The 113,727-nt window shown below is 52.5% G+C and carries 120 protein-coding genes, 1 pseudogene and 1 riboswitch (2 of these 122 cut by a window edge); of the genes and pseudogenes, 28 read left to right on the forward strand and 93 right to left on the reverse strand.

The window, feature by feature from the left end:
• The 8 genes from spoIIIAG to ACZ439_RS02355 form a co-directional block, all read right to left on the reverse strand.
• Positions 1–326 carry the 5' portion of a stage III sporulation protein AG gene (gene spoIIIAG / locus ACZ439_RS02320; protein WP_054795202.1) on the reverse strand. Its footprint begins 307 nt before the window's first position, so only the first 326 of its 633 coding nucleotides appear in the window; the start codon lies at positions 324–326; its stop codon lies beyond the left edge, outside the window.
• A 4-nt stretch (positions 327–330) separates the two neighbouring features.
• On the reverse strand, positions 331–1,074 hold the full coding sequence (gene spoIIIAF, locus ACZ439_RS02325) for a stage III sporulation protein AF (protein ID WP_054795203.1): 744 nt from the start codon (positions 1,072–1,074) through the stop codon (positions 331–333).
• A gap of 29 nt (positions 1,075–1,103) precedes the next feature.
• Entirely contained in the window at positions 1,104–2,309 is a 1,206-nt protein-coding gene (gene spoIIIAE, locus ACZ439_RS02330; protein ID WP_127605715.1) for a stage III sporulation protein AE, read from the reverse strand.
• 116 nt (positions 2,310–2,425) lie between these two features.
• Entirely contained in the window at positions 2,426–2,815 is a 390-nt protein-coding gene (gene spoIIIAD / locus ACZ439_RS02335) for a stage III sporulation protein AD (RefSeq protein ID WP_054799647.1), read from the reverse strand.
• Between the two features lie 12 nt (positions 2,816–2,827).
• Complete coding sequence (gene spoIIIAC, locus ACZ439_RS02340) at positions 2,828–3,031, reverse strand: stage III sporulation protein AC (RefSeq protein ID WP_127605509.1); 204 nt, start codon at positions 3,029–3,031, stop codon at positions 2,828–2,830.
• 48 nt (positions 3,032–3,079) lie between these two features.
• A complete protein-coding gene (gene spoIIIAB, locus ACZ439_RS02345; protein WP_054799646.1) occupies positions 3,080–3,598 on the reverse strand; it encodes a stage III sporulation protein SpoIIIAB in 519 nt (172 codons plus the stop codon).
• 43 nt (positions 3,599–3,641) lie between these two features.
• Positions 3,642–4,658 (reverse strand): stage III sporulation protein AA, encoded by a 1,017-nt coding sequence (gene spoIIIAA, locus ACZ439_RS02350; RefSeq protein WP_054795204.1) that lies wholly within the window; start codon positions 4,656–4,658, stop codon positions 3,642–3,644.
• Positions 4,659–4,723: 65 nt separating this feature from the next.
• Positions 4,724–4,990, reverse strand: coding sequence for a YqhV family protein (locus ACZ439_RS02355; RefSeq protein ID WP_127605511.1), 267 nt, complete (start codon positions 4,988–4,990; stop codon positions 4,724–4,726).
• A 143-nt stretch (positions 4,991–5,133) separates the two neighbouring features.
• On the opposite strand from ACZ439_RS02355, the gene comA reads away from it, so the two are divergent.
• The 3 genes from comA to ACZ439_RS02370 all read left to right on the forward strand — a co-directional run bounded on the left by comA (position 5,134) and on the right by ACZ439_RS02370 (position 7,323).
• Entirely contained in the window at positions 5,134–6,009 is an 876-nt protein-coding gene (gene comA, locus ACZ439_RS02360; protein ID WP_155614804.1) for a phosphosulfolactate synthase, read from the forward strand.
• Positions 6,010–6,029: 20 nt separating this feature from the next.
• Positions 6,030–6,773 (forward strand): 2-phosphosulfolactate phosphatase, encoded by a 744-nt coding sequence (locus ACZ439_RS02365; protein ID WP_464620576.1) that lies wholly within the window; start codon positions 6,030–6,032, stop codon positions 6,771–6,773.
• 85 nt (positions 6,774–6,858) lie between these two features.
• Entirely contained in the window at positions 6,859–7,323 is a 465-nt protein-coding gene (locus ACZ439_RS02370; RefSeq protein WP_054795206.1) for a DUF441 domain-containing protein, read from the forward strand.
• A gap of 11 nt (positions 7,324–7,334) precedes the next feature.
• On the opposite strand, the gene ACZ439_RS02375 is transcribed toward ACZ439_RS02370, so the two are convergent.
• The 14 genes from ACZ439_RS02375 to ACZ439_RS02440 form a co-directional block, all read right to left on the reverse strand.
• The gene (locus tag ACZ439_RS02375) at positions 7,335–8,591 is read right to left on the reverse strand and encodes an aspartate kinase (RefSeq protein WP_054795207.1); all 1,257 of its coding nucleotides are present in this window, start codon (positions 8,589–8,591) and stop codon (positions 7,335–7,337) included.
• A 158-nt stretch (positions 8,592–8,749) separates the two neighbouring features.
• The gene (locus ACZ439_RS02380) at positions 8,750–9,193 is read right to left on the reverse strand and encodes a flavodoxin (RefSeq protein ID WP_054795208.1); all 444 of its coding nucleotides are present in this window, start codon (positions 9,191–9,193) and stop codon (positions 8,750–8,752) included.
• A 223-nt stretch (positions 9,194–9,416) separates the two neighbouring features.
• Positions 9,417–9,716 carry an antibiotic biosynthesis monooxygenase family protein gene (locus ACZ439_RS02385; protein WP_054795209.1) on the reverse strand — a complete coding sequence of 100 codons (300 nt, stop codon included), beginning with the start codon at positions 9,714–9,716 and terminating at the stop codon, positions 9,417–9,419.
• 299 nt (positions 9,717–10,015) lie between these two features.
• Positions 10,016–10,834: an alpha/beta fold hydrolase gene (locus ACZ439_RS02390; RefSeq protein WP_127605518.1), complete on the reverse strand. Its 819-nt coding sequence runs from the start codon at positions 10,832–10,834 to the stop codon at positions 10,016–10,018.
• Between the two features lie 36 nt (positions 10,835–10,870).
• Positions 10,871–11,122, reverse strand: a complete 252-nt coding sequence (locus ACZ439_RS02395) for a hypothetical protein (RefSeq protein ID WP_054795210.1) — start codon at positions 11,120–11,122, stop codon at positions 10,871–10,873.
• A 10-nt stretch (positions 11,123–11,132) separates the two neighbouring features.
• Positions 11,133–12,161, reverse strand: coding sequence for a 4-hydroxy-2-oxovalerate aldolase (gene dmpG, locus ACZ439_RS02400; protein ID WP_155614803.1), 1,029 nt, complete (start codon positions 12,159–12,161; stop codon positions 11,133–11,135).
• A gap of 24 nt (positions 12,162–12,185) precedes the next feature.
• Positions 12,186–13,070, reverse strand: a complete 885-nt coding sequence (locus ACZ439_RS02405) for an acetaldehyde dehydrogenase (acetylating) (protein WP_054799093.1) — start codon at positions 13,068–13,070, stop codon at positions 12,186–12,188.
• A 67-nt stretch (positions 13,071–13,137) separates the two neighbouring features.
• Positions 13,138–13,782 carry an alpha/beta hydrolase gene (locus tag ACZ439_RS02410; protein ID WP_464620577.1) on the reverse strand — a complete coding sequence of 215 codons (645 nt, stop codon included), beginning with the start codon at positions 13,780–13,782 and terminating at the stop codon, positions 13,138–13,140.
• Positions 13,783–13,810: 28 nt separating this feature from the next.
• Positions 13,811–14,749, reverse strand: a complete 939-nt coding sequence (locus tag ACZ439_RS02415) for an FAD synthetase family protein (RefSeq protein ID WP_236595942.1) — start codon at positions 14,747–14,749, stop codon at positions 13,811–13,813.
• 20 nt (positions 14,750–14,769) lie between these two features.
• Positions 14,770–15,255: a flavin reductase family protein gene (locus tag ACZ439_RS02420; RefSeq protein WP_054795213.1), complete on the reverse strand. Its 486-nt coding sequence runs from the start codon at positions 15,253–15,255 to the stop codon at positions 14,770–14,772.
• 117 nt (positions 15,256–15,372) lie between these two features.
• Positions 15,373–17,241, reverse strand: coding sequence for a XylR N-terminal domain-containing protein (locus ACZ439_RS02425; protein ID WP_127605528.1), 1,869 nt, complete (start codon positions 17,239–17,241; stop codon positions 15,373–15,375).
• Positions 17,242–17,590: 349 nt separating this feature from the next.
• Positions 17,591–18,571, reverse strand: coding sequence for a catechol 2,3-dioxygenase (locus ACZ439_RS02430; protein WP_054799086.1), 981 nt, complete (start codon positions 18,569–18,571; stop codon positions 17,591–17,593).
• 128 nt (positions 18,572–18,699) lie between these two features.
• On the reverse strand, positions 18,700–19,902 hold the full coding sequence (locus ACZ439_RS02435; RefSeq protein WP_464620578.1) for an acyl-CoA dehydrogenase family protein: 1,203 nt from the start codon (positions 19,900–19,902) through the stop codon (positions 18,700–18,702).
• 245 nt (positions 19,903–20,147) lie between these two features.
• Positions 20,148–20,384, reverse strand: coding sequence for a hypothetical protein (locus ACZ439_RS02440; protein WP_141333997.1), 237 nt, complete (start codon positions 20,382–20,384; stop codon positions 20,148–20,150).
• 236 nt (positions 20,385–20,620) lie between these two features.
• On the opposite strand from ACZ439_RS02440, the gene ACZ439_RS02445 reads away from it, so the two are divergent.
• On the forward strand, positions 20,621–22,108 hold the full coding sequence (locus ACZ439_RS02445; protein ID WP_464621102.1) for a phospholipase D-like domain-containing protein: 1,488 nt from the start codon (positions 20,621–20,623) through the stop codon (positions 22,106–22,108).
• A 127-nt stretch (positions 22,109–22,235) separates the two neighbouring features.
• Positions 22,236–23,420, forward strand: coding sequence for an oxalate decarboxylase family bicupin (locus ACZ439_RS02450; RefSeq protein ID WP_464620579.1), 1,185 nt, complete (start codon positions 22,236–22,238; stop codon positions 23,418–23,420).
• A gap of 59 nt (positions 23,421–23,479) precedes the next feature.
• On the opposite strand, the gene efp is transcribed toward ACZ439_RS02450, so the two are convergent.
• The 4 genes from efp to ACZ439_RS02470 form a co-directional block, all read right to left on the reverse strand.
• Positions 23,480–24,037: an elongation factor P gene (gene efp, locus ACZ439_RS02455; RefSeq protein WP_054795217.1), complete on the reverse strand. Its 558-nt coding sequence runs from the start codon at positions 24,035–24,037 to the stop codon at positions 23,480–23,482.
• Between the two features lie 60 nt (positions 24,038–24,097).
• Entirely contained in the window at positions 24,098–25,171 is a 1,074-nt protein-coding gene (locus tag ACZ439_RS02460; RefSeq protein WP_054795218.1) for a M24 family metallopeptidase, read from the reverse strand.
• A gap of 2 nt (positions 25,172–25,173) precedes the next feature.
• Entirely contained in the window at positions 25,174–25,620 is a 447-nt protein-coding gene (gene aroQ, locus ACZ439_RS02465) for a type II 3-dehydroquinate dehydratase (protein WP_054795219.1), read from the reverse strand.
• 78 nt (positions 25,621–25,698) lie between these two features.
• Positions 25,699–26,211, reverse strand: coding sequence for a YqhR family membrane protein (locus tag ACZ439_RS02470; protein ID WP_054795220.1), 513 nt, complete (start codon positions 26,209–26,211; stop codon positions 25,699–25,701).
• A gap of 206 nt (positions 26,212–26,417) precedes the next feature.
• On the opposite strand from ACZ439_RS02470, the gene ACZ439_RS02475 reads away from it, so the two are divergent.
• Together ACZ439_RS02475 and ACZ439_RS02480 are read left to right on the forward strand one after the other, a co-directional pair.
• Positions 26,418–27,293 carry a DUF1385 domain-containing protein gene (locus ACZ439_RS02475; protein ID WP_155614860.1) on the forward strand — a complete coding sequence of 292 codons (876 nt, stop codon included), beginning with the start codon at positions 26,418–26,420 and terminating at the stop codon, positions 27,291–27,293.
• A gap of 28 nt (positions 27,294–27,321) precedes the next feature.
• Positions 27,322–27,600 carry a hypothetical protein gene (locus tag ACZ439_RS02480; RefSeq protein WP_054795221.1) on the forward strand — a complete coding sequence of 93 codons (279 nt, stop codon included), beginning with the start codon at positions 27,322–27,324 and terminating at the stop codon, positions 27,598–27,600.
• A gap of 37 nt (positions 27,601–27,637) precedes the next feature.
• Here the strand turns inward: ACZ439_RS02480 and ACZ439_RS02485 are convergent, their stop codons facing one another.
• Together ACZ439_RS02485 and mntR are read right to left on the reverse strand one after the other, a co-directional pair.
• Positions 27,638–28,648 (reverse strand): patatin-like phospholipase family protein, encoded by a 1,011-nt coding sequence (locus ACZ439_RS02485; protein WP_141334002.1) that lies wholly within the window; start codon positions 28,646–28,648, stop codon positions 27,638–27,640.
• A 159-nt stretch (positions 28,649–28,807) separates the two neighbouring features.
• A complete protein-coding gene (mntR, locus tag ACZ439_RS02490) occupies positions 28,808–29,230 on the reverse strand; it encodes a transcriptional regulator MntR (protein ID WP_054795222.1) in 423 nt (140 codons plus the stop codon).
• Positions 29,231–29,390: 160 nt separating this feature from the next.
• Between mntR and splB the strand changes: the two genes are divergently transcribed.
• Positions 29,391–30,452: a spore photoproduct lyase gene (splB, locus tag ACZ439_RS02495; RefSeq protein ID WP_054795223.1), complete on the forward strand. Its 1,062-nt coding sequence runs from the start codon at positions 29,391–29,393 to the stop codon at positions 30,450–30,452.
• 15 nt (positions 30,453–30,467) lie between these two features.
• Here splB and ACZ439_RS02500 read toward each other — a convergent pair whose 3' ends face one another.
• The 6 genes from ACZ439_RS02500 to yidD form a co-directional block, all read right to left on the reverse strand.
• A complete protein-coding gene (locus ACZ439_RS02500) occupies positions 30,468–31,178 on the reverse strand; it encodes a cytochrome c biogenesis CcdA family protein (RefSeq protein ID WP_164751736.1) in 711 nt (236 codons plus the stop codon).
• A 13-nt stretch (positions 31,179–31,191) separates the two neighbouring features.
• Positions 31,192–31,995 (reverse strand): metal ABC transporter permease, encoded by an 804-nt coding sequence (locus ACZ439_RS02505; protein WP_127605546.1) that lies wholly within the window; start codon positions 31,993–31,995, stop codon positions 31,192–31,194.
• A gap of 55 nt (positions 31,996–32,050) precedes the next feature.
• Positions 32,051–32,833, reverse strand: coding sequence for a metal ABC transporter ATP-binding protein (locus tag ACZ439_RS02510; protein ID WP_127605548.1), 783 nt, complete (start codon positions 32,831–32,833; stop codon positions 32,051–32,053).
• Positions 32,834–32,865: 32 nt separating this feature from the next.
• Complete coding sequence (locus ACZ439_RS02515) at positions 32,866–33,864, reverse strand: metal ABC transporter substrate-binding protein (RefSeq protein ID WP_054795224.1); 999 nt, start codon at positions 33,862–33,864, stop codon at positions 32,866–32,868.
• Between the two features lie 162 nt (positions 33,865–34,026).
• On the reverse strand, positions 34,027–36,018 hold the full coding sequence (gene metG, locus ACZ439_RS02520; protein WP_464620580.1) for a methionine--tRNA ligase: 1,992 nt from the start codon (positions 36,016–36,018) through the stop codon (positions 34,027–34,029).
• Positions 36,019–36,534: 516 nt separating this feature from the next.
• Positions 36,535–36,744, reverse strand: a complete 210-nt coding sequence (gene yidD / locus ACZ439_RS02525; protein ID WP_464620581.1) for a membrane protein insertion efficiency factor YidD — start codon at positions 36,742–36,744, stop codon at positions 36,535–36,537.
• A gap of 234 nt (positions 36,745–36,978) precedes the next feature.
• Between yidD and ACZ439_RS02530 the strand changes: the two genes are divergently transcribed.
• Together ACZ439_RS02530 and ACZ439_RS02535 are read left to right on the forward strand one after the other, a co-directional pair.
• On the forward strand, positions 36,979–37,326 hold the full coding sequence (locus ACZ439_RS02530) for a hypothetical protein (protein ID WP_127605556.1): 348 nt from the start codon (positions 36,979–36,981) through the stop codon (positions 37,324–37,326).
• On the forward strand, positions 37,313–37,780 hold the full coding sequence (locus ACZ439_RS02535; RefSeq protein ID WP_127605558.1) for a type II toxin-antitoxin system VapC family toxin: 468 nt from the start codon (positions 37,313–37,315) through the stop codon (positions 37,778–37,780). The genes ACZ439_RS02530 and ACZ439_RS02535 overlap by 14 nt, the downstream gene beginning before the upstream one ends.
• A 70-nt stretch (positions 37,781–37,850) precedes the next feature.
• Here ACZ439_RS02535 and ACZ439_RS02540 read toward each other — a convergent pair whose 3' ends face one another.
• From ACZ439_RS02540 to ACZ439_RS02550, 3 genes are all read right to left on the reverse strand, one after another.
• Positions 37,851–38,645, reverse strand: a complete 795-nt coding sequence (locus ACZ439_RS02540) for an ABC transporter ATP-binding protein (RefSeq protein ID WP_054795228.1) — start codon at positions 38,643–38,645, stop codon at positions 37,851–37,853.
• Entirely contained in the window at positions 38,645–39,583 is a 939-nt protein-coding gene (locus tag ACZ439_RS02545) for an ABC transporter permease (protein ID WP_236595935.1), read from the reverse strand. The genes ACZ439_RS02540 and ACZ439_RS02545 overlap by 1 nt, the downstream gene beginning before the upstream one ends.
• A gap of 95 nt (positions 39,584–39,678) precedes the next feature.
• A complete protein-coding gene (locus tag ACZ439_RS02550) occupies positions 39,679–40,758 on the reverse strand; it encodes an ABC transporter substrate-binding protein (protein WP_464620582.1) in 1,080 nt (359 codons plus the stop codon).
• A gap of 179 nt (positions 40,759–40,937) precedes the next feature.
• Here ACZ439_RS02550 and ACZ439_RS02555 point away from each other — a divergent pair, with 179 nt between their 5' ends.
• Positions 40,938–41,111, forward strand: coding sequence for a hypothetical protein (locus ACZ439_RS02555; RefSeq protein WP_464620583.1), 174 nt, complete (start codon positions 40,938–40,940; stop codon positions 41,109–41,111).
• Between the two features lie 265 nt (positions 41,112–41,376).
• On the opposite strand, the gene chrA is transcribed toward ACZ439_RS02555, so the two are convergent.
• Genes chrA through ACZ439_RS02570 form a run of 3 tightly spaced genes read right to left on the reverse strand, consistent with a single transcriptional unit; the run spans position 41,377 to position 43,893 of the window.
• A complete protein-coding gene (gene chrA, locus ACZ439_RS02560; RefSeq protein WP_464620584.1) occupies positions 41,377–42,618 on the reverse strand; it encodes a chromate efflux transporter in 1,242 nt (413 codons plus the stop codon).
• A gap of 34 nt (positions 42,619–42,652) precedes the next feature.
• Entirely contained in the window at positions 42,653–43,342 is a 690-nt protein-coding gene (locus ACZ439_RS02565; RefSeq protein WP_054795229.1) for a hypothetical protein, read from the reverse strand.
• A complete protein-coding gene (locus tag ACZ439_RS02570; protein WP_054795230.1) occupies positions 43,339–43,893 on the reverse strand; it encodes a helix-turn-helix domain-containing protein in 555 nt (184 codons plus the stop codon). Before ACZ439_RS02570 ends, ACZ439_RS02565 begins: the two co-directional genes overlap by 4 nt.
• A 618-nt stretch (positions 43,894–44,511) precedes the next feature.
• On the opposite strand from ACZ439_RS02570, the gene ACZ439_RS02575 reads away from it, so the two are divergent.
• Entirely contained in the window at positions 44,512–44,688 is a 177-nt protein-coding gene (locus ACZ439_RS02575) for a hypothetical protein (RefSeq protein WP_155614264.1), read from the forward strand.
• A 77-nt stretch (positions 44,689–44,765) separates the two neighbouring features.
• Here the strand turns inward: ACZ439_RS02575 and ACZ439_RS02580 are convergent, their stop codons facing one another.
• From ACZ439_RS02580 to ACZ439_RS02590, 3 genes are all read right to left on the reverse strand, one after another.
• On the reverse strand, positions 44,766–45,866 hold the full coding sequence (locus ACZ439_RS02580) for an LLM class flavin-dependent oxidoreductase (protein ID WP_127605567.1): 1,101 nt from the start codon (positions 45,864–45,866) through the stop codon (positions 44,766–44,768).
• Positions 45,867–46,424: 558 nt separating this feature from the next.
• Positions 46,425–47,798 carry a phosphoglucosamine mutase gene (gene glmM / locus ACZ439_RS02585; protein ID WP_464620585.1) on the reverse strand — a complete coding sequence of 458 codons (1,374 nt, stop codon included), beginning with the start codon at positions 47,796–47,798 and terminating at the stop codon, positions 46,425–46,427.
• Between the two features lie 177 nt (positions 47,799–47,975).
• Positions 47,976–48,914, reverse strand: coding sequence for a hypothetical protein (locus tag ACZ439_RS02590; protein WP_464620586.1), 939 nt, complete (start codon positions 48,912–48,914; stop codon positions 47,976–47,978).
• Between the two features lie 380 nt (positions 48,915–49,294).
• Between ACZ439_RS02590 and ACZ439_RS02595 the strand changes: the two genes are divergently transcribed.
• Positions 49,295–50,176 (forward strand): hypothetical protein, encoded by an 882-nt coding sequence (locus ACZ439_RS02595; protein WP_054795234.1) that lies wholly within the window; start codon positions 49,295–49,297, stop codon positions 50,174–50,176.
• Here ACZ439_RS02595 and ACZ439_RS02600 read toward each other — a convergent pair.
• The 5 genes from ACZ439_RS02600 to ACZ439_RS02620 are packed head-to-tail and all read right to left on the reverse strand — an operon-like array spanning position 50,173 to position 55,854.
• Positions 50,173–52,431 carry a hypothetical protein gene (locus ACZ439_RS02600; RefSeq protein ID WP_127605575.1) on the reverse strand — a complete coding sequence of 753 codons (2,259 nt, stop codon included), beginning with the start codon at positions 52,429–52,431 and terminating at the stop codon, positions 50,173–50,175. The genes ACZ439_RS02595 and ACZ439_RS02600 overlap by 4 nt on opposite strands.
• A gap of 17 nt (positions 52,432–52,448) precedes the next feature.
• On the reverse strand, positions 52,449–54,131 hold the full coding sequence (locus ACZ439_RS02605; RefSeq protein ID WP_464620587.1) for a hypothetical protein: 1,683 nt from the start codon (positions 54,129–54,131) through the stop codon (positions 52,449–52,451).
• A 44-nt stretch (positions 54,132–54,175) separates the two neighbouring features.
• The gene (locus ACZ439_RS02610; protein ID WP_127605579.1) at positions 54,176–54,610 is read right to left on the reverse strand and encodes a divergent PAP2 family protein; all 435 of its coding nucleotides are present in this window, start codon (positions 54,608–54,610) and stop codon (positions 54,176–54,178) included.
• Positions 54,611–54,628: 18 nt separating this feature from the next.
• A complete protein-coding gene (locus tag ACZ439_RS02615; RefSeq protein WP_054795240.1) occupies positions 54,629–54,982 on the reverse strand; it encodes an SMR family transporter in 354 nt (117 codons plus the stop codon).
• A gap of 35 nt (positions 54,983–55,017) precedes the next feature.
• A complete protein-coding gene (locus ACZ439_RS02620; RefSeq protein WP_230876005.1) occupies positions 55,018–55,854 on the reverse strand; it encodes a decaprenyl-phosphate phosphoribosyltransferase in 837 nt (278 codons plus the stop codon).
• 413 nt (positions 55,855–56,267) lie between these two features.
• On the opposite strand from ACZ439_RS02620, the gene ACZ439_RS02625 reads away from it, so the two are divergent.
• The 6 genes from ACZ439_RS02625 (at position 56,268) to ACZ439_RS02650 (ending at position 64,257) form a co-directional block, all read left to right on the forward strand.
• A complete protein-coding gene (locus ACZ439_RS02625; protein ID WP_230875989.1) occupies positions 56,268–56,579 on the forward strand; it encodes a helix-turn-helix domain-containing protein in 312 nt (103 codons plus the stop codon).
• A gap of 2 nt (positions 56,580–56,581) precedes the next feature.
• On the forward strand, positions 56,582–58,408 hold the full coding sequence (gene glmS / locus ACZ439_RS02630) for a glutamine--fructose-6-phosphate transaminase (isomerizing) (RefSeq protein WP_054799073.1): 1,827 nt from the start codon (positions 56,582–56,584) through the stop codon (positions 58,406–58,408).
• A 44-nt stretch (positions 58,409–58,452) separates the two neighbouring features.
• On the forward strand, positions 58,453–59,649 hold the full coding sequence (locus ACZ439_RS02635) for a HEAT repeat domain-containing protein (RefSeq protein ID WP_141334015.1): 1,197 nt from the start codon (positions 58,453–58,455) through the stop codon (positions 59,647–59,649).
• A gap of 13 nt (positions 59,650–59,662) precedes the next feature.
• The gene (locus tag ACZ439_RS02640) at positions 59,663–61,123 is read left to right on the forward strand and encodes a glycosyltransferase family 2 protein (RefSeq protein ID WP_127605585.1); all 1,461 of its coding nucleotides are present in this window, start codon (positions 59,663–59,665) and stop codon (positions 61,121–61,123) included.
• A 70-nt stretch (positions 61,124–61,193) separates the two neighbouring features.
• Positions 61,194–62,000, forward strand: a complete 807-nt coding sequence (locus ACZ439_RS02645; protein WP_054795243.1) for a response regulator transcription factor — start codon at positions 61,194–61,196, stop codon at positions 61,998–62,000.
• A gap of 31 nt (positions 62,001–62,031) precedes the next feature.
• Positions 62,032–64,257 (forward strand): hypothetical protein, encoded by a 2,226-nt coding sequence (locus tag ACZ439_RS02650; RefSeq protein ID WP_464620588.1) that lies wholly within the window; start codon positions 62,032–62,034, stop codon positions 64,255–64,257.
• Between the two features lie 122 nt (positions 64,258–64,379).
• Here ACZ439_RS02650 and ACZ439_RS02655 read toward each other — a convergent pair whose 3' ends face one another.
• From ACZ439_RS02655 to ACZ439_RS02665, 3 genes are all read right to left on the reverse strand, one after another.
• On the reverse strand, positions 64,380–64,715 hold the full coding sequence (locus ACZ439_RS02655; RefSeq protein ID WP_054795244.1) for a helix-turn-helix domain-containing protein: 336 nt from the start codon (positions 64,713–64,715) through the stop codon (positions 64,380–64,382).
• A gap of 155 nt (positions 64,716–64,870) precedes the next feature.
• The gene (locus tag ACZ439_RS02660) at positions 64,871–65,029 is read right to left on the reverse strand and encodes an anti-repressor SinI family protein (protein ID WP_127605589.1); all 159 of its coding nucleotides are present in this window, start codon (positions 65,027–65,029) and stop codon (positions 64,871–64,873) included.
• Positions 65,030–65,105: 76 nt separating this feature from the next.
• Positions 65,106–65,273, reverse strand: a complete 168-nt coding sequence (locus ACZ439_RS02665; protein WP_127605591.1) for a XapX domain-containing protein — start codon at positions 65,271–65,273, stop codon at positions 65,106–65,108.
• Between the two features lie 140 nt (positions 65,274–65,413).
• On the opposite strand from ACZ439_RS02665, the gene ACZ439_RS02670 reads away from it, so the two are divergent.
• The gene (locus ACZ439_RS02670; RefSeq protein ID WP_054795245.1) at positions 65,414–66,211 is read left to right on the forward strand and encodes an exodeoxyribonuclease III; all 798 of its coding nucleotides are present in this window, start codon (positions 65,414–65,416) and stop codon (positions 66,209–66,211) included.
• Here ACZ439_RS02670 and ACZ439_RS02675 read toward each other — a convergent pair.
• The 22 genes and pseudogenes from ACZ439_RS02675 to ACZ439_RS02780 all read right to left on the reverse strand — a co-directional run bounded on the left by ACZ439_RS02675 (position 66,192) and on the right by ACZ439_RS02780 (position 87,061).
• Complete coding sequence (locus tag ACZ439_RS02675) at positions 66,192–66,881, reverse strand: GntR family transcriptional regulator (protein WP_236595944.1); 690 nt, start codon at positions 66,879–66,881, stop codon at positions 66,192–66,194. The genes ACZ439_RS02670 and ACZ439_RS02675 overlap by 20 nt on opposite strands.
• A gap of 168 nt (positions 66,882–67,049) precedes the next feature.
• Positions 67,050–67,256 (reverse strand): hypothetical protein, encoded by a 207-nt coding sequence (locus tag ACZ439_RS02680; RefSeq protein ID WP_054795247.1) that lies wholly within the window; start codon positions 67,254–67,256, stop codon positions 67,050–67,052.
• Between the two features lie 52 nt (positions 67,257–67,308).
• A complete protein-coding gene (locus ACZ439_RS02685) occupies positions 67,309–67,566 on the reverse strand; it encodes a YciI family protein (RefSeq protein WP_127605595.1) in 258 nt (85 codons plus the stop codon).
• A gap of 23 nt (positions 67,567–67,589) precedes the next feature.
• Positions 67,590–68,357, reverse strand: a complete 768-nt coding sequence (locus tag ACZ439_RS02690; protein ID WP_127605597.1) for an SDR family NAD(P)-dependent oxidoreductase — start codon at positions 68,355–68,357, stop codon at positions 67,590–67,592.
• Between the two features lie 59 nt (positions 68,358–68,416).
• The gene (locus ACZ439_RS02695) at positions 68,417–68,935 is read right to left on the reverse strand and encodes an aromatic-ring-hydroxylating dioxygenase subunit beta (RefSeq protein ID WP_054799067.1); all 519 of its coding nucleotides are present in this window, start codon (positions 68,933–68,935) and stop codon (positions 68,417–68,419) included.
• 48 nt (positions 68,936–68,983) lie between these two features.
• Positions 68,984–70,330 carry an aromatic ring-hydroxylating oxygenase subunit alpha gene (locus ACZ439_RS02700; RefSeq protein WP_127605599.1) on the reverse strand — a complete coding sequence of 449 codons (1,347 nt, stop codon included), beginning with the start codon at positions 70,328–70,330 and terminating at the stop codon, positions 68,984–68,986.
• 501 nt (positions 70,331–70,831) lie between these two features.
• Complete coding sequence (hpaD, locus tag ACZ439_RS02705; RefSeq protein ID WP_464620589.1) at positions 70,832–71,773, reverse strand: 3,4-dihydroxyphenylacetate 2,3-dioxygenase; 942 nt, start codon at positions 71,771–71,773, stop codon at positions 70,832–70,834.
• Between the two features lie 13 nt (positions 71,774–71,786).
• Positions 71,787–72,050: a hypothetical protein gene (locus tag ACZ439_RS02710; RefSeq protein ID WP_054799065.1), complete on the reverse strand. Its 264-nt coding sequence runs from the start codon at positions 72,048–72,050 to the stop codon at positions 71,787–71,789.
• Positions 72,047–72,928: a VOC family protein gene (locus ACZ439_RS02715; RefSeq protein WP_464620590.1), complete on the reverse strand. Its 882-nt coding sequence runs from the start codon at positions 72,926–72,928 to the stop codon at positions 72,047–72,049. The genes ACZ439_RS02710 and ACZ439_RS02715 overlap by 4 nt, the downstream gene beginning before the upstream one ends.
• A 13-nt stretch (positions 72,929–72,941) precedes the next feature.
• Complete coding sequence (locus ACZ439_RS02720) at positions 72,942–73,460, reverse strand: cupin domain-containing protein (protein WP_464620591.1); 519 nt, start codon at positions 73,458–73,460, stop codon at positions 72,942–72,944.
• 17 nt (positions 73,461–73,477) lie between these two features.
• A complete protein-coding gene (locus ACZ439_RS02725) occupies positions 73,478–74,266 on the reverse strand; it encodes an SDR family oxidoreductase (protein ID WP_054795256.1) in 789 nt (262 codons plus the stop codon).
• Positions 74,267–74,279: 13 nt separating this feature from the next.
• Positions 74,280–75,740 carry a 4-hydroxyphenylacetate 3-hydroxylase family protein gene (locus ACZ439_RS02730; RefSeq protein WP_464620592.1) on the reverse strand — a complete coding sequence of 487 codons (1,461 nt, stop codon included), beginning with the start codon at positions 75,738–75,740 and terminating at the stop codon, positions 74,280–74,282.
• A 2-nt stretch (positions 75,741–75,742) separates the two neighbouring features.
• Positions 75,743–76,606, reverse strand: a complete 864-nt coding sequence (locus tag ACZ439_RS02735; RefSeq protein WP_054795257.1) for an alpha/beta fold hydrolase — start codon at positions 76,604–76,606, stop codon at positions 75,743–75,745.
• A 429-nt stretch (positions 76,607–77,035) separates the two neighbouring features.
• On the reverse strand, positions 77,036–78,262 hold the full coding sequence (locus tag ACZ439_RS02740; RefSeq protein WP_464620593.1) for a hypothetical protein: 1,227 nt from the start codon (positions 78,260–78,262) through the stop codon (positions 77,036–77,038).
• 78 nt (positions 78,263–78,340) lie between these two features.
• Positions 78,341–78,532, reverse strand: a complete 192-nt coding sequence (locus ACZ439_RS02745) for a hypothetical protein (protein WP_054795259.1) — start codon at positions 78,530–78,532, stop codon at positions 78,341–78,343.
• 25 nt (positions 78,533–78,557) lie between these two features.
• Positions 78,558–79,172 carry a TetR/AcrR family transcriptional regulator gene (locus ACZ439_RS02750; RefSeq protein ID WP_464620594.1) on the reverse strand — a complete coding sequence of 205 codons (615 nt, stop codon included), beginning with the start codon at positions 79,170–79,172 and terminating at the stop codon, positions 78,558–78,560.
• Between the two features lie 354 nt (positions 79,173–79,526).
• Complete coding sequence (locus ACZ439_RS02755; RefSeq protein WP_127605617.1) at positions 79,527–80,405, reverse strand: alpha/beta fold hydrolase; 879 nt, start codon at positions 80,403–80,405, stop codon at positions 79,527–79,529.
• Between the two features lie 220 nt (positions 80,406–80,625).
• Positions 80,626–82,209: a long-chain-fatty-acid--CoA ligase gene (locus ACZ439_RS02760; RefSeq protein ID WP_464620595.1), complete on the reverse strand. Its 1,584-nt coding sequence runs from the start codon at positions 82,207–82,209 to the stop codon at positions 80,626–80,628.
• Positions 82,210–82,321: 112 nt separating this feature from the next.
• Complete coding sequence (locus ACZ439_RS02765; protein ID WP_464620596.1) at positions 82,322–83,503, reverse strand: acetyl-CoA C-acetyltransferase; 1,182 nt, start codon at positions 83,501–83,503, stop codon at positions 82,322–82,324.
• 11 nt (positions 83,504–83,514) lie between these two features.
• Positions 83,515–83,965, reverse strand: a pseudogene (locus ACZ439_RS02770) (enoyl-CoA hydratase-related protein).
• Positions 83,966–84,102: 137 nt separating this feature from the next.
• Complete coding sequence (locus tag ACZ439_RS02775) at positions 84,103–86,325, reverse strand: helix-turn-helix domain-containing protein (protein ID WP_464620597.1); 2,223 nt, start codon at positions 86,323–86,325, stop codon at positions 84,103–84,105.
• 196 nt (positions 86,326–86,521) lie between these two features.
• The gene (locus ACZ439_RS02780) at positions 86,522–87,061 is read right to left on the reverse strand and encodes an HXXEE domain-containing protein (protein ID WP_127605627.1); all 540 of its coding nucleotides are present in this window, start codon (positions 87,059–87,061) and stop codon (positions 86,522–86,524) included.
• A 240-nt stretch (positions 87,062–87,301) separates the two neighbouring features.
• Between ACZ439_RS02780 and ACZ439_RS02785 the strand changes: the two genes are divergently transcribed.
• Positions 87,302–88,276 carry an MraY family glycosyltransferase gene (locus ACZ439_RS02785; protein ID WP_230875987.1) on the forward strand — a complete coding sequence of 325 codons (975 nt, stop codon included), beginning with the start codon at positions 87,302–87,304 and terminating at the stop codon, positions 88,274–88,276.
• Positions 88,277–88,365: 89 nt separating this feature from the next.
• On the opposite strand, the gene ACZ439_RS02790 is transcribed toward ACZ439_RS02785, so the two are convergent.
• From ACZ439_RS02790 to ACZ439_RS02820, 7 genes are all read right to left on the reverse strand, one after another.
• Positions 88,366–89,508: an AbrB family transcriptional regulator gene (locus tag ACZ439_RS02790; RefSeq protein WP_141334030.1), complete on the reverse strand. Its 1,143-nt coding sequence runs from the start codon at positions 89,506–89,508 to the stop codon at positions 88,366–88,368.
• Positions 89,509–89,541: 33 nt separating this feature from the next.
• Positions 89,542–90,657, reverse strand: a complete 1,116-nt coding sequence (locus ACZ439_RS02795; RefSeq protein ID WP_127605633.1) for an aminopeptidase — start codon at positions 90,655–90,657, stop codon at positions 89,542–89,544.
• A gap of 154 nt (positions 90,658–90,811) precedes the next feature.
• The gene (gene ndk, locus ACZ439_RS02800) at positions 90,812–91,285 is read right to left on the reverse strand and encodes a nucleoside-diphosphate kinase (protein ID WP_054795267.1); all 474 of its coding nucleotides are present in this window, start codon (positions 91,283–91,285) and stop codon (positions 90,812–90,814) included.
• An 86-nt stretch (positions 91,286–91,371) separates the two neighbouring features.
• Positions 91,372–94,062, reverse strand: coding sequence for a pyruvate, phosphate dikinase (gene ppdK / locus ACZ439_RS02805; RefSeq protein ID WP_054799056.1), 2,691 nt, complete (start codon positions 94,060–94,062; stop codon positions 91,372–91,374).
• Between the two features lie 442 nt (positions 94,063–94,504).
• On the reverse strand, positions 94,505–95,794 hold the full coding sequence (gene murA / locus ACZ439_RS02810) for a UDP-N-acetylglucosamine 1-carboxyvinyltransferase (protein WP_127605635.1): 1,290 nt from the start codon (positions 95,792–95,794) through the stop codon (positions 94,505–94,507).
• Positions 95,795–95,866: 72 nt separating this feature from the next.
• Entirely contained in the window at positions 95,867–96,628 is a 762-nt protein-coding gene (locus tag ACZ439_RS02815) for an FHA domain-containing protein (RefSeq protein ID WP_306439331.1), read from the reverse strand.
• Between the two features lie 73 nt (positions 96,629–96,701).
• The gene (locus ACZ439_RS02820; protein ID WP_464620598.1) at positions 96,702–97,943 is read right to left on the reverse strand and encodes a DUF2087 domain-containing protein; all 1,242 of its coding nucleotides are present in this window, start codon (positions 97,941–97,943) and stop codon (positions 96,702–96,704) included.
• 234 nt (positions 97,944–98,177) lie between these two features.
• Here ACZ439_RS02820 and ACZ439_RS02825 point away from each other — a divergent pair, with 234 nt between their 5' ends.
• Positions 98,178–99,734, forward strand: coding sequence for an LTA synthase family protein (locus ACZ439_RS02825; protein WP_372812926.1), 1,557 nt, complete (start codon positions 98,178–98,180; stop codon positions 99,732–99,734).
• A 179-nt stretch (positions 99,735–99,913) separates the two neighbouring features.
• On the opposite strand, the gene ACZ439_RS02830 is transcribed toward ACZ439_RS02825, so the two are convergent.
• The 4 genes from ACZ439_RS02830 to ACZ439_RS02845 form a co-directional block, all read right to left on the reverse strand.
• The gene (locus ACZ439_RS02830; RefSeq protein ID WP_054795273.1) at positions 99,914–100,162 is read right to left on the reverse strand and encodes a hypothetical protein; all 249 of its coding nucleotides are present in this window, start codon (positions 100,160–100,162) and stop codon (positions 99,914–99,916) included.
• A gap of 42 nt (positions 100,163–100,204) precedes the next feature.
• Positions 100,205–100,489: a hypothetical protein gene (locus ACZ439_RS02835; protein WP_464620599.1), complete on the reverse strand. Its 285-nt coding sequence runs from the start codon at positions 100,487–100,489 to the stop codon at positions 100,205–100,207.
• Entirely contained in the window at positions 100,453–100,905 is a 453-nt protein-coding gene (locus ACZ439_RS02840; protein ID WP_464620600.1) for a GNAT family N-acetyltransferase, read from the reverse strand. Before ACZ439_RS02840 ends, ACZ439_RS02835 begins: the two co-directional genes overlap by 37 nt.
• A gap of 104 nt (positions 100,906–101,009) precedes the next feature.
• A complete protein-coding gene (locus tag ACZ439_RS02845; protein ID WP_155614282.1) occupies positions 101,010–101,360 on the reverse strand; it encodes a response regulator in 351 nt (116 codons plus the stop codon).
• 429 nt (positions 101,361–101,789) lie between these two features.
• Between ACZ439_RS02845 and ACZ439_RS02850 the strand changes: the two genes are divergently transcribed.
• Complete coding sequence (locus ACZ439_RS02850) at positions 101,790–102,788, forward strand: acrylyl-CoA reductase family protein (protein WP_054799051.1); 999 nt, start codon at positions 101,790–101,792, stop codon at positions 102,786–102,788.
• Between the two features lie 102 nt (positions 102,789–102,890).
• On the opposite strand, the gene ACZ439_RS02855 is transcribed toward ACZ439_RS02850, so the two are convergent.
• The 3 genes from ACZ439_RS02855 to ACZ439_RS02865 form a co-directional block, all read right to left on the reverse strand.
• Positions 102,891–103,067, reverse strand: a complete 177-nt coding sequence (locus tag ACZ439_RS02855; RefSeq protein ID WP_155614244.1) for a hypothetical protein — start codon at positions 103,065–103,067, stop codon at positions 102,891–102,893.
• A gap of 101 nt (positions 103,068–103,168) precedes the next feature.
• Positions 103,169–103,252: riboswitch (cyclic di-GMP riboswitch) on the reverse strand.
• Between the two features lie 76 nt (positions 103,253–103,328).
• A complete protein-coding gene (locus tag ACZ439_RS02860) occupies positions 103,329–103,466 on the reverse strand; it encodes a hypothetical protein (RefSeq protein WP_155614243.1) in 138 nt (45 codons plus the stop codon).
• Between the two features lie 185 nt (positions 103,467–103,651).
• The gene (locus ACZ439_RS02865; RefSeq protein WP_464620601.1) at positions 103,652–104,293 is read right to left on the reverse strand and encodes a sensor domain-containing protein; all 642 of its coding nucleotides are present in this window, start codon (positions 104,291–104,293) and stop codon (positions 103,652–103,654) included.
• A gap of 251 nt (positions 104,294–104,544) precedes the next feature.
• On the opposite strand from ACZ439_RS02865, the gene ACZ439_RS02870 reads away from it, so the two are divergent.
• From ACZ439_RS02870 to ACZ439_RS02880, 3 genes are all read left to right on the forward strand, one after another.
• Complete coding sequence (locus ACZ439_RS02870; protein WP_054795275.1) at positions 104,545–104,793, forward strand: DUF1450 domain-containing protein; 249 nt, start codon at positions 104,545–104,547, stop codon at positions 104,791–104,793.
• Between the two features lie 456 nt (positions 104,794–105,249).
• A complete protein-coding gene (locus ACZ439_RS02875) occupies positions 105,250–105,885 on the forward strand; it encodes an FMN-dependent NADH-azoreductase (RefSeq protein ID WP_127605643.1) in 636 nt (211 codons plus the stop codon).
• 192 nt (positions 105,886–106,077) lie between these two features.
• A complete protein-coding gene (locus tag ACZ439_RS02880) occupies positions 106,078–106,251 on the forward strand; it encodes a hypothetical protein (protein WP_155614241.1) in 174 nt (57 codons plus the stop codon).
• 90 nt (positions 106,252–106,341) lie between these two features.
• Here ACZ439_RS02880 and ACZ439_RS02885 read toward each other — a convergent pair whose 3' ends face one another.
• Entirely contained in the window at positions 106,342–107,307 is a 966-nt protein-coding gene (locus tag ACZ439_RS02885) for a D-2-hydroxyacid dehydrogenase family protein (protein WP_054795276.1), read from the reverse strand.
• A gap of 58 nt (positions 107,308–107,365) precedes the next feature.
• The gene (locus ACZ439_RS02890; RefSeq protein ID WP_127605646.1) at positions 107,366–107,620 is read right to left on the reverse strand and encodes a YkgJ family cysteine cluster protein; all 255 of its coding nucleotides are present in this window, start codon (positions 107,618–107,620) and stop codon (positions 107,366–107,368) included.
• A 242-nt stretch (positions 107,621–107,862) separates the two neighbouring features.
• On the opposite strand from ACZ439_RS02890, the gene ACZ439_RS02895 reads away from it, so the two are divergent.
• Positions 107,863–108,390, forward strand: coding sequence for a type 1 glutamine amidotransferase domain-containing protein (locus tag ACZ439_RS02895; RefSeq protein WP_054795277.1), 528 nt, complete (start codon positions 107,863–107,865; stop codon positions 108,388–108,390).
• Positions 108,391–108,588: 198 nt separating this feature from the next.
• Positions 108,589–109,620, forward strand: coding sequence for a Leu/Phe/Val dehydrogenase (locus ACZ439_RS02900; protein WP_054795278.1), 1,032 nt, complete (start codon positions 108,589–108,591; stop codon positions 109,618–109,620).
• 90 nt (positions 109,621–109,710) lie between these two features.
• Here ACZ439_RS02900 and ACZ439_RS02905 read toward each other — a convergent pair whose 3' ends face one another.
• The 4 genes from ACZ439_RS02905 to ACZ439_RS02920 all read right to left on the reverse strand — a co-directional run.
• Positions 109,711–110,499: a DeoR/GlpR family DNA-binding transcription regulator gene (locus ACZ439_RS02905; RefSeq protein WP_127605648.1), complete on the reverse strand. Its 789-nt coding sequence runs from the start codon at positions 110,497–110,499 to the stop codon at positions 109,711–109,713.
• Between the two features lie 139 nt (positions 110,500–110,638).
• A complete protein-coding gene (locus ACZ439_RS02910) occupies positions 110,639–111,682 on the reverse strand; it encodes a galactitol-1-phosphate 5-dehydrogenase (protein ID WP_054799092.1) in 1,044 nt (347 codons plus the stop codon).
• A 5-nt stretch (positions 111,683–111,687) separates the two neighbouring features.
• The gene (xylB, locus tag ACZ439_RS02915; protein WP_141334031.1) at positions 111,688–113,181 is read right to left on the reverse strand and encodes a xylulokinase; all 1,494 of its coding nucleotides are present in this window, start codon (positions 113,179–113,181) and stop codon (positions 111,688–111,690) included.
• A gap of 34 nt (positions 113,182–113,215) precedes the next feature.
• On the reverse strand, positions 113,216–113,727 hold the 3' portion of the coding sequence (locus tag ACZ439_RS02920) for a class II fructose-bisphosphate aldolase (RefSeq protein WP_141334032.1). Its footprint extends 343 nt past the window's final position; the window shows 512 of its 855 coding nt (coding positions 344–855); its start codon lies beyond the right edge, outside the window — the gene reads right to left on this strand; it ends in the stop codon at positions 113,216–113,218.

Raw genomic sequence — 113,727 nt, forward strand, 5'->3', positions numbered from 1 at the left:
TCGATGGTGACCAGCACCTCAACCTCGCCGACCCCCACGATCTTGGTCAAAATGTCCCGCAGCTGCGATTGATACGCTTCTTCATATTCGCGAAAGCCCGTTTGCTCCTTGCTTCCGGAGCCGAACGCGGCTTCGGCCTGATCCGGCGGTGACCCGCGCCCTTCGTTGATCGGATCGACATCCTTCACCGTGATGAACGAATTCATGATCATCAGCGCCGCTCCGACGAGCCCAAGCAGCAGCAGCAGGCGAAACGTCTGCATCCGCTTCGGACCGCCGGGGCCTCCCTTGAACCAGGACAACCAACCTTTCTTGTCTTCTCCCACCGTTTCACCTCCCCGGGGCCGGTTCCAGCGTTAGTTCGATCTGTTCCTGCGTCAGCTGCCAATCTTGCTCCAGCATCCGGATAATTTGCGTCTTCGTTTGCAGCAATGCCGGGGATAGCGGCTCTTTATCGGGTCCGAACGAGGCGGACTGCGGCACTGATCTTGCTGCGGATGCAGCCGGTCCGTCCGAGATTCGAATGTCGGCCACAGGGACCACCGGTTCGATCGGCTTGACCGTTTCCATCGCAGCGACCGGCTTCGCCCGTGCCTGATTCGGGAGTTCGGCCGGACGCCCCTCCGCCACCTGCAGCGTGACCATCCGGATCACCGGCTGTCCGGTCTCGTCGGGCGCCGTCACGACTTGAACGTTCCGTACGTCCACATCGGCCGATTGTTCAATCTTGCGTTTCATCAATTCTTCCACTTGGTTCTCAACGAGCGCCGACGTTTGCTCGAACTGTCTCGCTTGCAGGGCATTGGCGCGCTGCCGGATGGCCGTGAGCGAGTCCATCTCGCCGCCTGACACCGCCGCCAGGTCGGGCGACAGCGCTGCCGCCAGCCGTTCGTCCAGCGCCGCATCGGAGCGAAGCAGGCTTAGCAGGGGCTGGAGCAGCGTCAAGAGCAGGAACATGCTGATCACGGTCTTCACATAGCGCTGCATCGATTGATTCGGCAGCAGCAAGTCGACGAAGGTGGCGATCAGGATGACCAGCACGACCGACTTCAGCCAACCGCTCAAAAAGTCCAAGCGTTCTCCCTCCTTCGCTGGGCTCCGGATCAGCGCATCATGACCGAGACGTTGCCGGCGCCGATGATGATCGATATCGCGAGAAAAAACATCAGTCCGACGACGGCTAAAGCGGCGAATACATACATCATGCTTTTGCCAATGGTCTCCAGGCAGGTAATCATCGGGTTATCGCCGAGCGGCTGCATGACGGCGGCCGAGATGTTATATATGAAGGCTAACGCCATTATTTTCAGCGCCGGGAAAGCGCACAGCACCAAGATGACGACGACGCCGGCCAAACCGACGGCGTTCTTCACCAGCAGCGAAGCGCCGATGACCGTCTCCGAAGCGTCGGAGAACAGACGGCCGACAACCGGTACGAAGTTGCCTGCGATATACTTGGCCGTACGGATCGTCACGCCGTCCGCCACGGCTCCGGTTGCGCCCTGTACCGAAATGACACCCAGAAATACGGTGATGAATAAACCTAAGCAGCCCAGGCTGACCGTTCGCAGCAAGTTCGCCAGCTGTGTGACCTTGTATTTGTCAGACAACGAGCTTACGATGTGCAGCACAGCGGAGAAGAACAGCAGCGGAAACACCAGAAAGTAGATGGCCGTGCCGACCGCGTGCACCATAAACACGATCAGCGGGTGAAGCACCGTTACGGATACCGCGTTGCCCATCGACGCCAGCAGGGTCAACAGCAGCGGCACGACGGCGATCATGAAGTGTATCATGTCGGATATGGCCGATTTGGCGTAACCGATCGCTACGTTAAAGCTGTTCACCGCCATAATCATCAGGACGAGAAACGAAATCGCGTAAGCGATTTTACTGACCGCGTTCCGCTCAAACGAGCTTTGCAGCGTCTCGAGCAGCATGCTGAAAATCGTGAGAATGACGATGGAGACGAGCAACTTGCCGTTATACAGCAATTCATGAAAAAAGTAGCGAAACAGGGCGGAGAACACGCTGTCTATACTGAAGTTTTTGGCGCCGAGCAGCAGCTCCATGAACGTCGGGGCTTTGCTGTCGGGAAAATAACCGCCGTACTGCTTCATCAAGCCGCTCCAAAACTGTTCCACTTGATCGAGCGGCAGCCGTTCCGCCTGCTGGCGCACCAGCTCATCGGCGGGCGTGGCGGCCTGTACCTGCGCTCCGCAGCCGGTCAGGTCCGAGCAGCCGTACCCGACGCCTCCCGACAACAGGAGCACCGTCAGCACCGCGACGACAACGAGCCATCGCTTCATCTCGGCGGCGGAAGGGCGGCGCTGCAGCGGCAGCTCGCTTCTTGGCGGCGAAAGGCGACGATTAGGCAGCAGCATGAGCTTCATCTCCTGGTTGGTTTTGCTCGGGTAACGCTCGCTTAAGCCGGCAGCAGCTTGACGACCGTTTCGATGATGACGGATACGATCGGAATGGCCATGACCATGATCAGCACTTTACCGGCCAGCTCAATCTTGGAAGCGACCGCTTCCTGGCCGGCATCCCGCACGATTTGCGCGCCGAATTCGGCGATGTAGGCGATGCCGATAATTTTCAGAATCGTTTTCAGAAAAATCGTATTAATTTCCGCTTTATTCGCAAGCTCCTCCAGCACGCTGATCACGGTTGAAATTTTCCCGATGAGGAACAGAAAGATCGTAATACCCGTGAACGCCGTGAGCAAAAACGCGAACATCGGCTTCTGCTCTTTGATGATCAGCACCAGCACTGTCGTGATGAGCGCAAGTCCCACCACTTGAATGATTTCCATGGCCGCACCCGCCTATTGGAACAAAAAAATCGTCTTGATTTCTTTAAACAGGTTGTCGAGCAGACTGACGACCATGAACAACACGACGACAAACCCGATGACCGTGACCCAGTGGGCCATATCCTCTTTACCCATCTGCTTCAGCACAGTATGAATCATCGCGATAATGATGCCGATGCCGGCGATCTGAAATATCGCATTAACGTCCACGTTCATGTGCGGCACCTCATTCTTGAACCTATCCCTTCACTGGCCAAATCGGAGCTAGTACATCAATATGACGACGAGCGCCCCCATCAACAAGCCGAGACTCTTCCACATCCGCTCGTATCGCTGCTGTTCGTCTTTGGCCAGCTCCTCTTCTCCGCGCAGTTGGTTGACGGCCAGACGCAAATGCTTCACTTGATCGTCCCGGTCGGTTAGGCCGAGCTTAGCGCCTAGCTGCTGCATGATCTCCTTCTCCCCCCGGCCCAGCGACAGCTCGCGCCAACCGGCGGTTAGCGTCTCCCCCCAGAGCTGCTGAACCGGTCGTCCCGCGGTGTGTCCCAGCTCCGCCGCCATCCGGACGAACAACGCGCCGACGGCGGTCGCGCAAGCTTGCCCCGTGCAGCGCAGCGCCTCGGGCAGCGGGGTGAAGCCGTACAGGATCTCCGTTTCGAGCCGCTGCAGCATCCTGATCAGGTCGGCGATTTGACGGGGCCGCTTCGCCAGCTGTGAAGCTTGAAAGAACCCGAGCAGCGTGCCCGCGAGCAAGATCAACATCGCGCCGAGCAGCTTCAGCATGGCGGGCTTCCCCGCTTCCGCCTGTGCAGGTTACCGGCCCGTCTCATAGACTGACGCCTCCACGCAGCGCAAGCCGCTCGTCCAGCCGCTTGCCCTGGGCGTCGTACACCGCCGTACCCGGAGCTCCCGCGCCAGCGTCGGCTGCCGGTGCGCGCGACAGCACCACGAAGCGTTCGAAGACGCCGTCCGCCACCAGCTCCTTCAGAATCGGCCGCCCCTTGACATCCTGGGCGTCCCTTCCGTGTGCGGTGGCGATGACCGCGATCCCGGCGTGCAGCGCCTCGTGTACGGCCGCCGCATCTTCGGCCCGGCCGATCTCGTCGGCGATCAGCACCTCCGGCGACATCGAGCGGATCATCATCATCATCCCCTCCGCCTTCGGGCAGCCGTCCAGCACGTCGGTGCGCGGGCCGACGTCAAAGGTCGGAACGCCCCGCACGCAGGCGGCGATCTCCGACCGCTCATCGACGATGCCGACTTTGAACGCTCTGGACGGCGTCGACCCTTCGCCGCTTGCGAAGCCCTCGCTGAGCTGCCGCGCGATATCGCGCACCAGCGTTGTCTTGCCCTGCTGCGGCGGCGATACGATCAAGGTCCGCAGCACTTGTCCGGTCCGCGGTTCAAGCAGGAAGGGCAGCACCCGTTGGGCCGCGTTCTTCCATTCCCGAGCAAGACGGATGTTGAAGCCGCTGACGTCCTTGATGTATTTCACATGTCCATGCTCGACCACCGTTCTGCCGGATAAGCCGACCCGATGACCGCCTTGAATCGTTATGTAACCGCGCTTGAGCTCCTCCTCGAACGTATACATGGAGTGCTGCGTTAACAGCTCCAGCAGCAAAGCGCAATCTTGACGGGTCGGATGATAAGCTTGTTCCGTCCGGGAGCACGTCGCACCTTCCGCGGTGACGAAGGCATGGCCTGGTCCCCAGACGACCTCCAGCGGCCGATTTTCACGGATGCGAATTTCCTGAAGCGTCCGGCCAGGCGGCAACCCCGTTGCTAGAGTTGCTAGAATGTGCCGCAGCGGAGCGGAGAAGAAAGGCAATATCGATTGCATCTTTGAGCCTCCCTGTCCATCTTTTACAATCATGTGTATGCCATATCTACTGAATTATGACAGATTTACTTTTTTAAGATTCCGATAAAAATGCAGCTCACCCCGGCAAGCACCCACAGCAGCTTTCCGGCCGAAAGTTTGTCGGCCATCCCGACCAACCCAATCGTAGTTGTCGTCAGCAGCACGAGCGGTCCGACGAGCGCCAGCCCCGAGTTGACCAGCAGCGCCTTCTCAATTTGGTTGAAGCGCAGCATAAGAAGCGCCGCCAAAATTTCGATACTGCCGGATAATACGCGGATCGTCGCCATGCTGAGCACAATTTTATTGATCATTGACACGGAATTCACCCCATCCCCTGGTTTCCTTATCACTGTATGCAAGCTCGTCTGCTTTTAGGCTATCCGGGCACAACCCCAGCAGGAAATGCATACGATGTTTCATGAATTTTATTATTTATACAGCGAGGCGATAAGTAATGGAGGTTAGAACACCGCTGCAATGGCATTTTCAGCTTTGCGACCCGACCGGTCAGCGTACGAGCAAACCGCGCATTGCGGGCAAAACGATGGTAATCGACAAAGGGCTCGGACTCCATGCGATCGAAGATCTGCTGCAGACGGCAGGCGACTACATGGATATGCTGAAAATCGGTTTCGGCACTTCTCCGCTTTATAAAACGGCATTGCTGAAGAAAAAAATCGAGATGGCCAAAGCGCACAACATTCTCGTGTACCCCGGCGGCACGTTCCTCGAAGTCGCGATCGTCCAACAAAACATCGATCATTTCTTTGATATGATTGCCTATCTGGGCTTTAACGGGATAGAAATTTCCGACGGTACGATCCAGGTTCCGCGCGGGGTCAGAAGCGATTTGATTCGGCGCGGTGTAGATGCGGGGCTGACGGTTATTACGGAATACGGGAAGAAAGGCTGGGGCTCCGCTATTGAGCTGGAGGAGCTGGTTGAGACCGTGACGATCGACTCCGAGCTCGGGGCGGCGCTCATTACGATCGAAGGTCGGGAATCCGGCAAAGGAATAGGGATATACAACGAAGACGGCAGCTGTAAGGATGAGGAAATCGAGCTCGTGCTCAGCGGGGTGCCCAGTCCGGAACTGTTGTTGTGGGAAGCGCCGCACAAAGACCAGCAGGTTCATTTATTGAAGCGGCTCGGCAGCGGCATTCATCTCGGAAATATCGCGCCGGCCGATCTGTTCTCGCTTGAAGCGCTGCGCCGCGGACTTCGCTCCGATACGCTGGCCGGGGAGGCTGACGTATCGGATGCTGCGCCGGTGGCGGCCGAAGCTAACGTTGAGGCTGCGCCTGTGGTGAGCTGGTATTACCAAATTTAGGCAAGGAGTGACAACAGGCCGTGCACATTCATGTCATATCCAGCGTAAACGAAGCGCGCACCGAAGAGCTGCAGCACAAAACCGTCATCGTCATCGACGTGCTGCGCGCGACCTCCACGATGCTGACCGCGCTTGCGAACGGATGCCGGACCATCGTCCCCGTTGAGACCGTCAATCAAGCCAAGAGCATGCAGGGGAAAGACGAGCTGCTCGGCGGCGAACGATTTTGCAAAAAAATACCGGGCTTCGATCTGGGGAACTCCCCGCTGGAGTATACCTCCGAGCTTGTCACCGGCAAAACGGTCATCATGACGACGACAAACGGCACACGGGCGATTCAGAAGGCGGCGAAAGCGAGTCATATTTTGATCGGCTGTATGCTGAATGCCGCCGCCTGTGCGCGCAAAGCGGCCAACCTGACGGGCGACATCGTCATCGTTTGTGCCGGTACGCAGGATGTCTTTGCGCTGGAGGACGGCTTGTGCGCGGGTCTGCTGATCGATGAGCTGCTGCGGCTCCATGCGGCAGGAGCGGTCCGCGGAAACTTGACGGGGCCGAACGCACCTGCCTACGTGGACGACTTCGGTTTAGCCATGCTGCAGGCGTACCGGAACGTGCAGGACCGGCTATTAGACGCGCTACTGACGTGCGCGAACGGCAAACGGCTGACCAAGATCGGTTTCCATGACGATGTGGTCCACTGTGCCCAAACCCATGTGCTGGACCTTGCCCCCATGGTACGGCATGGCCGCCTGGAGGCTTAGTTAACGATTCCCCGCCAAGCTTGTTCTAAAAAGGCCCTGCGCTCATACACATAAATGAAGACACTTCCGGACAAGGGGCCTGCATATGAACGGGGATATTCTCTTGGTTGCGCTTATCATTATCGGACTGCTGGGCCGGTCCCACATTATTACGACGGCCGCTTGCGTGCTGTTGATTGTGAAGCTGATCAGTCTGGAGCGATACCTCCCGACGATTGAACGGAGAGGGCTGGAGCTGGGGCTGTTGTTTTTGACCATGGGGGTTCTTGTGCCGTTCGCAAGCGAGAAAATATCCATCAAGGACGTCACCTCGATGTTTACGACTTGGCCCGGCATACTCGCCCTGCTGGGGGGAGCCGTTGCGACTTATATGAACAGCAAAGGATTGGAGTTATTAAAAATAGACCCGCAAATGATTGTGGGTCTTGTAATCGGTTCGATTATCGGTATCGTGTTCTTAAAAGGAATCCCGGTCGGCCCGTTAATGGCCGCCGGGATTACCGCCTTTTTGCTCAAGGCGTTCACGTTCTTATTCGATAAGTTCCGTTAGTGCAGCCGGTGTTAACGGCGTTCCGAAGGACCGCCGACGAATACGGTCGTATCGGTGTCAAGGCCGTAAGCCGTGTGCAGGGCTTGGACAACCTCGTTCAGGCGGCCGTTCTCAATGACGCAGGACGTCTTAATTTCGGACGTGCTGACCATCAGGATGCTGATGCCGAGATCGGAGATCGTCTCGAACATTTTGGCGGCGACGCCCGGCGTACTGACCATGCCTGCGCCCACGATCGAAACCTTCACCAGGTTGTTCTCGGACGTCACTTCGCGGAAGCCGACGGTGCTGCGAATGCCTTCGATCGTTTGCAGCGCTTTCTCCAGATCGGAGAGCGATACGGTGAAGGAAAAGTCAGCCGCTCCTTGAGCAACGCCGCTTTGTACGATGATATCCACATCGATTTGCGCTTGCGCCAGCGCCGTGAACACCTTCGCCAGCTGCCCCGGTTTCTCTTCCACGCCCAAAATGCTGATGCGTGCGACATTCTTGTCGTAAGCGATGCCGCGTACTACGATTCCTTGTTCCATTGTCGCTTCCTCCTTGACGTTCGTGCCTTCATTATGGTTGAAGCTGGATCTTACGACCAGCTGCACATTGTAATTTTTCGCGTATTCCACCGCGCGCGGATGCAAGACCGCCGCTCCGAGGTTCGCAAGCTCGAGCATTTCGTCATACGAAATTTCGTTCAGCTTGCGCGCGCATTTAACAATCCGCGGGTCGGTCGAGTAAACGCCGTCCACGTCTGTGAAAATTTCGCACACATCCGCTTGAATCCCTGCTGCGAGCGCCACTGCCGTCGTGTCGGAGCCTCCGCGGCCAAGCGTCGTAATTTCGCCTTCCTCGGTCATGCCCTGGAAACCTGCGACAATGACGATTTTGCCGGCATCCAGCGCCTTACGGACACGTTCCGGCTTCATATCGGTGATTCTTGCCTTGCCGTGTACGTCTTCGGTAATCATCCCGGCCTGCCATCCGGTAAAGGATACGGCCGATTCGCCCAAACTATGTATCGCCATCGACAAAAGCGCGATCGATACTTGCTCGCCCGTGGACAGGAGCATATCCATCTCCCGCGCCGGCGGTGCGCCCGTATAAATTTGCTTTGTCAGGTCGATCAAATCGTCCGTCGTATCGCCCATAGCGGATACGACGACGACGCATTGGTGTCCTTCGCGGTGCCGTTCCACAATACGACCGGCAACCCGTTTCATCCGTTCGGCGTCCCCAACCGAGCTTCCGCCGAATTTCATTACTATCAGAGCCAAGCTGCTCACTCCCTACACAAACTTTTGCATAACTAAAATAGAATTATATCATAAGGGCGCCGCTCTGCGAAATACATAGTTGTCGAAAATTTTGCACCAGCGCCGGATAACAAAAATAGAGCGATCCGATGAGTATCGAATCGCTCTTCCATCCATCGTTACGCCAACGCTTCCGCCAGCTTCCGGCCAAAAGCACGGCACACTTCCTTCTCGTCGCCGGACGGGTTTAGCTCGACCTTCAAGCCTTCCTGAACGACATCGGCTCCTTGTTCCTTCAGCTTCGCGATCAACGTATCGACGGCAGCCCCGTACTGAGAGTACGAAGAGTCCGCCGAGCCGAACACGGCTGCTTTCCGGCCTGCTAGTTGAATGTCATCCATTTCCTCGTAGAAATCAAGAAACTCGTCCGGGAGATCGCCGTCTCCCCACGTATATGCACCCAGCAAGACGCCGTCGTACTTCTCCAGCTCCGAGGCGTTCGCGTCCACGACTGATTTCAAGACGGGCTCGATTCCCGCAGCCCTTACGCCATCGGCGACAAGCTCGGCCATTTCTTCCGTGTTCCCGGTCATGCTGGCAAAAACAATGATTACTGAACTCAAGATGGTTCCCTCCAATAGCGGGAATGATCGCTTCCCATATTTCTTGTTGTCTAACATTTGCAGATTGCGAAGGTTTCCGGAAACTAACAGCGCTACACCGATAATAAGTGATAATGATTATCATTGTCAATTATTTTTTTCATATTTTTTGACATGCAAAAAAGGCAGCCGTTTTCCCTGTTAGAGAGAACGGATGCCTTGTAACCGTTATCGGATTTCCTTGTCAGAGGTCAAGCTTGATATCGATGTAATGTTCAACCGTCGGATACGGATCGTAATAAGGATGCAGCAAGCTTTTCCATTGTTCATATTCAGGGGATTGACGGAAGCTGACCGTATGATCCTTCAGCGTTTGCCAGCGTACCAGCAAGACGTACTTGTTGTCGGTCTCCAGGCATTTATACAGCTCATGGTGAATATAGCCTCTCATGCCGGTTATGATTTTCGACGCTTGACGAAAGCTTGATTCGAACTCGCTTGCCAAGCCGGGCTTCACCTGCAACGTCGCCACTTCCATTATCATACGCACCCCACCCGATTCCCAAGTATTGTTCCCGCGCCGCTTACCCGCGATTCGGAAGTTGACCGCCGTCTTTCTCTCAATTGCCTCGGAATCCCGTTCATACCGTCCTCCTTCTGGATGATCGATCTACTTGCATATTATACCATTTCGCCCACTGCTTGGCATACACGTGATGCTATTGTGTCGATCTTCGGAAAGTTAAACTCAAAAAAACTGACGCCTGATAACATCCAGACGCCAGCTTTCGGCTAAGTCGTTTTTCCATGTTCGCTTACAGGGGTTAGAACCGCGGTTCTGCTTTACGTGTCCAAAAAATAATCAATCAATTTGCAAAAGGATTCCGTTTTTTCAATTTGCGTCCAATGGCCGCAATTCGAGAACGTATGGAGCTCCGCATTCGGCAGCAGTTGAGACAGCCGCCAGCTCGTCTCCTCAATCGGAATGATCTGATCCTCGCGGCCGTGAAACAGCAGAACCGGGACCTCGATGCTCCTTAGCTGCTCCTCGCTTAAAGCCAGAGCGTTGACATGACGCTGCCTCGGGGCAGGGAACATGGAGGCGAAAGCAGCCTGGTTTTCTTCATTTAACGTGGACTTGTACCGCATCTGAACCAAATCGTCATTTTCGGCAAAACGTTTGTCGTAAGAAAACAAATGAATGAGCTTTTTCATCGTTTCAAGGCTCGGGGTATATCCCCAAACCTGGTCCAGACCTTCCGTCAATTGAAATTGAATGCCTGCGCTTCCCATTAACACCAGTTTTTTAACCAGATCCGGCCGGCGGTAGGCGAGATGCAAGGCGATGCCTCCGCCCAACGAATTGCCGACAATCGATAGGGGACCGAGCTTCTTCGTTTCGATAAAGGCGATCATCTGCTCGACCCAAACGTCCACGCCGTATTGAATCGATTTCGGCTTATCCGACGAGCCGAAGCCGATCAGATCGGGCGCGTATAACCGGTGCTTCTTGGACAGGATGGGATAGACGGGGCGCCAATTGGCCCAAGCCGATACTCCCGGTCCGGAACCATGGATCAAGAGCAGCGGCTCCCCTTCTCCACCCTCGTGGAAATAAACTTGATGACCTCCGATTTTTTCGAAATACCCTTGTTCTGACATCTGATTTCCTCCTCTATTTTCATATCCTTACCTGCATTATTGCACGCGGAATTGGATCGTCCCGAGCCGGTCCCAGATCACCGTCACCGTATCGCCGTACGCAATTCGATGAGCGCCGGTCATTCCGCCCGTAATTCCGGGGCCTTGAAGATCCTGGGCGAGAATAAACGCAATTTCCGCTTCCACTTTCGGATGAATCAACTCATCGATGCGCAGCACGTCCCCGTCTACGACCATATAGTCGAATATGTATCCGTAGATCGGCTCTTGATAGGCGCTTGAGTACATGGCTCTCCCCCTAAACCGAGGATAGTGGATAGTTCGACTTTGCAAGTTCGGCGGCAACGTTCATAATCATATCCTCCTGACCGCCGACCGCTTTCCTTCTTCCCAATTCGATCAGAATGTCCCTGGCATCAAGCCCGAATTTCAAGGCGGCTCGCTGCGCGTGGAGGAGGAAGCTCGAATATACGCCTGCATAACCGAGCACCAGGCTTCCCTTCGTAATTTCCTGCGGTTTTTGTAAAATCGGAGCGACAATCTCTTCGGCTAAATCCATGAGCTTATACACATCCACACCGGTCTCAATGCCCAGCTTCTCCAGCACCGCGACCAATACCTCCGTTTGCGTATTGCCGGCCCCCGCGCCGAGACAGCGTACGCTTCCGTCGATCCAGGTCGCGCCTTCCTGAATGGCTGCAAGCGTGTTGGCCATGGCCAGCGATAAATTGTTGTGGCCGTGAAACCCGATATGAGCGGAAAGCGATTGCTTGAGCGCGCGAATTCTTTCCTCCACCTGAAACGGCAGCAGCGCGCCCGCGGAATCGACCACATACACGGTATCCGCACCGTAACTTTCCATCAATTTCGCTTGCTCCACTAACGTTTCGACCGGCGCCATATGCGACATCATCAAAAAACCGACGGTAACAAGACCCAGCTCCTTGGACCTGGCGATGTGCTGTGCGGAAATATCCGCTTCCGTCACGTGCGTAGCAATGCGAGCCATGCCGACGCCCAACTTCGCGGCTTCATTTAATTGTTGAATCGTTCCTACGCCCGGGAGCAGGAGCACCCCGATTTGGGATGTGGCGCATACGGATACGGCGGCTTCGATTAACTCCATTTCATTCGTCCGCGACAATCCATACTGCAGAGATGAGCCTGCAAGTCCATCCCCGTGTGAAACTTCAATATATGGAACATTCGCATCATCCAACGCCTTGGCCACGCTTATGACTTGTTCCAGCGTATACTGATGATTGATGGCGTGGCTTCCGTCACGAAGCGCGACCTCCGTTATCGTTAACTTTTGAACGGGTTTCAATGTCGTTCTCCCCTTTCTTGTCCGTTACACGGCGGATCGGGAAGATCGGCTCTTCGCAAATTCTTCCGCAACCTTCACGGCCGCAGCCGTCATAATGTCGAGATTTCCGGAGTACTTGGGCAAATAATCGCCCGCCCCTTCGACCTCAATGAATACGGTAACTTTGTTGTCGTCAAAGATCGGCTCGGTGCGAAGCCGGTATCCGGGCACATAGGACTGAATGGAGGCCACCGTTTCCTGAATGGAGGCCGTTATTGCGGCTTCGTCCACTTGACCTTCCACCAGCGCATATACGGTGTCCCTCATCATGATCGGCGGTTCAGCAGGGTTTAAAATAATGATGGCTTTGCCTATCTTCGCTCCGCCGATTTGTACGATCCCGTGAGAGGTCGTCTCCGTAAATTCGTCGATATTCGCCCTTGTGCCCGGTCCCGCGCTTTTGGATGCGATAGTAGCCACAATTTCCCCATAGCTCACCGGCGCAACTTTATGGATGGCATGGATGATCGGAATGGTCGCTTGTCCCCCGCACGTGATCAAATTAATATTGTCTGCATCCAGATGCTCTCCCAAATTGACGGACGGGACCACATAAGGTCCCACGGCGGCCGGCGTTAAATCGATGGCCATCTTGCCTTTTTCTTTGAGCATTTTCGCGTGACGAATATGCGCTTTGGCCGAGGTGGCATCAAACACAATATCCGCCAGGTCGGGAGCCTCATCCAAAAATGACTTCAAACCTCCGTCGAACGTGGCGTAACCTAAATTTCTCGCCCTCGTTAGTCCGTCTGACAAAGGGTCGATCCCGATCATCGCGGTTAGCTCCAAGAACGGTGACCTCGCAAGCTTAATCAACAAATCCGTACCGATATTTCCAGAGCCTAATATGGCCGCTTTCACTTTCCGCATGTCCTGTACCCCCGATCCCGCATTAGTTTGTAAACGTACGCGCCCGCCTCGCCGAGAATGCTCCATTTCAACGGGTAACCTCCATCCGTATCCACGCGACCGCGTCTTCCCGGTTCGCGTCTGAAATTTCGTGCGCGGCGGCGTACGTTTGGTACCGAATAGAACCGACTCTCTCTTTGAGATATTGATAGCTTTCCTCCCCGATATGAGGGGGGAAGATAGGATCGTCCTGGCCGTCCGACAGGAATACGGACAGATGATCCGTCGATTGAATCGGGTACTCTTCTTTCACGAAGGATGGGATGTAGCCGTTCATGGCAAGGACGCCCTTTATTTTTTTTCCAAGCCGCAATGCCAAGGTCAGGCTCAAGATCGCGCCTTGACTAAAGCCGAGCAAATACATGCGTTCCCGGTCGATCGGGTACCGGTTCGCCGCATAGTCGATGAAACGATCCAGCATGCCCACGCTTTCGTCAAACTGCTCGCGTTCGGGGTTTCCGTAGCCTTTCAGATAATAATAGGCATACCCGTTCTCATAGGGGCGCTGTCCCCTGACACCGATTACAATGAGCTTTTCATTCAACTCCTCGATGACGGATATCATGTCTTTCTCCGTATAACCGATGCCGTGCAGGGCAAAGACTACTGGATAGGTGATTCCCGGTTTCATGGATGCCGGGGTATGAATCGTATATGCGAACGGACTGGTCATATCCTTCCTCCCTAAAGTTTGTTGCAAGTTACCGAACCCGGTCACCCGGAAAATCGGCATCCGCGTTGTAATCGCTTGCAAAACCATCGCCGGAATAACCGCCGGGCCGACCCTTCTCCAGCTTCTTCATCCGAAGCGTCCGGCGAAAAATGAACTCGGAAACGGGCTTCACCCATTTCAACGAAACGGGACTGTGACAAACGATATCCTGCACAGGCTTCAGCTTTAATTCAATAACGTCCGACCCTTCTTTCCTGCGGGCAATGCCGTGACTGACTGCACCCCCGATTTCGGCGAGCACTTCATACAAGCCGCTAGCGGGGAGTGTAAAATAGGGCATCGTGACCACTTGAACGATAACCTGTCCCCGTTGTCCTACCGTCCGTACTTCGCTAATCCGACCTGCCGTCTCATAATATTTACCCAAGCAAGCTGTGACAAGCTGGACGTTTCCTTGAAGAAGCGACTCCCGAATAAGCGTCGAACTGATTTTTTGACCGAACAATTCCGCTTTCGGTATTTCCGTCACTTCGAAGCAGCCTTTACCATCTTGAGCGATGGTCTGCATGTTTCCGCTGCCCCGGTAGCCGTAAGTAAAATCGAAACCTGCAACGACGTGCTCGGCTCCCGCCGCTACAACATAGTTCCGGATAAATTCGGCCTGGCTCATCTTCGCCAAAGCGAGATCGAATTTGACAAGGTAGAGCGTATCGACGCCCATCGAACCAAAAATGCTCTCTTTTACATTTGCCGGCGTTAAATAGGAAACCGTCTTGCCTTCCAAAACCTCTTTCGGATGAGGGAAGAAAGACATGACCGAAAGCTTCAGTCTCTTCTCTGTGGCAATTTGCTTCGCCGTTTGAATTACGCGCTGATGACCGATATGCACACCGTCAAAAAAGCCTAACGCCATGACCGACGGCTCTTTGCCTTGGCGGGAAGGCGGTTGACAGGAAGTGAGCTCCACCGTTTTCAATGGAAATTTCCTCAGGACGAAAGCCTTTGTTCGTTGATGGATGCAAGCTCCCGGTACTTGCCCTGAAAGTAAATAAGCGGTTCTCCCTCATTCAACTGAATATCGGAGACTTCCCCTACAAACAACGTATGATCGCCGACGACATGCTCCGAAACGACACGGCAGGTCAAATGCCCCAAAGCGCCTTTAATGACCGGCATTCGGTCAAACCATTCAAAATCCAACGTACGTCCGTCTTTGATTTGTCCCGCAAACAACATGGAGGTTTCCTGCTGGTCCGCTGCCAGGAAGCTTACGGCATACCGGCCGGATTCCTTGATTTTGTCCAGCATTTTGGCTTTCTCCCCAATCGAGATCAGAACGAGTCTGGGGTTTAGAGAAACGGACAAGAATGCATTCGCTGTCATACCGTGCACTTCTTCCCCCGCGCCCGTCGTGATGACCGTAACTCCTGTTACGAATTTACCCATGGCATTACGAAATGTGCGATCGTCCATGCGTGTTCAACTCCCTTGTCAGTATTGTAATCATCATAGGACAATGCGGGTTCTTATCCTACAACGGTACCGTCGCAACTTGAGATGATTTAATGAACAATCTTCGTACGAATCGTGTTATAGTTCGGATCCCTCTTCCACTTCAACGTCGATGTCCAGCTCGCCCAGAGCAATCAACGAGTGAAGCGCCAAATAGATCTGATACGTCACGTTCGGCCGATTAATGTCCGATTGCAAAATTTCATTGACGCGCTGTAACCGGTAGCGCAAGCCGCTGATGGAGAAATTCATCACCCTGGCCGTTTTGTGGACATTGCATCCGTTGTTCAAATAGTGAAATAACGTTTTCGTTAATTCCATGTCTTTATTTTTATCTTCCCGGATTAAATTTCCTAATTTCTTATAAACGAATTTTTCGATCGTATCCGCATTTTTCGCCTGGAACAGCACGCCCTCGATTCCAAGCGAGTCGAAGTGCACGATGTTGGAATTGCGGTTCATGATCTTTAAAGAGGCTACGCTTTCTTCGTGAAGCTGCGTGATATCCTCCATGAGCTGGGCCGTGGAGCTTACTCCTAATTTAAAATCATCGTTTGGATATTTGCGTGACAAGAAATCGGCTATTTTCCGGCATACTTCTTTTTTGAAAACACTGATCTTCGATAAATCGCCTCCGGATAGAAGCATGATAATGATTCCCGATTTTTGTCCGGTGAGCGCATTAATCTGGCGATCCTTGCAGAAGATGGACAGCGAATTAACCACATCGTCAATGACGCTAAGATCTTTGTTCAGCGTCTTCTTGATCGTTTCGGAATGGATGGCTACCATAAAGTGAGGGGGTTTTAAGTCAAATCCGAGATAGTGGGCCCGTCTCATCAATTCTTCCGTACAAATTTGTCTGGCAAGCACATCCTCCAAAAAACTGCCTCTCATCCTCTGCTCGGCGGAAAACCTCGTGTGTTCGTTTAGCATATAGGTGGAACAAGCTAATGCGGCACGTTCCAATATCATCGAATCGACTTCCTGCGGTTGTTCCACATTATATAGAAAGGAGCAATAGCCGGCAATTTTACGCTGGAAAAAGATTGGAGTTACTAAATTATGGCCTGCGGGCGCTTTCATAAGCTCGGTTTTTGTAACGACTTTCAAGTCATGAATTTGACGCTGCTTCGCTTCCTCCTCGGATATCCCCGAGACGGCGAGTATTTTTTGCTGCGTATCTTCAATCATGACCGGAAGACCCGCGGTTTGAGACAACACGCCCGCGATTGAGGATAAGTCGTTCTCACGCAGCACCTCGTTCATTAACCGGGTATGAACCTGATACGATTTATTTAAGTTGTCTCTCTCGATCTTCAGCTTCTCGAACGTTTGATTCAGTTCGTTGATCAGGCTGTTCGGTTCATAATATTTTAAAATATCGTCGACTTCGCCGTTCCACTTCCTGACGGTCTTGCATACCGAATAACAACACTCGTCGCCCATCGCATGACAGCCTTGTTCAATGACGATTACTTTCTCCCCGATAATGGTGGAGAGGTATCCGCTGGCATAGCCGACTAACGTATGACAAACGGCATGATCGCTTTTACCGAAAAGCTTCAGGTGTTCTTTGGCTTCGTAAGAGTTTCTCCAGATCGCTTCCATATGGATCGTTTTCTCATCAAAGTCGAAATCGTTTTGCAATATAATGACTTCTTCCAAATGACCGTGTAAAATATGCATCTTGGGTCCGGCGTACAGAGCCTCTTCATTGTTGTCCCAATCCAATTTTTTCATTTTTAAAGCGTCGCTGACCCCGCAATGCCAGCCGTGACGAAGCAGGAATCCTTTCGTTTGTTCAGGACCCAATGTTTCAATCAGTTCTTTGCGCAAGGTGCCTAACGCCGAGGTAGGAATCGTAATCATTTTTTCAAACTGGGAATCTTCCGTCCCGAAAGCAGTTTTGTAAAATTGAGATAACTTTAAATCCGCAGCTTTCATAACTCCGCTCCCTAAGTAAGATTATTAAATCCAGATCATCCAACGTAGCATCAGAAGAGACTGTACACTTATGGCTTGGGAGAGAACTTGCCGCTGCACATCATAACGGTCGGACATGACAAACACGATATGATGTAAGCGCATTCAAAAGTGATGTCATAAAATTCCGCTTAATCCTATTATACCTAATTATTGAAACTAACAATACAAATATTTGAACCGTTATAGGAACAAAAACCGTATTTTTTTCGTACGAATCGTACGAAAAAAGCAGGCAAGCCAAAAAGCATTACCTATTTCAGCCTGGCAGCGCTGAGATCTGTAATGCTCTTTAGCATGAATCGGACGATTAGCCTATATTGGCAGCCTTTTTATGATCGATAACCGGGGTGCCGTACATAAAGAATTCTTGAGGCAGCGGAGAACCATACCAGATGATGCCTTTCTCAAGATCCTCTTCCTTCCAGGTAACCGGCTTCCAGGCCGGATCAAAAATCAAATACCCTGCATCTCCAAACAACTCGACGCGGTTGCCTCCCGGCTCGAATACGTACAAGAAGTTGGCTTGGCTAATCCCATGCTTGCCTGGGCCTGCGTCAAATTTAATACCGTTCTCTGTGAAAATATCGGAAATGTCCGACAGGTGCTGCGGATATCCATACCAGTAGCAAATGTGATGCATGCGGGCCTTCCCGCCCAGCGGATCGCCCATCATCGCAATCTCATGAACGAGCGGACTTACGCTAAGCCATGCCGCTGCATCCGTTCCATTATTTAATCTAACGTGCTCACGCAGATTAAAGCCAAGCTGATTCATCATAAAGTCGACATTGGGCTTCATTTCGCTTGCCATCAAGTTTACATGATCCAGTCGGCGAACCGGAACTCCGCGCGTCGGACGCTTCTGCGGACGGTTCAACAAGGGGGTCTTCTTCTCTTCCGGCGCCTGGTAGTATTCGACCTCCCACAGCAGTTCCATCTTATGTCCGTCCGGGGTCGTGAACTGATACGCAGCCCCGTGACCGTCTTCGTCGTCAAACCATCCTTTGCCAAGACCGGTCTCCTTCACGGCGTTGACACGACGTTCCAGAGCCTGCTTGGAAGACGTACGCCAAGCGACGTGACCCAATCCCGCTTCCTTCGCTTCCGTCACCTTCAGTGTATGGTGGTAGAAATCTTCATACCCTCTCAGATATACGGACTGTCCTCTTCTGCCGGTCTCCTCCATGCCTAACAGCTCTTTAAAAAACCACAACGTTTCATCCGGTTTCGGGGAATAAATCTCTACGTGTGCAAGCTGAGCCACATCAAAAATCGGTTCTTTTTCCATTTTGATACCCTCCCTGATTTTTTCTTTGTCGTATTGAGGATTTCGCTAACTTCCTTAACATTAGGATTGAACCACGTGGAATGCGTCCGGCACACCACCCCCTTATCGCGGAAGGTCATTACCGCTTCTTACCATACCGGGTCGCCCGGCATACCGAACATCGTCCGTCCGTAAGCGGCCATGGAATCCTCGTACAATTGGTTCGGGTGAGATGCCGCCGCGATAAGATCCCGCACAACCAATTCCACTGGGTCTCCTTTAAAGATGGAAGTGCCGCCAAGCGTTAACAGCGCTTTCAAAGCAAGTTCGGCCGAAGATCTCGCAACATAACCCCGCATGGCGAACAACCGCTCACGTTCCTCGTCGCTTACGGCGATTTTACCTTCCTGCTGCCATTCATTCAGCTGGTCGACATAACAGTTAACGACGCCTTCCAACGCATGAAGCTGTATTTTCATCTCGGCCATCACGCGCTGGCTGCTGGCAGCTTCCTTTTCCTTGGCCCCCATTTTGAACACGCGGACGCGTTTCTCCGTGCGCTCCTGGAACAACGACACGATTTTATCGACGCCACCCAATACGACTGGAAGAAAACCTAGCAGGAAGAGGGGCATGAACGGCATGCGGTAAACGGGATCGTTCGGGTCGTAGTCTTTTCCCGCAGGCAGCCCCGTGGCCAGCGCGCGACCTGCAGGGAAGACCCGATGCAGCGGCACAAAGGCGCCGTCTACGACTACTCCGTTGCTTCCCGAAGCGCGAAGTCCGATCGTATCCCAGTTTTCCACGATCTTGAAGTCGGACTTCGGCACCGCCATCAAGCAATATTCAGGGCCTTGACCGTCCGGCAGCTCCACGAGAGCGCCAAGCCCGACCCAATCGCTCCACAGAACTCCGCTGCAGAAATTCCAATGCCCGTAGAGACGATAACCGTCCCCCTCCTTCTCCACACGGCCGATCGGAGCGACAACGTCGGCGAGCAGTCCGCCCTTCTCGAATATTTCGTCGCTGCCCTTCGTTGGCAGATAAGCCACCCACAATTCGTGCATGGAGTAGAAATAGACGAGCCAACCAGCAGCTACGCTGTGCCTTGCCACCGTGCGGACGATGTCAACGTACGTCCCCAAGTCTACCTGCAGTCCGCCGTATTTTTTGGGACGCATCAGCTTGTGGAACCCGGCCTCCTCGATGGCTTGGGCCACTCGTTCGGAGAATCGTGCATTCTTGTCGGCTTCTACGGCCTCGGCTTCGGCAAGCTTGCCGATCGCTTCCGCTCTGGCAAGCAGATCTTCAATCTCCGAATGCGCTTCTGGCTTGAGCTTGTTAATTGCCATTTTCACATGCCTCCTTTAGTTAAACGCTTTCATTTTGTTGGGATTCAACCCGCTACCGCTTTTCCCCCATCACTCCTTGGTTTTTCTTATGAACTAATCATAAACAATTTTCGATTTACAATATGCAGACAATTATGCGGATTCAAGAGTCAATTTTCCGCCGTATTCATATGAATCGTATGAAACGAAAAACCCGAGCGACATTCATCGCTCGGGTTCATCTTCAAGGACTTTTTTGTTTTCGGCTAGGTCAGATGAGTGTTCTTTTTTATTTGAAGGGAGGATTGGATGGACTCTTTGCGAAGCAGCTCACGTACCGTATGGGCATCGGCAACAAAAAATAAATCGCACTTTATCAGGTTGCACAGCGCCTTTTGGGCTGCTTCCAAAGCTGTCTGTTCACATTGTAAGAGATAATAGCAGATGCTGTAACAGTCAGTTTCATGCTTTTTTAAAGTGGATAAGCGTTCCATAGTTTCCAAGTGAACTCATCCCTCGCGTTTACTTTTGAAGCATGCGAACTTCAACTTATTTGCTTATCCCCTATTTTAAAGCGTTTTTCCTTGTTGGATAGTACTATATTGTTCTAGTACCTTGGAGAGACGGTCTGCCGCAGTAAATTTTGTATATACTCATTGCAATTCGCACAGCTTATATAGATAAAGGAGGGATTCGCTTGGTGTTTATTTTGGGGCTGTATCTCATAAATACACTCTTGATGTTAATCGTTGCGGTACGCGAAGCACGCAAGCCGGCCAAGGCTTTGTTCTGGCTAACCATCAGTCTTATTATACCTGTCATCGGATTTGGACTGTATCTCTGCACATCCAATCCTGTGCGTATACGTGGAGAAAGACTGACCTCTCCGCATAATGAGACGGACACGCTGCCTGGTTCATTTAGCCGCTCAGCCTCGGCTATCGCCCATGCTTTACGCCATTTGACCGTGCATGGGCTTCGGACCGGCCGTGTTCAGGTGCTGATTAACGGCATCGAAACCTATGAGAAACTTATCGAATCCTTACAGAACGTACAAAGAACAATTGATATCGAGTATTTCATATACCGCGATGATCAGATAGGCAGGCGCATCACCGACCTGCTGATCGAACGGTCCGCAGCCGGCGTGCGGGTCCGCTTTATTCGAGACGGTTGGGGAAGCCGGAAATTTCCGCGGGCTCAAATCCTTCGAATGATGGATGCGGGGATTGAGTGCCGCACGTTTTTTCCGATGCGCTTCCCATGGGTACTGTCCAATTGGAATTACCGGGATCATTGCAAGATCGTTGTCATTGACGGAGCGGAAGCCTTTACAGGCGGTATCAATGTCGGGTATGAGTATACCGGGTTGAAGCCAAACGTAGGGTTCTGGCGCGACACCCATCTGTTCATCGCAGGTGAGGCTGCCGTGGACTTACTGGCCGTTTTCGATTCCCACTGGGGGATCGCTTCTCCGGAACAGAGCCGGACGAAGACACGTTCGAACGCCAACATTGCGCCTACACGTAAGCCCATTCAGCAGCCAAGTCCATTTTCGAAAAATATCGACCCTTCCGGCAGGGCCGCAATTTCCGGCTGGTTGACCGAATGGAGCGTCGAACCGGGCACCACAGCTGGCAGCGGTACTGACACCGGTCAGCAGAAAGAAGCGCTGCATGAAGCTTACGTGCAGACGCTGGAAGGCAACCCCGGAATTCCTACTCCAGTTATCCGGGAAGCGTACTTCATTTGTCTGACCCAAGCGGACCGGACACTTGATATCACAACCCCCTATTTTGTGCCCGATGCAGATATTATGATGGCCATCAAGACAGCCGCGGCGCGTGGAGTACGGGTAAGAATGCTGGTTCCCCGCCAATCGGATCAAAAAATCGTTGATCTTGCAAGCCTCACTTACTACGGAGAATTGTTGGAAGCCGGGGTTCATATTTACCAATACGACAAAGGGATGCTGCACGCGAAGGTGATGATCATCGATGGCGAAATTGCCGAAGTCGGCGCCGCCAATTATGATCTGAGAAGTTTCCGCCTTGATTACGAGGTATGCGAAATCTTGTACAGTGTCGGCGTGGCGCGTGAACTTACCGAGCAATTCGAGCGCGATCTCCTTGATTCCGTACAGCTGCGCATCGAAGATTTTGTTCAGCGTTCCCTTCCGCGCCGAACGCTGGAGCAAGCGGCGCGCCTGCTTGCTCCGCTGCTGTAGCCTGCAGGACAGACATGGATTGGTTTGCCGCACAAGGTCAACTGGCATACACGCGGATATGCTTCATAAACTAATAAAATAAATGATGACCCTCATTTTTTTATTAAAATACAAAGGAGCATGTTTGATGGATAGACTTCCTCCGGATCATGCAGCGCCGCTGCATATACCGCAGCCCATAAGGGATGACGGTGCAGGCGCAACCGATACCGGTCCGCGTGACGTCATGCGGGATCTTGAGAATCCCGATATGTTGGTTCCACCGGCTACTGACTCCGGTACGGTCCCCAATCTGAAGTTTTCATTCTCCGACACCCATATGCGCTTAGAGCACGGCGGCTGGGCGCGGGAGGTGACGGTAAGAGAGCTGCCGGTCGCGACTACGCTTTCCGGTGTGAATATGCGGCTGACGCCGGGCGGCGTACGGGAGTTGCACTGGCACAAACAAGCGGAGTGGGCTTTCATGATCAGCGGCCGGGCGCGCATTACTGCAGTTGATCAGGACGGGCGAAACTTTATCGATGATATGGGCGTAGGCGACCTGTGGTATTTTCCACCCGGCATCCCGCATTCGATTCAAGGCTTGGAGGAAGGCTGCGAGTTTCTGCTGGTCTTCGACGACGGCCGTTTTTCCGAGAATGATACCTTCACCATCTCCGACTGGTTCGCTCACACGCCGAAGGACGTACTGGCTGCGAACTTCGGCGTGCCGGAAAGCGCCTTTTCCCATATCCCGTCGAAGCAGCGATATTTGTTTCAGAGCAAGGTGCCCGGTGCGCTTGAAACCCAAAAGGTCGCGGATCCGTACGGCACTGTGCCGAAAAGCTTCAAACACCGGCTGCTCGCTCAGGAACCGATTCGCACTCCCGGCGGTACGGTGCGTATCGTAGATTCCTCCAACTTCCCCATCTCGATTACCATTGCCGGAGCGCTGGTGGAAATCGAGCCGGGCGGGATGCGAGAGATGCACTGGCACCCGAACAACGACGAATGGCAATATTATCTATCGGGCAAGGGACGAATGACGGTATTCGCGGCCGACGGCACGGCCCGCACCTTCAACTACAGAGCCGGAGACGTCGGCTACGTGCCGTTTGCCTGCGGGCATTACATTCAAAATACCGGCGACCGGACGCTCTGGTTTCTAGAGATGTTCAAGAGCGACCGCTTCGCCGATATTTCCTTGAACCAGTGGATGGCGCTAACCCCGCACGAGCTTGTACAGGATACCTTGCATGTTGGACCTGAATTCATGGAGGTACTGCGCAAAGAAAAATGGCCTGTTGTCAAGTACATGAACAGCTCCAAATAACGCCAAGAACCGTACCCCGATATAGAGGGTACGGTTCTTTAGGCGTGGGAAGGACGTCTTTACGCCCGCGAAATGTATTGACCTTCGCGAGTATCGATCAGCAGCACATCGCCTTCATTAATGAAGAGCGGCACTTGAACGTTGAGGCCGGTTTCGACTTTGGCGTTTTTGGTCGCGCCTTGCGCAGTGTTGCCTTTGATGCCCGGCTCGGTTTCGACGACTTTCAGCTCGACGCTGTTCGGCAGGTTGATCCCCAGGATCTCGCCTTGATAGCTCAAGATGTTGATCATCATGTTTTCTTTAAGGAAATTCAATTCCCATTCGATTTGCTTTTGATCGAGGTTGATTTGGTCGAACGTTTCCGTGTCCATGAACGTATGCTCTTTACCGCTCGCATACAGGTACTGCATCTGGCGGTTCTCAATATGAGCGCGGCTAACGTTCTCGCCGGCGCGGAATGTACGCTCGACGGTGTTGCCGTTGCGCAGGTTTTTCAGCTTGGAACGGACGAAGGCCGCGCCTTTACCCGGTTTTACGTGCTGGAAATCGATAACCGTGAACAAATCGTGGTCCACTTCAATGGTTAAGCCTGTTTTAAAATCGTTAACTGAAATCACTTTAAAAAACCTCCCTAAAAATGTGAGCAGACGGCGTACCGCCGCTACCAGGTGTAAGCTTTATGGAATCACAATCAAGTCTTTGCTTGATTGCGTCAACCTGCGGTTACCGTTCTCTGTAATGACGATGTCGTCTTCAATGCGTACTCCGCCGAAGCCGGGTAAATAAATGCCAGGCTCGACCGTTACAACCATCCCCGGCTCCAGCACGATATCTCCCTGTACGGAGAGCCGCGGCGCTTCGTGAATTTCCATCCCGAGCCCGTGGCCGGTGCCGTGTCCGAAGAAATCGCCGTAGCCGTGCCGCTTGATGACGTCGCGGGCGACGGCATCCGCTTCCCGTCCGGTCATGCCCGGACGAATGCGGCTCAACGCTTCAAGCTGCGCTTCCAGCACAATACCGTAGATCTCACGGTGCTTGTCCGCAGGCTTACCGAGTACGACGGTACGCGTAATGTCGGAGCAATATCCTTGATAGTACGCGCCGAAATCGAGCTTGACAAATTCGTCGGTGCCGATGACCCGGTCGCTTGCTTTACCGTGCGGCAGTGCGGAACGTTCGCCCGATGCGACGATCGTTTCGAACGAAGTCGAAGCCGCTCCGTGCTTGCGTACGAACATCTCGATCTCGAGCGCGATGTCCTTCTCCTTCAACCCCGGCTTCAATAAGCCTAAGATATGGGAGAACGTGCGATCCGCCAGATCAGCCGCCGCTTGCATAATTGCGATTTCCGTGTCGTCCTTGATCAAGCGCAGCGTTTCGACGAGCTTATCCGTAGGAACCAGGTCGATGCCGTTCAGTGCTTTGCCGTACGAAACGTAGGAGGCGTAAGTCAGATCCTGCTGCTCGAACCCGAGCTTGCGGAGCCCTGCGCCCGTCAATATGTCCAGAATCGTTACCATCGGGTTCGGAGCGTGCTCCACCACTTCGTAGCCTATCGCTTGCTGCGGGGCCTGCGTCATGTAACGGAAATCCGTTAACAGCACCGCCCGCTGGCCTGTGATCAGCACATAGCCGGCCGATCCGGTAAACCCGGTCATGTACATCCGGTTCGTGGCGTTCGTAATCAGCAAAGCTTGCAGCCCTTGCTGTTCCATGATCGACCGAAGCCGGTTTATTCGCTGCTGCTGCATCGTTATCCCTCCGAACGTTCAAAATGTAGAACGAGCGCTCGCAAGCCGAGCTCGTAGCTGTCCGCGCCAAAACCGGCGATCTGTCCGAGAGCGACCGGAGCCAGCACCGAAACGTGTCGAAACGATTCCCTTTTATGAATATTCGAGAGATGAACTTCAACGGTCGGAATCGCTACCGTACTGATCGCATCGCGCAGCGCGTAGCTATAATGGGTGAAAGCGCCCGGATTAATAAGAATGCCATCCTTCGTGCCGTAAGCGCTATGTATGCGGTCGATCAATTCGCCTTCGTGGTTCGATTGGAAGCTCTCAAGTCCGACACCTAAAGCACCGGCCACTTTGCCCAGCTTCTCTACGATTGTTTGCAGCGTTAGCGTTCCGTAAACACCCGGCTCACGAACACCGAGCATGTTCAAATTCGGCCCGTTCAACAACAAGATTTGTTTCACCGAATGTCCTCCTTACCGTGAAAAACAGCACAACCTTTGCTATTTTACCATATGTTTCATCGGTTTGAGAACTTTTTTTTACACAGCCTCCGGCGTTCCCGGCTTTTTACGGTAGGGCTCGCGGCTTCGCTCATCCGTAAATTCGAAGGAAATCGAGTATCCGATGAACAATCCCCAAATCAAGAACAGGCAAGCGTCGGTCAAGATCGTATTCAAATCCATACGGATCATCCACGGCATCATTCCCGTAACCGGTCCGATGAACATAAAGATGGCCGCCCACCATGCGCCGCCGTAAAAGAGACCAAACCAGGAGCCTCGTGCTTTTGCCAGAATGAGGGCATACAATAAAGCGGCGGCGACGGACATCACAATAAAGGCGCCCCAACCGAGTAAATATCCCGGCCAGGAGGACAGAAAGGAATGCAAGAAAAACGGCTCCAATAAAAATCCGGGCGACAGCGAGGTGAAATGAAAATAATGTTCAATGATTTTCAATCCGCCCCAGATCAGGCCGGCAAATAACCCGATATAGAACGCGAACGTCCATTTATTTGTCTTGGCTTGTTCATGACGTTGTTCCTGCTGCATAAGCTTCGTCCCTCCTCCATTTCCGATCATGCCTAGTATGACCAAAACTGCGGCCGATAAACAAGTAGCATTATGCGCGCCGATTCGTTACAATAAATACACGGTATCCTCATCGCTAACCATTCATTCCAAAAAGTAGGTGCATCGTTGTGTCGAACAATCAGCAACAAGCGATATACGGCGGACAAGCCGTCATTGAAGGTGTCATGTTTGCCGGTCAGAAGGTCCATGTGACCGCCGTTAGACGTAAAGACCAGACCATTCAGTATTTGGAAGTGCCGAAAAAAGAAATACCCTGGGTGCAAACGCTCAAAAAAATCCCTTTTATCCGCGGTATCGTCGGGATCGTGGAAGCGAGCGCGAAGGGCGCCCAGCATTTGAATTTTGCCGCTGAAGTGTTTGCGGAAGAGGATAACGACGCGAAGCAAGAAAAGAAAGAATCCGTCGCGGCCAAAATATCGATGTACCTCGGCGTCGCATTCATCGGAATCTTATCGTTCTTGTTCGGAAAATTCGTCTTTACCCTCGTTCCCACGGCGGTCGAGCAAGTGGTATTCGGAAACATGTTCGAGAATCAAATCGGCCACAATTTAATTGAAGGCTTAATCAAAATCGTTCTGCTCGTCGGCTATATTTACGCCATATCGCTCACCCCGATGATCAAACGATTGTTCCAATACCATGGCGCCGAGCATAAGGTGATCAGCGCTTATGAAGCCGGCGTCGAGCTGACCGTGAAGAACGTGCAGCAGTTCAATACGCTGCATTATCGCTGCGGCAGCAGCTTTATCGTCTTCACGGTGCTGATTGGCGTTGTGATCTACTCGTTCTTCGAATATAACTCGTTCATCGAACGTATCGTGCAGCGGATCGTGCTGCTGCCGGTCGTTATCGGCGTTTCGTATGAAGCGCTGCGGTTTACGAACAACTTAAGAGAAGTGCCTGTGCTTCGCTATCTCGGGTATCCGGGGCTATGGCTGCAGCTGCTGACTACGAAAGAACCTGACGATTCGCAGGTGGAAGTGTCCATCGCTTCCTTCAACCGCATGCGGGAAATCGACCGGCAGATGCAAAATCAATAACTTCGATTCTGTAAAGGGGGCTCCTCACATGAGAAATCGAAATAACACGATAGCTTACATTCTCTTCGGCTTGCTGGCGATCGGCATCTTGGCCACCGTATTTTCTAATCCGGGAGCCGTGCTGCTGCCTGTACTCGTATTCGGCGTTATCTTCTTCCTGTATAGATATCCGCCGAATACCTGGAAACGGCCGAATCGCTCGGCGCCGACCGGTCGATTCCAGCGGGGCAAACGAAAGAAAGCCAACTTCCGCGTCATTCCCGGCAGTAAGGACAGCAACGATGACGAACCTCCGAAATATCATTAATAAGAACAGCCGGCCTTGAGGGCCGGCTGTTCTCATTTTACGTTAAACTTTTCTTCTGAGGAGGTTCTTCCGGCTTGGGCGTGACCCGGCACACATGCGTCAAGTAATGATGCTTATAATCGGTAAACTTCCACTTCCCGAAGAAAGCCATCGTCGATTTCATCCCTGATTCGAACAGCTCCACGCTTTGCTCAGGCGTCAAATCGAAATCGGTGACACCAATGCCATGCGTCGGAATTTTGACGGAACGAAAGCGGTTATGCTCTTGAATGTAATAGTCGTCATGCGCATCCAGCATCGTCGAGAATAACGCCCGCAGCATCGAGACGGGACCGAAAATCGTATTGGGCTTTCCCGTGCCGCGGCCTACCAGCTGAAATCCGATCGTCGGCGTGAGACTATCCACCTTCGTTGGGTCGTCGTTGTCGAACAACCATAACGGAAAGTTGCTAAGCAGTCCGCCGTCGACGATGTAAACGAATTGATCCGCAAACTTCTCTCCTCGCTTGCGAGGCAAATTTGTTTTCTTGCGGATCACAACGGGATCGAAGAAATAAGGGATACTCGTACTCATCCGCACCGCTTTCGCGATGAGAAACCGCTTCGGATCGACCCCATACTGCGCAATGTCGTCCGGCAGTACGAGCAGCTTCCGCCCGGATATATCCGAAGCGACAATCCGCAATTGATTCGATTTCAGATCGCCGAACGTCCGAATACCCTTGGCCAGCAGCAGCTGATAAATCCAATGCTCCAGCGCTTCGCCGGAGTACAGTCCTTTTTTGAGAAAAAGTCTGGATAAAGGCCCGATCACTTTGGTATTGAATATAGGTGCGCGCTGCAAAAACTCCGTAAACGGCGTTCCTTCAATAATAGTTCTCATTTCATCCGCCCGATAACCGGCCGCAACCAGCGAAGCGACGATGGCTCCCGAGGAAGTCCCCGCCACCTGGTGGATGCCGTAGCCTAGCCGCTCGATGGCTGATACGGCACCGGCCAACGCAATACCTTTGACGCCTCCGCCCTGGAAAACCGCATTGATGTTCACACCGGCATCCCCTCTTCCCATTAAGCGCTACCGTGGGTCTCACAGTCTATGTATGAGGGAAAGGATTGTACATATGCTCTTTTTGTTGCGAAAATACAAAAAAGCTTAAACCCGAAGGCCTAAGCTTCTAAAATGATGACGAACAGGCAGATGCCCGAGTTACGATTCTTCCAACTCCGTCTTCAGCTTGATCAAATCTTCGCCGCGCGAAGTGTCCCGCCTGAAATATTCCACGAGCGCCTCGATGCACGTAATCGAATCCCAGCTTAAATGGTGCTCGATCCCTTCCACATCTTTATATATGTTATCCTCCGAAACGCCGATTGTCGTCAAAAATTGCTCGAGCAGCTGATGGCGGTCGACAAGCCGTTTACCGACCTTCTGTCCCTTGGTCGTCAGAACCAACCCGCGGTATTTCTCATAAATCAAGTAGTTATCTTTATCCAGCTTCTGAATCATCTTTGTTACTGAAGATGGATGAACTTCGAGACCTTCGGCAATGTCAGACACGCGCGCGTAGCCTTTCTCATCGATCAATTTGTATATTTTCTCCAAATAATCTTCCATACTCGGCGTTGCCATGCGCGTTCCTCCTGTATTCCCATGACGAGATGTGACCCATCAAATTACCACGAGTCGAAAAGCTGAACCTGATGCAATCTAACAAGGTCGAATTAGCGTTACTAACTATATCATAAGCTTAATGCCATAGGCAAGTCTACTACTCCAAAGGAGGAAATGTATGTCGACCGAGCTGCTCGCCCCTCCGATCCGGCAAACGCAAGTATTCGTGCCGGAACTCGTTTATTTCGAGCCGGATGCGTTGGAGTACCCGAAGGGGCAACGTATCCATGAATGGGCAACGCGCGAAGGCTTGCCGATTCGGATGACGACGTCGCACAACCGGATTACGAATTTACCCGGCGACAGCGAACTCGAGAAGTATCGGATCGCCAAGCGGACGCTCGTGGTCGGGATCCGCAAGACACTGAAGTTTGACACTTCCAAGCCTTCCGCCGAGTACGCCATACCGGTGGCTACCGGCTGTATGGCCCATTGCCATTACTGTTATTTGCAAACGACGCTCGGAGCGAAGCCTTATATTCGCGTCTATGTTAATACTGATGATATTTTGGCGCAAGCCCAAACATACATCGAAGAGCGGGCTCCTGAAATCACCCGTTTCGAAGCGGCCTGTACGTCCGATCCCGTCGGCCTGGAGCATATTTCCGGATCGCTCAAGGAATATATCGAGTTTATGGGGAAACAGCCGCTAGGACGTCTGCGCTTCGTGACGAAGTTTCACCACGTCGAACCGCTGCTCGATGCCAAGCACAACGGCCATACGCGTTTCCGCTTCAGCGTGAATGCCGACTATGTGATCAAAAACTTTGAGCCGGCCACGTCCAGCTTCCACGAGCGGATTGCCGCGGCCTCCAAAGTGGCGAGGGCCGGCTATCCACTCGGGTTCATCATTGCCCCCATCATTTGGCACGAAGGGTGGGAGGAAGGGTACGCCGAGCTGCTGCACCAACTAAAAGAGGCGCTCCCCCGGGAAGCGACCTCGAATTTAACCTTTGAGCTGATTCAGCACCGGTTCACGAAAACCGCCAAAACGGTCATCGAACGTCGCTATCCGAAGACGAAGCTGGAAATGGACGAAGCGAAGCGTAAATACAAATGGGGCCGCTGGGGCCAAGGCAAGTACGTATATCCGGACGAACAGGCTAATGCGCTGCGCGAGTTTATTACGGAACGTATCTTTACTCATTTTCCCGAGTCGAAGATCGATTATTTCACCTGAATGCGGGAGCGGAAATTAGCCGATCCAAGCGGGCGTTATGCGCTGCAGCCAGATCGTGATACGCGTCATTTGATCGGTATAGAGCAGTACGGAAATGATCAGCATCACGCTGCCTCCGACTTTCATCATGACCGCGGAATATTTGAGTATCCACTTCGTCGAGCCGATGAAAAAAGCAAGGACGATAAACGGAATGGCAAAGCCAAGCGAATAGGCGGTGATGAGCGGCAGCCACGAATTCGGCTCGCTGGCGGCCAGCACCAGCATCGCCGACAAAATCGGTCCGATACAAGGCGACCATCCGGCTGCGAAGCCTATGCCGATCAATAGCGATCCGAGGTAACCGGCCGGTTTCGTCTTGATTTGCAGCTTGCGCTCCCTCATCAGCCATTGCGGACGGAAAATGCCAAGCAAGAACAGTCCCATGACGAAGATGAAGATGGCCGACAACTGCCGGAGTAAATCGCGGTTATCGAAGAAAGCCGTCGCCACGGCGTTCGCTCCAAGCCCCAGGCTGTAAAAGATAACGGAAAAACCGACGACAAAGCTGAGCGTATGCGTAACCAGCTTAAACCGGATCTCGCTGGACTTTTGACCGTCCTTCAGCTGACCCACGGAAACGCCGGTAATGTAAGATAAGAACGAAGGATACAGCGGCAGCACACAGGGAGAGATGAAGGAGATCAGCCCGGCCCAAAGCGCGATCCATACATTCAGTTCCACGATATTTGTCTCCTTTCTACGAGCGCAATCCCCGTTTGACGAATAAAATGCCGATGAGCAGCGCGATCAATACGAGCACGACCGATGCACCCGGCGCCAAGTCCCACAAGCCTGCGCTAATCAATCCGATCAATACCGCCGCTTCCGCGAACAATATCGACCAAAAAATCGAACGCTTAAAGCTGCGGGCCACAAGCAGGCTGCAAGCGACCGGAATCGTCAGCAGCGACGAAACAAGCAGCGCGCCGACGATTTTGATCGACACGCTGATGACAAGCGCGGTAAGCATCGTAATCATGATGTTATAAAAGCGCAGCGGCAGTCCGCTGACTCCGGCAGCGTCCTCGTCGAAAAACAGCAGGAACATCTCTTTATAATTGATGGCTACAAAAGCAATCACGATGACTGCGACGCCGCCAACGACCCACAGATCGGTGTTGTCCAGCGTATAGATGCTGCCGAAGAAGTAACTCATTACATTAATATTAAACCCTTTGCCCAGCGTAAACAGCATCGTCGCCAGCGCCACGCCGCCGGACATAATAATCGCGATGGACAGCTCCGCATAGGTCTTGTACGCTTTGCGCAGACGTTCGATCGCGAATGAAGCGATTAGTGCGAACAACAGGCCTACCCCGATCGGGTATACATTGATCAGAAAACCGAGCGCCACGCCCGCAATGGACACGTGAGCCAGCGTATCTCCGATCATCGAGAGACGGCGCAGCACTAGAAATACGCCCATCAACGGGGCGACCAAGCCGATCAGCAAGCCGCCCAGCAGGGCACGTTGAAAAAAGTATTCGGTAAATATGTCCAAGTTGCTCTCTCCTATTTCCCGCTTTCGAACCGGTGGCATAGCCTTCCGGACAAAGCTACGTCAATACTTCCACCGTTTCGCGAAGCTGGTGCATGGAATGGACCAGATCGGTCTCCCCGCAGTTCTCGGGCGCATGCGTATGTTTCACATAAAAGGATAGTCCGCCGCGCCGCTGCTTCGGCTCCGAGCCGATATACGACTGAAGCATATCCATGTCGTGGGACACCATGATGAACGTAATATGGTGATGCTCATGCATATGCCGGATCATACGGAAGAAGGCCCCCTGCGTCTCGGCGTCGATGCCGACCGTCGGCTCGTCCAGAATGAGCAGCTCCGGGTTATTGACGAGCGCTCTGGCGAGAAACACCCGCTGCTGCTGGCCTCCGGACAACTGGCCGATGCGTCGGTCGGCTAAATCCTCAATGCGCATCGCATACAGCGCATCGTCGCATTTGCTGCGCTGGGCTGCGGTTAAACGGCGGAACATGCTTTTCTTGTTAAACAAGCCGGATGTGACCACTTCCCTCACGGTTGCCGGGAACAGCGGGTTAAGCGCATTCTTCTGCGGCACGTAACCGATTCGCTCCCAATCGCGAAACGAACCGACCGGTTCGCCGAATAGCCTGATTTCGCCGCGGGTCGGCTTCAGCAAGCCGACGATCATTTTCAGCAGCGTCGTCTTGCCTGCGCCGTTCGAGCCGACCAGCCCGACGAAATCGCGTTCAAGCACGGAAAAGCTGAGCCCGTCGATGACGGTTTTGTTCTCATAAGAAAAAAAGATGTCATCGATCGTGACGATCTGTTGATGACATCCGGAACGAGCATTCGTATCCATAAGCAAAGCTCCTTAAGCGGAAGGTCTCCCCTCTATTGTAATGCTTTTATTAAATTATTCAAATTGTTTTCCATAATGGACAAATAATCGGCTCCCTGCTTCGCCTGTTCTTCGGTCAGCCCCTCGAGGGGATTGAGCACCAGCGTTTCAACCCCGGCGTCTTTGGCAAGCGTCTTGGCCAGTTTATCGGACACAAGCTCCTCGAAGAAAATGTATTTCACTTGATTGTCTTTCACGAACTGCATCATTTGCTGGATGTCCTTGGACGTCGGTTCGGCGTCCGGCGACAGCCCCATAAGCGCCTTCTGCGTAAGTCCGTACTCTTTGGCCAAATAGCCGAAGGAATGGTGCGTAACGACGATTTCCTTCTTGGGCAGCTGGGCGAGCTGGGTTTTGTATTTATTGTGAAGCTCGTCAAGCTGGTCCGCGAATCGCTTGAAATTAGCTTCGTAGTCGGCTTGATGCGCGCTATCGACCTTCACCAGCGCCTCCTTGATGTTCAGCGCGATCTGTTTGGCGTTGACCGGCGACAGCCAGACGTGAGGATCGGTCGAGCCGTGAGCGTGTTCGTCTTTCGCCTGCTCGTCTTTCGCCTGCTCGTCTTTCGCATGCTCGTCTTCGTGGCCGTGCTCCTCTTCCTCGGTACCGGGCAGCAGCTGGATGCCCTGGCTCGTCTCGACGACTGTTACCCTGGAGTCCTTCTTCATACTGTCAAGCGTATCGTGGACCCAGCCTTCGAAGCCTGCGCCTAAATATAAGAACAGGTCGGAGCTGGACAAATTTTGCATATCGCGGCTCTTCGGCGACCAATCGTGCGGCTCGACGCCCGCAGGCACCAGATTGATGACGTTGACATGCTCGCCGCCTATTTTGCTTGCGAAATCATAGAGCGGATAAAAGCTCGTGACGATGTTCATTTTGCCGTCAACAAGCTTGGGCTGCGGTGAACCGCATGCGGCCGTCAGCATGGAAAAGAGCAGAATCAATGTCAGGGGAATAAGGAATGACCGGGTCCGTACGTACTGGAACATGAATAATATACCTCCGCCATGTAAATCGTAATATTTTTTATTAACTATGGTGATTATACGACCCGCTTCCCCGGATGTCAACGCTAAATGTAGATTTTACGAACAAGAAAAAAAGACCCTCTACCTGCGCAATTATTCATGCGTTTGGCAGAGGGTTCATACTTATTTGACGATGGCACCGTTCGGCAGATCCTCCGCAACGGTCGCCAGGGTAAGCTGGTCGCCATGAGAGGCAGCCAAAATCATGCCTTGCGATAGTTCGCCGCGCAGCTTAACCGGCTTCAGGTTGACAACGCAGATGACTTTGCGGCCAACCATTTGTTCGGGCGTGTAAAATTTGGCGATGCCGGAGACGACCTGACGCTGCTCATAGCCAAGGTCGAGCTGCAGCTTCAGCAGCTTGTCGGCTTTCTTCACCGGCTCGGCGGCGATGACTTGAGCGACGCGGAGCTCGACCTTGAAGAAATCGTCGATCTCGATTTCGGGAGTCTTCTCCGCATCGTCCGGTCCGGGCGCGGCGGGTTCAGGCTGCGCCGCCGTTTCGGCCGGTGCTGCAGCTTTGCCCCCGCCCATCGACTCGGCGATGAAGGCGATTTCCTTGTCCGCCTCCAGACGCGGGAACATCACTTCGCCTTTGTGGACGCGCGTGCCGGACGGCAGCGTGCCGAAGGCGTGGACGGTATCCCAGGCCGTGAGCGCCCCTTCCTCGATACCGAGCTGCTGCCACATTTTACGAGGCGTCTGGGTCAGGAACGGCTGCAGCAGCACGGAGGAAATGCGCAAGCTCTCCGCCAGCACGTACAGCACGGAGCCCAGCGTCGGGCGCTTCTCCTCGTCTTTGACAAGGTTCCAGGGCTGCGTCTCGTCGATATATTTATTCGTTCGGCTGATCAGCTGCCAGATGGCGGTGAGCGCTAACGAGAACTCGAGCTTCTCCATCGCCTCCTCCACCTTATGCACCGTTGTTTCAAGCGTATCGAGCAGGCTGGCGTCAAACTCCGTCGCATTCGGAAGGTAAGGCTGCACAACGCCGTTAAAATACTTGTCGATCATGACGACTGTACGGCTGAGCAGGTTGCCCAGATCGTTCGCGAGGTCGAAGTTAATGCGCTCCACGAAGCTTTCCGGCGTGAATGTGCCGTCGGAGCCGAAGGGCACTTCGCGCATCAAGTAATAACGCAGCGCATCGAGACCGTAACGGTCGATCAGGGTCACCGGGTCGACCACGTTGCCTTTGGATTTGGACATTTTGCCGTCCTTCATCAGCAGCCAGCCGTGGCTGAATACTTTTTTCGGGAGCGGCTGGTCCAGCGCCATCAGCATGATCGGCCAAATGATCGTATGGAAGCGGACGATCTCCTTGCTCATCAGGTGCACATCCGCCGGCCAGTAGGTTTGGTATCGGCTATCGTCATCGCTGCCGTAGCCGAGCGCCGTGATGTAGTTCGAGAGCGCATCGATCCACACATAGATGACGTGCTTCGGGTTGCCCGGCACGCGGATTCCCCAGTCGAACGTCGTACGGGAGACGGCCAGGTCTTCGAGACCGGGCTTGATGAAGTTGTTGATCATCTCGTTGCGGCGCGACTCGGGTTGAATGAAATCGGGGTTCGCGTCGTAGAACTCGATTAAGCGGTCCGCATATTTGCTCAAGCGGAAAAAGTAACTTTCTTCCTTCACCCATTCCACCGGGCGCCCACAGTCCGGACAATTGCCGTCTACAAGCTTGTTCTCCAGGAAAAACGATTCACACGGCGTGCAGTACCAGCCTTCGTAATGGCCGAGGTAGATGTCGTCCTGCTCCATCAGCCGGGTGAAAATTTTTTCGACCGCCTGCTTATGGCGCGGTTCGGTCGTGCGGATGAAATCGTCGTACGAAATGTCGAGCTTCTTCCATAGATCCTTAATGCCCGCGACGATATCGTCGACGAACTGCTGGGGCGTTTTGCCCACTTCCTGGGCTTTGCGTTCGATTTTTTGACCGTGCTCGTCGGTGCCGGTCAAGTACATGACGTTGTACCCGCGCAGACGCTTGTAACGGGCCGTTACGTCGCCTGCGACGGTCGAGTAGGCGTGTCCGATGTGGAGCTTGTCGCTCGGGTAATAGATCGGCGTGGTGAGGTAGAAGCTTTTCGGCTTCGTATTGTCGGTCATGAATAATCGTCCTCCTTCTGGTGATGGGAATGCGGATGGAAACTTGGTTTTACCGCAGAACGCGCATCTTGCTTGCGCTATTGGCGTCAGGCAAGAGGCTCTCAAGCGGCGGCGCTGCAGGCGAAGCGGCCGACCGTGCAACAAAAAGAGCCCTCATCCCTTTGGGACGAGAGCTCGCGCTCACGTGGTACCACCCAACTTCCCCTGCGTCCGGGCATCCATGCCCTCGTAAACTACGAAAGCAGGAGCTTTGCAAGGCTCAGCGGTCTCATTCGACCTTCCGATAACGCCGGAACCGCGATGAAAGCTTACTGTCTGAAGCGCTGACGACCGGCTCACCCTGCGACCCGATTCGCGCTCTTCCTGCAGCTCACCTTCATAATCCTCCGGGACCATCTTCCTTCGCATGCGCCAACCGGTTCGCAGCTCCTCCGGCTCTCTGTGTGGCGAAACGTTCGAAGTACTTATCCGTTCACGGGATATTAAGCCAAATATATCGAAAACCAGGGGGTTATGTCAAGGCACATGGTCGATTCCTCCCGGGTGGAACGGGTGGCATTTGCAGATGCGCTTGACGGCGAGCCAGCTTCCCCGGGCCGCGCCGTATTTCTCGAGCGCTTGCAGCGCATAGTCGGAGCAGGTTGGATAAAAGCGGCAGGTCGGCGGCTTTAACGGCGAAATAAACTTGCGGTAGAACAGAACGCCGCCCCTTAACACTTGCTTCATCGTTCGTTCGCCCCCATCGATTGCACTAACGACTCTCCTCCCCTCATCTTGCCGGATTTGCCGATCTGTGTCAAACGCCCCCTGTTTAATTCGGCACCGGCACGTTTAATAAGTTGAATCCAGACAAAACCGCAAAAATCGCCAAATTCGCCCAGAAAACGATAATCCGATTCGAAACGTATGAACGTACACCTAGCGATCCGCCATTTACTAAAGCTTTGGAAGGTGAAGGACATGAGCAGTTCGAAAGATTTCATGCAAAGTCAATTGAAAAAATGGAAAAGTGCCGCCACCCAGTTCATCTCGGCCGAGGAAAATCAAACGCACGAAGAAGCGACTCTCATCGAGCTTGAGCCCGAGTACGCAGAGAAATGCCGTCAGCTGGCCGAAATTCAGCATACGACCGTTGCGTCCGTTGTACATTATATTTTGGAACAGCACTTTGCGCTGAGAAGCCATGAGCGGGTGTTCCAGGCGAGCCCCCTGCAGCTCGAGAAAAACCCGCTGCTGGCCCTCGACGGATTGACCGTCAGCAGACAAACAAGCGCTTCGAGGGAGGTAGCGGCCGATGACTTCTTATGAGCAGACGAATTTGTCGCAAGCGGTTTTCCTGGAGCAGTCCGCCTGGATGGCGTTTATGAACCCCGAGGACCCGTATTACTTAAAAGCGCGCTCGCTTTTTTACGACCTCAGCGATTTGGACCGCCCTCTGGCAACGACGAATTACGTCGTGTTCGAAACCCACCAGTGGCTGCGCAATCATTTTGATTACACCGACGCGCAGGTGTTCCTCAATACGGTGGACAAAGCCGTCCAGCAGGGCGTGCTGACCATCATTCCCGGCGGTTCGGAGCTCGAACACGAGTCCAGACGACTGCTGATGGAATACCCGGATTACCGGTTTTCCCTGAATGAAGCGCTAACCGCCGTCGTACTGCTGCATTACCGCATGAAACGGATCTTCACGTTTAATCCGAACTACGCGTTCCTCTCCAGGCTCGATCGCGAAATTAAAGTGATTCCGAGCGTTTGGTAGCGCCTCCGCTTCCAACGCAAACAACCCGACCTTCCTACTGGAATGGTCGGGTTGTTTGTATGCGTAAAGATTATCCCAGGACGACGCGATCGTCGGCGAACTTCGCCCCGCGGATGTTTTCAAACTGCTGAAGCAGCCCTTCAACGGTCAAGCCCTGTTTCTCATGTGCAGGCACATCGAGAATGATGCCGCCCTTGTCCATCATAATGAGACGGTTGCCGAGCCGGATCGCCTGCTCCATGTTGTGCGTGACCATCAGCGTCGTCAGCTTCAACTCCGCCACGATCTGCTCGGTCAGCGATGTGATCAATTCCGCGCGCGACGGGTCGAGCGCGGCCGTATGCTCGTCCAGCAGCAGAATGCGCGGCTCCGTGAACGTTGCCATCAGAAGGCTGAGCGCCTGGCGCTCCCCGCCCGACAACAGCCCGACCTTGGCGTTCAGCCGATCCTCCAGCCCGATGCCGAGACGGCTGAGCTGTTCGCGGTACCACTGGCGTTTACGCGACGTGACGCCGATCGAGAGGCCCCTCCGCTTGCTCCGCATGGCCGCCATGGCCAAATTTTCCTGAATCGTCATCGTTGGGGCAGTCCCCGCCATCGGGTCCTGAAAGACGCGGCCGATCCAAGCGCTGCGGCGAAATTCCGGCAGCGTGTCGACCTGTTTGCCGTCGATTTGAACTTTACCCGCATCCGGCGCCATCACGCCGGAGATAATGTTCATCAGCGTCGATTTGCCGGCGCCGTTACTGCCGATAACCGTAACGAAATCCCCTTCGGCCAGATGCAGATTGATCCGCGCGAGCGCCACCTTCTCATCCGGTGTGCCCGGGTTGAACAACTTGGATACTTGTTCGATCCGTAACATCAGCGTTTCCCCTCCTGTCTGCCCTTTCTGCCAACGCCCACAACGTTCTCCGCTTCCAGTTCAAGCGCCCGGCGGCGCATAACGGCTTTCTGGCGAAGTGACTTGCGCACCATCGGCAGGGTCAAGGCGCCGATGACGATCAGCGCGGTCATCAGCTTCATATCGGTCGGCTCCAAGCCGACACGCAGCGCCAGCGCCACGATCAACCGGTACACGATCGAGCCTAGAACGACCGCGAGCGTAGCGCGAAAGACGGTTCGGGCGCCAAACAACGCCTCGCCGATAATGACGGAGGCAAGCCCGATCACGATCATCCCGACACCCATTGTAATTTCGGCGAACGCCGAATACTGCGCAATCAGCGCTCCGGACAAGGCGACAAGTCCGTTCGATAAACTGAGGCCGACAATGATCGTGTTGTCCGTGTTCACCCCGAAGCTGCGGATCATCCGCGGATTGTCTCCGGTCGCCCGTAAAGCGAGCCCCAAATCCGTATGCAAAAACCAGTCAAGCGCCAGCTTGACAATCAGAATCGCAAACGGCATCACCCACAGCACCGACAGGTTGGTGATCAGCGTATCCACACCGAGCAGCGGAATATTCGCCTTGCCCATGATCCGCAAGTTGATCGAATATAAAGCGATCATCATCAAGATACCGGAAAGGAGCGCGTTGACCTTTCCCTTCGTGTGCAGCAGGCCGGTGAGCGCGCCCGCCGCCAATCCGCCGACGAATGCGACGAACGTCGAGACGAGCGGCGAAGAGCCGCCCGCAATCATAACGGCCGCTATGGCGGCGCCGGTCGTGAAGCTGCCGTCCACCGTCAAGTCGGGAAAGTCCAAAATCCGGAACGTCAAATAAACGCCCAGCGCCATAATTGCATAAAACAACCCGAGCTCCAGCGAACCTTTTAACGCAAACATTGTACTTGCGAGCATTGCTAATTCCCTCCAGTAAAGCAGGAAGAGTGACCTTCTCTAACCAAGAGAGAGGTCACCCCCCAGCACAAATTCGAATCCTTCGTTCCTGAATCTTATTTCGCTGCGTTCAACAGATTGTTTTTATCCTGCATTTTGGCTTTCATGGAATCGGTGATTTCCACACCCTGCGCCTTAGCCGCAGCGGCATTGATGATCAGGTCGAGCTTGTCCGGATAGCTGACTTTCATATCGCCCGGTTTGGCGCCTTTCAAAATTTCGACCGCCATTTTGCCTGCTTGGTATCCGTGATCGTAATATTTAAAGCCGTAGGTCGCGATCGCGCCCTTTTCCACCGTATCACGGTCGCTGGAGAAGAACGGAATTTTCTTGTCGGTTGCTACTTTGATGATCGATTCAACCCCGCTCACGACCGTATTATCGAGCGTGATGTAGATCGCATCGGCGCGCCCGACGAGCGATTCGGCCGCTTGCTTCACATCGGACGGATTCGCCACCGACGCTTTCACAACTTTAATATTGTGCTTGGCTAAAGCGGCTTCCGCCGTTTTCACCATGAATGCGGCGTTCGGCTCGCCTTCGTTGACGACGACACCGACGGTTTTCACCTTCGGAAACTCGGACGCAATGAAGTCCATCAGCTTCGGTACGGCATCGGGATGCGTATCGGCTGCGCCGGTTACGTTGCCGCCCGGCTTGTCCAGGCTCGTGACGAGCTTCGCGCTAAGCGGATCGGTAACGGCGCCGAACAGGACCGGCGTATCTTTGACGTTCTGCACAACCGCTTGAGCCGAAGGCGTAGCGATCGCGAAGACAAGATCCTTCTTGTCGGCGGCGAATTTTTGCCCGATCGTCAAGTTGTTCGTGGAATCGCCCTGCGCATTCTGATAGTCGACCTGCAGGTTTTCTTTGTCGACGAATCCGCCGTCCTTCAATGCCGCCAGAAACCCTTCTCTTGTCGCATTCAAGGAAGGATGCTCGACGATCTGCGAAATTCCGACTTTAACCGTCTTTTTCGCTTCCGGAGCATTGGAAGCGCTTCCTGCACTTTGGCCTTCAGTAGATGGTTTCGTTCCACAGCCTGCCAGAACCAGCGGTACTGCAATCAGCAACGAAACAATTTTTAATGAAGTTTTCAATTTACGATGACCCCCCGTTTGGTGTAACGTGAACATGCTTTAAAGTAATAATGTTATAATAGTATGGACGTATTGATTCCGTCAATATAGAATAGACTGTTGTTCAGTTGGCTTTCGGCGTCATTATCAATATTTTTGCCTGATCAGTCATGAATACTATCCATAAATTGGTCATTATTTTCGGAACAGCTCACCCGAATTGCCGGAGGCCCTTCATGAAAATCGCCGTTTTCGTCCTGCTGCTCATGCTTTACCCGCTATTTCTGCGCTTGATTCATATCTCCGATCTGCGGGCGATCCCGCTGGTCGTTCCATACGCGCTCGCCTCGCTGTCATTTCTTATTATCGGCTCCGAGCTTTTGTCCTGGTTGTTCAAAACGAAAAAATAAGGCGCCGCCCTTCGTCCGCCGAAGGTAGGACAAGGTCTGCTCTGCTGATCGGCAAGCAAGCCGTTCTTGCGGGAAGGTGAAGATGCTCGTCCGCAGCCTGAACAAAGCCGTCGAGGCGTTCTCGGCCGCTTTGTGTTCGGTCGGTTTACACATTCTCACGCTGCGTCGCTTCCCCATCCCGTACCCGCCGAAGGATCAGTGCTAACGGGAGCCGTAACCAGCCACAGGCCAATTTCCGCCTTCGGGGGAATTCCTCCATAAATCGTTACGATCCAATAATACCGAGCGCGCCGCAGCCTATGCCAAGGACAACTACAGCCCACGGCGGCATTCTCCAAAATTGCAGCAATCCGAACATGACGACGGCGAAGGCCGCGTCGGTCCTGTGCGTCACCGCCGACGTCCAAATCGGATCATACAGCGCGGCGCCCAGAATTCCGACAACCGCCGCATTTACGCCCGCTATAACGCCTTGTAAGCGGGGCTTCCCGCGCAGTTCGTTCCAGAATGGCAGCGCCCCCCATACGAGCAGAAACGCCGGCAAAAAAATTGCGGCCGTCGCAACGACGGCACCGACGACGCCGTATGCCGTCATGCCCAGGTAAGAGGCAAACGTGAACATCGGACCCGGAACCGCTTGAACGGCGCCGTAACCGGCCAAAAAGTCGGCATCCCCGACCCAGCCGGCGGGGACGACCTCCCGCTCGAGCAGCGGCAGCACGACATGTCCGCTGCCGAACACGAGCGAGCCGGCGCGGTAAAACACTTCGAACATCGCCAGCAGCGGATGCGCGAAGAAGTGGCGGCCTATCGGCAGCAGCGTGAACAGCGCGGCGAACAGAACAAGGAAGAGGACACCGGTTCGCTTGCTTATCGTCAGCTTCAACTGTGCCGGATCGCCCTCCGTTTCATGCCGCAGGCGCCAATACCCGAACAGCCCGGCAGCCAGCAGCAGCGCGATTTGCGCGTAGGCGCTCTCGACGAGCAGCACAACGGCGAACGCGCCGAAGGCGATCGAAGCCCGTACGCGGCCGGCCGCCAGCTTTTGCCCCATGCCGATAACCGCTTGTGCGACTATAGCTACGGCAACAAGCTTAAGGCCGTGAATCCATCCGCTTTGTCCCGCATCCGTCCCCTGCAGCAGAACAGCAAACCATACGAGCGCCAGCACCGACGGTCCCGTGAAGCCAAGCCAAGCCGCCACCCCGCCGAGCCAACCGGCGCGCAGCGTTCCGATGCCGATGCCGACCTGACTGCTCGCAGGTCCGGGCAAAAATTGGCACAGTGCCACCAAATCGGCGTAGCTCCGGTCATCCATCCATCGTCTGCGATTCACGTATTCACTGCGAAAATAACCCAAATGTGCGATCGGACCGCCGAAGGAGGTCAATCCCAGCTTCAGGGATACGATAAAAATTTCAAATAAAACGGAGAAACGGGACCGTTTCCTTGCTTCGTCGACATTCGGCTTGGAAGCGGCGCTTCCTCCTTTTCCCACAATGGTCATAAGCTTACCTGCACTCCTTCAGCGCTTCGATTCTCTATATCCATGACCAAGCCCCCGATACGTACAACCCTAACCCAAGTAACGCTCCGCCGAGCAAAGCCGCAAACGCCTCACCCCAAGCCACCGAACGCTTGACCAGCTGGACCATTGCTAAATTAAACAGGCTGTGCAGCGGAATCAGGATAAACACCGTCCAGGGGATCGACGCTACAATCAATGTCGCGCCAATATGAAACGCGCTAGCGGACAGGCGCTCGACGATCCCCCATAACGGATGTGATTGGGTTAAGCCCTGCGACTCCAGTATAGCTTTCGCCTGAAGCGCTTGCTCATCCTGTCGGTGAGCAAGCGCTGAAATCGCGACGACCTGGATCATCACATAAACGACCTCGACCGCCGCCCAGCCTTGCCCGAGCGAAGCCGCCCAGCTCACCTGAACCGACGTAAGCGCCAGCAAGCCATAGCGAACGCCTTCCTCCAGCGGACCGGAGGATGCGTATAGGATGGTCTTGCCGAAACCAGGCTTCTTCATCGCCAGCACGGATAATGGACCTCGCAGCATGAAAGCGACGACCCAGCCGGCCGCTCCCAAGCCGAACGCCGTCCATATGAGCGGGAACCCGCTATAGGCGAAAGCTCCGGCAAACAGAACCGGAACGAGCAAGTATAGCGGAACCAACCGCTTGGCGATACGGGCATTATTCAAGAACGGATCTGTACTCATGGCGACTCCTCCTGTTTCCTCTTTGGCTCGGGAATAACGATGTTCGTAAATGCCCTTCTCCGTCGATCAGGCGCAGGCCCGTTATCCATCCGGCGCATAAGCGACGCCTTGATTTCTTCAAACAACTCGCGATATTCGTCATCGCTTAAATAAAGCGTCGTTTGCCTCATTGAAATGCCGTCCCGCCGCATATCATATTCGTCCTGAGCCACATACCGTCCGAAATCGCCGATCAGACCCGAAACAAACTTCATGAATAGCTCCATGTGTTCCTCCGCGCTCATCGCCGTCAGTTCTTCGTTCGGCACGCTTTCAGCATGCTCCCCGATCGCATACCATTTCTCCATCGCGCCCCGCTGCTTACGCTGCTCGACGACGACGATCAATCCGGCTTGTTCCAGTTTGTTCAGATGGCGATACATCGTCGCTTGGGGAATGTCCGGGAATAAGGCGCTTAGCTGCTGCCTGGTGAGCTTGCGTCCTTGTATAAGCGCTTGAATGATTTTCAAACGAACGGGATGCAAAATAAGATCCGCTTTAGATTCCGTCATAACCGTACACCTCCTATAACGTTATTATTATCGATAATGATAATAATGTCAAGACCCCAGCCCCATCTTAATTGATGCAGGAAATAGCACGTTAAGCCTATGATGGCTGCGATTCCTCCTACTTTGATGTACATATGGCGCGCGGCGAGTACTTTTCTCCAATAATAAACCCACATCAACAATAACGATACGGAGTTGAATAAGAAGTACTGAAAATATAGCGTCCCCCAGCGGGGGCCAAACCAAATCCTGAACAAATGGTTGAAATCGTTCGGTAAAGGCAGCAAGCAGTTCAATCTGATCGAATATAAGAGTACTCCAATAAAAAATAAAGCAGCGCCAATCTCCTTTTTGCCGTTTCTAATCAACCGTCCCGTCTCCCTTCGTTCTCCGTGCCTGATCTCCCCATCAACAGCAGATCGCTTCGTTCAGTATACCCTTTATTTGGAAGCGTGCTGAACAGGCAATAGTCCAGCGCGTTCACTGGACTTAGGTCGGGATGAAGCCATGTCGATACTAGTGGATACAGCACGTCTTCCAAGCTAACGGTTATGATGGCCGTTTTTGCAGCATCCTACTTCTGACCTATCAACAATTCGTGAAGGAGGCGAACAATCGATGGAGCCTGACAACAGAGAGGGTATAGACGGGCTTGACGCACAGCAGACCGAAGAACTGGAGGCTACCCGGACGGTACAAGCCAACGAGGCGATGGACGATGCTTTTTACGGAAACCAAGCGCAGAACGAACGTGATATGCTGAATGCGGCAGAAGTCAACCGCAACCAATCGTAATGCTTTAACGCCCTTCAAGAAGCGTAAGCCGCATCCTGAAGGGCGTTATGTTTTCGCTCTATATGCGGCGATATCCGTCAAGAATCGCCGCGAGCTCCCGCTGACCGTCGCCTAATCTCGCGCCGTACTGCCGGGGCGACCTCCGTGGCCAAAAGCTCGATGGCGGCTGCTACCCTGGCGAAGGGCTGCCCGCCGATATCGATTTGCGCAACGAAGCGGTTATGTCCGAACATCTCATACTGGTACATGATTTTGTCGATGATTTGCTCCGGGCTGCCGACGGCCAGACCTTCTTCAGGGCGGACGAACCGCTCGAAATCGGATCGCGTTATCGTGAAGCTGCGCCCTCTCTCCCGCATCAGGGGGCCCCAGTAATTGGCATAATACGGGTAAAATTCATCCAGAGCCTGCCGGGATGTCTTCGCGATATACCCGTGGCTGTTCACAGACACCTTGAGGTTCGCAGGAGGATGACCTGCTTCCAGATAGGTTCGCCTGTAGATGTCGACCCGCGGCTTGAAGAAGGACGGATCGCCGCTGAGCAGCGCCATCGCCATCCCTTTCCCCAACAGACCGGCTCTCGCCGCACTCTCCAGGGTTCCCCCGACGCCGATCCAGATCGGCAGCGGTTCCTGTATGGGGCGGGGCGAGATTTCGGCATCCTGCAAGGCCGAGCGGAATCGGCCGTCCCAGGTGACGCGTTCCTTGGCGCTCAGCTCAAGCAACAGCGCGATTTTCTCCTTGAACAGCTCTTCATAATCGTCCAGCTTATAGCCGAACAGCGGGAAAGATTCAACAAACGCCCCGCGTCCGGCGATGATCTCCGCGCGGCCGTCCGAAATCAAATCCAAGGTCGCGAAATCTTCGAACACCCGCACAGGATCGGAGGTGCTGAGCACCGTCGTGGCGCTCGTCAACCGAATGCGCTTGGTCACCTGGGCAATGGCGGCCAAGACAACGGGTGTGGAAGAAGCCGCAAAATCCAGCCGGTGATGCTCGCCGAAGCCGAAGACGTCGAGCCCCGCCTCATCGGCAAGCTTGGCCGCCGCCACGATTTCTTCCAGACGCTGCCTGGCGCTCAGGGTCCGTCCGGTTTGCGGATCGGGCAGCAAATCCCCGAAAGTGTACACGCCGAACTCAAAATCCGGCCCATGCGCTCTGTTTGATTCGTCATTCATAGGGATGGATCAGCTCCTCGGAAAAGTAGTCAATCTCGTAACAAGTGCTATGAGTTTATTATGCATCTAAAAGGGAAATTCCGGAAGTAGGCTTTTGGCTGCTGATCTTCATCGCCGTCGTTCCTTCCAAGCCTCGCGATGGAAGATGTGATTTAAATCACTTACCTTTTTATTTCACTCCGCTATGATGGTTCTAAGGACGACAGGGGCAAACAATACGATCTGAAATGGGGGAGTATACGAATGCAAACGGTAATAAAAACGGAGAAAAAGAAACAATTTGACGGCCTTCCGCTGGTTATCCTCGTATTCTGCGCGGTCCTTTCGTCACCGTTAGTTTATTTCTTAATTCACCTTATGCTTGGGAACGAAGAACTTTTTATTTACGTTAATTAATAAAGCTGATCGAATAGCCTGACTGCAGGAGACAGTCAGGCTATTTGCGTTCAATATGAATTCGAACCCGCGGGAACGTTGCAACCGGTATGCATTTACCTCTTCCTTTAACTCAACAAGGAAACATGGGCAACTGAGCCGAACGAATGGCCCCCTGCGGTACTAACGCGATGAAACCGGATGAAATGCAGGGGGCACCAAGCCTGTTTCCGAGCGAATGACGCGAGCAATTCGCTCGGCATACTCCTCCAGCAAAGCAGCATCGGGGCCCTCAACCATAACACGAATGAACGGCTCCGTTCCGGGACGTACAAGCACACGCCCTTCGTCCCCAAGCTCCGCCTCAACCGCCTCTATCGCCCGCTTAATGCGGACATTGGCATCCCAGCCTTGCTTGCTTGCGGCCGGAACATTCACAAGCAGCTGCGGGTACGAGCGCATGATTTGGCGTAACTCGCTCAAGGGTCGCCGTGTTTTCACCAACACACTTGCCAGCTGGACAGCGGTTAGAATACCGTCTCCTGTCGTGTTGAGATGCAGCATAATCGTGTGACCCGACGGTTCACCGCCCAGTACATAGCCTCCTTTACGCATGGCCTCCACGACATAGCGATCTCCGACAGCCGTCTGAATCAGGTTAACATTCAAGGCTCTCATGGCTTTAACAAAGCCCATATTGGACATGACGGTGGTGACTACTGTATTCCGGTCCAGCTTACCGGCGTCAAGCAAACTGCGTGCCAGAATTGCCGTTATATAGTCGCCATCCACAAGCTCCCCTGTCTCATCCACCGCAATCAAGCGATCTGCGTCGCCGTCGAATGCAAGGCCTAATTGCGCCCCTTCCCGCACGACTGCCTTCCGCAGTTCATCCGGATGCGTAGAGCCGCAGTTTGCATTGATATTGATCCCATCCGGCTCTGCAGCCAAGGGAATGACATTCGCTCCCAGGGCACTAAACACAGCCGGCGCAATCCGGGCTGCCGCGCCATTCGCACAATCTACGACAACCTTCATTCCGTTCAGACGAACAGACGCGGTATTCTCCAGAAATTTCGCATACATTTCAGCTGCATCTTTACGCACAGACAGACGCCCAAGATCAGCTCCAACAGGACGCGGCAGCCGGTCATCCGGCTGATCCATCAAATCCTCAATCTGATCTTCCAGCTCGTCAAGCAGCTTAAAGCCGTCACTGCCAAAAAACTTAATTCCGTTATCCGCTACAGGGTTATGCGAAGCGGAAATCATCACACCGGCATCCGCTTGCAAGGTTCGAGTTAAGTAGGCAACGCCTGGCGTTGGGATAACACCCGCTTGAATAGCCGTGGCCCCTACCGAAAGGATCCCGGCAATTAAAGCAGACTCTAGCAGATCGCCCGAAATACGAGTATCTTTGCCGACTACAATCGACGCCTTGGCTTTCTGTTTCGTGATCAGATACGCACCTGTACGCCCGAATTTATAGGCTAATTCCGGAGTCAGTTCCTGATTGGCCAAGCCTCTCACACCGTCTGTTCCAAAATAACGTCCCATTATGCATTCCCCTTTCCTTAGCGCCACCGCAATGGTTCGGCGTATTCCAGTTTGGTTACTTGTTCCACTGCTTCAAATAAGACGGAGTATCTCTCCTCACAATGGCAATTCGTTCTGCTCTATGCCCAGCCGTTCGGAATTGCGTTCGTGGAGTCCCAACCTTGTCCCGATGCCGTCCTATTCCTTTAAACGGCTCCAGCCGTCATAATCATGCACGGCATATCCGGTAAAAGGAGCGCGGCTGATAAGCGCTTCGCCCACGGTGCCGAGCTCGCGCATCATTTGCAAGCTGCCTTTGTCGAAATAGGAGATGGGGCCCTCGGAACTCGGCAATGTTTCCACCGCCACGATGACGGACTTGCCGTTTCTCTCCGCCTCGCCCAGCTCTGTAGCAATGCTGCTGATGATGTCTGCCGCATTGTCGCGGTAAGCCATGAGGGTCGTTTGGTCAAGCTTGCCGATCATCCAGTTGGACAAGGTTGTCCGCCCCCCCTCCCCGTCCGGCACGTTGAATTGCTCCAGCCAGACCGGCAAATCCGCACCGGCGATCAAATCGGGGGTTTCAATTTTCATTTCTTCGACAAATCCGCTCACCGTATCCCGCCAAAGCCCCAGCATCGTATCCGTATCCTCATACCATGCCCGCATGACGTACGGCTCGACATCGAGATGGATTCCTTTAAACCGTTCCTCGGCTGCAACGCTGTTGTTGTATGTTTTCACCCAATTGATCAGCTTGTACATCTTAATCTGTTTGTCCTGAAGGATCCAATCTGGAGCTCCTCCCAGAGCATGAACCTCAATTCCGCGGGCGGCAGCCTCCCGGATAAAGCCGCTGTAGTCACTCGTCTGAACATCCGGATCGGCCTGCAAAAAAATAAGATTGACGCCGTTCTGCCGGAGAAATTGGAATGTGCCTTCTCTGTCCTTCAGCAGCGTACCTGTATTCCACAGCCAAGTGGCTTTATGTATCGGGCGATCCGCTGCCGCGGCATATACCTGACGGGTCAAACCGGCTTCCGCCGGAAGGGCGACAAGGGCCTGGGTAAAAGCTAAACAAATGACCAGTACTTTTCCAACAAAGCGGGATCTTGACCGTAGACGTTGTCTTTTCACTTATGAACTCCTTCGATATCGTATTTTTCAGCTGCACACAAGGTAAATTATACCATTCTAGTTCGTTATAAAGAATGGTTCCTATGTCATTTTTTTCATGATAGTAAAAATAGCTCAAATTTTGCATAGGATTGATAGAAGATCGCACCCGAAAATGCGTTATAACGAATCTCTTTAACTGCGAAACTATCGTTTGGTATAATGGATGCAAGCTTTCTATTTAATCACCCAAGAACGAAAGAACGAGACCGGACGATCGCTATCCATGCTTAACCCCGCGTACATCGATTCACAAACTTTGGGAGAAATACAATAGTGGCGGCAAAGGAGAGCTGAATCGGATATGTTGCATAATTGCAGTAGCGGGGTAAGGATTTGATATGATTATAGTGATGGTGATGCTCATGTGGTTATCGGCAGGCTTTACAACTTCGTCCCTTTCCTCGGCAGACTCCTTGCCATCCAACATGCCAAGGGCAACCTGGCTGTGGGATACTTCGCTCATCGGTACGAACGCAGGGCGAACCGACATTTTGCAATTTGCCAAAAATGAGCGGGTCGAACGCATCTACTTACAGGTGAACCGGGATGTCGCCCAAAGCGATTATCGAAGCTTCATCCAAGCGGCGGCGGACAGCGGTATTCAAATCCACGCGCTGGACGGCGCTCCGAAGTGGGCACTTCCGGAAAACCGGAAATACATGACAGCTCTGGTCGATTGGGTAAAGTCCTATAACGCATCCGTGCTTGTTAACGAACGGTTTGCGGGCATTCAAGTGGACATCGAGCCTTATCTGCTGCCGGATTGGACCGCGGACCAACATGCGGTTGCCGTGAATTGGCAGCAATCCATTGCCTATTTTCATGATCTGGTGAAGAAGGATTCCGCCGCTTTAACGACATCCGCCGCCTTACCGTTCTGGCTCGACGGCATTCCGCTATCGGACGGCAGCGGCACGCTCAGCGAAGCGATGATGGGCAAGCTGGATGAAACCGCCTTGATGACCTACCGCAATCAAGCGCTGGACGTCATTGATTTGGCAGCGGAGGAAATAGCCTTAGCCGACCGTCTTGGCAAGAAGGTATGGATTAGCGTGGAAACGAATCCGGCGCCGGATACTCCGTATATCACCTTCAGCGGGGAAAGCAAGGCAGAAATGGAGCGCCAGCTGGCTGTCATCGACGGCTTGCTAAAAGCTCGCCCGTCTTATTCGGGCATCGCCGTTCATGATTACACCGGCTGGCGCCATATACGCAACTAAGGCTTGGCGGCTGCCGCTCCGTCCGGAGGAGTCGCTTTAGGCGGCTGTTTCCCGAGCTTGCCGAACGCCTCCTTCAGAATCGGATAGCTTTGCTTGAGACGCTCATGCGATGCCGGCTTGTTCCAGTTATCCCACTTGTAAGCGACAGGCTCTGCCGGGTTCGAATTTCCGGAGAGATGCGGCTCAACCCGGACCGCCTTGCTTTCCTCCATCTTAAACGCCGCTGCTTGATAAGGGTAACGCCATACCTTGTGCGAGCTGGGATCGGTAAATCCGAGCAGCATCCAGGGCACGCGAACCTCGATGACAGACCCGGCGGCGTGCCAGTCGGCCAAATTGTTGAACTCGGCGCTCTTCGGGTCTGTCGTGCCGTGATGCAGCCGGCCGATCTCGACATCCTCGAACGGCACCGGCTTCTTGCTTTGCGGGAGCACCAGCGGTTTGCTGACCGGCAGCCTCCACGGCAGGAAGAGACCGTTCTCTGCCTGAGACCAGGCTTCCTGCCAGGGCATCATACGGTTCACGAAGCCATACTGCCAGGCATGGTAATCATACGCGCTTTGCACATAGATGGCCGAGTCGTTCTCCCCGCTCAGCTTCATAACAAACTCCTGACCGCCGCTGAAGGTGATGCCAGGCGCTTTATCCGCCTTCGCGCTCCCGCTATCCACCGTATCAAAGCCGATATAAAGCGGCTGTTCCCCCGGCTTCCAATCGCCGTTCTTATTTTTCAGCAGCAAGTACAGGTAAGCTTCATCATGCGAGACGGTGAGGCTGTACCCCGGATAATCCCGGCTTTCGGTGTTTTTTCGGCGGTCCCAATCATCCGTCTTCCCGTCAAGCACGATCGTGTCCTCCTGCGATTTGCCCGGTTCCACCGCAAGCAAGCCGAAATGCTCCTCGTTCGTCAGCATGTTTCGCCACATGGGACGGCGGTCGATCGGCGAATCCAGCTCCATCGTGTTCCAAGTGATCTTGAACCATTCATCCTGCCAGGCGAACAGGACTGCGCCATCCAAGTTCTCGTTGTAAATACTGCGGTACAAATCGGCGTCGATTTCCCCCTGTTCTTTTTCCGAATGCATGCCTTGATTGCGGTTTAGCGGACCGTAGTGGGCCATACCGCGCGAGCTCGGCACGCCGTATTCCGCCACGATCAGCGGGATACCCTTGTGATGCTCCCGCAACTCGTGCAGGTACCCCGCATACGGATTGATGTTCCCTTCGCTGTCTTTGTAGGTTTGATACTTCTCCTCGTACCGCAGCAGGTCCGGGTAATACGGGTAAATGTGATAGGAGGCGAAATAGCCGGCCTTCCAGCCCGCTTGCGGACGAACCTGCATAGGGTCCACCGAGACCAGGTCTTCGGTATCTGATGGTTCGTTCGGGTGGGTCAGCGGGTCGGTGGTCACCCAATTGGTGAACGAAACCGGATGCTGCCAGCCGAATTTCATATCCTCCTGCGCCAACGTGTCCAGCATTTGAGCCAGCCAGCTTTCAAAAGGGGAGGCCCCGGAAGCCGCCTGAAAATAGGTACCTTGAAACGGCTTCATACCGGGATGCGCATCGTTCGTCGCTTTCACGGTGTAAGGGTCCCACTCGATGCCAACCACCCAGCCGAGCACATAAGGCGATACGTCGGCTTCGAATTTGCCCGAAGCATGACCGGACTCCGCCTTCCTCTTCAACTGCCCGTGGATGACCTGAACGGCATCCCGGATCTCTTTCCGGAACTGGTCGATCGTGTCCTGCTGCAGCGCATCATAGCCCTGCCCGCCCGCGCCGACGAGCTGTTCCTCAGGCGCCCAGATGCCCTGCAGGATGTAAAGCGGGTCCTTGCGTCCGGCATTGAATTCGGCCAGCGCTTCATAGAAGTGCGGCGGCAAAATCGTATAAATCCGGACGACATCCGCATGCATAGCCTTGATTTGTCCGAACCATCGCAAGTAATCCTCCTTGGTCGGACTGAGCTCTCCGGGCGCATGCCCCGGAGTCGTAGCCCCCATGTTCACGCCGGACCAAAACTGCGGTTTCCACGCCTTCCCGTCGTAGACCTGCAGATGCCCGTCCTTAACGGCGGAGGTTTGCTTCACGCCCCCCTCATCGTACACCGGCAGGGCTGACACGGGAATGTCTTTGCTGCCGCCGGCAAACAGGTTTCGGGCCGTTTCGCCCCATGGCGGGGTGCAGCCCGCCAACAAGGCGAGAAGGACCAGCCCGGGCAGGATTCTTTTTTTTACCGAAATGACGTGCATGATACCCTCCTTGATCTTTACTTCGCTTTAACCTGCATCTCCTGTTTATCCTGATCTACGCAGAGGGTGGTTCCTGATTTAATCAGCGTCACCTTCTCGCTGCTGCAGACGAGCGGCGTTTCCTCCTTGAATTCGATGCCGTACGCTTTAAGCCGTTCCCGGTTGGACCAGCTGTAGGTAAACTCAGCCTTCACCGGCTGGGACGCCGACTGCAGCTGTGCCAGCTGGCCGCGGAGCTCCTCGCTCATCGCCCACTGCCTGGTTGTGAACGAGCTGCCGACCAACAGCGCATTCGCGGCAATCACGACAGCCAGCGCGATGCCGACGCCGTTCAAGAACCGGTAGCCCTTCACACACAGGGCAAGCCATACGCAAATCAACGGCACGGTCCAGAGCTGGGGCACATAGCGTGCCCACCAGGCCGCCGGGTTGATCAAGGAAGTTACCACCACCAGCGCAATGACCCCGATGGCAGCCAAGGTGATCCCGGGGCGCCGCCGCAAGGCCAACGCCAGCACCAGCAGAGCAAGCAGCAGCGCACCGCTGAACAAAGGCCCGAAGCCGGCTACCGCGACATCATTCTCGGCATAGGTCGGCAGCGCTTGGGCGCTGAATATAAACGGCCATTGGAACTGCGTTGGCTTCTTATCCGTGCGGTTGCCCATCGGTTCGGCGAAGTAAGAGGCTGCCACCCGCTCGAAGCGGTTCATCCGTTCCAGATTGCGAGGCGTAAAGTTCTTCACAACATCGATGGCATTGTCCCCGGCAAGCGGATGAAAAGGATGCCCGTAGTGGAGCGTATTGGTCACGTAAGGATTGTATCCGACGAGAAGCACGCCGATCAGCCCCCCGACTGCCGCCATGCGAAACAGATGCTTCAGCCGGGCAAACTGCTCACCCATGTACAGGGCAATGAGCAGCCCCACGGTCAGCACACCCGCGTAACCGACGGCGGTGAATTTGAGGTTCATCATCATGATCATCCCCAGTGTATACACCGTCGTCAGCAGCCAGCCCGGACGGGTGAAGATCAAGCACCCGAGCGCAAGCAGACATAGCAGCAGCGAACCCAGCAGTCCATCGACATAAAAGGTGAACGACTGGTAAACGCTGACCGGGTTAAGCGCAAGCAGCAGGGCCACCACCCAAGCGGTGACCTTGTTCTCAGGCTTCAAGGTCAGCAGCGCCGCCAGACTGAGCAGGCCGGAAGCCGCCATCATCATCAAGTTGATGACCTTGCTTGGCTCGAGCAGACCGGTTGCCATATAGATGGAAGCCGCGGCAATCTCGGCCGCCTTCGCGTAATGGTTAACCCAGATACTGTTGCCCGTCGGTATGGAAATTTCCTTATCGTAGACGGGGTTCCATCCTTCCGCCAAATGAATGATCGCTTCTTGGTGATAAGCCTGGCCGTCATAGGACAGATCGTAGAAATACCCGCACACCACGAAGCCGCCTATAAACAGCAAAGCGCTCAGTCCCGCCGACATGGCGAACACCTTCATGTGCTGTTCCTCCGCCAGCTTCTTCGACGCGATCCAGGAGAGCAAGGCGGCCAGAGCCGCCGCGAGCCAAAAGTCCGCCTTCATCACCGGCAGCCCGGCAAGAAACAGCAGCGCCGGGATCATAAAGGCGGCGACGTTGAGCGTCAGGAGCGTCATTCCGCTGACCAAACTAATAGATGCCATCCGGTTTCTCATAATGCCCACTCCCATTATCCGAAAAATCTTTGTATGTACCTGGACTAACCCGTCAGCTGTGAGGCGATCCAAGCAAGCAGCGTGCCGACCGCCAGGCCGCCAAGCACCTCTGACCGGGTATGCCCCTGCCTTTCTCTCAGGCCGGCCCCGCCGGCGGCGGCAATTTCGCGGGTCAGTTCGTTAATGCGTTTCGCGCTCTCCCCGACGGCGCGGCGGATGCCCACCGCATCGATCATCACGATGTAGGTCAAGGCGACGGCGAGACCGAACAGCGGCGTCCCCCAGCCCTGATCGAAGCCGATCAGCATGGCGACAGACGATACAACCGACGTATGCGTACTCGGAAAGCCGCCGTTGCCGATCAGCTTCCGGGCATCGCGGCCGTGCCGCACCCTGTTCACCGCATACTTCAGCGTCCCGGACACGAGCCAGGCGATGAAAGGCAGCGCCGGATACAAGAAGCCTGCACCGATGTCCACATCCACTCCCCCTTTCCGTTATGCTCGCGCAATGAGCAGCACGCCGAAGGAGATGAAGGCGGCGCCGATCCATTTTTGCATCGATAACGATTCATGAAACAAATAAAATCCTAGCACCATGACGACAATATAGCCCAAACTAACCATCGGATAAGCGGTGCTGAGCGGGAACTTCTTGAGCGCAAGCAGCCAGAACACCGAGCTTAAACCATAACAAGCCAGCCCTGCCGCAATCGGCCCATAAGACGCCATAGAGGACCAGGACAACATGGCGGCGCCCGCCGGTTTGGGTGTACCGACGCCCCATTTCATCAGCACCTGCCCCGCGGCGCCTAGCAATACGGATACGAATAACCATACATAATGGATCACCGCAGCTTCTCCCTTCCCAACCGAGCTTGTTTTAATTAATTGAAGAACAGCAGAATGCACACGACGGAAAATCCGTACAAAATCACCGTCAGCAAAATATGCTTATCCTCAAGCAGCAGCTTTTCCGGGCGGCCGCCCTTTCCTTCCATGTGAATCAGATACAAGTAGCGGAACACGCCGTAAAGCACGAAGATTAACGTCCACATCAGCTGGATCGTATGGCCCGAGGTAAAGGTGAACAGCGCGTAGCTCATAATCGTCGCCGTCGTCACGATCCCCGACATTTGGTTCAGCATCTCCATCGAATACGAATCCAGCACTTTGCGGTGCGAGCCCATGCCGTTCTGCATCAGCGCCAGCTCGTGCCTGCGTTTGCCGATCGCCAGAAACAAGGCCAGCAGCATCGTGCAAAGCAGGAACCACGGCGTTAACGGTACACCGATGACGAGACCGCCGCCTACCGCGCGCAGCACGAACCCGGAGGCGACGATGAGCAGGTCGACAATCACGACATGCTTGAGCCGCAGGGAATACAGCACATTCATGCAAAAATAGGCGGACAGCACAAGCCCGAAAGCAACCTGGAAGCGGAACGCCAGCATCAGGCAGCATGTCAGCAGGACGAAGCCGAACAGCAGCGCCGCCTGCGGATGAATCGCGCCGGAAGCAAGCGGCCGGTTCTTCTTCTCCGGATGCATCCGGTCCCGTTCCCGGTCTACGTAATCGTTCAGCACATACACGCAGCTGGAGACGAGACAGAACAGCACAAAGCCGACCAAAGCTTGACCGAGCATGTGCATGTCCGCCTGTTGAATGGAAAAGATCAGGGCAGCAAACACGAGCAAATTTTTCGTCCACTGCCGGGGCCGCATCAAGGCCAGATAGCGGATGGGAACCGGCCGGCTTCCCCAGCCTTCCAGCTCGGCGTGCGCTTTGGATTGGGACATGACCAAACCTCCTTTGTCATCGATTAGGTGCGGCTTATGTCTGATAATTACGGGTATACCTCCATTCCGCAATTCATTATAACGAACGAAAGATTCTTTATAAAGAACGATATTTGGTAGTATTTTGGAGAATATGGCAGGAAATCCACGCTTTTTGTTCTTTAAAACGGAATAATCCGAGCTGTTCAATTTTTAATTTGACGTTTTTTACGTTATACTCCAATTATTCGTTCGTTATAAGGAACGTCGTGACGAACGATACGCCTGTGTTTTTGCGCAAGGAAACTACAACAAAGGACCGATGGAGCATGTTGGGAAAACGAGTGAGGAAGCTTCGCATGGAAAGAGGGTTAACGCTCTCTGAACTGGCGGAGGCCGCTGGTGTTGCCAAATCTTACTTGAGTACCATCGAACGGGACATTCATTCGAATCCGTCCGTCCACTTGTTGGACAAAATTGCGGCCGCGCTGGACGTTTCATTGAAACAGCTGGTTCAACCCGATACGCCGGAGCGTGATCCCATGGTGATGCAGGAGTGGTATGACCTGTTTCAGGACGCTCTGAACTGCGGCATCAGCCGGGAAGAATTGAAGAGCATTATCGAATTTCGAAAATGGCAAGTAGGCCAAAGCGAACAAGAGGAGGAGTAATCATGTGCGGCATTGTAGGTTATATCGGCAACCGGAATTCACAGAACATATTATTGGAAGGTTTGAAAAAACTGGAATACCGGGGATACGATTCCGCCGGGGTGGCCATTCACACGGAAGCTGGGCTTGAGCTCCGCAAAACGAAAGGAAGAATCAGCGAGCTGGAAACGCGGCTGGAGGCGCAGCCGCTCACGGGCTTCGCCGGCATCGGTCATACCCGCTGGGCCACTCACGGGAAGCCCTCGGATGCCAATTCGCATCCGCATACCGACAACGACATGAAAATTTCCGTTGTACATAACGGTATCATTGAGAATCACCTGCAATTAAAGGAAGAGCTCGAGCAGCTCGGTTACCGGTTCTTGTCGGAGACCGACACCGAGGTCATCTCTCATCTGATCGCCCACCATTATGAAGGAGATTTAACCGAAGCCGTCAGGAAGGCCGTCAGCCAAGTGCGGGGCGCCTACGCCATCGCCGTGCTTTCCGAGCACGAGCCGGACAAGCTGGTTGCGGTCCGCTGGGCCAGTCCGCTCATTATCGGCGTCGGACAAGGTGAAAATTTCATCGGCTCCGATATTCCGGCCATTCTGGAATATACGCGCGATGTTTACATTTTGAATGACGGCGAGATGGCCGTGCTGACGCGGGACGGGGTCGAACTGATGACGCTTGAGGGCAATTTCATCGCCAAGCAGCTGTTCCACATCGATTGGGATCTCATGATGGCGGAGAAGAACGGGTTCGATACCTTCATGCTCAAAGAAATTCATGATCAGCCGCGCGCCTACCAGGATACGATGCGGGGAAGAATCAACGAGGGGAAGGAAATCGTGCTTCCCGGCATGACGCTGTCCGCAGAGCAAATCCGCGGTCTGAAGCAGATCCATATGGTCGCCTGCGGCACGGCTTACCATGCGGCGCTCGTCGGTAAAACCGTCATCGAACGACTGACCCGCATTCCGGTTGAAGTCGACCTCGCCTCCGAGTACCGCTACCGGATGCCCGTGATCCGCGAGAACACGCTCGTCATCGCCGTCAGTCAATCGGGAGAAACCGCGGATACGCTGGCCGCCATGCGCGAGGCCAGGCAGTGCGGCGCCCGCGTCATGGCCATCACGAATGTAATCGGCAGCTCGGTGGCCCGCGAAGCGGACGATGTCCTGTTCACACTGGCCGGTCCCGAGATCGCCGTCGCCTCGACCAAAGCTTACAGCTCGCAGTTGATCGCCTTCTATTTACTCGGTCTGTTCATGGCCCAGTCCATGGAGACGCTGGACCAAGCCTCGCTCATCGAGCTGATTGCCATGCTGGAACGGCTGCCTTCCCAAGTGGAAGAAATGCTGGAAGGCCTGGAACCGGTCCGCCAGATCGCCGAGCAGATTTCGAATCAGAATCACCTTTTCTTTATCGGCCGCGGACTCGACTACAGCCTGGCGATGGAAGCGTCGCTTAAGCTGAAGGAAATATCCTACATTCATTCGGAGGCGTATGCCGCGGGCGAGCTGAAGCACGGCTCCTTGGCGCTGATTGAAGAAGGCACGCCGGTCATTGCGCTGGCAACCCAGGAGCTGCTGCTGGAGAAAACCGCGAGCAACATCAAGGAAGTCAAGGCACGGGGCGCTTACGTGATCGCGCTGGCTTTGGAAGGTCAAACCGAGCTGGAGAAAACCGCAGATCAAGTGATCTACGTGCCGCGTACCTATTCCCTGCTGGCGCCTGCCCTTGCCGTGGTACCGCTGCAGCTGCTCGCTTACTACACGGCTTCGATTCGGGGGAATGACGTGGACAAACCTCGCAATTTGGCGAAAAGCGTAACGGTCGAGTAGCCAAGCTGAACACGCACGGATAGAGAGTAAGGAGGATAAACCGTATGTGGATGGAGCCATTAGACCAGGCCGACTCCGTGTTGACCGCTTTGAGCTTGACGATCGCCGGCGGTTTTACCGCACTATTCCTGCTGCGGAGCCGGCACAGGACCATCGCCGAACGAATGAAACAAAGCCTGGAAAAGCATCAGGATTACTTTACTTACCTTAGCGCCAACATGCACGGGGCGGACGCGCTGTTCCCGCCCCCCGGGCGTTTGACCCCCGTAGAGCTGAAAGCCATTCAGTCGAAGCTGCTGCAGTGGATCGAGGCGATCGACGGCGAGCAGCGGGGCAAGCTTACCGCCCTTTGCCGGGATCTGGGACTTGTGGAGCTGGAGCGTCAGCGGCTGCGCAGCTCCAGGCACGGGGTACGCATGGAAGCCGCTTATCATTTGGGTGTCATGCGGGCGGCCGAATGTACCGGTGAACTGCTGAATCTCTTGGAACGGGAAGGCAGCGAACCGACCGCATTCGTCGTCGGACGCGCCGCCGCCAAGTGCGCCGCAACGCTCGAGGATTTGCGCCGCCTGATGCAGCTGCTTACCGAACACCATCCCAAGGCTCATCAGCTTATCGCCGATACTATCGCCTCTTCTTCCTTAGATCCGGCACCGCTCTTTGCCGAGCTGCTTCGCAGCGAAAATAACGAAGTGGTGCTCACGGTGGCTTTGATCAGTCTTTCCGGACGAAACGATCCGCATGTGTTCGGCGCATTGGACCGGTTGATCATGTCCGGGCATAAAGAAATCCGGGTCAAAGCGGCAAAAATGTTCCTGCAGTATCCTCACCTGCTGCCGCTCGAGCGAATCGGCGAGCTGATCCGCCATCCGGATTGGGAAATCCGTGCCGCTGCGGCCAAGGCCGTGGGCGAACAGCAGCTTGACTTTTATCTCGAAGCGCTCACCCGCAGTATGGCCGACGAGGAATGGTGGGTCCGCTATTACAGCGCCAGAAGCTTATCCAAGCTCGGCTCCGCCGGTTTTGAGGCATTGTGCGAGACGGCCTGCAGCTCCGAGAACGGAGCCTCCCGCGAGTCCGCCTGGGAGGCTGTGCATGAAGAGCTGAACCAAGCGGAGGTTTCGGCTTCACAGGAGGCGCTGCAAATGCCTCACTACAACCGGCTGAATTTCATTTTCCGGCGAACACTTGGTGAACACGGCGCGTCCCGGCCATCCCATAGGCCCCGGATCAGCTCGTAGAAAGGGGACCCGGATGAGATCGTTTTTGCTGAACTACGGAATCATTGCCTTTTATCTGATTATCGGATCCAGTTTACTGCACTTATTCATACTCGCGATCTCCCATCAGAAGATACTCTCCATTGTCAAAAGCACCATGAACTCGCGCTTCCGGGAGCTGGCAGGCTCGGAATACGTCCCTCCCGTATCGATTCTGGTCCCCTCCTATAATGAGGAGCTGACCATCATCGAGAGCGTGCGTTCCTTAATGACGCTGGAATTTCCCATGTATGAAGTCGTCGTCATCAATGACGGCTCAGCCGACCGGACGCTTCAAGTACTGGTGGATACGTTCGAATTGAAGCCGACCCGTCTGACCGGCTTCCGTCCTCTGGTGCAATCCAAACCGATCCGGGGAGCGTACCGCAACCCCCTCTATCCCAGACTGGTCGTCATCGACAAAGCGAACGGCGGTAAAGCCGATGCGCTGAATGCCGGTATTAATGTTGCTAAATATCCGCTGGTCTCCACCATCGATGCCGACAGCCTGCTGGAAAAAGACGCCTTGATCCGATTGGTTAAAGTCTATATGGAAAACCCCGAGCAGCATATTGCTGTCGGGGGCAATGTCCGGATCGCGAACGGGAGTACCATTGAGGACGGCCGCGTGCTGTCGGTCCGGCTGTCGAACAAATGGCTTCCCGCCCTTCAATATGTCGAGTATATGAAAGCCTTCCTCGGCGGCCGGATCGGCTGGAGCGCTATGAACGGGCTGCTTATCGTGTCCGGGGCCTTCGGCCTGTTTCGCAAAGATTACTTGGTCAAAGTGGGCGGCTATCAAGAGGACTGTCCCGGCGAGGACATGAACATCGTGATCAAGCTTCACAAATATATGCTGGACCGCAATTTGCCCTACCGGATCGTGTTTTGTCCGGACGCCGTCTGCTGGACGCAGGCGCCCGATACGCTGAAGGTGCTCAGCGCCCAGCGCCGCCGCTGGATCCGCGGCAGCTTATGGAACGTCAGCCGATTCCGCGCGATGCTGTTCATTCCGAAGTACAAGGTGATCGGCTGGTTATCCCTGCCCTACACCATCGTGTACGAGATTCTGAATCCTTTTGTCCGGCTGTCCGGTTTGGCGGCGCTCGCGGGATACGTATTGCTGGACATGACACAGCTGCCGGTGCTCCTTATCTTCCTGCTGGTCAATCTGCTTATTGGCATGATCTTTACGTGCGGGTCGCTGTTGATTGAACAATTGGCTTTCCGCCGCCCCATTCGCACGTACGACCTGCTGCGCATGATCGGGTTATCGGTGGTAATGGCGGTCGGTTACGATCAAATCAATGCACTCTGGAAGCTGCTCGGACTGTGGGATTATATTCGCCGCAATAATGCTTGGGGCAACATGGTACGCCGCAGCTGGCAGGATGAAGCGGCCCATCAGGCCGGATCCTCTTCCTCAAAAAAGACTACCAAAGCACAGGCCGTCTAATGGACGGCCGCTCCCCTATATGTGCGTATGATCGCCACCTCAATATGAATGGAAATGGAGTGAAAGAACAATGAACAATGCGTTATTAACCGGTTCCCGCTTGTCACAACGTCTAACCAATCGAATGAACAGCGTCCTTCAAGCAGCCGTCCCTTGGACGGAGTGCGGACTGATCGCAGCTTCAACGCACGGCATCAGCCCGATATGGCTTCAGGATTTGGAGACACGTCTGGCCAAGGAGAACGAGAACCTGGCCGTTATAGCCAATTACGAAACGGATGAAGGGACATTGACTATCCTGCTGCCGGGGCAATCGCTGGCTTTCACCCATTTCGTGTCTCTGTCGGTCAAGGCTTACCTGCAGGATGCCGGACTGTTAAACGGCGCCATGGCCGTTGCCAGCTTCCCGGAGAGCGCTCCCGCTTCCGATGAAACCTTGATCGACTTCCTGGCTTTGCTGGATGAGAAAGAACAATCGGACATCGCCGTTTATCAGGGCCAGCTTCAATCCCCGGAACCACCGACGGTCGTGATGATCGATCCGAACGCCGATTTGCTCGATTTCCTGAACGTCCGGCTCGGACTTCAAGGATACGATGTCCGTCCAGCACATGACGGCATGGAAGGGCTCCGGCTCGTGGAATCGGTCCAGCCGGACCTGGTCATCACAGAGCTGGCGCTGCCTGCACTCGACGGCTACCAGGTGATACACCGCATCCGGCAAACCCAGAGCCGGGCGTGCAAAGTTGTCGTGCTGACCGACCTTACCGTCGAGCAGGATATTTGCAAATGCTTTGACCTGGGCGCCGCCGATGTGATCAAGAAGCCATTCTCACCCATGGAGCTTGAAGCGCGCCTCAGGCGGCTGCTCGCCTAACTTAGCTTGTGGATAAAAGGAGTTCGTGCCCATGAAAGGGAACACTTCACCCATCGCCTGGCTGATGCGCTTTGCCTTGCTGTCCGTCGCCTTTTTCCTGGTCTGGCATTACTGGCCAACCAAGAAAGTGGAGAGCGTCCAAAGCGCGGACGGATCGCAAATCAAGTTCCGTACGCTGGGGGATCACATCGAGATGTACGATAAGCAGCAATGGACTCCTTTTTTTGTCAAAGGAGTCAATGTGGGTGCTGCGCTTCCCGGGCATGACCCGGGCGAGCTGCCGATCAGCAAGGAAAAGTATTTGGAATGGTTCAAACAAATTCAAGAGCTCGGCGCCAATACGATTCGGGTATATACGATTCTAACGCCGGTTTTTTATCAAGCGCTTGTGGAATACAACCAGCGTCATGCGGACCAGCCGCTCTATTTCATTCAGGGCGTATGGACTCCGGAAGATGAGCTGATCGAATCAAAAGACGCCTACCTCGAAGCGATTTACTCGGAGTTTCAAAGCGAAATCACCTACGCCGTAGGAGCGGTGTACGGGACCGCCGATATTCCGGAGCGGCTCGGCAAGGCGACCGGCTCCTACCGTTACAATGCCGGCCCTTATTTGCTGGCGTGGCATATCGGGACGGAATGGGATCCGAAGATGGTTCAGAATACCAACGACCTGCATAAAGACAAGACCGGCTTCCAAGGCACCCACATTTCCGCTAAACCGAACGCTTCCCCTTTTGAGAACTGGCTTGCGGAAATGCTCGACCATTTGGCGGTGCTGGAGTCGGAGAACGGTTGGAAGCATCCGTTGACCTTTACGAATTGGGTTACAACCGATCCGCTCAAGCATCCCGGCGAGGTCCTCGTTCAAGAGGATATGGTAAGCGTCGATGCGACCCGCCTGAATGCGCACAACTGGCCTGCCGGATATTTTGCATCCTTTCACGCTTATCCTTATTATCCCGACTTTTTCCTCTTGGATCAAACGCTGATGGATATGAAGGACAAGGACGGAACGGCCAACACCTACTTAAGCTATTTGACCAAGTTGAAGGCCTACCATAAGGACATGCCGGTTATGATTACGGAATTCGGCGTTCCTTCCTCTTTGGGAATCGGACATCTGGCCAATAAAGACCGGCATCAAGGAGGGCATGACGAGACGCAGCAGGGACAGATCAACGCCTCTCTCCTGCAGGATATTGCAAGCGCAGGCATGGCGGGAGGTATCGTCTTCTCCTGGCAGGACGAGTGGTTTAAGCGCACCTGGAACACGATGCACTTCGAAATCCCGCAAAGCCGCCGCAAGCTGTGGAACAACGTCTTGACGAACGAACAACATTTCGGGCTGGTGGCCGAGATGTCCGGCAAGGCCGGGACGCTCCAAATCGACGGAGACGCAAGCGACTGGCAATCGCTTAAAGAGGACGAGAAGCGAACGCTCGCGGGCGGCTATCCGGGATGGAAATCCATTTGGATGACCCATGACGAGGCCTACGTCTACATCGCGGGCGAGCTGGAGCAGCCGTTTGATCCGGAGCGCGAGAAGCTCTACTTCGGCGTCGATACGATTCCCGGCGGCAACCGGCATGCGAAGGAACTGGGCGGAGCCAAGCTCGACGAAGGGCTGGAAACGCTCATTGAGCTCGGAAAAGACAATGAAAGCCAAGTGAAGATCGCATCTAACTACGATTTTCACACCCGGTTATACGGCAATCAGTATGGGATGCTGAAGGTCAAGCCCGAGGACATGAAAGACGATTCCGGTATATTTAACCCGTGGAAGCTGGCCGTGGGTCTGGAGCAGATTCCGCCGGATTCCACCCGGTACAATCCGTTTCAGGATGTACCTGCCGGGATGCTGAAGCGCGGATCGACGGATCCGGCCTCGGCGGACTTCAATTCCTTAACCATGTGGCAGGCCAAGGGCAGCGTCGTAGAGATGCGTATCCCCTGGATGTTGCTCGGTTTCACCGACCCCAGTTCCCTGCAGGTCATGAGCTACGGCGAGAAGGATGGTAAACTGGCAGCCACGACAACCCAAGGGATTCGCTTGCTTCCTTGGATCGTTCAGCGCTCGGACGGTTCCGTCCGCGGATTGGTGAAAGACGCCGGCGCCGAATACCCTGTCTCCAAGCTGCCGGCCTATACATGGCCTGCCTGGAACAAGGTCCAGTACGTCGAGCGCCTCAAGAAAAGCTACGACCTGATGAAGGACGCTTTTCATCAGATTGATGATCACGTTCCCCAACCATAGCCGTACTTTACCGGCGCACAGCTTAAAGCAGCAAAAATGCCCCCATAGCCGATGAGCGGAAACTCATAGGTTATAGGGGCATTGGTACAACCATTCACTCGCCCGCACCAGCTTTATCTCTATCATTCCTCGGAGCGTTTCTGCCTGTTGCGCCACTTGTTATACTCCAAAAATTCCACAAACTGCTCTTTGCTGATGCCCGAATCCATGGCCTCTCTTACCAGACCAAGCCATTCCTCATCCAACTGCTCATGAGGATGGGGGTGATGTTGAATAAACGTTTCCAGCGGAACGCCCAACACCGCACTAATCTTTTCAAGAAACTGGATCGATGGATTCGACTGGACCTCGCGTTCGATCGAGCTCAAATAGGATTTCGCTACCCCCGCTTTCTCTGCCAATTCGGTAAGGGTAAAGCCTTGTTCCAAGCGCAGCTGCTTGACTTTCTTGCCAATCATGGTAGTGACCCCTTTGTCATCCTGCAGTATAACAATATTTTAACAAAAAATGTTCATAGTGTGGATGATTATTTTTTATATCATAACCATGTAAGCGCTATCAATACAGGTTAAAAAAATTTTGTTTACCTGCGCAGCTTTTTTCTCTCTTGAAGTTAACGTTTCAGCTCATCATCATCTTCGTTTTGTTTGCATTCGCGGAAAAATTGCCGGACTTCCTCCGTGGAAAGCCCTGAATCGCGAGCTGCGATCATCAGGTAGACCCAGTTCTCGTCCAGGTTCTTGTTGGGTACAAGCGTTTGTTTTACGGACATAGCCCGGTCCCTCCAGATTTCCGGTAACTTGACGCACCATACTATTCGTGTCCAAGTTCTATTTTACGCGGGTCTATCATTTCAACCATTCCAACAAGCGCTGCGTGAGGATACCGCCCAAATATATGCCTACGATGCCCAGTATCCCGGGCAGGACAGGCGGGGCTGGAAGCGGTAATTTGAGCAGCTTAAAAATGCATCCAACGATAAGCCCTGCCAGCAGGGCCAGTATCCATTCTCTCATTCTGCTCACTCCATTATCAACCGACTTGATTTGAAATTCGATGTTATAGATATCATATCCTTTTTACTATCCATGCAACCGTGGGCATGTCTAAATATGATATACTACTAGAAACGTGCGCTGCAAGGAGATGAACGACAATGAAGCTGGTATCATGGAATGTTAACGGTTTAAGGGCGTGTGTGAATAAAGGATTTAACGACTACTTTACAAAAATGGACGCCGATATATTCTGTATTCAAGAAACGAAACTGCAAGAAGGGCAAATTCGTCTGGAATATGGTACGGCGTATGATCAGTATTGGAATTACGCCGTTAAGAAGGGGTATTCCGGAACTGCTGTATTAACAAAGATCAAACCGCTTTCCGTACGATTCGGCTTGGAGGAGGATCAAGAACCTGAGGGGCGGATCATCACGCTGGAGTTCGACGCCTTCTATTTAGTCAATGTATACACGCCGAATGCAAGACGCGATCTGTCCAGGCTGGAATATCGACTGGAATGGGAAGACCGGTTCCGAAGCTACCTTCAGCAGTTGGATGCACATAAGCCTGTTATTATTTGTGGTGATCTCAATGTGGCCCACCACGAGATTGACCTCAAGAACGCGAAGTCCAATCGTAACAACTCTGGCTTTACCCCGGAAGAACGAAGCAAAATGACCCAATTGCTGGATGCCGGCTTTATCGACACCTTCAGACATTTCTACCCCGACCAGGCAGATGCCTATACATGGTGGTCGCATATGCCTAAGGTGAGAGAGCGGAATATCGGATGGCGAATCGATTACTTCCTCGCCTCTTCAAGACTTGCTCCCTCCTTACTTGACGCACAGATTGATGCCCATGTTACAGGCAGCGATCATTGCCCTGTTATCCTGACAATCGCAGATAACTTGAACGAGGGTGCCGGTCCGGTCAGCGTTGTGAATCAGTAGCCGACGATCTCGAGCCCGCTGAGTTCGGCACGATTTTCTTTTGAACGAGTGTTGCAAAGGTATGAATATGCGTTTCCATTAATGTCCGTGCACCTACAGCGTCTTTATCTGCAATCTTTTCAATGATCATCTCATGCTCAGTGATTGTACGGTTTAGATTTTGTTCAAATAAAGGGATGTTGCAAAGGAAAAAATCATTTAAATCCCATTGACTCTTCGTCATACTTAACAGCTTTTCCGATCTGGACATTTTCAAAATCACATAATGCAGTTCCCGGTTCTCATGAAAATACCTATCCCTGGAAAATCTTTCATTAATCACTTTTTCCAGTTGTTCATTGATCAAATATAATTCATTGACCTCCCGGTCTTCTCTTCTTTGTGCAGCCAAATAAGCTGCCATTCCCTCCAGGGCCATAACCGTCAAAAAATGGTCAGCCATTTCATCCTGTGAATACTTCTTTACACGACACCCGGTTTGCGGAACAATTTCAACAAAATACTCCGCTTCCAGTTTCTTTAGAGCATCGATGACAGGACGCCTGGAAACCTCAAGCTCATCTGCTACTTCAACAACCGATATTTCATCCCCAAAAACCCATCTTCCGGACTTCAGGCCATCTTTTATATATTCATAGGTTCGAATGGTTTTGGACAAGGATAGGTCCATTTTATTCACTGCGACGTCCTCCATGTAAAACTTCTCAACATAATAGGATATTATAACTCTTTATCATAAATTTCTCAAATTAAGGTAATTTATGTCAATAATAGTAAACCGTGTCCTGTAGATCTAAAGAGATCTACGAAGGACACGGCTACTTGTTCATATTTAGCCTTATTTACCGAATGGTTTAGCTAAAAATTCCGTAAACACTTCAGGCTCCTGCCAGGTCAAGCTTTCAAGGGCTAACGGATCGAGTAGAATCGATTGATTTAACTTTGGCGAAGTAATTTCCAACCTCTCTCCGTTTCTTGTATATACCTTCTTAATGAGCACTTGGGTAAACTCATTACCCACTATAATTTGCGGTTCGGCTGGCATTTTCCTCCTCCTTTCTATGAGTTACGCAAGTACAGACCGCTACTGATTTCGCTTAAAACGCAGCGTTCCATTCCTTGTACTCGTAGTCAACAACGCCATTGACAACTAAGGGGTCGGATTCGATAATAGACACAAATTCCTCTTTTGAGCAGTTGTAAACAATACAACCGCCGCTTCCATCGGCAAAGGGCCCGTTAGCCGCTATGACGCCTTTTTCGCGTAATTGTTGATTGCGGTTATTATGTTGTTCAAACCATGTCGGATCGATTTGATCCATCGATTTTTTTATACCTAATTGAACTAACCACATGGAAACCACTCCCTTAACTGGTTTTAAACGATCGTCAATCCTCCATCGGCGACAATCACAGAACCTGTGACAAACGAAGATTCGTCGGAAGCCAGGAAAAGAGCAATATTCGCAATTTCTTCCGGCTGTGCTCCTCTGCCAAGGGGAGTTGCTTCGGAAGCCACTTTGTCTAACTCTGGCAAAACTTCTTCCATGGCCTTCGTCATCGCTGTAATTACATACCCCGGGGCAATGACGTTAGCGCGAATCCCTTTTCTCGCATAGGATGCAGCGACTTGACGCGTAAACGAAATGATGGCTCCCTTAGATGCGGAATAGGAAGGACCGCCTGGACTGTTGATTAAGGCAGCTGTGGATGCTGTATTGATTATAGTTCCACCGCCTGCGCGTAATAGTTCAGCAATGCCATACTTCGATACAAAGAACAACCCTCTTGTATTTACATTTTGAATTTTATCCCATTCTTCCACACTTGTGTCTTCTACCGATATCATAAAGTTTTTATGAGCAATCCCTGCATTGTTGTAAATCGTAGTCAACTTCCCAAAAGCATCCACCGTCTTTTGAATCGCTTGCTTGACTTGTTCTTCATGGGTAACATCGCATTCAATAGCGATGGCTTCACCACCTGCTTCGCTTACTAGCCTGACCGTTTCCTGGAGACCATTCGCATCCATGTCGATGGCCGCCACTTTCGCTCCTTCACGGGCAAAAACAACTGCCGCCGCTCGCCCTTGACCTCCTGCTGCCCCCGTAATAAACGCGACTTTGTTTGCTAATCGATTTGTCAACTTCGGTTCCTCCCAGTGGATTCATATCCAATCTCAGAATCATTGCTGAACCATCAGATTTAGAAAAAGACCGCTATATTGTCCATCCCTAATGTCGTTTGATCGATCAGTATTTCTCTTGTTTTTAATTTAATTTCTTGCCCGGCACGCGTCAGGATGTCGTTACGAACACAAGTAATAAGGCCATATTCAGGTTCGTTACCACGGCTGCGGGTTAGAAGAAGGTAGCTCTTTACTTTAAATTCATGTTCAGCCGTTTGCTCGACACGAACATTATTGATAAACCTTCTTGTACGAGACGGCGGATCTTCCGCCCAAGCAAATTCCGTCTCAAACCGCTCTACCCTTTTCCTCAGAGAAGCAAAGTTCTCCTCAAAGTGATACATATTTCCAATAAAACCTTCTCCGTGTACTCGCTCGCGATTCGTCCTTACAGGCATGATGTACTGAATCTCTTGATCTAACATGTTTAACCATTCCCGAAAGTCCCCGCTGTCCAGTACTTCTGCTTCATTTTGTAGAAATTCCACAATTTCGAAATAAACAGGATTTCCAATTCTAATGCTGGTAGAATGCATGTACTCTCCTCCTCTGCATGTTATTTTCCAATTGGTGTTGAAAGATGATCATTCATTGCTGTCGGTCAATAATTTTTGCCATTGATGCCAAATGTTCAATTGGTTAGCCTCGCTGTAATCCCCTTGATAAACCGTTCCTGGCCCTGGCCAATCGCCTTGCTCGGGCTTTCGATCAATACCCATGCGATAAATAAATTTTAATTTCGATTGCGCTATATATCCCTTGGTGGCCCGAGTAATGTTTTTCCACATTTCCGTATCATCTTGTTCCAGCATACCACTCGATCCAAATGTTCGGACATACGTCTCTCTTGCAAGCTCTTTCCACCAATCGGGTGCTTCTTTCTCGACAAGCACCCAAGAGAAGACTTCCATTTCATGTGGTCCTTTCGGTACCCATTGTCTTAATGTCAAATAGGAACCCGGATGCTTTCCATCTTCCGTTGCCCAAGAGAAATATCCAAACGACATGTTCGGGTATATGTTTCCATGAATATAAGCGAGTCGTCTAAACGCTTTTTGATGTTCAGGTGTTAATTTCTGTTCAATCTTTTCGACGATATCTTGGGGAACGCCGTAGAAAGGCGGAAGCTCATATTCGGGTGGACCGCCGATCAATCCAAGACCATTTCCATTCTCGCAAGAAACATGTACGCCATAGAACGCAAACTTCGGATCCCCACTCGGAACAAGCTTTAATTGCACAGCTGACTGGTGGGTCATAAATGTATGATAAGCATCCCCAACAAAGTTGTCGGCACCTAGCTTCCAGTTCGACTTTACGGTCCAACGCTGTGGTGCTCCGATCACTTCCATGCCCTCATTCGTGTGCTGCAGCATCATATCCAGGTACCACTTCAAGCTTCCCAGCTGCTCTTCTAAAGGAGGAGCTGATTCGTTAAAGGTCCCAAAAATAAGCCCTGCATAGGTGGCGGCCCTCGCCTTTACCAGACTGTACTGACTTTTATCAAAGCCATCACCGAAGGCCTCCTTATGGGCCGGAACTCCGATGAGATCTCCATTCTGTTTAAACGTAAATCCATGGTAAGGACATCTGAAATGGGAAGAGTTTCCCATTTCCGAGCGGCATACAGGAGAACCTCTATGCGTACAAGCGTTCAGTACAATGTTGACGACACCCGCCTCTGAACGCGAAACAATCACCTCTTCGTTTCCAATAAATCTCAAGACATAATCGCCTTTATTCGGTATTTCAGATTCATGAGCAACAGGAATCCATATTTTGGAAAATATTTTTTCAATTTCCATCTGATGAATTTCGGGATCACCGATGACTCGCGATGAGATATACCCTTCATCCAAATCCAACAAATCTTTAACCTTTGTACCATCCGATAAACAAACATCTTCGCCCACTTTTTTTGGAATTGTCACTTGTTAATCGCTCCCTTCTCTTCATCAACGGATTACGTTTTGACTTAAGTTCAGATTCTAGAATCTTAAATCGGTTATTAATTTTCTTGGATTCCGATATGGATAGCTGTTCTTTGCTTGCTGACTTTAGCGTGCGGCTTGGTTGAGTGTGTAGAATACTGCTGTGAAGGTAGTGTAAGACAGCGATCGTGCTGGCGGTGGTTCCTGCGCTGGGGTTGCTTGTTGTTTGTTGTTTGTTGAGCAATTGCGAGTTGGTTGAAATACTAGAATATTAGAACGTTTCGGGAGATTGTGTATGCGCTTACAACTTCAATAATTTCATTATACATAGATGGATATAGATAGTCAATATATGACCAACCGGCTGCTATGGCACGACCCCGCTCGGGAACCAATGGAAGAGAAACACAAAGCCCAGCGCCGAACCCTCCTAACGTCTTAATTTTCAGCAAGGAAAACGTAAGAGTGAAATGAACGGATATCTCAGCAGCCTGCTGCCTGTTACAGCCAATTCTGGTTGACCGGTCTTGTTTCCTGGAATCGTTCAGGATGAGCGGCTCCCCACCAAAGTCTTCCTCTGGTGCTGTAATCCTCCCAGGTCCATTTTACAGGCGGCATATCTAGATCCCGTAAATAATCCCCGGTATAAATTTCCATTCTATTCCCATCCGGATCGCGGATGTACAAGAAGAACGCATTGCTCAAACCGTGTCGTCCCGGTCCGTATTCAATCGAATCTTGATAGCCGGCATCAGCCATCAGATCGGCGGTTCGAATAATTTCAGCCGGCCCCTGCACCGTGTACGCCACATGATGCAATGCCGCTCCGCTTGCTTTCACAAGTGCGACATCGTGCGTACCAGGGAAACGCCGGGTCCACGCTGCGAAAGTTTCTCCGTCCCGCTCCACATATTCAGAAACACTAAAATTCAATTCGTCTCTCCAGTAATTTAATGCCTTGTCAACACTGGCTACACGCAAATTGACATGATCGATCCGCAGCGGTGGAATTCCTTTATCCGTATGAGTAAAACGCATCGGCAATCTTTTTAACCGCCCGGTTTCGTCAAATATATCAATTTGTTGCATGTCGTGGTAAAATTCAATCGGATGTCCGTTCGGTTCCACGATTCGCAATGAAGCACCTTGCCCCGGCTCGGCACCATCGGGTACCCTCGTATACGGAATTCCCAATTTTTTGTGATGGTAAGCCAATCGTTCCAAATCTTCAGGATCCGAAACCCGCAGAGCGAAATGACCTAGTCCACTGTAGCTATTTTTCGTAAGCGTAAGCGTATGGGTATCGAACTCGTCTACCCCCCGCAAGTATATATGCTGCTTGTCAGAATCATGTTCGCGAAAGCCCAATACATCAACATAAAATTCCCTGGCCTTTTCCAAATCGGTAACGAAAAGTTCCGTGTGTCCCAGTCGTAAAATCATCCTACTGTCTCCTTCACGCCACATGGGCAATTATAATTTTGGCGAATTGATCTTCTATAATCAAATATTCCGACCATTTATTGGCTAACCAAGCATCCGCACGGGCCGGGTGTCCCAGCACGGCTGCACCAGCAGCCGTACCGGTAACATTACCGTTTCTTTCAAGCACCAAACCGATGTTAGGCCAATCCAATCGATCAAAATGAAGGCGATTACAGGTTTGAGTCCAAATACACTGCGGTTTTGTTTCTCCATGAATTTCAATTAAATGCCTCAAGACCCCTTACCGAATGATTCGACTGGAAATGCCCCCCATGAACTGAATGCGGTCGGGAAATCCTCCCACACTCTATGGGAAATAGCGTGATCCGCTCTTGGCATTTCAGCAGACAGCTCCATTCGGTTTCCGCTCGGATCCATAAAATACGTATACAGATTGCCGCCTACCGAATGTCTTCCCGGACCAACTTCAATTTTATAACCGGCCTGCGCGAGCAAATCTGCGGCCCGCTTCATATCCTCTAAACCGTTTACCTGAAATGCGTAATGATGCAGGGTCGTATGTTCCGGAGTGCCTATCGCAGCCACGTCATGATGGTAATCGGAAGCATGCGTCCACGCTGCTCCCCATATGCCGGGCGCCGGCTCGAACACATCGGAGACGCTAAAATCAAGAGCATCTTTCAAAAATTGCACAAATCCGTTGACGTCCTTGGTATGTACCGTGATATGATCGGCATCCAGCAAACCAAGACCTCTGCTTCCTTTATTGCCCACTACAGGATGAATGTATTTGGGCCGGTGATCCAGAAGTACCAGTTCCATTTGGTGATTCGAGGGGGCCGTAAACCGCAGCGCTGCCTTTTTCCCTGGTTCCGGATCCGTCAAACGTTGACTGGGTACGCCCAGTGATGACAGTTTTTTCTCAAAATAGCCGAGATCCTCTTCGTTCACTACCTGCAGTGCAAAAAGGTCTAAACCTGTTCCACCTTGTTTAATGGCTAGGTCATAGTTATGATCAGCCCCACAGCCGAAATAAACCGTATCTTTCTCTCTTGCAATTTCATGCAATCCGATAATATCGCGGTAGAATTCAATTGATTTTGCTAAATCGATGACATTAATTGTTCCGTTGGCAAATTTAAAAATCCCCATTTCCTATACCTCCTTAATTTTTCACGCTATTATTTTTAAAATATTGTTCAAAACTAACCATCCCTAGACTTTCCCGGCGATTAGCGTCAAGTGCGTCCAAGGCTCTGGAGTTTTCAACCAACAGCATTTGTACTTCAGCAGAATGCGGATTATAGTGTCGATGCCAAATCCATGGAGGAGTATAAACAAAATCTCCCTTTGACCACGTTACAACCTGATTACCGATTTCCGAATAGCCTTCCCCTTCGATTACATAATGGACCGATTCATGAACATGACGCTGCAGATCTGAACTGCTGTTTGCCGGTATTTTTTGCAAATAAAATTCCAACGATTTGGCAGGAATATCTACTAAAATTCCAATTTCACTTGGGTTCCCTGTTGCTTGGCTATCAAGCCAAATTGCGTCTTCGGAGTGCACGACCAGACCATCGGAAGAAATTTCTTGATGGTCACGCTGTTTCAACTTTTTTAAATTGGCAAAGAAAGAATTCAGTTTTTGTTCGCTTGTCGGTTTGTTCCCATGATGCATTTCTTTACCTCCCCAGTTCAGAGTGGACTTACAATGGTGAACCCCCCGTCAATAACATGGGTTTGACCTGTTATGAAGGAAGCGTGCTCCGAAGCAAGAAATGCTACGAGGGAGGCCACATCATCCGGCTTGCCGAACCGTCCGACAGGAATGCTCTCCTGGTCTTGCCTAAGAACCTCTTCCAGAGGTATCCCTGCTTGTTTCGCTCTGTAATCAGCGATTTGCCGGATGCGATCCGTATCGATATGAGCTGGCGCAATCACATTAGTTGTCACGCCGTAAGGCCCTACTTCGCAAGCGAGCGATTCTGAAAGCGCTTTAACACCAGCCCGCATTACATTGGACAAGTGAAGGTTAGGCAGCGGACGAATCACAGAGGATGATGTCATATATATTAAACGTCCCCACTGATTTTCCTGCATGCCAGGCAGCACCGCTCTTGTCAGACGAATTGCAGCATCCAGAATTAGACGATAAGAGAAATCCCAATCGGAACTGCTCAAGTTGAGAAAGCTGCCCGGTTTTGGGCCTCCGGTATTGTAGACAAGGATGTCAATGCCGCCCATTTCGGCAATTGCTGCGCTCGCCAATTCATCTACCGAAGCCGGATTTGTGAAATCGGAGGGTTGGTAAAACACTTGCGAACCTGTTTCCCTGTGAATTTCCTGTGCTGTTTGTGGAAGCAGATCCCTTTCAATACCGCTTAAAAATACGGTAGCTCCCTCTTTTGCAAGCCGTTCCGCAATCCCTCTACCAATACCTGAGCTTGAAGCTGTGACCAACGCTTTCTTTCCTTTTAAATCCATATGCATATCCCACCTATAATTTGCTGTTATTTTCAATCCCATACGATGCAAGCATTTTGTCTACCAGAGCCAAAGGTTCCCGTTTGTCATAACCGGAATATTGTGTTTGAATACGCAGGAACATCGGATCCCCTGCATAGAAGCGCTCATATAATTCATGGCGAGATCCAAAGTCTGAAACAGCAATCTCCGCAGCGGCTTTGAACAGCTTCACTTTCTCTTCGGCTGTCACTTCGGCTCCCCGATAATACTTGCGGACATCACTTGCAATCGGACTATTAAACACATCCACACTTGCCGGTTGATACATCAACCCGCCTGCGACCACAAACTGAATGATCTCCCTGACGCGGGGGTACCAACGGTTACCCGAATTTCGAATCGCATACAAAGGAGTAACATTCGGTAAAAAGATGCCGTCAGGACTTTGTTCGCTGGTAGCTTCTGAAGAATGTACCGCTGCTCTAATTAATTCAATATAGGTGGTTATTTCACCTATCATATCCTGAACATGAGGAAATTGATTGGTATTCACCATTTCGGTCGCTCTCATGACGAGTCCAGCCAGGAACTGCAGCTTAGCTTGCAAACGGATAGCGGATTGATGCCCCGTAAATGCGTTTGAATTTAGTTTCCAAATCGTGTTTACACGTTCAACATCCTGATAGATGAACACTCGCTCCCATGGAACCAGCACATCATCAAATACAACTACACTATCCAGTTCATCAAACCGCGAAGCCAACGGATGGTCAAATACGGATTGGCGGACGAAAGACTCTCGGGCAATTAATCGTACGCCGGGGGTGTTTAGAGGAAGCGCGAAGGAAATTGCATATTTGTAATCTTTTTCGGTTGGTTTTCGCAAATGGAACGGCCACACAAGCATCTCATCCGCATATGGGCCTGCGGTAGCCAGCATTTTGGCCCCGCGAACAATAATACCGGCATCCGTTTCTCTTACGACTCCCAGATATGTGAATTCATCCGGCTGTTCAGACGGCGCCTTACCGCGATCTACCTGAGGATCTATCAGCACATGGGTTAAATACAAATCATTTTCCCGTACATATTCAAAATAATTCCGGGCATTATCCGCGTAAGGGCCAAAGAAATCCGCATGGATATACCATGCTGTCAGCATGGCGCTCATAAAATCAGTGGAGCGCCCCATCATCCCAAACGTTTCTTCCGCCCAATCTTTATGCATCAACCGGCGGCGGACCAGATCTTCCTTCGACTTCGGTACAAGAAAAGAGGTACCGATTAGGTCGCCCGTTTTAGGTGATTTCGACAACATATAAGAACGCTTATCCTTTTCCCATTGTGAATCATACAGTCTTGCTATCGATTTTACAGCCGGCGCTACAAGCGGATGGGTTGTTGGATCCTTTACTTGTTCATTGCCGATCCAAGTTTCCGGAGGATTGTCCTTCAACCTTTGTATATAGTCCGTTCCTCTTCTTGCCCCCATGTTTACAATCTTCCTTCCTTAAGAAATCTGTGATGTACGTCATTGAACTCTCCAGGCTTCTCCCATTGCGGCCAGTGGCCGGCTTCGCTGATTACATATAACTGGCTGCTAGGTATCCATGACTTTAATATGAATGCTTCATCAACCGTCCCTGTGGGATCGTTATCTGTCCATAACAGCAAAGTTGGACACTTGATCTTTCCGCACCATTCAGGCCCCCAGGCATAATCTTTCCTGACTTCCCAATCCTGCAGACACACAATATTGTAGATTGCCCTTTTAAACTCCCGTTGGGTATATATCTGATAACGAATGTTCACCAGTTCATCCGTCACAAAACTCTTATCAAGAAACAACCACTCCAACCGCGATCTTACATTTTCATAAGTCGCTTCCACTACAGCGCTAATTGTGGAATCTTTTACTTTCTTCATGACTTCCGGCTTATTGGTAATATTACCGGGAGTGTTTAGAATCACTTTATCGACCAGATCCGGGTAATGAGCGGCTGTCCAAGCCGCGACCCATCCTCCCAATGACTCCCCGGATAGATTGAATTTCTGCAATCCCAAAGCCTCCGCCAGACCAACCAGATGATCACTCAAATAATCGATGGTGTACGGTCTATCAGGTTTGTCACTATATCCGTGTCCAACCATATCGTAAGCGATTACCCTGAAGTCTTCCGACAGTCTCCCTATGTTCCTGGCATATGCTTCAAGATGTCCACCCGTACCGTGAACGAAGATGAGAGGATCTCCTTCTCCTGCTTCCAATATGCGCGTTCTAATTCCTTTTACATTGATATAGTCCTGTTTTAAAGGGACACCCGCTAATTGTGACCACATGCCGACCTTCTCTCCCATGGTTCACCTCATTTTTGGTATACTAGTATCTTAGTAATAGAATACCATAATTTCCTTTTCTATGCAACCGCTTTTTTCTGCTGAACGCGGGTATCGATTAATGCTCTGCTTTGATAACACCTGCTTTCCTTTTGGTATTTTCCTATAGTGAGGCCACATCACCTCCTTATATCTGATATACTAATATCTTAGTTGTTTGTTGTCAACCGGTTTTTGAATTTTCAATTGAATAGAAAGCGCTATAATGAGGCTGAGGTCTGTCCGTTAGCGCAGCAAAGGACTGCCATGTGGCAGCCCTCACGGTATTTAACCAGCTTCTTTGGCGGACATCACTACATAGTTGTGTGATCATGATCCAACTGAAATACTTGCGTAAAACATACATTTCATGAGAAATATGAAGTGTCCGCGCACGGGGATTACGCCTGCTCAGGGCCGTACCCATTTAGGGCCCTGCCACGTATGGATGTAATACCAGGACTCCCCGTTAGGGGACGTCCATACGCGTGAAGCGGTAACGGTTTGCGGTGTGAAGGTTAGCGCGTTGTTCAGCAACGAACTGTCTACATAAGGCGTATCGAGTGCAATCGATGATTCGGTCAGGTCGAGGCGGGCATTACTCTGCTTCACTCCGAGCTTGGCATCGTTCTCAAAATCCCCTGTCAACTGCGAGGCGATTTCCTTGGCCGGGTTGATCCACTTGCCTGAATCGTCCGCTAGCACGAAGTACCAGCCGTCTCTTCGGCCAATCGCATGAACGGCTTGCGGCTGCTGCTGCTCCGATGGCTCCGCGTAGTAGTCGAAGGGTGACCTGTAATAGTAGAATGGGACGGGAATGTCCAGCTTAAGGTCGACGCTTTCTACACCCTCAAATCCGTACCCATAAGAGTCAAGGTGGATCCATCTCAGTCCTTTCGGGGTATCGATCTGGTACCAGACGCTTGGAGGAACCATGCGCGTCTGCTGAATATACTTCGCGACAGGCTTCGCCACCTGAGGAGGCAGCTTTGGCTCGTCAGTCATCGGATTATCGAAGGGAAATAGGTACACCTCGCTCTCCTGAGCAATCGCGATCATGCCTTCGACCGGATCCCCTTTGTATTTCTCGGCAAAATGATACGGACGAATCCATTTGTTTCCAAGCCAGGAGGTCTGGATCAAATACCACTTATCGTTCGCGTTCGTATAGCAGGGGGTGTAAGGATCGCACACGCTGATGGAAGCAACCGCCTGAACCTGTTGCGGAGAAAGTCCATACGCTGTCATTTTCATCGGTGAATCATATATTGGGGTCTCCTGTTCAAGTAAAGTCAGCGTCTGCTCCTGAAGCTCCAGCTTGCCGTACTTGTAGGAGCCTTCCTTCAAGTTAATCCATGCTTCGCCAAGCCACGTCTCAACCCGCACCTTATCCATACGTGTGATGTCAAGCAGCCTGCTGCTTTCGATCGGGGCTAGATGTACCGATTGGAGGGCACTCAGCGCGCCGATGGCCTCATCCGGTCTTGTCTCGCTGCTTGCATACAGCGTAAAGTCGTCAAGCAAGGTTACATAAGGCATAACGCTTGGCGCGGCGAGCTCCTGCTCTGCGTGAGAGAGCTGCGGTCCGGACAGGACGGCCATGGCTGTGGCCAGCAGCAAGATGAACCATTTGGTCATATCACTCACCTCCTTTCCCTATTTAGACGAAAATTCAACTGAAAAGTTACGTGCGGTGTCTCGCACCATTCAGTCCTGTTATTGCGTTTCGTCTTTCTCTACGACTTCCCAATGAATGCTGATCATCTTATCCACCCAGTTGCGGATATTCATTTCGATCGCTTGTTCGACCTCTTCGTCCATGAGCTCGCCAAGCTTGTTTTCCTCGAGCACGAGTTCATCTACCTTTGCTATTTGACCACCAATAGACAATTCGACTTTAATTCGCATCTACAACCCTCTTTTCGTCTTTTCTCTACATGCAGTCTTTGGCATGATCATCATCTTTTCGATGCGATAAAATTCCATAAAGTATGATGTCAGTTATGTCATTTGCAAGGGAAACCGGATTTGTTTCTTCGTTCACAATCTTGGTGACCATTCGTTCGAGCATGGCAACCATACATTCTGCGGCCACCTCGATCGGCAGGTCTTTTCGGACGTGCCCCGCTTCCTGGTTGCTGCGTAAGTTATGAATGATCATGTCCATCATTTCTTTTTTGATTTGTTCGCTATCAGGCGAATCATAAAGTGCAATTTTGGTCAGCTCAGGGGAAGCATTAAGAAATAAGAACAAATTTTTTAAATTTTCCTTTACTTGCTCTGGAACGTCAGAGCTTGGCAGTGGTGTTACCAGACTCCCTGCATTGGCCAGAACCTTTAAGCGCATTCGATATTCATTGACCAGTTCGGAAAAAATCGCATCCTTGCTCGGGAAATACAAATAAAATGCGGCTTGCGTGAGTCCCGCAGCTTTTACGATGTCGCTTATTTTTGTAGTAAAGTACCCGTTCAGAGCAAATTGTTGAGTCGCAGCCTCCAATAATCGAATGCGGCTTAACTCCCCTTTTTTCGTTCGATTCCTTTCCATATAGGCACCTCTTCAATTATTGAACGATAAGTTAACATTTGAACAGAAAAACTAACTATGAATTCACATAACTAATCAGTTAGTTTTATCACATCTTTCAAATTTTGTCAATGATCTATACGCATACTCGCGGAACAACCATGATCAGGACAAACATGACGACTTTGGAGAGGAAAGCACGGATGCGTAAGCGAATGTCAAACCACAAATCACAAAAAGACACCCCGGAGCATTTTATGATGCTTCGGAGGTGTCTGTTTATACGCCGGAATGCGTTCCCATGCAACTGCCATTACAACAGCCATTGATTCGACGTCGGTTGGAGGGAATTAGACAGCTCGTTTAATTATGGCTTTAATAGTAGACCGTTAAGAACTGCTTGATATCGCTATTTATTTTTTGCAGAAATGGTTCCGACGGGAAATGGCCCATTTCATAGACGGTTGCTGCCGCTAAGTTGGGTATGATCGCTTCTGCGGCCGCGATCACCTTTTCACTTGGGAAGAATATATCCTTTGTACCTGCTAGCACCATAGTAGGAGAGGAGTAATTCACAAGCTCTCTTTTTTCGGTTATTTTCGGCATGTCTTGTTCTAATTTTACATGTGTAAAAATGTCGCCGATTATGTTTTTATCTATTTCCTTCATGCTGTTGAAAGACATCGTATCCGCTATTTTTTGCAATTGCTTTTGCGATGAGCTGATAGTAAACCCTATCATGGGAATTAAGATTTTCTGTATCATTTTCATTTTGGAGCCTAACTTCAATCCAGACGGAGCGACCAAGACCGAGCATGCAATTTTCTCCGGCAGAAACGCTGCTATTCTTAGTATGATGCCCGCGCCATAAGAAGGGCCGATAAATGCACTTTTGTCAACTCCAAAATGCTCCATTAAATCGGAAACCCATAATGCAAAACTGTCATCTTTAGCTGACATTCTTGTTTCCGCACTGTAGCCCGGATGCCCGATTGTGTCTGGAGCGTAAATCCGATACTCCCCAAACAAGGATGAAAACCAGGATAACGTCATCGGGTTAATGCAATTGCCGCCCTGAAAGATAAAGACGGGTTTTCCGTCAACAGGCCCTGTCACTAAGGTATGCGTTCGACCAAAGCGCGTGTCTACGAACACTCTTTCAAATTCAACATGAAATCGCTTCAGGTACGACTCATAATCGTTTAAGATTTTTTTCTTTCCTTCTTCGCTTTTATAAATGGCAGGTACGCTCACTGAAACACCTCAGGCGTTTTTATTAGTTCGTCCTTCAGATTATATCATTATAGCAACGGTCAGCATACCTGTAAGGAAGAAAAATACAATTTGAACATAAAAAAGGCCTCTTGGAGTTATAAGTGTTGTCCTGAGCTTGCCGGCCCAAAGGACGAGGTACTTAAAATATCAGGAGGCTACCCGGCAAGGAGTGTATCGTGCCGTTTCATCGTTCTCATTTTCACCGCAGTTGATCCTCCAATTCCGTTTTTAGTTGTTGTTGAAGATCGATTTTTTTGATTTTCCCGCTAGCCGTCATCGGAAGCGCATCGACAAAAACGAACTTGTCGGGAACCTTGTAATCGGCAACTTTCGATTTGATGTAATTTTTAATCTCTTCCGTTTGCAGCTGCTCTCCGCTTCTGACACGAATGGCAGCGCATGAAATTTCGCCCAGCACAGTATCGGGCAGACCGACGACGGCCGCCTCCATGACGGAAGGATGGCCATATAAAATTTCTTCGATTTCCCTCGGATAGATGTTGTATCCTCCGCGAATAATCATTTCTTTGATTCTCCCGACAATCCGGATATAACCCTGTTCGTCCATGGTTGCCAGATCACCTGAATAAAACCACCCTTCTTGATGGATTGCCGCTTGAGTGGCCTCAGGCATGTTGTAATAACCTTTCATCACGCCAAAACCTCTGCAAGCCAGTTCTCCAACTACTCCCGGACCGACCGGTACCCTGCGGGGGTCAACAATTTTGACCTCCGCACCAGGCAGCACCTTGCCGACGGTCTCGGATCGAATCATATCGTCGTCATTAAAATCGGTAATCGTTAAAGTCGGCGAAGTTTCGGTCAATCCGTATGCGACTACAATATTGCATCCCATTTCCGAGCGAATCCGTTTGACGACTTCCACCGGACATGGAGCCGCAGCGATAATGCCCGTTCGCAAGGAAGAAAGGTCAAAGGAAGCAAAATCCGGATGATTCAACTCTAAAATAAACATCGTCGGTACGCCGTTATGCACCGTCACCCGCTCTTGCTGGATCAGTTCGAGCACATCCTTGGCTTTATACTGATCTACGAGCACCATGCTCCCCGCACAAGCGAACGTACTTAGAATACTCGGCGTAATTCCGAAAACATGAAAAACCGGGACCGCAATAAGAAAAACATCCTCCGGCGTACATTTCATGGCTTCCGCCGAAATTGTACCGGTGTGAGCGATATTGGAATGTGTCAGCATCGCTCCTTTCGGTCTACCCGTCGTTCCAGACGTATACAAAATAGCAAAGACATCGTCTTTGGGTTGAATGTCTTCGGGTACGAACAAGGAGTTTTTGCCTCTTTCTATCAATCGTTGATAGGATATGAGCCCTTCCTGTTCGAAGCGTACCGATACGATCTGGTTCAGACTGTTAACCATATTTTTCGCTTGTGTAAACTGATCAGCGTGAGGAACACCACTGAATTCTTTCGTACAAAAGGCAATCTTCGCGCCGGAGTTCGTCAGTATATATACTACTTCATGCTGCTGGTACCTGGTGTTACAAGGAACGATGACTGCACCCAGAAACGCCGCAGCAAGATAGACGACCACAAACTCGTGCCAATTGGGCAAACAGACAGCTAACTTGTCGCCCTTCCCGACGTTCAGATCACGAAGAGCGGCGGCCATATATCTCGACTCGTTCCAAAGCTCCTCGTATGTCATTCTTCGCGTCCGGTCGAAAATGACTTCTTTCGCCGGATTCCGTTTATATGCCCGTTCAAATACTTGCGCAACCGATAAGTCATACTCATATTTATACATGGGAACTTCCCCCTATGCTCTGGTATCTACCAACCATAACAGACAATGTAAGCACTTTCAATTCAACCGAGAACCGTGACTGATGTTCATTCGTTCTATGGAAAAGGGGGGATTACAGCCGCTCCCAAATGGCTGCAATCCCTTGACCTCCGCCGATGCATAAAGAAGAAACGCCATATTTTTTGTTGCGGCGCCGCAATTCGTATAGAAGCGACAATGTAATTCTAGCGCCGCTAGCGCCTAACGGATGGCCCAATGCGACCGCCCCGCCATTGACGTTGCCGATCTCCGGATCGAAGTCGAGCTCTTTCTGGCAAGCGAGATATTGAGCGGCGAACGCCTCGTTAATTTCAATCAGGTCCAAGTCTTTGATCGTCATTCCCGCTTTATGGAGCGCTTGCCGGATCGCCATGACCGGTCCGATACCCATAATCTTCGGTTCTACACCGACAATGCCCCAGGAAACTAACCGCGCAAGCGGTTTCAGGTTCCGCCGCTTCACATATTCTTCCGAAGCCACCACCGTTACTGCCGCGCCGTCGTTGATTCCGCTGGCGTTGCCTGCCGTCACTACCCCGTCTTTCGTGAAGCGGGCAGGCAGCTTCGCCAGCGTCTCCAGGGTAGTCGGACGGGGATGTTCATCACGGTCCACAACTACACTTTCCTTTCTTCCTAGAATCGTATAGGGGACGATTTCTTCGGCAAAGCGGCCATTATCTATGGCCGCCTGGGCTCTGTCATGGCTTCTGACGGCAAACGCATCGACCTGTTCCCTTGTGATCCCGTATTGCGAGGCCAGATTTTCGGCGGTTATGGCCATTGTGCAATCCCCGTAAGGATCGTACAGCGACTCCCACAAGTAATCTTCCATCGGCGCTTTGCCGAGGGGGATTCCCCATCTTGCTCCACGAATCACATGAGGTACTTGGCTCATATTTTCCGCGCCGCCTGCAAGCGCCAGGTCGGATTCTCCCAGCATAATCGATTGAGATGCATTCACAATCGATTGAAGTCCGGAACCGCAAAGCCTGTTCACCGTTAATCCGGGTACGTGTTTCGGAACGCCTGATTTCAATCCGACATGGCGGCCCATATAGATGGCATCTGCACTGGACTGGATCACGTTGCCAATGACGACCTGATCCACTTCTTCCGCCGTCACATTCGCTTTTTCCAACGCTTTTATGGCGCTGGCAGTCGCTAATTCGATGGCGGATACCTCTTTGAATGATCCTCCAAACTCACCGAACGCGGTGCGCGCGCCTTCGATCAAGAAAACATGACGGATTCCCATGTTACGCCCTCCTACCATCCTGAAAATTGCGGCTTTCGTTTTTCTATAAACGCTCGCATGCCTTCTTTGCTGTCATCGCTTGCATAGGCGTTGCCGAAGCATGCGATTTCCAGATCCAATCCGGTTTGAAGATCCGCTTGACCGCCCGAGTTGACCGATTAACCGCTGCAGCCTTTGTGTTGCGCCGCCTCCGAGCGCCAATCCGTTAACTGCTGCGATCACAGGCTTTGGAAGGGATTCGACCTTCGAAAAGGCATTTCGGGATACTTGGCAAAATTGAAGGACTTCCCTGGTATTCAGATTCAGCATGTCTTTAATATCCGCACCTGCGGCGAAAGCTCGGTCCCCCTTGCCTGTAAGGACCACGGCCCGCACATCATCGTTTTGTTCCCATTCGTTAAAGAGCAACCCGAGCTCCCGGAACAACTGCCCGTTCAACGGATTGATCCCATCCTCTGTTATTTGTGGTAAACATACTTAAATTCATCGTAGAAATAATCCATGACGCGATCTAAGATGTAATCGCTTACTTAAATTCATGATAAAGCATTTTTCCAGCTTCTATAATCGGCGGATTGCAGGAATCTGCAACGGAACATTCAGCAGATTTGCGGAGGAGACAGGTCCAGCAGATCGTATAATTTATAGGCCATCAGCAGGCTGAACCGCTGCTCGGCTTGCTCAATATCGATTTGCAAAATTTCCCTGATTTTATCCAAACGGTATTGCAGCGTGCTCCGATGAATATATAACGCCTCGGAGGTCTCTCTCATACTTCCGTTGTTTGATAAATAGCTCCGGAGGGTATGAAACAGATCAGCTCCGCTTCCCTCCGTATAACGCAGCAGCGGCGCCAGCTTTTTTTGCACAAAAATCGTTGAAATTTTGTGATCGGTTAATTGATGAAGAAGAGAGTAAGACTCGAACTCTTCAAAAATGGCGAATCCCGTTTCCGGGTAACGAAGGCGAATCAGGTTCGCGGTTTGAACGGCTTGTTTGTACGCAAAATAGTAATCTTCCATCCGTTCGGTACGTCCGCCAACACCCAAATAAACATGACAAGATGGCATTTCAGCTTTGGCGATTTTTTGTACCTGCTGATACATCGACTGCCAATAAGCTTTGGCATTTGTCTGCTCGTTTGTCACGCGGCTGATGAGGATAAACTCATCGCCTTTTCTCGTCAAGATTACCCCTTGATCTTGATTCGAGAGCGCCATTTTCATAATATCCCACAATCTTGATTTCTTCTCCTCCACTCCAATGAGATCGCTTTCCCGCTCCACTTCCATATCAAGCTTCACTGACAAATACGCCACCCGATGAGAATCATAGACGTTCCAGTTGATAAAGGTGGTATACTGTACGACTTTCTCCGGATCCTCGATTTTTTCGGAAAAAAGCTGATTCATGAAACTTTCCTTCACCTGTTCTCGCGTATCCATCACCAGTTTTTGCTTAATAAACTCGATGGCGTACACATTGAGCGCGTTATTGACGGTTAGTCGGAGAACATCGTCCCAGTACTTGCGGTCTGAGAACACTGCTAAATAACCTAACTGCCTGCCGCCTCCAATAATCGGCCAGATGCTCACATAACATGGCCCTTCGTCCAGCTGAAGCCATAATTCATCGGATTTAATCTGCCGGATTTGCTGTTCATGCTCTTTAACGAGATGCAGCAAATTGGGCAGCGATAGCTGTTCTTCCTTCATAGCATGATGAGACAGCAGCCGCAGAAGCCGATCGAATAGAAAAACCGAATAACCGAAAATGGAGCTGACGGTTCTGGTGATCTCGTATAGACTCTCCTCCTCGATGGTCTTTTTTACAAGTTCCTGTTGATGGATCATGATGTTCTGCAGTCTTAATCTGCGCTCTTGTTCGTTCTGAACTAATCGGGCGTTCTCTATCTGCATAGAGACATGCGTCGATAAAAACTCAAGCAGCTCCAAATCATCTTCGGTAAACACTCCATCTTGCTTTCCCGAGACATGAAGAATACCGATCGTTTTCAAATTAACGACCAAGGGCACCGTTAATTGTTCGCCCCCGGCCTTCCCGAAATACGGAAACAATCGCGATAGATTGCTTTCGTTATCGATCACCATGTTATCGGGGGATACGAATGTCCCATAAGACGGGGGCTGATAAATTAAACAATTGTTTTTTTCGTCATACAAAAAAATGCTTGCTGCCGCTGCCATCGTTCCTTTCCCAGCACGGTCGACCATTTTTTCCACCATATGTTCGATTGACGTACCGGGGAAAATATTTTCCCTCAACCACTCCATGCCTTTGATTTTTCGCTTCTGGCGTTCTTTATCCCGGGCTAACTCCATAGCTACCGCGACATCCCGGCCAAATTCCACGAAATAGTTTTCCGCTTCGACAATGAGAGGGACAAAATTGCGAAATCCGATGATGCAAATACCGAATGTCTTCTCTCTTTCCTTCAAAGGAACGGTAAACCAAGTCGAGAGCTTCTCGTTCTCCAACGCTTTTCTGAAATCGCTATCGCTCATTCCACTCTCGTTCGGCCACCAAAGCGCGTCTTGAAGAAGCCTGGAATCAGGATCGACAGTCAGATGAAGGGTATGCTTGACTTGAAGGGTTTCTCCCCTCCACACCTTAGGAATGAGCTGATCCCCTTCTTTCAATAAAATGGCGACAAAGTCGGAAGTAAAATCCATCCAAAAAGAGTCCATTAAATAGTGAAGCGTCTCTTCCAAGGTGTCGAACTTGACGAGCTGCCTTGCGAGATCACGAAGATGAGATTCGATCTTCTGCTTCAGCCGTTCACGCTTAGTCAACTCGTTCATTTCATTCACTCCCGAAACTATTTATTATGTTTTTTGATTGACAGTGTTTTTTACATAATTCAATTTGACGTCTTTATGTAAATTCCTTTAATTTATAAAAATCATTTTGGCAAATAAAAATCGGTGCAGCGTCGCACCGACATTTTACCCTTTGATTGGACATGGATATCACCGTTCTCCGTCGTTCACACATTTCTCAACCATTTGGAACCAGTTTCTCGCCCGCCTTATGACCCAGTAACAAAATGGGAATCAGCAGTAATCCTAACGGAAGACTCAGTCCTATATCGGTCAACGTTATCAGTTTCTCACTTAGCAGCCTGTAAAAAACATAAATCGTATAAGGAAGGATGATGAGGACACTCGTAACCACTCCCGGCACCAGCATTCTTACGAATACGGCCTGACCGATATGCATAAAAACATGAAGCAGCATAACCGCATTGAAACCCAGGAACAGCAAGTAACTGCCATGTTCAGCCGCCATAAACGTACACGGAACAAACACTACAAATTCAAGGCAAACGGCAACGGAAAACTGCGGCGCCGTCATTCGTGAGAATGAATCGAGCGTGTTTCTGAACCGCCTCGGCACCTTCCGGTAAATGCTTGGTTGATGCCTCCGAAACCAGGGCTCGATCCGGATGATCTCCTCAAAGTCATGAAGCATAAAGGCAACAAGAAATAACCAAATTACCGAGTTGATGCTGATAAAGGAATCCAGAAATTCAACCATGTCATACAACCTCGCTTCCGTCCTAATTTGTGTGAATTCGAACACCACAAAACTAACTTTAAAGTTATATAACTTTAAAGTTAGTTTAGGACAGCATGAAGTAATTGTCAATTGTTTTTGCAAAGTTTGCCATCTTTATGATCCCGAGACTGACGACTGCCTGATAATTCCGTCATGGATGGATTCATCCCGCTCCTGTATGTTATAATTTCTAAAGATTTCCACGAATCATGCCGAATATTGGAGGGACCGATTATCGCATACTTCGCCGCCTTTCTCGTATCGTTTCTCGTCGTACTGCTGCTCATTCCACCGCTTCGCAGATGGGCGTTCCGCATCGATTTCGTGGACAAGCCCAAGCCCGATGTCGAACGTAAAATTCATCGCGATCCGATTCCGTTAACCGCCGGTATCGCGATCTTCGCCGGGTTCGTCTGCGCGTACATGACGTTTATCACGTTCCAAGGCAGCCGCACCGTATCGCTGCTCATCGGTTCGCTGCTCATCGTCTGCATCGGGCTCGTTGACGACTGGTACAAAACGCACGGCAAAGAACTTGCCGCCTGGCCGAAGCTGATCGTACAGCTCGCCGCCGCGATCATTGTGTACAAATCCGGCGTCGTCTTCTACGGTTTCAACAACCCGTTCGGCGGCGAGGATATTTTACTGCCGGTTTATTTGCAATTTTTCTTAACGGTTACCTGGATATTCGGCGTCACTACGGTCATTAACTTCTCGGACGGCATGGACGGATTGGCCGGCGGGTTGTCCGCCATCTCCGCCGTCACGCTGTTCGTCGTCGCCTTGGCCAAAGGCCAGTCGGACTCCGCGATGATGGCTATCATTCTCGTCGGCGCCGCGGTTGCGTACCTGCGGTACAACAAACCGCCTGCGAAGGTGTTCATGGGTGATGCGGGTGCGACGCTGTTCGGATTTCTGCTCGCGGTCGTGGCGCTGGACGGCGCATTCAAGCAAGCGACGGTGCTGTCGCTGCTCATCCCGATTCTTGCGCTTGGCGTGCCGATCTTCGACAACATCTTCGTCGTCCTGAAGCGGCTTCGCGAACGCAAGCCGATCTATCAGGCGGATGCAAGCCAGGCGCATTACCGGTTGCTGCGCAGCGGACTGAATCCGAAACAAGTCGTCCTGTTTCTCTGCCTGGTCAACATGTGCTTCGGGTTAAGCTCGATCATTTTGCTTTTACTCAACGTTTAATGAAGCTGCTTATCCGCGGTCCATATGCAATAAAATTCAAACGGCCTTCCCGTACGGTTAACCCGCGGGAAGGCCGTTTCTCGTACGCGCTATCCTTCTACACCCGTTCCTTTCGGAACGCGAAATAAACGGCGCAGCGCATAAGGGACAATAAACAGAATAAACAAGATGCGAAACATCTGGTACGCCACCACCATCGACACGTCCGCATGGACAACCGAGGCGGTTACGCCCATCTCCGTCATGCCTCCGGGCGATAAGCTCAAGAACGCTGTAGCCATGCTGATCGGATGAAGGAGACTGAAGATGTAAGCCAGCACCAGGCAGAACGCGACGATCGCGAGCCCGCCCGCAAGCGAGTAAGGCAGCAGCCTTCGCCAACCGGCCAAGGCGCTAAAGCGAATACCGAGTCCGAGATAAATCCCGAGACTCCATTGTGCGGCGAGCACAAGCACGGAAGGCGGATGCGGCGGCGCCCAATCCGCAATCATCATGAGCGCCGAAGCGATGACAGGGCCGAGAAACCAGGGCGTCGGCATTCGCAGCCGGACGGCAGCCAACCCGGAGACCAGCGCCGCAAAGGCCGCAACCACGGCCATGAACGCTCCGCCCCCGGCGAAGCCCGACCCGGTTGAGTCAGCCACGGAAGCTGTAGGCATCGCCGCAGCCTCACCGCCGCTCAAGCCGTGCACCGCCAGGAACGGGACGATGAAAACGACCGTGAGAAGCCGGATCGTCTGCATGAACGTGACGATCGTTCCATCCGCTTCGGGAAACTCCTCTCCCAGCACGACCATCTGCGAAAGCCCGCCCGGTATGCTGCCGAGCAAGCTGCTCTGCGGCGTAATCCTCGCAGCGCGGGCAATCCACACCGACATCAGCAAGCTGAAGCCAACCGTCAGCACGGTCGACGCGAGCATCGACGGCAGCTGGCCGACGATTTGGCGCGCGCTTTCCATCGTGAACGACAGCCCCATCCCGTAACCCAGCAGCAGCAGGCCTCCGTTGCGAAGCGTTACCGGCCATGCAAGCTGTCTTTTGGTCAAGCCCTGCCACAGCAAGGTAGCCGTTAACGGTCCCAGCATCCAACTCAGCGGGACGTGCATCAGCGAGAACAGAAGCCCCCCGGCGAACGTGACCGCCGCCGTTTCCAGCAAGCGAACCGCTGCTGTTTGTAAGCTTTCCTTCTCGTGAGATCGATTTGAACGATTCGATTCATTCGAGTCTTCCATGAAGCCATCATTCCCCTACGTCAGCGCTCGGCTTTATTTCAAATTCTCCGGATTCAATTTCTCCAAATCCGGTACGACAAAACGTCCGTCCTTGCGGATGAGCTCGCCGTCGAAATAAATTTCGCCGCCGCCGTATTCCGGCCTCTGAATGAGCACCATGTCCCAATGAACCGATGAACGGTTGCCATTGTCCGCATCCTCATATGCGTTGCCCGGTGTAAAGTGAATACTGCCGTCGATTTTCTCGTCGAACAAGATGTCTTTCATCGGCTTCTGAATATACGGATTGACCCCGATCGCAAACTCGCCGATATAACGGGCGCCATCGTCCGTATCCAGGATATCGTTCAGCTTTCTCGTATCGCTGCCGGTCGCTTCGACGATCTTGCCGTTCTCAAACCGGAGCACGATGTTCTCGAATCCCGTTCCGTTGTAAATGGTCGGCGTGTTGTACGAAATGACGCCGTTCACCGAATCTTTCACCGGCGCAGTGAACACTTCGCCGTCGGGAATGTTGTTCTTCCCGGCGCATTTGATCGCCGGAATATCCTTGATCGAGAAGGTGAGATCGGTTCCCGGGGCAACTAGCCTTACTTGGTCGGTACGCAGCATCCGCTCGACGAGGGCATCCATCGCCGACGACATCTTGCTGTAGTCCAAATTGCAGACCTGGAAATAAAAATTCTCGAAAGCTTCGGTGCTCGTATTGGCGAGCTGGGCCATCGACGCGTTCGGGTAACGCATGATGCACCACTTCGTATGGTTGACCCGCTGATCCGTAACCGGACGCTGGAATATTTTGGTATACAAACGCATCTTCTCATCCGGTACATCGGACGTTTCGGTAATGTTGTCGCCGCTGCGAACGGCCAAATACGCGTGCATTTTTTTCATCCGCGCTAGCTCCAGCTCAGCCATTTGCGCGTAAAGCGCCTCGGTTCCGCCGAGCATCAGGCTGCGGGTCACTTCCGGATTCCGGAACTCCAGGAACGGATTTCCTCCTGCCGCATACACTTCTTCTATTAGACACTTGGTCAATTCCTGATCGCGAAGCCCAATCATTTCGATCAGCACGTTTTCTCCCGGCTGGAGATCGATCGAATAACGCACCAAATTTTTCGCAAACTGTTTCAGTCTTGGATCCCGCATCTGCATACGCTCCTTTGGCAACTGCCCTACAATTCTACTTCCAATGTAACGAATTTCCGTTCAAAGTTCAAATTCAGCAACCCGCCCTTCCAAAAAAATGAGTAAAAAAGCCGACTCCTGATGAAGGGGTCGGCTTGGTCGTCTATTCGTTATTTCAATGAATGCTTACCGGAGAATCGTCGCTGCGGTCCGCCGTACCGTCTAAATAGGTCGAAGTCAACAATTCTTCCGGCTTAAAGAAGTTGGCGATCTCCCGCAACGCGCTTTCAGGCGAATCCGAGCCGTGAATGACGTTCTTGGCCACCTCGGAGGCGAAATCGCCGCGAATCGTACCCGGAGCCGCATCGGCCGGGTTCGTTTTGCCCATCATGGCGCGGGAAATTTGAATGATGTTCTCTCCCTGCCATACCATCGCGAACACCGGTCCCGACGTGATGAAATCGACGAGCTCGCCGAAGAACGGCTTCGCTTTGTGCTCCTCATAATGATATTCTGCCTGTTCTCTCGTAATCCGGATGAGCTTGGCACCGATCAGCTCGAATCCGCGCTGTTCAAAGCGATTCACAATATTTCCGATTAATTGGCGTTTCACGCCATCAGGTTTCACCAATAAGAACGTCTGCTCCATAAACGACTCACTCCATCCACTAATTTGTACGCGATTCAACCCAAGTCTCTTCAATCAGTATTCCCATTTTTTCTCATTTTTATGAGTTAAGCAATATGTTCGCTCAAGCTCCGTTCGGCATCGGACTGAGGATGGCCGAGCGCCAGCTGCGCTTGAGCGGCTGCAATCCGGGCAAGCGGCACTCTGTACGGGGAGCAGCTTACATAGTCCAGTCCCGCCGCATGGCAGAAGAAGATCGATGACTTATCGCCTCCATGCTCGCCGCATATGCCTGTTTTCAATAACGGCTTAACCGCTTTGCCCTGCTCCACCGCCCATTCGATCAAGCGGCCGACGCCGTCCTCATCCAGCACTTGGAACGGGTTTTCCGGCAGCAGCTTCGTTTCCACGTAATGCGCAAGAAATTTCCCTTCCGCGTCGTCCCGGCTGTAGCCGAACGTCATCTGCGTCAAATCGTTCGTACCGAACGAGAAGAAGTCTGCGTGCTTGGCAATTTGCGCCGCCGTAATCGCCGCTCTCGGAACTTCGATCATCGTCCCCACATGGTAAGGGAACGTGGCCGCCTTATCGCCCAGTATCGCCTCCGCCCGCTTCGTTACAAGCTCACGCATCCGGATCAGCTCGTTCGCATGCCCGACCAGCGGAATCATAATATCCGGCCGTACGTCGATACCTTCCTCCAAGCAGCGCACCACGGCGCGGAAAATAGCATCCGCCTGCATCTCGTAAATTTCCGGCAGGACGAGACCGAGGCGGCATCCGCGAGTCCCCAGCATCGGGTTCATCTCGTGCAGCGACCGCACTTTGCGCAGCAGCTTCTCGTTTCGGTCGATTTCCTCGGACGAGGCATTCGGGTCATTGCGCAATCGTTCATGCTGAAGCACCAGCTGCTCCATGTTCGGCAAAAATTCGTGCAACGGCGGATCCAGCAATCGAATCGTAACCGTCAGCCCATCCATAGCCCGGAACAACCCTTCGAAGTCTTGCTGCTGCATCGGCAGCAGCTTCTCGAGCGCTTCGGCCCGCTCCTCCGCCGAATCCGCCAAAATCATGGCTTGCACGACCGGCACCCGCGCCGCCGACATAAACATATGCTCCGTACGGCACAGCCCGATGCCTTCCGCGCCGAAATCCCGGGCTTTCGCCGCATCTTCCGGCGTGTCCGCATTGGTATATACCTGCAGCGTGCGGATATCGTCGGCCCACCGGAGCAGCTGCTGCAGCTCCTCCGTCAGCTCAGGCTCGCGCAAGTTAACTCCGCCTCGAATGACGCGGCCGGTCGAGCCGTCGATCGAGATCGTGTCGCCTTCCCGAATCGTAACGAACTCGCCACCGGCGTGTACGACGAACGATCGGTCTTCGATTCTTGCGGCCTCGCATCCGCATACGCAAGGCTTACCCATGCCCCTGGCGACGACGGCCGCATGGCTGGTCATGCCGCCCCGGCTCGTCAGTACGCCTTCGGCGGCAAGCACGCCGTGTATGTCTTCCGGCGTCGTCTCCGAACGCACGAGAATCGTTTTGCGGCCGGCGCGCGACCACGCTTCCGCCAGGTCGGCATCGAACACGGCTTCTCCCGTCGCAGCGCCCGGCGATGCCGGAAGCCCCGAAGCCAATACATCCAGCGCCTGGTCCACGTCAATGGCCCGGTGCAACAACTGATCCAAATGAAACGGCTCGATTCGCTCGACGGCGTCTCCCCGGCTGATTAACCCCTCGTTGGCCATATCCACGGCGACCTTGACCGCCGCCTGCGCCGTCCGTTTGCCCGAACGGGTTTGCAGCAAATAGAGCGCCCCTTGCTCCACCGTAAATTCAATATCCTGCATATCCTTATAATGCTTCTCCAGCATCGCCGCCGTTCGCTCCAACTGGTCGAACACGAGCGGCATATCCGCACCGAGCTGTTCGATCGGTACCGGCGTGCGAACCCCCGCAACGACATCTTCCCCTTGGGCGTTAATCAAATATTCCCCGTACAGACGCCGTTCCCCGGTCGAAGGATTGCGGGTGAACAATACGCCCGTACCCGAATCGGCCCCCAAATTGCCGAATACCATCGCCTGGATATTGACCGCCGTTCCCTGTTCGTCGGGAATGCGGTGGATTTTGCGGTACACTTGGGCCCGCGTATTGTTCCACGAACGGAATACCGCTTCGACCGCCAGCTCCAATTGTTCGCGCACGTCTTGCGGGAACGGACGGCCCGTCTCTTTCACTACGATTGACCGGTACGATTCGATCAGCTCTTGCCAGCCTTCGGCACTTACTTCGCTGTCTTGTCCGACACCGAGCCGCTGCTTCAGTCGGGAAAGCTGACTTTCAAAGTGATGCGATTCAATCTGAAACACGACGTTCCCAAACATTTGGATCAAGCGCCGGTAGCAGTCGTACGCGAATCGCGCATCCCCCGTTAATGCAGCCAGCCCGGCAACCGTTTCATCGTTTAACCCGAGATTGAGAATCGTATCCATCATCCCGGGCATCGAGGTGACGGATCCGGAACGCACCGAAACGAGCAGCGGCTTCGCAGGATCGCCGAATTGCTTCCCTTGGGACGACTCCAGCACGCGCAGCGCGGACGCCACCTCTTCGCGGACTCCGTCCGGAAGCTGGCCGCCCAAGGCGTAGTAGGCGCGACAAACGTCAGTGGTCACCGTAAACCCCGGAGGAACCGGCAGCCCTACCCGGGTCATCTCCGCCAAGTTTGCCCCCTTCCCGCCAAGCGTCGCTTTCATATCCGCATGCCCCTGATCAAACGGTACAACGAACTTCATGCAAATGCCTCCTCTGAACAATTCGGTCATAGTCTGAATTAACGAAATTAACGTGCGTTTTATTCCACTTGTAAATCACATCTAAAACATAACATACAACAATTTCTTTGTAAATAGTGTGTACTATTTAATTTTAATGACACACTATTAAACAAACATCTCGAATTTATCTGCTGTCGCTCCATGTTCACTTTTTCTTGGCGCAGACCCCTTGTTGAACGAACCCCATATCGCGAAAGTCCAGGAAGCTGCGGAACTACGGCGGCCCTATGCGCCTCACCCGTCACGTTCACACAAAAATAGCGGAGCTCCGATGCCTTATTCGCCCAAACCGGGGATTTCCCCCGGCTTTAGAGCGAATGGCTCATCGTAACTCCGCTATCATACATTCCGCCGGTCTAATCGGCAATATAAGGAATCAGGATTCCGCTACGGCACACCGTCACCTCACAAAGACGGCATGTACGCGCTCATCCTCGGCCTCGCACAACGTTAAACGCGCGCCGAGCGCCGCAAAGCTGCCGATCACGTCGTCGTAACCGCGCTCCAGGTGCTCTACGCCGGTAATTCGCGTCACCCCATCGGCCGCCAGAGCGGCTAGCACCAGGCTCGTTCCGGCACGCACGTCCGTCGCATGAACCCAAGCGCCGAAGAGCGGCCGTCCGCCGCGGATAAAGGCGCTTTCCTGCCGAACCTCAATGTCGGCGCCCATCCGCCGCAGCTGCGGCACATGGTTGAAGCGGTTCGGATAGACGCGCTCGGTGATGATGCTTTTGCCCTTTGCCTGCGTCAACAGCGCCGTCATCGGCTGCTGCAGATCGGTAGCGAAGCCGGGATACATCGACGTCCGCACCCGCGTCGCTTTAATCGAACCGCGCCCGTAGGCGGTAATGCTCGTCTCGTCCACTTCCAGCTCCATCCCGCATTCCTCCAGCTTGGCCAGGCATGCGCCCAAGTGTTCGGGGATGACCTCGCCTACGGTTACACGCCCTCCGGTGATGCCCGCCGCCATCAGAAAGGCGCCGGCGATAAGCCGGTCCGGGATCACCATATGGCAGCCGCCGTTCAAATACGGCACGCCCTCAATCCGGATGCGGTCCGTGCCCGCTCCGTATATTTTGGCGCCAAGCGCATTCAAGAAAGCTGCCGTATCGACGACCTCGGGGTCGACCGCGGCATTATACAGGTTCGTTCGCCCTTGGGCTCGAACGGCCGCCAGCATGCCGTTGATCGTAGCGCCCGAGGTGACCGTGTCGAAATAAATGTCGGCACCCTTCAGCTGTCTCGATTCCACCACATAGTGGTCTTCGTGAAAAATAACGGTGGCGCCAAGCGCTTGAAATGCTTTAACATGCTGATCGATCGGTCGCGACGAGAAATCGTCTCCGCCCGGAAATCCTACCGTCACACGGCCGAACTTGGCGAGCAGCGCCCCCGCGAAATAATAGGAAGCGCGGTATGACGCCGCTTTGCCGGGATCGATGGTTGCACTATGAATAAACCGCGGATCAATCACAACCTCGCCCGTCGGCTTGCGAACGAGCGACATTCCGATATCCCGTGAAATTTGCGCGATCACCTTGACATCGTCAATCAGCGGAATCCCCTCCAGCGTGACGACGTCATCGGCCAAACAAGCCGCCGCAAGCAGCGCCAGCGAGCTATTCTTCGAGCCGGGAATTTGCACCGAGCCTTGCAGCGGCCCGGCAGGCTCCACTTGGATATAGCGCATGCTTATCCCTCCCTGGTTATAACGGTTACGGCGCGTCATGGCGACAAGGTAGTCAGTCACCATGGCAGCCGCCTATTTGGAATCCAGCTCGAGCACATATCCGCTGCCGCGAACAGCGCTGATCAGGAACGTGTCTTTCCCGTACTTTTTACGGATACGATAGACGAGCGCGTTCAGTTCGTCCATCGTGACATCCGGCACACCGTCAGGTCCGGTCGTGCGTTCGGACCATACGTTTCGTTTAATGTCATCGATGGCGACAAGCCGGTTCGCCTGCTCGTATAACAAATGAAGCAGCAAATATTCCTTCTCCGACATCGCGATTCGCTTCCCGTCCACGACGCATTCCCGCTTCTCCCAATAGATCATCGAAGGTCCGCTCGGCTCTTCCCATGCCTGGGTCATGCTGAGCGGTTCGAACTCCAGCGTCTGATCGGCGAACAAATAGGAAAAATGCAGCACGGTCATCCCTTTCGCCATCTTAATAATGTCGAACGATTGGAGCGGGTACGGCACATGCGGTTCCACCAATACCCCGTTAAGCTCGGTACCGTGGCGTGAATCCAGATCGTATAACACCGCCTTCTCCCCTTCCCGGCGGATAACGACGTGCTTTCTTGAAATAAATGCGTTGGAAAAAGCAAAGTCCGGGGCGAAGTTGTTCGTAGCGCGCCCGATCACCGTCTCTGCTGAAGTCAGATGAAGGCACGTGCCCGAACGAAACGGTTCTCCCCGGATCACATATAGACAAGCGTAAGTATCCAGAACGTTTCCCTCCACTATCACAGCAAAAATACGAGTATGACGTATAAAGATTGCAGTCTTTATCATCATATCGTATTTTCAAGAGTAAGGGAAATATCTGCTGGCTGACGTAACGCTTACTTTTCAGTTATGGCTGCTTCGTTTAGACGTCCCTCTCGTCCGTCTCGTCCTTCTCGGCGTCTCCGGCCTGACCTCTTTTCTTTGGCTGCGAATTGTACCCGCGCTCCCCATAAGGCTGAAGCTCGTTTAGCCACTTGCTCTCCATGACGTGCAGCTCATGATTGACGTCCTGGAAACTGTCCTTGCGAAGCTTCAGGCGTTCCAGCACCTCGAACGTAAAATCCCCTTCATCCGCTTCGTTCCAATCCTTTTGAAGCTGTACATTCCGGCTCGCACCCATCTTTAGCTCAAAAGGCAAGCGTCGCTCCATCGCTTCCAGGTTTTTACTGGCGCCGACAAGCGCCTTGCCGTTCTTTCCGTTCACAAATCGAAACACGCCGATCTGCTGCTCTTTCTCCTGGTAGGCCCTCACCAGCTCCTTGCGCCGTTCCTTACTCATAGACAACCTCTCCTCCTCTTGCGCTGCTGCCGGCGCCCGCTCCGATGACGAAACGGCGGCGCCAACCCAATATCGGCGTCCGTCCTCCGTCCGCTCCAATAACCCATGATCGACCATATACCGGCGGATGACGGCATAGTCGTGCCAAGCCTGCTCCAACACTTCGTTAATGTCGGCTTCCGAATAGATACGGCCAGGCTGAAAACGCCTGACGAGTTCTTCGGCGATCAACGCGCGGACCTTCTCCTTACGCGGCCATGCCCGAAGCGGACCGTCCGTTCCGTACGGAAAATAATCGTTGTCACGCTCCACCGTCTCCTGCAGCGGCTGTACACCTGCCGGCTTCTGCTTTTTCTTGTCTTTCACCGGGCTACCGGCCGAGGCCGCCGCCCTGCCTTTTTCCATCAACGACATCAGCACCAGAAAAAGCTTCGCCTGCTTCTCCTTCTCCCGCAGCGTGAACCGATGATTGCGAATCGTCGACGCGCTTCCGCCGCCCAATCGCTCGATCACCTCGGCATCGCTCATCCCTTGATGGAAAAATTGCAGCAGCTGCCTTTGCAGCACGGACAAACCGGTCCACTTTTTGTCCAAATGCAGCAGTGCGTGAAAAACCGACCCGTGCTCCCGCACGATATGCTTCGTCATCCATTTCTCGGCGTCCCACCAAGCTTGTTCGTCCGGAGACGGATAAATAACCCCTTGCTCGGAAGAGCTGCCGCATATTAAACACGTGTAACGCCCTTCCTCCTCCTCATAGATGTAACCCCGTTCGATCTCTTCAAGCGAGGCCCGCTCCATCCCGTCGATAAACATGCCATCCATCGCAAACCCTCCTATTTATATAGACATATTAATAGTACGTTTATATATTGTCAAACATTAATTAAATTTGTCTATTAATTTTCCATTATCCCTGTGAAACATACATAGAAGTCATCGTCCGGATCTTTGCTTCTCTTCAATGCGTCAAGCTTCTACCTCCCTGTCTCCAGAAATGATATAATGATCATGACATTGCGAAAGCGATTACCGTTACTTCATCTTAGGAGATCAACCATGCGCCTATCCCGAACCGTCCGTACTTTATCCGCATCTTTACTAACCATGATGCTTCTTCTCTTACCGACTTCCGAATGGATAAACCCGGATCGCGTGCCGGTACGGTCGATCCCCTCGCTTGACATGGAACCGGCGACCGACTGGGAGCCCGAACAGCTGAACAAACCACCGAACATTATCGTTGTGCTGAGCGAATCGTTCTGGGATGCCACACAGCTGCCCGGGCTTGTGTTCAGCCGCGATCCGGCGCCGATTTTCCACAGCTTGCAAAAACGGTATACACACGGCACCATGCTCTCGCCGATGTTCGGCGGCGGCACCGCCAATGTCGAGCTTGAGGTGCTGACCGGGCATTCGTACCGTTTTTTCCCGAAAGATTCGATCGTGTATGAGCAATACATCAAACAACCGACGGCCTCGCTCGCCAGCCTCCTGGCCGGCCAAGGCTATGCGACAACGGCGATCAGCCCGTTTCACGGATGGTTTTTCAACAGCTCCGAGGTGTATAAATATTTGGGTTTCTCCCAATTTATCAGCCTCGAATATTTCAACCCGGACGAATACGTAGGTCCGTATATCGGCGATCACGCCGTAGCCAGACGGATCATCGAACAGAGCGAGCAGAGCCCGGGCTCAGACTTCATTTTCGCCAACACGATGGAGAATCATTACCATTACTGGCCCGGCAAGTTCAAACGGAATACGATCGACGTGAAAGGCAAGGTTTCCCCGGAAGCGATCGGGTTAACGGAGACGTACGCGCAAGGGATGGAAGGCGCAGATCGGATGCTTGAGGAGCTGATCGTTCATTACAGCCGGTTGAAGGAGCCGACGATCATCGTCTTTTTCGGGGACCATCTGCCGTCGCTCGAGAAGTATACGGTTTATGAGGAGACGGGCTACATTACCGGCGAGAACGACCCGGACTTCTTGACCAAGATGCACGAGGTTCCCGTGGTTATCTGGAACAACTACTTGCCGCGCGAAAAGAACGAAAAGCTTCATTTCAGCCCTTCGTTTCTCGGTCCTTACGTGCTCCATCTCGCCCAACGGGAAGGCAGCCCGTACACGGACTATTTGTACGATTTATCGCAAAAAATGCCGCTTGTTCCGCCCGAAGAAGCGTATGCCGAGATGGGTGTCGACCCGGCGATGGTCGCCGACTACCGCAGCCGGCAGCAGGCGATCCTGGAACAGGAGCAGCAGCGCGCCGACGAAGCGAAAGCGAGGCTCTCCGGCTTCAAGCTCGGCTATGGAGCGCCTGAAATCCGGCGGGTCGAACCATCTGTCATCAGCGCCTCCGAGGATGCCTTAGGACGCACCACGCTAACCGTCGAAGGCGGACGCTTCGGACTCGGCTGCTCGATATTCGTTAACGGCAAGCAGCTGGAGACGGCCTGGCTAAGCGAGTCATCGCTCAGTGCCGCCCTGCCGCGGGAGTTGACCGCCAAGCCCGGCGCGCTGACCGTGGAAGTGAAGGTGATCGACTCGAAAAAACAAATATTAGCCGTCTCCTCGCCGGCCACAGTTACGGTTCAAGCGATGAACAAGTGACGGCATCCGGGAATAGGCCTTAAGTTGAAAAGGACAGGGAAGCGTCGGCTTCCCTGTCTTTTTCGCGTTCAAATTCGGTTGCAGCTCCGGCGAAATGCGAATGATCGTAGCCGCGATGCGCCTGCCGCCCAGCCGATCCACTTGCGCTAGCAGACATGACGGAATAAGGGCACAGACTCCTAACTGCCTCCCCCCGCATGCCTCCAGACAGCGTCATTCTGTGCGGTTCGCATGTTGAAGGCTGTCGAGTCCTGCGCTTGCCCGGGAAATGACGTAACCTTATCCCCCGTCATCCCCCGCCGCTGCCCCCGTATACTCTTCGACGCCGTACCAAATGCGGCGGAGCTCCTCGCTGTTTGCAAATCCTCCATCTGGGTGCGGATTTGTTCGATCGGCTTCGCCATCAGCTCCGTATAATAAAAGATCATGTAGACGGTGCCCTGGGTGATCGAGCCCTGCTTCCATAAATATTAGCTGATCGCGAAAGCAACCGCGTTGCCGATGGCGAACACGATAATTGTCGCAATCCACATCGACGCCCATCCGAAGAACGCGCGCACCCGAAGCGGCAGCCACTCCCGCATGAGGCCGCAAATATTGCCGGAATAACGATACATATTCTCCAATCGGAATATGTGGAAGCAGCATTCCATCCCTGATGAGCGGCCGTATTCGCGGATTCGCCTGACGACATAAAAAAACGGCCGCTGCGGGCCGTTCACTCCGTTATCGTTTTTGTCATCCGTACATGCCAAATGCCTGCATCCAGAAATGGTTCTTCAGATACTGTCGCATATCCCAGCTTCTCATAAAACCTTGTCGCGTGCGTCTGCGCGTCCAACATGATCGACGCGATTTCCCGTTCGCAAATATCGTCTTCCATCATATCGATCATCATCTTGCCGATGCCCTTGCCCCGATAAGGCTGGCGGACCGCAATTCGCTGAAGCTTGGCTGTCCGTTCATCGTACATCCGGTAACGGGCCGCTGCAATCGGCAGTTCGCCGTCCCGGATCAGGAAATGGCGGCAAGCCGACGTCGAAGCGTCAAACTCGTCCAGCTCCAAATCGAGCGGCACCTGCTGCTCATCGACAAATACCTCTTTACGAACGGACAAGCATTGCCGCAGCTCTTCCTCCGTCGTTACGACAAGCCCCTGTAACCTCAACATGAACCTTCTCCTCTATCTCTTAGCCGTAAGGGGTACCCTTCCACGCTTCGTATCACAGTCCATTGTACCAAACAAGCCGCTGCTTCCTCAAGGATTCGCGTGCGTTATCCGGCGAACGCCTTCTTCAGTGCTTCGCGGACGCGATCCTTACTGAACGGCTTGACGATAAAGTCGCTCGCTCCCATACTGACGGCGCGAATGAGCAGCGCTTGCTGGCCCATCGCCGACACCATGATAACCTTCGCATCCGGATTCAAATCCTTGATTTTCTCCAGTGCTGTAATGCCGTCCATCTCCGGCATGGTTATGTCCATCGTGACGACGTCGGGCATCTCTTCCGGGTATAATGACAGCGCTTCCACTCCATTGCTTGCTTCAACGACTTGTTCATAGCCAAGCTCATGAATGACGTTTTTCAATAACATGCGCATAAAGAGCGAATCGTCGACGATCATAATTTTCTTCACGCCGGAACAGCCTCCTCTTCGATTGGGTAGTATGGAAAAGCGTCACGCCTAGTTGTCCCGAAGATGTGCGGTTATACAATATTTTCACGGCAGCACGGCATATTAAAAAGACCCCCAGCATGCATCAAAGGAGCCTCAAATCACGTATTCCTCTGTCCTTCGGCAGTTGGCTGACTTGGTAAAGACGGTAGTGGCTGTGGCTTTGCGGCCTTGAATTTCGCAAAGCTCACCTGATGCGGGCGATACCTTTTGTACATTAAATTATACCATCCTGCCGGAAAAATACAAGTATGGAAATATGAAATCGACGTCCTCATGTTCTCCGGATCTTGCCGGAAAGCGTCTATTTTTACATTTAAATTATCGGTAAATAATGCTAACATAGAAAGTAACATGAACATAGGGAGATGCGATCCAATGGATAAGTTCCAAGCATTCGTGCTAGAGAAACAGGGCGATCAAGCCGCCGGCTCCATCCAAACGCTCGGGCATGATCGCCTGCCGGACGGAGAAGTCACCATACGGGTACGATATTCCAGCATCAATTATAAAGACGCGATGGCGGCGCAACCCGTCAGTCCGATCGTCAAGTCGTACCCGTTCGTACCGGGTATCGATTTAGCCGGAGAGGTCGTTCATTCGGACGACCCTTCTTTTGCCGTGGGCGATGAAGTGCTTGTCACCGGCTACGAGCTCGGCGTCTCCCACCCGGGCGGTTTCAGCCAACTGGCGCGCGTTCCTGCCGGTTGGGTCGTTCCGCTTCCCGATGGGCTGACGGCCCGGGAAGCGATGTCGCTCGGCACCGCCGGCTTTACGGCGGCCCTGTCGGTGCTCCAGATGGAGCGCAACGGCCTCCGGCCGGAGCAAGGCCCGGTACTCGTCACCGGTGCGACCGGCGGCGTCGGGAGCGTAGCGGTTTCGCTTCTGTCCAAGCTCGGTTACCGTGTGACGGCCAGTACGGGCAAGCTTGCCGAAAGCGAGTATTTGCTGGGCCTGGGCGCTGCGGAAGTCATCGAGAGAGACGCATTAATCCCGCCGGACGGCAAACCGCTGCGTAAGGAACGCTGGGCGGGGGCGGTCGATCCGGTCGGCGGCGCGTCGCTGCCGTTTATTTTAAGCACGCTTCGTTACGGCGGTTCTGCTGCGGTCAGCGGTCTGACCGGAGGGGCGGATTTCGCAACGACTGTATATCCGTTCATTCTGCGCGGTGTGAAGCTGCTCGGCATCGATTCGGTATACTGCGATACGCTGACGAGACGGGAAGTGTGGTCCAGGCTCGCAGCCGACTGGAAACCTGTATCGTACCTGGAGACCGGTGCGCGGGAGATCGGCCTGGGCAATCTGGCCGATACGCTTGCGGCGATTCGCAGCGGTCGGCTTCGCGGCCGGGCTATCGTCAATCTCGACCTTTCATAATAACGCCAAAGAGTCCTTTGGAGCCATTGCTCCACAGGACTCTTTTTCTGCTGGGAAAGCTTTGTTGACAACGCGCTTCCATATCTTCAGAAATCGGGCGGGTTACGCTTCCACCGCGTGCATCGGCTGCACCGACTCCATATAGCGCATCAATGCTTCAAACGCGTGACGCAGATCATGCAGCTCTTCCTTGGACGCCTTCTCCAGCTCTTCCATCAAACGGCTGGCCGTCGTTTCTCCAAGCCATTCCTCCAAGCCCATTGTTTTCACCGGATTCATCCTTCTACCTCCGTAATGAGATCATTCCGAACGCTTCACAGAGGGATAAAAAAACTCCCTTGTTCGCCAAAAGGGAGGTGTTACGACATATTCCTCATACTTTCGGCAGCTGGCTGACATCGTTTATCACTTTAGTCCCTATAGCTTTGCGTCTCTGACTTTCATCAGATTTGCCCTTGTCGTGTTGAAATCACCCAACAGGCCTAGTATAACATGAACCCAGCCATAAATCGACATGATTTGCTTTGCCCCATGGTACTCTCATGCGGATGCGTCCTGCTCGCTTCCGGCTTTGCGACACCGGCCGTCCCGAGAAGGCGGAACGATGGCAAGCATGAGCGCAAACGCCAGCAAGCTGGTTAACAACCGCCCTCTCTTTCGTCGAAGCACATCAGACATGGAATAAATCTCCTCTCTACCTCTATGCGCCTATGCGCCGCTGCGGGATCTATTCCACATCTTACCTGTTTTCGGGGGTGAATAATGTTTAAGAATTCACACTTTTACGAAATAGCACTTTTGACGCTAGGCCCGGAGTCATGTCATGCTGCCCTTGCACCTTCAACTCGGTTACCGGACAGTACCTAGCGCCGGAACACGGATACAAACCGTACGGAAGCGCTGAACATCCGATTGACCACGTAGAACCCGACGAGAAACCAGATCAGCCCGAGCCCAGCGACGGCATACGATCGCTGCGCCGGCGACGCCATCGGAAGCAGCACATCCATCACGATGTCGTTGTTAAACAGTTCGTAGCCGTAACCCTGCAGCGCCGCCCAGTAAACGAGCGGTGCGAACAAGAGAACAAAACCGGATACCGGGAATGCCACGGCCAACGTAAATTGAATGATGCTCAGAGGCAGCTTCAGCAGCCAATACAGCAGCGGCAAATACGATTCCACCGAGAGCAGCACTTGGCGCATGCCGGGCTTGGCAGCCGTATCCGCAGCTTCAACTGCAGCTTCGCCCCGGAGACCCGAGCCTCCCTGCAACGCCTGCGCGTCCAAAGACAGAAGCGCCCGGCTTCCGATAAGCGCCACGTAAAGAATTGGAATGCCGATCCCAAGCGGCGTCAGCACGACGCCGACAAGACCGAAGGTAACGGCAAACACGAACCCGAGAATGCCGAGCGGTAATGTCGTGACCACGAAATATTGCATTTTCAACAAAAAAGACGGTTTCCATCCCATAGACGGGGCGGGAGCAGAGCCAGCATGTAACATGTGCGATCCTTCCTTCTTCCATATCAGTTACGTTTATTATAGGAGAATCGGGAGTCGCTTCCTACCAACCTATGTTCAGGTTATGCCTGGACTTTGGTCGGGATTTCAGGGATTGCCGGCACCAAGCTTTCCTCCGATGATGAAGCTTTTCTTTCATGCTAAGGTGTTGACATACGCATTGGATTGCCTATATAATGATCGAGAATGATTATCATTACCGCAAGTAAACGGATATCCGGGGAGGCGACCCGATGAAGATCAAGTATTGCTGCAAGAACATTAAGAACGGCTCCAAATCGGTTTACAAAACAATGAAAGACGAGTTTCCCGAATTCGAGCACAAGAAGAAAGACTGCCTCGGCTGCTGCAAGCTGTGCTCCAAGCAGTGCGTAGCCAAGGTCGGCAAGTCAGGCATTATTTGCGCCGAATCCCCCGACCAGCTCTATTTGCAATTGAAGCAGCTTCTTCATGGTTCCGTCGAAGAACCGTTGTCCGTGTAATACATAATTGGCAATGCTGAATACAACCTGACCGATGGTCAGGTCTTTTTATGGAGACGAGCTTGACTGCCTAATCTTTTCCAATATTTGTAACACAATTGAAATCTGGTTAACATCTGTTCTTAATGAAAGCAGCCTATACTATTCCTTGACCCCCTTTTTCAATATATCTTGAAGACCCGCAGCCCGCTGCTGCGGGTCACTTTTTTGTCTATGTAATCCCGCCGGATACTCTACACGCCGGAGTCCTGATTCACTCCGTGAGCGACGAGCGCCACCCTAGTATAAGAACAATTTGTTCCGCGAACAATACTCAGGGTGTAGTGAGCAAATCTATACTTATTTGTTAATTTTATCGGTTAGCGAATAATTATTAATTTGCAACTTACATAAAATTAGTTATAATAAAAACGTACACATATCACATCACAATTATGGAAAGGACGTTTTCAGATTATGGCAACTGTACTGTACATCACTGCACATCCTCATGACCATCAAGCTTCATTCAGCATGGCTGTGGGAAAAGAATTTATCGAGGCCTACCGTGAAGCAAATCCGACAGATGAAATTATTCACCTGGATTTATACAAAACGGACATTCCACATATCGACGCTGACGTATTTAGCGGATGGGGAAAACTTCAATCGGGCTCTTCGTTCGACCAACTGTCCGATGCGGAGAAAGCCAAAGTCGCAAGACTAAATGAAATTGTCGGTCAATACGTGGCCGCTGATAAATATGTTTATGTTTCTCCAATGTGGAATTTTTCGTTCCCTCCTATTTTGAAAGCCTACATTGATGCAATTTGTGTTTCAGGCAAAACGTTTAAATATACCGAGAACGGGCCGGTCGGCTTGCTTACGGACAAAAAAGCGATCCATATTCAAGCTAGCGGCGGTGTCTACTCCGAAGGACCGGCTGCAAGTTTCGAAAGCGGCCACAGCTACCTGAGCAAAATTATGCAATTTCATGGTGTTCCATCCTTTGAAGGAATCTTTGTTGAAGGCATGGCCGCTATGCCGGATCAAGCCCAATCGATTAAAGAGAAGGCTATCGCGCAAGCAAAAGAAGCTGCAAAACGTTTCTAATCCACAACATGCATGTGAAAAAGATACAGAGGCCCGCTGCTTAGCGGGCCTCTCTTTTTATCTATTTCAATGGATAATATTGCCTTATCAGCATTATTATAGTAATGTGAAATTAAACAATGCCAATGAATTACAGTCGCGGCTTCCGTAAATAATAGGTTTGATAGGAATACAAGCCAAGGAGATGAGCGCATGTCGAAATCGGAGAATGATTTTCCCAATTATTACGACGGTTCCTCGAATGTTGAGTTTTCTCAAGAAATTACGGAAGGGCCCGATGTACATCTTAAAGAAGCTCCGGCCCAGGACGAAGAATGGCGCCGGTACATCAGCGCGAACCCTTACGGGATGCACGGCCATCTTTAATGCGTAACCTGCTTCCGTTATCGGCAGCTTCATCAAATTCAAGAGAACAAGAACCCCACTGCTTGCTGCTGTGGGGTTCTCTTTATGAAATCATGATGAGGTCAGCTGCCGGATTGGCGATCCGGACAAATAAGCTTGGATGTCTTCCACCGCGTCCCGATAATACGTATGGTAATTCGCTTGTGACACGTATCCGAGATGCGGTGTGGTCAGAACATGGGGCAAGGACCGGAATACGTCGTCCTTCGGCAAAGGCTCGATCTCGAATACGTCCAAGCCTGCACCGGCGATCCAGCCGTTAAGAAGAGCTTCCGCGAGGGCGGTTTGATCCACGATCGGAGCTCGGGAAGTGTTGATCAGATAGGCGGATGCGCGCATCCGCCTGAGCTTTGAGGCGCCAAGCAAGCCTCTCGTCCGTTCGCTGAGCACAAGATGGATGGAGACAAAATCACTGCTTTCCAGCAGTTCTTCCTTGGAGGCTGCCAGCCGCACGCCGACCTCATCGGTCCGCTCTTGGGTTAAATGCTGGCTCCAGGCCATCACATCCATGCCGAAGGCCAACCCGATGCGCGCCACCCGACTGCCGATCTTACCGAGTCCCAGCAGGCCGAGTCGTTTGCCGTAGAGGTCAGTCCCAATCGAGCTTTGCCAAGGGCCATTCGATCGGAGCGCGTTATGTTCGGGCACAATCTGTCGGGCCAGACCCAATATTAAAGCCCAGGTAAGCTCAACGGCGGGCTCCGTTTTGCCCGCTGTGCCGCAAACGACCACACCGTGCGAAGCAGCGGCTGCAAGATCGATTGCCGCATTGCGCATGCCTGTCGTAACGAGCAGCTTCAACCGCGGCAGACGTGCGAGTAACGAAGCCCGAAAAGGCGTGCGTTCGCGCATGATCACAACGATATCATAATCGGCGAGCGCTGCCGCCGTTTCATCCTCCCCCTCAAAATGCCGATGAAAGGATTGAACCTCAATTCGATCTAGGAGCGAGGACCAGTCGGCCATCGTCCGTGCTACCTGCTGGTAGTCATCAAGTATCGCACAGCGAAGTTTCATTCGCGGGCAACCTCCTTCTGATTGGGTGTACATGCTCTAACCTGTATCTTCGATTTCATCAAGGCCTTGTCGCTTGTTCCAAATCCGATAAAAGGGCAAAAGCTTCCTCATTCGACCGCCCGCACATTTCTACCGACGCCTTCAAGCTGCTGCAAACGGCCGGACGCTCCGGCTTCCCAAAGAGGTTGCAAGTATTCTCATCGGAAAGCTGCGAACAGCGGACTCCCGCCGGCTTCCCGTGCGGCATTCCGGGAATGGGAGAAGAAATGGAAACGACAATACAGCAAGCTGCGCAGCCTACCCGGCAGTCCAATACGGAGTCCCCCCGTTCTTCAAGTAATGTAGGAAGCTTGGATCGATCATTTCTTCCATCCCTTGTATAATTCCACATCGACAACATTTATCCTTTTCTTACCCGGATTTTGCGCGAACGGGTGCTGGCCCGCTGTGCGGCGAATGCGCCTTTGACTATCTTTTTTGTTTATGGAAATCCAAAAAAGGGTATTGTACAGTATGGGCACCAAATCACCATTTTCAAAAAGGAGTGTTAACGAGATGAAGAAAGTCGCTTTCCTGTTAGCCAACGATTTTGAAGATTCCGAAATGCAGAAACCGTACGATGCGATCAAAGCGGACGGGCATGAAACCGTCATTATCGGGTTGAAAAAGGGCGAACAGCTGACAGGCAAGAACAAGACGATCACGTATACAGCTGATGCGTCCATCGATGAAGTGAAGGCTGACCAGTTCGACGCGGTCGTCATTCCTGGCGGGTCGTCGCCGGAAAACCTGCGTCTCAACAAGCAGATCCAGCAATTCGTCAAAGACATGGACAGTCAGGGCAAACCGATATCGGCCATTTGCCATGGGCCGCAAATTCTGATCAGCGCCGGTCTTGCTAAAGGCAAAACATTGACGTGCTACCCTCCATTGAAGGATGATCTGATTAATGCAGGCGCCAACTACGTCGATCAAGAGGTCGCCGTTGACGGCAACTACGTCACGTCACGAACGCCTGCCGACGAACCAGCGTTCATCCGCGAAACGCTGAACAAATTGCGTACGCCCGTCAGTCAGCCTTAACGCTAACCGTGAAAAAGTAGAGGTCACCCCATTCACGCCCCAAAAATCCGGAAGAATTCTTTCGGATTTTTTTGCGTTTTTTTCGCTTCCCATCGCGCTCATGTTCGGAACTGCTCATGTACCCCCTTTAACCCTAAATGAATACTTTAATAGCAAGAGGCAGAATCAGCCGGTCTGTTCTATAGAGGAGGACTCCGCATGGAGGTATGGAAGGAACATTTCGAGCAACTGATTTTCCTGCAGGATCAGCCAAGCGGTTTGAAAGCCATTATCGCCATTCATAATACGAAGCTCGGGGCTGCGCTTGGCGGATGCCGGATGTGGCATTATGCCTCCGAAGAAGATGCCGTCCGGGATGCGCTCCGTTTAGCAAAAGGCATGACCTATAAATCAGCGATTTCCGGTCTTCCATACGGCGGAGGTAAAGCGGTTATCCTTGGCCCTCCCGATCAACGGAAGCACGAGCTGTTATTTCGCGCCCTCGGCCGTTATATTGAAAGCTTGCAGGGACGCTATATAACGGGCATGGACTTGGGAACAAGCGTTGCGGATATGGACTGGATCCGATTAGAAACAACCTATGTGACGGATACTACCGGTTCGCTTGGGGCTACCGGCGATTTAACAGCTGCTATGACGGCCTATGGCGTTTACCTGGGTATCCGGGCTTCGCTCAAACGCGTATTCGGTACGGAGACGTTCATCCATAGAACGGTTGCTGTTCAGGGGTTAGGGAAGGTAGGCTATCAGCTTTGCCGGTATTTGAAACGTTCGGGCGCCAAACTAGTCGTATCGGATGTGAATCCTAGCCGAAGGAATCAGGCTGTCAAAGATTTCGGCGCACATGCGCTGCGCCCGGATGAAATCGTTGAAGCCGCCTGCGATGTCTTCTCGCCTTGCGCTCTAGGCGGGATCATTAACGATCTCACCCTGCCCCGGCTTCGATGCCGGATTGTAGCCGGAGCCGCCAATAACCAATTGGCCGAGAAGCGGCACGGTCATCAGCTTCATAAGCTCGGCATCCTTTATGCGCCCGACTATATCATCAATGCCGGGGGCATTATTGTCACCTCTTGCGAATTGAACGGCAGCGACGCCGCATTCGCAAATAAACAGGTAGAGAACATCTACCGTACGCTTACGAACGTGTTCGACTACGCGGGTCGGAAGCGAATCCCGACATCGGAAGCTGCAGACGAGCGGACCGAACAACTTCTGGCAGCTCCCTGACGGACCCCTCTGTTGAATTATGGAATGGCCGAAAGCCTATAAACGTGAAATAGTCGGGGAGGAGTTTATTCCTGCCCGACTGTTGTTTGGTTAAGCGGTAATCACGTGTACGCCTCTCGCGCGAAGCTTATCGATTTCTTCGGGCGGCACTTTACGGTCCGTAATGACCGTATGAACCTGATCGACGTTAACAATCCGGTAAAAAGCTACCTTATTGAACTTGCTGTGGTCCGCGAGCACCACAACATGTTTCGCGTTCTCAATAATTTTCCGGACGACTCTTGCTTCCTCCATACTTGGAGTGGTCAAGCCTTGCTCGAGGCTAAACCCGTTAATTCCAATGAATGCATACTCGCAATACACGCCGTCCAGCGCTTTCTCGGCCGCCTCTCCAATTAAGGCGAACGTATTCGGACGAATGTTGCCTCCGGTTAAGAACAAATGATTTTCATTCGATCCCATTAAATCTATAGCCACATTGATAGCATTGGTCACGATGGTAAGTCCGGTGCGATCCTTGATTTTTTTCGTCATATGACTGACGGTTGTCCCTGTCGACAGGGCAATCGTCATCCCGTTTTCGATTAACTTTGCGGCCTCTGAGGCGATAGCCTGCTTCTCATCCGTAAATTGATCCTCCTTCTCTATAAAAGAAGGCTCGATAAACAGATTCTCGTTTAATATCGCCCCGCCATGACTGCGCAGCAGCAATTTATCGCGTTCCAGCTTCTCCAAATCTTTACGAATGGTAACTTCCGAAACGTCCAATTCGGAGCTTAGGAAGGATACGTCCACGCTCTTATGAATTTTCAAATAATCCATAATGAATTGATGTCTCTCAATGCTTCTCATTCTTCGATTCGCATGATCCTCTTCCATATAAGTTCCCTCTCAGTGTTTCGTTTTGTTCTGAATTGTTTCGTTTCGTTATTATAGTAGTAGTATAGATAATTTTGTCCGAGTTGGCAATTCAGAATTCCTGAGAAAGCGGCTTGTCTACAACCTTCATCCCCTTATTTTACGCGTTCAACAGCAAAATTTTACCTTTCACGGTACTCGGATCGCGATATAATTCGAAAGCTTTGCCGATGTCCTCCAGCGGGTACTGTTTAAACACCATATCTTTAAAGTTCAACAATCCCCGTTTCAGGAAATGCAGCGTTAATTCCCATTCATCCCCAGGGAACGGAGAGCTGTAGGACATCCAGGAGCCCGTTAACGTAAATTCTTTGCGATTCAACAATTCAAACTGCTTATGCGAGAAGGTCAAATCCCGCACGGGCGTCCCGATAAAGCAAACCTTCGCTTTATTGGCGGCGATCTCGAAGCTTAATCTCATCGTAACGTCGGACCCTGCCGTCTCCATGACAACGCCAAATCCATGATTCCCCGTGATCTGCTTCCATCCCTCTTCGAACCCTGCTTTGGCCGAATTAATCGTATAATCGGCGCCAAGCCTTTTGGCGGTAGCCAGTCTCTCGTCATCGATATCAAAAACGGTAATATCTTTGGCGCCCAACACTCTGGCCCATTGGAGCGTCAGCAATCCGATATTCCCCCCGCCCAGAATGGCGACATGCTCCCCGCCTTGATATTGAATTAACCTTAGCGCGTGCAGAGCTACGGCCGACGGTTCAACAAAGGCGGCTTCCTCGAAGCTTATGCTCTCGTCGAACGTAATCGCGTTTGCTTCCGGAATGACCACATATTCAGCCCAGCTCCCGTTAACCCGGGAACCAACGAAGGAATAATGCTTGCATTGGGCGAAGTTGCCGCTAAGGCAATCATGACATTCGTAACAAGGCTTGAGCGGAACTCCCACGACCCGGTCGCCCGCCTTCACGCGGGTCACTTCGCTTCCGATGCTCTCCACAACACCGGAAAACTCATGACCGAGCACTATGGGATAGTGATGAGCGGCATCTCCCATTACGCGGGGCAAATCGGAACCGCAAATTCCCGTCGCTTTAACCTTAATCAATATTTCATGCCGTTGTAACGAAGGCGTATCCATTTCCTCTATTCGTATATCGTTCTTCGCATAAAGCACGGCAGCTTTCATGCTCCTCACCATCCCATCTTCGGAAATACATCTCTAAGTTTGATATAGGTCTCCAGGTATACGTCGTACACCTGCCGGTAAACCTCTTGGTTTGTTGGGTTGGGCGTTTGCTCGCGCTGGATGCGGACCGTCTTGCTCACCGCATCCTCACAATCCCGATACACTCCCGTTCCGACACCTGCCAAGATGGCTGCGCCTAACGTGGCGGCGGAATCCGAAGAAGGAATACGGAACGCTTTGCCTGTAATATCCGCCTTAATTTGCGTCCACAGCTCACTGTTCGCGGCCCCGCCGACACTATGCAGCGTATGCACGGGTACGCCGCTTTGCTCGGCCGTCTTGATATTATGCTGCAGGGACAACGCGCACCCTTCCATAATCGCTCGAATCATATGCCCTTTGGTCTTGTCGAAAGACAAGCCGATAAAGACGCCCTTCGCGTCAGGGTCCCAAATCGGCGAACGCTCCCCGGCCATATACGGCAGGAAAACAAGCCCTTCGCTTCCCGGTCTGATCCGGGAAGCTGCTTCGTTGGCATACCGGAAAAAATCGGACTCGGTTCCCCCGAATTCCCGCTTCATCCAGTTCAAGCTGCCGCCTCCGACCGTTCCCCCCTGCAGAATCCACCTGTCTTTAACAACGTGACAGCTTAATATCAGCTTCTCGTTCTTAACCGGACGGTCCATGACAATACTCATGCCCCCGGCCTGGCCCCCCTGCTCCTGCACTTCCCCGGCATAGACCGCTCCGGCTCCCAAGGTTGCACAGGCGGCATCCAGCCCGCCGGCGACAACAGGCGTTCCGGCGGCAAGACCGGTCTCGGCGGACGCGAACGGGGTCACCGCCCCGACAATATCACTGCAGCCGTAGATGTCGGGAAGCAGTTCGGGTGCTATGCCCATCCGCTCGGCGAGTTCATAGTCCCACGATGCGGTTTCGATATTAAACGCATGTAAGCCGTTGCCTTGCGAGACGTCCTGGGTGTATTCCCCCGACAGCTTGTAAACGATGTAGCTGTTGCACTGCAGCACTTTGCGGGTTTGCTTATAAAGATCCGGCTCCTGCTCGCGCATCCAGACCAATTTGCCGGTCACATACGATGGAGACATCGGGTTCCCCGAAACCGCGAAGAGCCGTTCCTGCCCGATGGTTTGAATTAAATGCTCGCATTGCTTCACGGTTCTGCGGTCGAGCCAAATGAGCGCGTTGCGCAGCGGCCTGCCGTGCTCGTCCATCGGAACGGCCGCGCCGCTTTGACCGTCCACCCCGACACCCTTGATCTGCCGGGGATCGATGCCTGTTTGCTTCAGCATGTCGCGCAAGTTATCGCATACCGCGCTCCACCAGTCCTCCGGATTTTGCTCGGCGTGCCCCGCATGGGGATAGTAGGTTGTATAAGACTTTGTTCCCTGGAACAATACGGTGCCGTCCGCCGCAAACAGGGCCACCTTACAGCCGGAAGTCCCGATATCGATTCCGACCAAATATTGATTCGTCATGATTGACGCCACCTTTCAAACGACCGCCGGCTGCCTAAGCCCGATTCGTGCAACCGCACAGCTTCATCTTCTCAAGAGCCATCTGCTTCACTGTCTTTTTGGCAACAGACATATAGGAACGCGGATCAAGATCGTCCGGATGCTCGGAGAAAAATTTTTGTAAGGACAGCGTAAACGCGTTTTTCAGCTCTGTCGCCACATTCATCTTCGCCATGCCGAGCGATACGCAGCGTTTGACCTGCGCTTCCGGAATGCCGGAACCGCCGTGAAGCACAAGCGGCACCGAAACTCGTTCGGCAATCTCTCCGATTCGCTTGAAGTCGATGTTCGGCTCCCCTTTGTAAATGCCATGAGCGGTGCCGATCGCGGGAGCTAACGTGGTGACTCCCGTCAATTCGACGAATCGCCGGCACTCCTCCGGATCCGCCAACGTTGCCATATCCTCCGACACCTGTATATCATCTTCAACGCCGCCGACTTTGCCGAGCTCCGCTTCTACGTTAACGCCGAGCGCGCGGGCAACCTCAACGACCTTTTTGGTCATCT

This window comes from Paenibacillus sp. JCM 9796, from assembly GCF_055379675.1.

What these genes read in the sequence shown, in the direction of transcription:
- spoIIIAE (WP_127605715.1), bottom strand. Translation starts at nt 2,309, where the DNA reads ATGAAGCGATGGCTCGTTGTCGTCGCGGTGCTGACGGTGCTCCTGTTG.
- spoIIIAD (WP_054799647.1), bottom strand. Translation starts at nt 2,815, where the DNA reads ATGGAAATCATTCAAGTGGTGGGACTTGCGCTCATCACGACAGTGCTG.
- spoIIIAC (WP_127605509.1), bottom strand. Translation starts at nt 3,031, where the DNA reads ATGAACGTGGACGTTAATGCGATATTTCAGATCGCCGGCATCGGCATC.
- spoIIIAB (WP_054799646.1), bottom strand. Translation starts at nt 3,598, where the DNA reads ATGCTGAAGCTGCTCGGCGCGATGTTGATCTTGCTCGCGGGCACGCTG.
- spoIIIAA (WP_054795204.1), bottom strand. Translation starts at nt 4,658, where the DNA reads ATGCAATCGATATTGCCTTTCTTCTCCGCTCCGCTGCGGCACATTCTA.
- ACZ439_RS02355 (WP_127605511.1), bottom strand. Translation starts at nt 4,990, where the DNA reads ATGATCAATAAAATTGTGCTCAGCATGGCGACGATCCGCGTATTATCC.
- comA (WP_155614804.1), top strand. Translation starts at nt 5,134, where the DNA reads ATGGAGGTTAGAACACCGCTGCAATGGCATTTTCAGCTTTGCGACCCG.
- ACZ439_RS02370 (WP_054795206.1), top strand. Translation starts at nt 6,859, where the DNA reads ATGAACGGGGATATTCTCTTGGTTGCGCTTATCATTATCGGACTGCTG.
- ACZ439_RS02385 (WP_054795209.1), bottom strand. Translation starts at nt 9,716, where the DNA reads ATGATAATGGAAGTGGCGACGTTGCAGGTGAAGCCCGGCTTGGCAAGC.
- ACZ439_RS02390 (WP_127605518.1), bottom strand. Translation starts at nt 10,834, where the DNA reads ATGTCAGAACAAGGGTATTTCGAAAAAATCGGAGGTCATCAAGTTTAT.
- ACZ439_RS02395 (WP_054795210.1), bottom strand. Translation starts at nt 11,122, where the DNA reads ATGTACTCAAGCGCCTATCAAGAGCCGATCTACGGATACATATTCGAC.
- ACZ439_RS02405 (WP_054799093.1), bottom strand. Translation starts at nt 13,070, where the DNA reads ATGCGGAAAGTGAAAGCGGCCATATTAGGCTCTGGAAATATCGGTACG.
- ACZ439_RS02410 (WP_464620577.1), bottom strand. Translation starts at nt 13,782, where the DNA reads ATGACCAGTCCGTTCGCATATACGATTCATACCCCGGCATCCATGAAA.
- ACZ439_RS02420 (WP_054795213.1), bottom strand. Translation starts at nt 15,255, where the DNA reads ATGGACGATCGCACATTTCGTAATGCCATGGGTAAATTCGTAACAGGA.
- ACZ439_RS02425 (WP_127605528.1), bottom strand. Translation starts at nt 17,241, where the DNA reads ATGAAAGCTGCGGATTTAAAGTTATCTCAATTTTACAAAACTGCTTTC.
- ACZ439_RS02430 (WP_054799086.1), bottom strand. Translation starts at nt 18,571, where the DNA reads ATGGAAAAAGAACCGATTTTTGATGTGGCTCAGCTTGCACACGTAGAG.
- ACZ439_RS02435 (WP_464620578.1), bottom strand. Translation starts at nt 19,902, where the DNA reads ATGGCAATTAACAAGCTCAAGCCAGAAGCGCATTCGGAGATTGAAGAT.
- ACZ439_RS02445 (WP_464621102.1), top strand. Translation starts at nt 20,621, where the DNA reads ATGTTAATCGTTGCGGTACGCGAAGCACGCAAGCCGGCCAAGGCTTTG.
- ACZ439_RS02450 (WP_464620579.1), top strand. Translation starts at nt 22,236, where the DNA reads ATGGATAGACTTCCTCCGGATCATGCAGCGCCGCTGCATATACCGCAG.
- ACZ439_RS02460 (WP_054795218.1), bottom strand. Translation starts at nt 25,171, where the DNA reads ATGCAGCAGCAGCGAATAAACCGGCTTCGGTCGATCATGGAACAGCAA.
- ACZ439_RS02470 (WP_054795220.1), bottom strand. Translation starts at nt 26,211, where the DNA reads ATGCAGCAGGAACAACGTCATGAACAAGCCAAGACAAATAAATGGACG.
- ACZ439_RS02475 (WP_155614860.1), top strand. Translation starts at nt 26,418, where the DNA reads ATGTTTGCCGGTCAGAAGGTCCATGTGACCGCCGTTAGACGTAAAGAC.
- ACZ439_RS02480 (WP_054795221.1), top strand. Translation starts at nt 27,322, where the DNA reads ATGAGAAATCGAAATAACACGATAGCTTACATTCTCTTCGGCTTGCTG.
- mntR (WP_054795222.1), bottom strand. Translation starts at nt 29,230, where the DNA reads ATGGCAACGCCGAGTATGGAAGATTATTTGGAGAAAATATACAAATTG.
- splB (WP_054795223.1), top strand. Translation starts at nt 29,391, where the DNA reads ATGTCGACCGAGCTGCTCGCCCCTCCGATCCGGCAAACGCAAGTATTC.
- ACZ439_RS02510 (WP_127605548.1), bottom strand. Translation starts at nt 32,833, where the DNA reads ATGGATACGAATGCTCGTTCCGGATGTCATCAACAGATCGTCACGATC.
- ACZ439_RS02515 (WP_054795224.1), bottom strand. Translation starts at nt 33,864, where the DNA reads ATGTTCCAGTACGTACGGACCCGGTCATTCCTTATTCCCCTGACATTG.
- metG (WP_464620580.1), bottom strand. Translation starts at nt 36,018, where the DNA reads ATGACCGACAATACGAAGCCGAAAAGCTTCTACCTCACCACGCCGATC.
- yidD (WP_464620581.1), bottom strand. Translation starts at nt 36,744, where the DNA reads ATGAAGCAAGTGTTAAGGGGCGGCGTTCTGTTCTACCGCAAGTTTATT.
- ACZ439_RS02530 (WP_127605556.1), top strand. Translation starts at nt 36,979, where the DNA reads ATGAGCAGTTCGAAAGATTTCATGCAAAGTCAATTGAAAAAATGGAAA.
- ACZ439_RS02535 (WP_127605558.1), top strand. Translation starts at nt 37,313, where the DNA reads ATGACTTCTTATGAGCAGACGAATTTGTCGCAAGCGGTTTTCCTGGAG.
- ACZ439_RS02540 (WP_054795228.1), bottom strand. Translation starts at nt 38,645, where the DNA reads ATGTTACGGATCGAACAAGTATCCAAGTTGTTCAACCCGGGCACACCG.
- ACZ439_RS02545 (WP_236595935.1), bottom strand. Translation starts at nt 39,583, where the DNA reads ATGCTCGCAAGTACAATGTTTGCGTTAAAAGGTTCGCTGGAGCTCGGG.
- ACZ439_RS02550 (WP_464620582.1), bottom strand. Translation starts at nt 40,758, where the DNA reads ATGTTCACGTTACACCAAACGGGGGGTCATCGTAAATTGAAAACTTCA.
- ACZ439_RS02555 (WP_464620583.1), top strand. Translation starts at nt 40,938, where the DNA reads ATGAAAATCGCCGTTTTCGTCCTGCTGCTCATGCTTTACCCGCTATTT.
- chrA (WP_464620584.1), bottom strand. Translation starts at nt 42,618, where the DNA reads ATGACCATTGTGGGAAAAGGAGGAAGCGCCGCTTCCAAGCCGAATGTC.
- ACZ439_RS02565 (WP_054795229.1), bottom strand. Translation starts at nt 43,342, where the DNA reads ATGAGTACAGATCCGTTCTTGAATAATGCCCGTATCGCCAAGCGGTTG.
- ACZ439_RS02570 (WP_054795230.1), bottom strand. Translation starts at nt 43,893, where the DNA reads ATGACGGAATCTAAAGCGGATCTTATTTTGCATCCCGTTCGTTTGAAA.
- ACZ439_RS02575 (WP_155614264.1), top strand. Translation starts at nt 44,512, where the DNA reads ATGGAGCCTGACAACAGAGAGGGTATAGACGGGCTTGACGCACAGCAG.
- ACZ439_RS02580 (WP_127605567.1), bottom strand. Translation starts at nt 45,866, where the DNA reads ATGAATGACGAATCAAACAGAGCGCATGGGCCGGATTTTGAGTTCGGC.
- glmM (WP_464620585.1), bottom strand. Translation starts at nt 47,798, where the DNA reads ATGGGACGTTATTTTGGAACAGACGGTGTGAGAGGCTTGGCCAATCAG.
- ACZ439_RS02595 (WP_054795234.1), top strand. Translation starts at nt 49,295, where the DNA reads ATGATTATAGTGATGGTGATGCTCATGTGGTTATCGGCAGGCTTTACA.
- ACZ439_RS02600 (WP_127605575.1), bottom strand. Translation starts at nt 52,431, where the DNA reads ATGCACGTCATTTCGGTAAAAAAAAGAATCCTGCCCGGGCTGGTCCTT.
- ACZ439_RS02605 (WP_464620587.1), bottom strand. Translation starts at nt 54,131, where the DNA reads ATGAGAAACCGGATGGCATCTATTAGTTTGGTCAGCGGAATGACGCTC.
- ACZ439_RS02620 (WP_230876005.1), bottom strand. Translation starts at nt 55,854, where the DNA reads ATGCGGCCCCGGCAGTGGACGAAAAATTTGCTCGTGTTTGCTGCCCTG.
- ACZ439_RS02625 (WP_230875989.1), top strand. Translation starts at nt 56,268, where the DNA reads ATGGAAAGAGGGTTAACGCTCTCTGAACTGGCGGAGGCCGCTGGTGTT.
- glmS (WP_054799073.1), top strand. Translation starts at nt 56,582, where the DNA reads ATGTGCGGCATTGTAGGTTATATCGGCAACCGGAATTCACAGAACATA.
- ACZ439_RS02635 (WP_141334015.1), top strand. Translation starts at nt 58,453, where the DNA reads ATGTGGATGGAGCCATTAGACCAGGCCGACTCCGTGTTGACCGCTTTG.
- ACZ439_RS02640 (WP_127605585.1), top strand. Translation starts at nt 59,663, where the DNA reads ATGAGATCGTTTTTGCTGAACTACGGAATCATTGCCTTTTATCTGATT.
- ACZ439_RS02645 (WP_054795243.1), top strand. Translation starts at nt 61,194, where the DNA reads ATGAACAATGCGTTATTAACCGGTTCCCGCTTGTCACAACGTCTAACC.
- ACZ439_RS02650 (WP_464620588.1), top strand. Translation starts at nt 62,032, where the DNA reads ATGAAAGGGAACACTTCACCCATCGCCTGGCTGATGCGCTTTGCCTTG.
- ACZ439_RS02655 (WP_054795244.1), bottom strand. Translation starts at nt 64,715, where the DNA reads ATGATTGGCAAGAAAGTCAAGCAGCTGCGCTTGGAACAAGGCTTTACC.
- ACZ439_RS02660 (WP_127605589.1), bottom strand. Translation starts at nt 65,029, where the DNA reads ATGTCCGTAAAACAAACGCTTGTACCCAACAAGAACCTGGACGAGAAC.
- ACZ439_RS02665 (WP_127605591.1), bottom strand. Translation starts at nt 65,273, where the DNA reads ATGAGAGAATGGATACTGGCCCTGCTGGCAGGGCTTATCGTTGGATGC.
- ACZ439_RS02670 (WP_054795245.1), top strand. Translation starts at nt 65,414, where the DNA reads ATGAAGCTGGTATCATGGAATGTTAACGGTTTAAGGGCGTGTGTGAAT.
- ACZ439_RS02675 (WP_236595944.1), bottom strand. Translation starts at nt 66,881, where the DNA reads ATGGACCTATCCTTGTCCAAAACCATTCGAACCTATGAATATATAAAA.
- ACZ439_RS02680 (WP_054795247.1), bottom strand. Translation starts at nt 67,256, where the DNA reads ATGCCAGCCGAACCGCAAATTATAGTGGGTAATGAGTTTACCCAAGTG.
- ACZ439_RS02685 (WP_127605595.1), bottom strand. Translation starts at nt 67,566, where the DNA reads ATGTGGTTAGTTCAATTAGGTATAAAAAAATCGATGGATCAAATCGAT.
- ACZ439_RS02695 (WP_054799067.1), bottom strand. Translation starts at nt 68,935, where the DNA reads ATGCATTCTACCAGCATTAGAATTGGAAATCCTGTTTATTTCGAAATT.
- hpaD (WP_464620589.1), bottom strand. Translation starts at nt 71,773, where the DNA reads ATGATTTTACGACTGGGACACACGGAACTTTTCGTTACCGATTTGGAA.
- ACZ439_RS02715 (WP_464620590.1), bottom strand. Translation starts at nt 72,928, where the DNA reads ATGGGGATTTTTAAATTTGCCAACGGAACAATTAATGTCATCGATTTA.
- ACZ439_RS02720 (WP_464620591.1), bottom strand. Translation starts at nt 73,460, where the DNA reads ATGCATCATGGGAACAAACCGACAAGCGAACAAAAACTGAATTCTTTC.
- ACZ439_RS02725 (WP_054795256.1), bottom strand. Translation starts at nt 74,266, where the DNA reads ATGGATTTAAAAGGAAAGAAAGCGTTGGTCACAGCTTCAAGCTCAGGT.
- ACZ439_RS02730 (WP_464620592.1), bottom strand. Translation starts at nt 75,740, where the DNA reads ATGGGGGCAAGAAGAGGAACGGACTATATACAAAGGTTGAAGGACAAT.
- ACZ439_RS02735 (WP_054795257.1), bottom strand. Translation starts at nt 76,606, where the DNA reads ATGGGAGAGAAGGTCGGCATGTGGTCACAATTAGCGGGTGTCCCTTTA.
- ACZ439_RS02740 (WP_464620593.1), bottom strand. Translation starts at nt 78,262, where the DNA reads ATGACCAAATGGTTCATCTTGCTGCTGGCCACAGCCATGGCCGTCCTG.
- ACZ439_RS02745 (WP_054795259.1), bottom strand. Translation starts at nt 78,532, where the DNA reads ATGCGAATTAAAGTCGAATTGTCTATTGGTGGTCAAATAGCAAAGGTA.
- ACZ439_RS02750 (WP_464620594.1), bottom strand. Translation starts at nt 79,172, where the DNA reads ATGGAAAGGAATCGAACGAAAAAAGGGGAGTTAAGCCGCATTCGATTA.
- ACZ439_RS02760 (WP_464620595.1), bottom strand. Translation starts at nt 82,209, where the DNA reads ATGTATAAATATGAGTATGACTTATCGGTTGCGCAAGTATTTGAACGG.
- ACZ439_RS02765 (WP_464620596.1), bottom strand. Translation starts at nt 83,503, where the DNA reads ATGGGAATCCGTCATGTTTTCTTGATCGAAGGCGCGCGCACCGCGTTC.
- ACZ439_RS02775 (WP_464620597.1), bottom strand. Translation starts at nt 86,325, where the DNA reads ATGAACGAGTTGACTAAGCGTGAACGGCTGAAGCAGAAGATCGAATCT.
- ACZ439_RS02780 (WP_127605627.1), bottom strand. Translation starts at nt 87,061, where the DNA reads ATGGTTGAATTTCTGGATTCCTTTATCAGCATCAACTCGGTAATTTGG.
- ACZ439_RS02790 (WP_141334030.1), bottom strand. Translation starts at nt 89,508, where the DNA reads ATGGAAGACTCGAATGAATCGAATCGTTCAAATCGATCTCACGAGAAG.
- ACZ439_RS02795 (WP_127605633.1), bottom strand. Translation starts at nt 90,657, where the DNA reads ATGCGGGATCCAAGACTGAAACAGTTTGCGAAAAATTTGGTGCGTTAT.
- ndk (WP_054795267.1), bottom strand. Translation starts at nt 91,285, where the DNA reads ATGGAGCAGACGTTCTTATTGGTGAAACCTGATGGCGTGAAACGCCAA.
- ppdK (WP_054799056.1), bottom strand. Translation starts at nt 94,062, where the DNA reads ATGAAGTTCGTTGTACCGTTTGATCAGGGGCATGCGGATATGAAAGCG.
- murA (WP_127605635.1), bottom strand. Translation starts at nt 95,794, where the DNA reads ATGCGCTATATCCAAGTGGAGCCTGCCGGGCCGCTGCAAGGCTCGGTG.
- ACZ439_RS02815 (WP_306439331.1), bottom strand. Translation starts at nt 96,628, where the DNA reads ATGATGATAAAGACTGCAATCTTTATACGTCATACTCGTATTTTTGCT.
- ACZ439_RS02820 (WP_464620598.1), bottom strand. Translation starts at nt 97,943, where the DNA reads ATGGATGGCATGTTTATCGACGGGATGGAGCGGGCCTCGCTTGAAGAG.
- ACZ439_RS02825 (WP_372812926.1), top strand. Translation starts at nt 98,178, where the DNA reads ATGCGCCTATCCCGAACCGTCCGTACTTTATCCGCATCTTTACTAACC.
- ACZ439_RS02830 (WP_054795273.1), bottom strand. Translation starts at nt 100,162, where the DNA reads ATGATCTTTTATTATACGGAGCTGATGGCGAAGCCGATCGAACAAATC.
- ACZ439_RS02840 (WP_464620600.1), bottom strand. Translation starts at nt 100,905, where the DNA reads ATGTTGAGGTTACAGGGGCTTGTCGTAACGACGGAGGAAGAGCTGCGG.
- ACZ439_RS02845 (WP_155614282.1), bottom strand. Translation starts at nt 101,360, where the DNA reads ATGATCGTCGACGATTCGCTCTTTATGCGCATGTTATTGAAAAACGTC.
- ACZ439_RS02850 (WP_054799051.1), top strand. Translation starts at nt 101,790, where the DNA reads ATGGATAAGTTCCAAGCATTCGTGCTAGAGAAACAGGGCGATCAAGCC.
- ACZ439_RS02855 (WP_155614244.1), bottom strand. Translation starts at nt 103,067, where the DNA reads ATGAATCCGGTGAAAACAATGGGCTTGGAGGAATGGCTTGGAGAAACG.
- ACZ439_RS02860 (WP_155614243.1), bottom strand. Translation starts at nt 103,466, where the DNA reads ATGTCTGATGTGCTTCGACGAAAGAGAGGGCGGTTGTTAACCAGCTTG.
- ACZ439_RS02865 (WP_464620601.1), bottom strand. Translation starts at nt 104,293, where the DNA reads ATGTTACATGCTGGCTCTGCTCCCGCCCCGTCTATGGGATGGAAACCG.
- ACZ439_RS02870 (WP_054795275.1), top strand. Translation starts at nt 104,545, where the DNA reads ATGAAGATCAAGTATTGCTGCAAGAACATTAAGAACGGCTCCAAATCG.
- ACZ439_RS02875 (WP_127605643.1), top strand. Translation starts at nt 105,250, where the DNA reads ATGGCAACTGTACTGTACATCACTGCACATCCTCATGACCATCAAGCT.
- ACZ439_RS02880 (WP_155614241.1), top strand. Translation starts at nt 106,078, where the DNA reads ATGTCGAAATCGGAGAATGATTTTCCCAATTATTACGACGGTTCCTCG.
- ACZ439_RS02885 (WP_054795276.1), bottom strand. Translation starts at nt 107,307, where the DNA reads ATGAAACTTCGCTGTGCGATACTTGATGACTACCAGCAGGTAGCACGG.
- ACZ439_RS02895 (WP_054795277.1), top strand. Translation starts at nt 107,863, where the DNA reads ATGAAGAAAGTCGCTTTCCTGTTAGCCAACGATTTTGAAGATTCCGAA.
- ACZ439_RS02900 (WP_054795278.1), top strand. Translation starts at nt 108,589, where the DNA reads ATGGAGGTATGGAAGGAACATTTCGAGCAACTGATTTTCCTGCAGGAT.
- ACZ439_RS02905 (WP_127605648.1), bottom strand. Translation starts at nt 110,499, where the DNA reads ATGGAAGAGGATCATGCGAATCGAAGAATGAGAAGCATTGAGAGACAT.
- ACZ439_RS02910 (WP_054799092.1), bottom strand. Translation starts at nt 111,682, where the DNA reads ATGAAAGCTGCCGTGCTTTATGCGAAGAACGATATACGAATAGAGGAA.
- xylB (WP_141334031.1), bottom strand. Translation starts at nt 113,181, where the DNA reads ATGACGAATCAATATTTGGTCGGAATCGATATCGGGACTTCCGGCTGT.